At 72.0% G+C, this 115,343-nt stretch carries 100 protein-coding genes, 3 tRNA genes, 1 other RNA gene and 1 pseudogene (2 of these 105 running past the window's edge); 71 read left to right on the top strand and 34 right to left on the bottom strand.

The window, feature by feature from the left end; translation table 11 throughout:
- Together DEI99_RS11895 and DEI99_RS11890 are read right to left on the bottom strand one after the other, a co-directional pair.
- Nucleotides 1–661: the 5' portion of a YqaJ viral recombinase family protein gene (locus DEI99_RS11895; protein ID WP_111041070.1), read on the bottom strand. It extends 26 nt beyond the left edge of the window; the window shows 661 of its 687 coding nt (coding positions 1–661); its start codon is at nt 659–661; its stop codon lies off the left edge, out of view.
- 115 nt (nt 662–776) lie between these two features.
- On the bottom strand, nt 777–1,988 hold the full coding sequence (locus DEI99_RS11890) for an ROK family transcriptional regulator (RefSeq protein ID WP_181434366.1): 1,212 nt from the start codon (nt 1,986–1,988) through the stop codon (nt 777–779).
- A gap of 144 nt (nt 1,989–2,132) precedes the next feature.
- On the opposite strand from DEI99_RS11890, the gene DEI99_RS11885 reads away from it, so the two are divergent.
- From DEI99_RS11885 to DEI99_RS11860, 6 genes are all read left to right on the top strand, one after another.
- Nucleotides 2,133–2,879 (top strand): sugar phosphate isomerase/epimerase family protein, encoded by a 747-nt coding sequence (locus tag DEI99_RS11885; RefSeq protein WP_111041023.1) that lies wholly within the window; start codon nt 2,133–2,135, stop codon nt 2,877–2,879.
- Nucleotides 2,876–4,030, top strand: a complete 1,155-nt coding sequence (locus DEI99_RS11880; RefSeq protein WP_111041022.1) for a Gfo/Idh/MocA family protein — start codon at nt 2,876–2,878, stop codon at nt 4,028–4,030. The genes DEI99_RS11885 and DEI99_RS11880 overlap by 4 nt, the downstream gene beginning before the upstream one ends.
- A gap of 143 nt (nt 4,031–4,173) precedes the next feature.
- Nucleotides 4,174–5,472: an ABC transporter substrate-binding protein gene (locus DEI99_RS11875; protein ID WP_111041021.1), complete on the top strand. Its 1,299-nt coding sequence runs from the start codon at nt 4,174–4,176 to the stop codon at nt 5,470–5,472.
- Nucleotides 5,473–5,651: 179 nt separating this feature from the next.
- Entirely contained in the window at nt 5,652–6,647 is a 996-nt protein-coding gene (locus DEI99_RS11870; protein ID WP_111041020.1) for a carbohydrate ABC transporter permease, read from the top strand.
- A complete protein-coding gene (locus tag DEI99_RS11865; RefSeq protein ID WP_111041019.1) occupies nt 6,640–7,479 on the top strand; it encodes a carbohydrate ABC transporter permease in 840 nt (279 codons plus the stop codon). Before DEI99_RS11870 ends, DEI99_RS11865 begins: the two co-directional genes overlap by 8 nt.
- Nucleotides 7,480–7,586: 107 nt before the next feature.
- A complete protein-coding gene (locus DEI99_RS11860; protein ID WP_111041018.1) occupies nt 7,587–8,513 on the top strand; it encodes a TolB-like translocation protein in 927 nt (308 codons plus the stop codon).
- Between the two features lie 33 nt (nt 8,514–8,546).
- Here DEI99_RS11860 and DEI99_RS11855 read toward each other — a convergent pair whose 3' ends face one another.
- Together DEI99_RS11855 and DEI99_RS11850 are read right to left on the bottom strand one after the other, a co-directional pair.
- Nucleotides 8,547–9,224 (bottom strand): ABC transporter ATP-binding protein, encoded by a 678-nt coding sequence (locus DEI99_RS11855; protein ID WP_111041068.1) that lies wholly within the window; start codon nt 9,222–9,224, stop codon nt 8,547–8,549.
- A 146-nt stretch (nt 9,225–9,370) separates the two neighbouring features.
- Nucleotides 9,371–10,912 carry an ABC transporter permease gene (locus DEI99_RS11850; RefSeq protein WP_111041017.1) on the bottom strand — a complete coding sequence of 514 codons (1,542 nt, stop codon included), beginning with the start codon at nt 10,910–10,912 and terminating at the stop codon, nt 9,371–9,373.
- 160 nt (nt 10,913–11,072) lie between these two features.
- On the opposite strand from DEI99_RS11850, the gene DEI99_RS11845 reads away from it, so the two are divergent.
- Together DEI99_RS11845 and DEI99_RS11840 are read left to right on the top strand one after the other, a co-directional pair.
- Nucleotides 11,073–12,506 carry an oligosaccharide flippase family protein gene (locus tag DEI99_RS11845; protein ID WP_181434365.1) on the top strand — a complete coding sequence of 478 codons (1,434 nt, stop codon included), beginning with the start codon at nt 11,073–11,075 and terminating at the stop codon, nt 12,504–12,506.
- A gap of 62 nt (nt 12,507–12,568) precedes the next feature.
- Nucleotides 12,569–13,393 (top strand): glycosyltransferase family 2 protein, encoded by an 825-nt coding sequence (locus DEI99_RS11840; RefSeq protein ID WP_181434364.1) that lies wholly within the window; start codon nt 12,569–12,571, stop codon nt 13,391–13,393.
- A 34-nt stretch (nt 13,394–13,427) separates the two neighbouring features.
- On the opposite strand, the gene DEI99_RS11835 is transcribed toward DEI99_RS11840, so the two are convergent.
- From DEI99_RS11835 to DEI99_RS11825, 3 genes are read right to left on the bottom strand one after another with little or no spacing between them, the layout of a single operon-like run.
- The gene (locus DEI99_RS11835) at nt 13,428–14,129 is read right to left on the bottom strand and encodes a glycosyltransferase family 2 protein (protein WP_258369254.1); all 702 of its coding nucleotides are present in this window, start codon (nt 14,127–14,129) and stop codon (nt 13,428–13,430) included.
- Complete coding sequence (locus tag DEI99_RS11830) at nt 14,126–15,481, bottom strand: bifunctional PIG-L family deacetylase/class I SAM-dependent methyltransferase (protein ID WP_146247066.1); 1,356 nt, start codon at nt 15,479–15,481, stop codon at nt 14,126–14,128. Before DEI99_RS11830 ends, DEI99_RS11835 begins: the two co-directional genes overlap by 4 nt.
- Entirely contained in the window at nt 15,478–16,518 is a 1,041-nt protein-coding gene (locus tag DEI99_RS11825) for an acyl-CoA dehydrogenase family protein (RefSeq protein WP_111041014.1), read from the bottom strand. Before DEI99_RS11825 ends, DEI99_RS11830 begins: the two co-directional genes overlap by 4 nt.
- Before the next feature lie 96 nt (nt 16,519–16,614).
- Here DEI99_RS11825 and DEI99_RS11820 point away from each other — a divergent pair, with 96 nt between their 5' ends.
- The 6 genes from DEI99_RS11820 (at nt 16,615) to DEI99_RS11795 (ending at nt 22,868) form a co-directional block, all read left to right on the top strand.
- Nucleotides 16,615–18,048, top strand: coding sequence for an oligosaccharide flippase family protein (locus DEI99_RS11820; RefSeq protein WP_111041013.1), 1,434 nt, complete (start codon nt 16,615–16,617; stop codon nt 18,046–18,048).
- Nucleotides 18,049–18,117: 69 nt separating this feature from the next.
- Complete coding sequence (locus DEI99_RS11815) at nt 18,118–18,858, top strand: response regulator transcription factor (protein ID WP_111041012.1); 741 nt, start codon at nt 18,118–18,120, stop codon at nt 18,856–18,858.
- Nucleotides 18,855–20,339, top strand: coding sequence for a sensor histidine kinase (locus DEI99_RS11810; RefSeq protein ID WP_111041011.1), 1,485 nt, complete (start codon nt 18,855–18,857; stop codon nt 20,337–20,339). The genes DEI99_RS11815 and DEI99_RS11810 overlap by 4 nt, the downstream gene beginning before the upstream one ends.
- A gap of 373 nt (nt 20,340–20,712) precedes the next feature.
- Nucleotides 20,713–21,228: a 50S ribosomal protein L10 gene (rplJ, locus tag DEI99_RS11805; protein ID WP_070418388.1), complete on the top strand. Its 516-nt coding sequence runs from the start codon at nt 20,713–20,715 to the stop codon at nt 21,226–21,228.
- A 51-nt stretch (nt 21,229–21,279) separates the two neighbouring features.
- The gene (rplL, locus tag DEI99_RS11800; protein ID WP_071261227.1) at nt 21,280–21,663 is read left to right on the top strand and encodes a 50S ribosomal protein L7/L12; all 384 of its coding nucleotides are present in this window, start codon (nt 21,280–21,282) and stop codon (nt 21,661–21,663) included.
- A 287-nt stretch (nt 21,664–21,950) separates the two neighbouring features.
- A complete protein-coding gene (locus DEI99_RS11795) occupies nt 21,951–22,868 on the top strand; it encodes a type IV toxin-antitoxin system AbiEi family antitoxin domain-containing protein (protein WP_111041010.1) in 918 nt (305 codons plus the stop codon).
- Nucleotides 22,869–23,227: 359 nt separating this feature from the next.
- Here the strand turns inward: DEI99_RS11795 and DEI99_RS11790 are convergent, their stop codons facing one another.
- Nucleotides 23,228–24,652: an amino acid permease gene (locus tag DEI99_RS11790; protein ID WP_111041009.1), complete on the bottom strand. Its 1,425-nt coding sequence runs from the start codon at nt 24,650–24,652 to the stop codon at nt 23,228–23,230.
- Between the two features lie 109 nt (nt 24,653–24,761).
- Here DEI99_RS11790 and DEI99_RS11785 point away from each other — a divergent pair, with 109 nt between their 5' ends.
- The 5 genes from DEI99_RS11785 (at nt 24,762) to DEI99_RS11765 (ending at nt 31,333) form a co-directional block, all read left to right on the top strand.
- Entirely contained in the window at nt 24,762–26,651 is a 1,890-nt protein-coding gene (locus tag DEI99_RS11785; RefSeq protein WP_502867003.1) for an ABC transporter ATP-binding protein, read from the top strand.
- A gap of 93 nt (nt 26,652–26,744) precedes the next feature.
- Complete coding sequence (locus DEI99_RS11780; protein ID WP_071261236.1) at nt 26,745–28,109, top strand: cystathionine beta-synthase; 1,365 nt, start codon at nt 26,745–26,747, stop codon at nt 28,107–28,109.
- Nucleotides 28,110–28,191: 82 nt separating this feature from the next.
- Entirely contained in the window at nt 28,192–29,337 is a 1,146-nt protein-coding gene (locus DEI99_RS11775; RefSeq protein ID WP_111041007.1) for a cystathionine gamma-synthase, read from the top strand.
- 51 nt (nt 29,338–29,388) lie between these two features.
- Complete coding sequence (locus tag DEI99_RS11770) at nt 29,389–30,768, top strand: MFS transporter (RefSeq protein WP_111041006.1); 1,380 nt, start codon at nt 29,389–29,391, stop codon at nt 30,766–30,768.
- A 10-nt stretch (nt 30,769–30,778) separates the two neighbouring features.
- Nucleotides 30,779–31,333 carry a substrate-binding domain-containing protein gene (locus tag DEI99_RS11765; protein WP_146247064.1) on the top strand — a complete coding sequence of 185 codons (555 nt, stop codon included), beginning with the start codon at nt 30,779–30,781 and terminating at the stop codon, nt 31,331–31,333.
- 7 nt (nt 31,334–31,340) lie between these two features.
- Here DEI99_RS11765 and DEI99_RS11760 read toward each other — a convergent pair whose 3' ends face one another.
- Nucleotides 31,341–31,922 (bottom strand): TetR/AcrR family transcriptional regulator, encoded by a 582-nt coding sequence (locus DEI99_RS11760; RefSeq protein WP_111041004.1) that lies wholly within the window; start codon nt 31,920–31,922, stop codon nt 31,341–31,343.
- A gap of 212 nt (nt 31,923–32,134) precedes the next feature.
- Here DEI99_RS11760 and DEI99_RS11755 point away from each other — a divergent pair, with 212 nt between their 5' ends.
- Both DEI99_RS11755 and DEI99_RS11750 read left to right on the top strand, forming a co-directional pair.
- Complete coding sequence (locus tag DEI99_RS11755) at nt 32,135–33,388, top strand: multidrug effflux MFS transporter (RefSeq protein WP_181434363.1); 1,254 nt, start codon at nt 32,135–32,137, stop codon at nt 33,386–33,388.
- A 180-nt stretch (nt 33,389–33,568) separates the two neighbouring features.
- Nucleotides 33,569–35,800 carry a helicase HerA-like domain-containing protein gene (locus tag DEI99_RS11750; RefSeq protein ID WP_284180803.1) on the top strand — a complete coding sequence of 744 codons (2,232 nt, stop codon included), beginning with the start codon at nt 33,569–33,571 and terminating at the stop codon, nt 35,798–35,800.
- Nucleotides 35,801–35,890: 90 nt separating this feature from the next.
- Here DEI99_RS11750 and DEI99_RS11745 read toward each other — a convergent pair whose 3' ends face one another.
- On the bottom strand, nt 35,891–36,535 hold the full coding sequence (locus tag DEI99_RS11745) for a hypothetical protein (RefSeq protein WP_111040714.1): 645 nt from the start codon (nt 36,533–36,535) through the stop codon (nt 35,891–35,893).
- Nucleotides 36,536–36,860: 325 nt separating this feature from the next.
- A tRNA-Ser gene (locus DEI99_RS11740) sits at nt 36,861–36,948 on the bottom strand.
- A gap of 122 nt (nt 36,949–37,070) precedes the next feature.
- On the opposite strand from DEI99_RS11740, the gene pta reads away from it, so the two are divergent.
- Both pta and DEI99_RS11730 read left to right on the top strand, forming a co-directional pair.
- A complete protein-coding gene (pta, locus tag DEI99_RS11735; RefSeq protein ID WP_111040715.1) occupies nt 37,071–39,179 on the top strand; it encodes a phosphate acetyltransferase in 2,109 nt (702 codons plus the stop codon).
- Nucleotides 39,180–39,229: 50 nt separating this feature from the next.
- Nucleotides 39,230–40,426 (top strand): acetate/propionate family kinase, encoded by a 1,197-nt coding sequence (locus DEI99_RS11730; RefSeq protein ID WP_111040716.1) that lies wholly within the window; start codon nt 39,230–39,232, stop codon nt 40,424–40,426.
- Nucleotides 40,427–40,619: 193 nt separating this feature from the next.
- On the opposite strand, the gene DEI99_RS11725 is transcribed toward DEI99_RS11730, so the two are convergent.
- Nucleotides 40,620–41,294: an NAD(P)H-binding protein gene (locus DEI99_RS11725; RefSeq protein WP_111040717.1), complete on the bottom strand. Its 675-nt coding sequence runs from the start codon at nt 41,292–41,294 to the stop codon at nt 40,620–40,622.
- Nucleotides 41,295–41,331: 37 nt separating this feature from the next.
- Here DEI99_RS11725 and ffs point away from each other — a divergent pair.
- The 12 genes from ffs (at nt 41,332) to DEI99_RS11665 (ending at nt 55,757) form a co-directional block, all read left to right on the top strand.
- An RNA gene (gene ffs / locus DEI99_RS11720) (signal recognition particle sRNA small type) lies at nt 41,332–41,428 on the top strand.
- A gap of 207 nt (nt 41,429–41,635) precedes the next feature.
- Nucleotides 41,636–44,341, top strand: a complete 2,706-nt coding sequence (locus DEI99_RS11715) for a DNA polymerase III subunit gamma and tau (RefSeq protein WP_111040718.1) — start codon at nt 41,636–41,638, stop codon at nt 44,339–44,341.
- Nucleotides 44,341–44,940 (top strand): recombination mediator RecR, encoded by a 600-nt coding sequence (gene recR, locus DEI99_RS11710; protein ID WP_111040719.1) that lies wholly within the window; start codon nt 44,341–44,343, stop codon nt 44,938–44,940. The genes DEI99_RS11715 and recR overlap by 1 nt, the downstream gene beginning before the upstream one ends.
- Before the next feature lie 116 nt (nt 44,941–45,056).
- Nucleotides 45,057–46,322, top strand: coding sequence for an aspartate kinase (locus DEI99_RS11705; RefSeq protein WP_071261273.1), 1,266 nt, complete (start codon nt 45,057–45,059; stop codon nt 46,320–46,322).
- A gap of 43 nt (nt 46,323–46,365) precedes the next feature.
- Complete coding sequence (locus DEI99_RS11700; protein WP_111040720.1) at nt 46,366–47,418, top strand: aspartate-semialdehyde dehydrogenase; 1,053 nt, start codon at nt 46,366–46,368, stop codon at nt 47,416–47,418.
- Between the two features lie 426 nt (nt 47,419–47,844).
- Entirely contained in the window at nt 47,845–49,332 is a 1,488-nt protein-coding gene (locus tag DEI99_RS11695) for a malate:quinone oxidoreductase (protein WP_111040721.1), read from the top strand.
- Nucleotides 49,333–49,390: 58 nt separating this feature from the next.
- Nucleotides 49,391–50,497 (top strand): Rv2578c family radical SAM protein, encoded by a 1,107-nt coding sequence (locus DEI99_RS11690; protein WP_111040722.1) that lies wholly within the window; start codon nt 49,391–49,393, stop codon nt 50,495–50,497.
- Between the two features lie 116 nt (nt 50,498–50,613).
- Nucleotides 50,614–51,876, top strand: a complete 1,263-nt coding sequence (locus DEI99_RS11685; RefSeq protein WP_111040723.1) for a sensor histidine kinase — start codon at nt 50,614–50,616, stop codon at nt 51,874–51,876.
- Nucleotides 51,873–53,048: a hypothetical protein gene (locus tag DEI99_RS11680; protein WP_111040724.1), complete on the top strand. Its 1,176-nt coding sequence runs from the start codon at nt 51,873–51,875 to the stop codon at nt 53,046–53,048. Before DEI99_RS11685 ends, DEI99_RS11680 begins: the two co-directional genes overlap by 4 nt.
- Entirely contained in the window at nt 53,035–53,736 is a 702-nt protein-coding gene (locus DEI99_RS11675) for a response regulator transcription factor (RefSeq protein WP_071261287.1), read from the top strand. The genes DEI99_RS11680 and DEI99_RS11675 overlap by 14 nt, the downstream gene beginning before the upstream one ends.
- Nucleotides 53,736–54,362, top strand: coding sequence for a thymidine kinase (locus DEI99_RS11670; protein WP_111040725.1), 627 nt, complete (start codon nt 53,736–53,738; stop codon nt 54,360–54,362). Before DEI99_RS11675 ends, DEI99_RS11670 begins: the two co-directional genes overlap by 1 nt.
- 351 nt (nt 54,363–54,713) lie before the next feature.
- Nucleotides 54,714–55,757, top strand: coding sequence for an LLM class flavin-dependent oxidoreductase (locus DEI99_RS11665; protein ID WP_111040726.1), 1,044 nt, complete (start codon nt 54,714–54,716; stop codon nt 55,755–55,757).
- A gap of 131 nt (nt 55,758–55,888) precedes the next feature.
- Here the strand turns inward: DEI99_RS11665 and DEI99_RS11660 are convergent, their stop codons facing one another.
- From DEI99_RS11660 to DEI99_RS11640, 5 genes are all read right to left on the bottom strand, one after another.
- Entirely contained in the window at nt 55,889–56,506 is a 618-nt protein-coding gene (locus DEI99_RS11660; protein ID WP_111040727.1) for a response regulator transcription factor, read from the bottom strand.
- Nucleotides 56,503–57,528, bottom strand: coding sequence for a sensor histidine kinase (locus tag DEI99_RS11655; RefSeq protein ID WP_111040728.1), 1,026 nt, complete (start codon nt 57,526–57,528; stop codon nt 56,503–56,505). The genes DEI99_RS11660 and DEI99_RS11655 overlap by 4 nt, the downstream gene beginning before the upstream one ends.
- A gap of 142 nt (nt 57,529–57,670) precedes the next feature.
- A tRNA-Pro gene (locus DEI99_RS11650) sits at nt 57,671–57,744 on the bottom strand.
- A gap of 92 nt (nt 57,745–57,836) precedes the next feature.
- Complete coding sequence (locus tag DEI99_RS11645; protein WP_111040729.1) at nt 57,837–58,793, bottom strand: metallophosphoesterase; 957 nt, start codon at nt 58,791–58,793, stop codon at nt 57,837–57,839.
- Nucleotides 58,790–61,351 carry a transglycosylase domain-containing protein gene (locus DEI99_RS11640; protein ID WP_111040730.1) on the bottom strand — a complete coding sequence of 854 codons (2,562 nt, stop codon included), beginning with the start codon at nt 61,349–61,351 and terminating at the stop codon, nt 58,790–58,792. Before DEI99_RS11640 ends, DEI99_RS11645 begins: the two co-directional genes overlap by 4 nt.
- Nucleotides 61,352–61,401: 50 nt before the next feature.
- Here DEI99_RS11640 and sp36 point away from each other — a divergent pair, with 50 nt between their 5' ends.
- Together sp36 and DEI99_RS11630 are read left to right on the top strand one after the other, a co-directional pair.
- Nucleotides 61,402–61,560 carry a Sp36 family protein gene (sp36, locus tag DEI99_RS11635; RefSeq protein WP_139196058.1) on the top strand — a complete coding sequence of 53 codons (159 nt, stop codon included), beginning with the start codon at nt 61,402–61,404 and terminating at the stop codon, nt 61,558–61,560.
- Complete coding sequence (locus DEI99_RS11630; protein ID WP_111040731.1) at nt 61,557–62,018, top strand: RidA family protein; 462 nt, start codon at nt 61,557–61,559, stop codon at nt 62,016–62,018. The genes sp36 and DEI99_RS11630 overlap by 4 nt, the downstream gene beginning before the upstream one ends.
- 78 nt (nt 62,019–62,096) lie before the next feature.
- Here DEI99_RS11630 and acs read toward each other — a convergent pair whose 3' ends face one another.
- Nucleotides 62,097–64,049: an acetate--CoA ligase gene (acs, locus tag DEI99_RS11625; protein ID WP_111040732.1), complete on the bottom strand. Its 1,953-nt coding sequence runs from the start codon at nt 64,047–64,049 to the stop codon at nt 62,097–62,099.
- Between the two features lie 575 nt (nt 64,050–64,624).
- Here acs and DEI99_RS11620 point away from each other — a divergent pair.
- The 12 genes from DEI99_RS11620 to DEI99_RS11565 all read left to right on the top strand — a co-directional run bounded on the left by DEI99_RS11620 (nt 64,625) and on the right by DEI99_RS11565 (nt 74,906).
- Nucleotides 64,625–65,647 carry a TadA family conjugal transfer-associated ATPase gene (locus tag DEI99_RS11620; RefSeq protein WP_111040733.1) on the top strand — a complete coding sequence of 341 codons (1,023 nt, stop codon included), beginning with the start codon at nt 64,625–64,627 and terminating at the stop codon, nt 65,645–65,647.
- Nucleotides 65,644–66,477 carry a type II secretion system F family protein gene (locus DEI99_RS11615; RefSeq protein ID WP_111040734.1) on the top strand — a complete coding sequence of 278 codons (834 nt, stop codon included), beginning with the start codon at nt 65,644–65,646 and terminating at the stop codon, nt 66,475–66,477. The genes DEI99_RS11620 and DEI99_RS11615 overlap by 4 nt, the downstream gene beginning before the upstream one ends.
- A gap of 128 nt (nt 66,478–66,605) precedes the next feature.
- A complete protein-coding gene (locus tag DEI99_RS11610) occupies nt 66,606–66,803 on the top strand; it encodes a DUF4244 domain-containing protein (RefSeq protein ID WP_111040735.1) in 198 nt (65 codons plus the stop codon).
- The gene (locus DEI99_RS11605) at nt 66,787–67,119 is read left to right on the top strand and encodes a TadE/TadG family type IV pilus assembly protein (RefSeq protein WP_111040736.1); all 333 of its coding nucleotides are present in this window, start codon (nt 66,787–66,789) and stop codon (nt 67,117–67,119) included. Before DEI99_RS11610 ends, DEI99_RS11605 begins: the two co-directional genes overlap by 17 nt.
- Before the next feature lie 19 nt (nt 67,120–67,138).
- The gene (locus DEI99_RS11600; protein ID WP_111040737.1) at nt 67,139–67,579 is read left to right on the top strand and encodes a hypothetical protein; all 441 of its coding nucleotides are present in this window, start codon (nt 67,139–67,141) and stop codon (nt 67,577–67,579) included.
- Nucleotides 67,555–70,362: a type I DNA topoisomerase gene (gene topA, locus DEI99_RS11595; protein ID WP_111040738.1), complete on the top strand. Its 2,808-nt coding sequence runs from the start codon at nt 67,555–67,557 to the stop codon at nt 70,360–70,362. The genes DEI99_RS11600 and topA overlap by 25 nt, the downstream gene beginning before the upstream one ends.
- Nucleotides 70,359–70,994: a dTMP kinase gene (gene tmk / locus DEI99_RS11590; RefSeq protein ID WP_111040739.1), complete on the top strand. Its 636-nt coding sequence runs from the start codon at nt 70,359–70,361 to the stop codon at nt 70,992–70,994. The genes topA and tmk overlap by 4 nt, the downstream gene beginning before the upstream one ends.
- Nucleotides 70,995–71,019: 25 nt before the next feature.
- Complete coding sequence (locus DEI99_RS11585) at nt 71,020–72,162, top strand: DNA polymerase III subunit delta' (protein ID WP_111040740.1); 1,143 nt, start codon at nt 71,020–71,022, stop codon at nt 72,160–72,162.
- A gap of 203 nt (nt 72,163–72,365) precedes the next feature.
- A complete protein-coding gene (locus tag DEI99_RS11580) occupies nt 72,366–73,001 on the top strand; it encodes a TetR family transcriptional regulator (protein ID WP_111040741.1) in 636 nt (211 codons plus the stop codon).
- A gap of 44 nt (nt 73,002–73,045) precedes the next feature.
- Nucleotides 73,046–73,121, top strand: a tRNA-Thr gene (locus tag DEI99_RS11575).
- 160 nt (nt 73,122–73,281) lie between these two features.
- Nucleotides 73,282–74,127 carry an SGNH/GDSL hydrolase family protein gene (locus DEI99_RS11570; protein ID WP_111040742.1) on the top strand — a complete coding sequence of 282 codons (846 nt, stop codon included), beginning with the start codon at nt 73,282–73,284 and terminating at the stop codon, nt 74,125–74,127.
- Nucleotides 74,128–74,465: 338 nt separating this feature from the next.
- Complete coding sequence (locus tag DEI99_RS11565; protein ID WP_146247053.1) at nt 74,466–74,906, top strand: BLUF domain-containing protein; 441 nt, start codon at nt 74,466–74,468, stop codon at nt 74,904–74,906.
- Nucleotides 74,907–75,092: 186 nt separating this feature from the next.
- Here the strand turns inward: DEI99_RS11565 and DEI99_RS11560 are convergent, their stop codons facing one another.
- The gene (locus DEI99_RS11560) at nt 75,093–76,763 is read right to left on the bottom strand and encodes an HAD family acid phosphatase (protein WP_111040744.1); all 1,671 of its coding nucleotides are present in this window, start codon (nt 76,761–76,763) and stop codon (nt 75,093–75,095) included.
- Between the two features lie 155 nt (nt 76,764–76,918).
- Here DEI99_RS11560 and DEI99_RS11555 point away from each other — a divergent pair, with 155 nt between their 5' ends.
- The 4 genes from DEI99_RS11555 to DEI99_RS11540 all read left to right on the top strand — a co-directional run bounded on the left by DEI99_RS11555 (nt 76,919) and on the right by DEI99_RS11540 (nt 81,662).
- A complete protein-coding gene (locus DEI99_RS11555) occupies nt 76,919–77,914 on the top strand; it encodes a Gfo/Idh/MocA family protein (protein WP_111040745.1) in 996 nt (331 codons plus the stop codon).
- A gap of 72 nt (nt 77,915–77,986) precedes the next feature.
- Nucleotides 77,987–79,495, top strand: a complete 1,509-nt coding sequence (gene dacB, locus DEI99_RS11550) for a D-alanyl-D-alanine carboxypeptidase/D-alanyl-D-alanine endopeptidase (protein ID WP_111040746.1) — start codon at nt 77,987–77,989, stop codon at nt 79,493–79,495.
- A gap of 23 nt (nt 79,496–79,518) precedes the next feature.
- On the top strand, nt 79,519–80,139 hold the full coding sequence (locus tag DEI99_RS11545; RefSeq protein WP_111040747.1) for an isochorismatase family protein: 621 nt from the start codon (nt 79,519–79,521) through the stop codon (nt 80,137–80,139).
- Nucleotides 80,136–81,662 carry an NAD-dependent succinate-semialdehyde dehydrogenase gene (locus tag DEI99_RS11540; RefSeq protein WP_111040748.1) on the top strand — a complete coding sequence of 509 codons (1,527 nt, stop codon included), beginning with the start codon at nt 80,136–80,138 and terminating at the stop codon, nt 81,660–81,662. Before DEI99_RS11545 ends, DEI99_RS11540 begins: the two co-directional genes overlap by 4 nt.
- Nucleotides 81,663–81,743: 81 nt before the next feature.
- Here the strand turns inward: DEI99_RS11540 and DEI99_RS11535 are convergent, their stop codons facing one another.
- From DEI99_RS11535 to DEI99_RS11505, 7 genes and pseudogenes are all read right to left on the bottom strand, one after another.
- Nucleotides 81,744–83,588: an ABC transporter ATP-binding protein gene (locus DEI99_RS11535; RefSeq protein WP_111040749.1), complete on the bottom strand. Its 1,845-nt coding sequence runs from the start codon at nt 83,586–83,588 to the stop codon at nt 81,744–81,746.
- A 113-nt stretch (nt 83,589–83,701) separates the two neighbouring features.
- Entirely contained in the window at nt 83,702–85,072 is a 1,371-nt protein-coding gene (locus tag DEI99_RS11530) for an MFS transporter (RefSeq protein WP_111040750.1), read from the bottom strand.
- 183 nt (nt 85,073–85,255) lie between these two features.
- Nucleotides 85,256–85,879: pseudogene (ribA, locus tag DEI99_RS11525) on the bottom strand (GTP cyclohydrolase II); the annotation flags it as partial.
- Between the two features lie 29 nt (nt 85,880–85,908).
- Nucleotides 85,909–86,943: a bifunctional diaminohydroxyphosphoribosylaminopyrimidine deaminase/5-amino-6-(5-phosphoribosylamino)uracil reductase RibD gene (gene ribD, locus DEI99_RS11520; protein WP_258369212.1), complete on the bottom strand. Its 1,035-nt coding sequence runs from the start codon at nt 86,941–86,943 to the stop codon at nt 85,909–85,911.
- Between the two features lie 75 nt (nt 86,944–87,018).
- A complete protein-coding gene (locus DEI99_RS11515) occupies nt 87,019–87,576 on the bottom strand; it encodes a GNAT family N-acetyltransferase (protein ID WP_181434337.1) in 558 nt (185 codons plus the stop codon).
- A 2-nt stretch (nt 87,577–87,578) separates the two neighbouring features.
- Complete coding sequence (gene trpS, locus DEI99_RS11510) at nt 87,579–88,589, bottom strand: tryptophan--tRNA ligase (RefSeq protein ID WP_111040754.1); 1,011 nt, start codon at nt 88,587–88,589, stop codon at nt 87,579–87,581.
- 40 nt (nt 88,590–88,629) lie between these two features.
- Nucleotides 88,630–89,487 carry an exodeoxyribonuclease III gene (locus DEI99_RS11505; protein ID WP_111040755.1) on the bottom strand — a complete coding sequence of 286 codons (858 nt, stop codon included), beginning with the start codon at nt 89,485–89,487 and terminating at the stop codon, nt 88,630–88,632.
- A 52-nt stretch (nt 89,488–89,539) separates the two neighbouring features.
- Between DEI99_RS11505 and DEI99_RS11500 the strand changes: the two genes are divergently transcribed.
- Nucleotides 89,540–89,872, top strand: coding sequence for a hypothetical protein (locus DEI99_RS11500; protein WP_111040756.1), 333 nt, complete (start codon nt 89,540–89,542; stop codon nt 89,870–89,872).
- 92 nt (nt 89,873–89,964) lie between these two features.
- On the opposite strand, the gene DEI99_RS11495 is transcribed toward DEI99_RS11500, so the two are convergent.
- The gene (locus DEI99_RS11495) at nt 89,965–90,237 is read right to left on the bottom strand and encodes an HPr family phosphocarrier protein (protein ID WP_071261388.1); all 273 of its coding nucleotides are present in this window, start codon (nt 90,235–90,237) and stop codon (nt 89,965–89,967) included.
- A 77-nt stretch (nt 90,238–90,314) separates the two neighbouring features.
- Entirely contained in the window at nt 90,315–91,085 is a 771-nt protein-coding gene (locus tag DEI99_RS11490) for a DeoR/GlpR family DNA-binding transcription regulator (RefSeq protein WP_111040757.1), read from the bottom strand.
- A gap of 255 nt (nt 91,086–91,340) precedes the next feature.
- Here DEI99_RS11490 and ptsP point away from each other — a divergent pair, with 255 nt between their 5' ends.
- The 8 genes from ptsP to DEI99_RS11450 all read left to right on the top strand — a co-directional run bounded on the left by ptsP (nt 91,341) and on the right by DEI99_RS11450 (nt 99,510).
- Nucleotides 91,341–92,996 (top strand): phosphoenolpyruvate--protein phosphotransferase, encoded by a 1,656-nt coding sequence (gene ptsP, locus DEI99_RS11485; RefSeq protein WP_111040758.1) that lies wholly within the window; start codon nt 91,341–91,343, stop codon nt 92,994–92,996.
- Nucleotides 92,997–93,058: 62 nt separating this feature from the next.
- Nucleotides 93,059–94,615, top strand: a complete 1,557-nt coding sequence (locus DEI99_RS11480; protein ID WP_181434338.1) for a PTS mannitol transporter subunit IIBC — start codon at nt 93,059–93,061, stop codon at nt 94,613–94,615.
- 91 nt (nt 94,616–94,706) lie between these two features.
- Nucleotides 94,707–95,144, top strand: coding sequence for a PTS mannitol transporter subunit IIA (locus tag DEI99_RS11475; RefSeq protein WP_071261425.1), 438 nt, complete (start codon nt 94,707–94,709; stop codon nt 95,142–95,144).
- Nucleotides 95,141–96,298: a mannitol-1-phosphate 5-dehydrogenase gene (locus DEI99_RS11470; protein WP_111040760.1), complete on the top strand. Its 1,158-nt coding sequence runs from the start codon at nt 95,141–95,143 to the stop codon at nt 96,296–96,298. The genes DEI99_RS11475 and DEI99_RS11470 overlap by 4 nt, the downstream gene beginning before the upstream one ends.
- 148 nt (nt 96,299–96,446) lie before the next feature.
- On the top strand, nt 96,447–97,313 hold the full coding sequence (locus DEI99_RS11465; protein ID WP_111040761.1) for an alcohol dehydrogenase catalytic domain-containing protein: 867 nt from the start codon (nt 96,447–96,449) through the stop codon (nt 97,311–97,313).
- Between the two features lie 67 nt (nt 97,314–97,380).
- A complete protein-coding gene (locus DEI99_RS11460) occupies nt 97,381–98,130 on the top strand; it encodes a DUF805 domain-containing protein (protein WP_284180802.1) in 750 nt (249 codons plus the stop codon).
- 76 nt (nt 98,131–98,206) lie between these two features.
- Nucleotides 98,207–98,770 (top strand): DUF805 domain-containing protein, encoded by a 564-nt coding sequence (locus DEI99_RS11455; RefSeq protein WP_111040763.1) that lies wholly within the window; start codon nt 98,207–98,209, stop codon nt 98,768–98,770.
- Nucleotides 98,767–99,510 carry a DUF805 domain-containing protein gene (locus DEI99_RS11450; protein ID WP_111040764.1) on the top strand — a complete coding sequence of 248 codons (744 nt, stop codon included), beginning with the start codon at nt 98,767–98,769 and terminating at the stop codon, nt 99,508–99,510. Before DEI99_RS11455 ends, DEI99_RS11450 begins: the two co-directional genes overlap by 4 nt.
- 76 nt (nt 99,511–99,586) lie before the next feature.
- On the opposite strand, the gene DEI99_RS11445 is transcribed toward DEI99_RS11450, so the two are convergent.
- The 6 genes from DEI99_RS11445 to DEI99_RS11420 all read right to left on the bottom strand — a co-directional run bounded on the left by DEI99_RS11445 (nt 99,587) and on the right by DEI99_RS11420 (nt 105,122).
- Nucleotides 99,587–100,231, bottom strand: a complete 645-nt coding sequence (locus DEI99_RS11445) for a TNT domain-containing protein (RefSeq protein ID WP_111040765.1) — start codon at nt 100,229–100,231, stop codon at nt 99,587–99,589.
- Nucleotides 100,232–100,283: 52 nt separating this feature from the next.
- Nucleotides 100,284–101,054, bottom strand: coding sequence for a succinate dehydrogenase iron-sulfur subunit (locus tag DEI99_RS11440; protein WP_111040766.1), 771 nt, complete (start codon nt 101,052–101,054; stop codon nt 100,284–100,286).
- Nucleotide 101,055: 1 nt separating this feature from the next.
- Nucleotides 101,056–102,852, bottom strand: coding sequence for a succinate dehydrogenase flavoprotein subunit (gene sdhA / locus DEI99_RS11435; RefSeq protein WP_111040767.1), 1,797 nt, complete (start codon nt 102,850–102,852; stop codon nt 101,056–101,058).
- A 49-nt stretch (nt 102,853–102,901) separates the two neighbouring features.
- Entirely contained in the window at nt 102,902–103,348 is a 447-nt protein-coding gene (sdhD, locus tag DEI99_RS11430) for a succinate dehydrogenase, hydrophobic membrane anchor protein (protein WP_071261442.1), read from the bottom strand.
- A 10-nt stretch (nt 103,349–103,358) separates the two neighbouring features.
- Nucleotides 103,359–103,808 (bottom strand): succinate dehydrogenase, cytochrome b556 subunit, encoded by a 450-nt coding sequence (gene sdhC, locus DEI99_RS11425; RefSeq protein WP_111040768.1) that lies wholly within the window; start codon nt 103,806–103,808, stop codon nt 103,359–103,361.
- Nucleotides 103,809–103,886: 78 nt separating this feature from the next.
- The gene (locus DEI99_RS11420; RefSeq protein ID WP_258369209.1) at nt 103,887–105,122 is read right to left on the bottom strand and encodes a glycosyltransferase family 4 protein; all 1,236 of its coding nucleotides are present in this window, start codon (nt 105,120–105,122) and stop codon (nt 103,887–103,889) included.
- 155 nt (nt 105,123–105,277) lie between these two features.
- On the opposite strand from DEI99_RS11420, the gene DEI99_RS11415 reads away from it, so the two are divergent.
- From DEI99_RS11415 to DEI99_RS11375, 9 genes are all read left to right on the top strand, one after another.
- The gene (locus tag DEI99_RS11415) at nt 105,278–106,393 is read left to right on the top strand and encodes a mannose-1-phosphate guanylyltransferase (protein ID WP_071261452.1); all 1,116 of its coding nucleotides are present in this window, start codon (nt 105,278–105,280) and stop codon (nt 106,391–106,393) included.
- A 220-nt stretch (nt 106,394–106,613) separates the two neighbouring features.
- Complete coding sequence (locus DEI99_RS11410; protein WP_111040770.1) at nt 106,614–107,678, top strand: BMP family lipoprotein; 1,065 nt, start codon at nt 106,614–106,616, stop codon at nt 107,676–107,678.
- Between the two features lie 126 nt (nt 107,679–107,804).
- Nucleotides 107,805–109,325 carry an ABC transporter ATP-binding protein gene (locus DEI99_RS11405; protein ID WP_111040771.1) on the top strand — a complete coding sequence of 507 codons (1,521 nt, stop codon included), beginning with the start codon at nt 107,805–107,807 and terminating at the stop codon, nt 109,323–109,325.
- A gap of 49 nt (nt 109,326–109,374) precedes the next feature.
- Complete coding sequence (locus tag DEI99_RS11400; protein ID WP_502867002.1) at nt 109,375–110,712, top strand: ABC transporter permease; 1,338 nt, start codon at nt 109,375–109,377, stop codon at nt 110,710–110,712.
- Nucleotides 110,709–111,998, top strand: coding sequence for an ABC transporter permease (locus DEI99_RS11395; protein ID WP_111040772.1), 1,290 nt, complete (start codon nt 110,709–110,711; stop codon nt 111,996–111,998). The genes DEI99_RS11400 and DEI99_RS11395 overlap by 4 nt, the downstream gene beginning before the upstream one ends.
- A gap of 202 nt (nt 111,999–112,200) precedes the next feature.
- The gene (locus tag DEI99_RS11390) at nt 112,201–112,599 is read left to right on the top strand and encodes a cytidine deaminase (protein WP_111040798.1); all 399 of its coding nucleotides are present in this window, start codon (nt 112,201–112,203) and stop codon (nt 112,597–112,599) included.
- Nucleotide 112,600: 1 nt separating this feature from the next.
- Nucleotides 112,601–113,899: a thymidine phosphorylase gene (locus DEI99_RS11385; RefSeq protein WP_111040773.1), complete on the top strand. Its 1,299-nt coding sequence runs from the start codon at nt 112,601–112,603 to the stop codon at nt 113,897–113,899.
- Between the two features lie 57 nt (nt 113,900–113,956).
- Nucleotides 113,957–115,069 carry an adenosine deaminase gene (locus DEI99_RS11380; protein ID WP_111040774.1) on the top strand — a complete coding sequence of 371 codons (1,113 nt, stop codon included), beginning with the start codon at nt 113,957–113,959 and terminating at the stop codon, nt 115,067–115,069.
- A 4-nt stretch (nt 115,070–115,073) separates the two neighbouring features.
- A protein-coding gene (locus tag DEI99_RS11375; RefSeq protein WP_071261476.1) for a PTS sugar transporter subunit IIA crosses the window boundary here: on the top strand, nt 115,074–115,343 show its 5' portion. The gene runs 177 nt beyond the window's last position; 270 of the gene's 447 nt are visible here — the first part of the coding sequence; its start codon is at nt 115,074–115,076; the stop codon falls past the right edge of the window.

The raw sequence follows: 115,343 nt of genomic DNA, 5'->3' as shown, positions 1-115,343 counted from the left end.
CGAGCACGAGGTCGGCGAGCTGCACGAGCCCGCGGATCTGGTCGTCGTCACGGTCGACCCAGCGGCACTCCGGCTCGTCGGCGACGGGGACGAACCCGTCGTGCCGTTCCCACACGAACAGGGTGCGGTCGGCGCCGAGGACGTACTGCTGCCACCAGACCTGCCGCAGGTAGTGGCGGGGGATGCTCCGCCAGCCCTTGCCGGTCGTCTTGATCTCGGCGAGCACGACGCGCGAGGACCCGTCGACCCCGACGCCGTCGGGGGTGGCCAGGTGCGCGCGGTTCGTGGCGGCGTGGAACAGGTGTGCGGAGGGCTGGATGCCGTGGGTGGCGGCCACCCAGGCGGCGATGTGCGGCTCGCGGTCCTTGCCGTGTTCGGTGAACGCGTTCCCGGAGAACCGCGAACCGTAGCGCTTCTCGGTGACGACGGACTCGACCGCGTGGAGCGACGCGAGCCGTGCGACGTCGGTCGCCGTGATCCCCGCGGCACGCGCGCGCAACCAGGCGACACGGTCCGAGGAGTGCGCGACGATGCGGTCGGTGTGCCCGCGCAGGGCGGTGAACGCGTCGTGCCCCGGGACCGCGGTCGGCGCGGCGGAGACGGACTCCACCTCGAGCCCCGGGTCCAGGTCGCCCCACAGGGTGGGCTGCACGATCGTCACCACACGATTGTCCCCCCGTGCACCGACGTCACGAAACCGACGCACCGATCGGACGCGGCCCACCACACTGCCGTGCCGGACCACCGACGCCGGGGCGCTGCACCGGCCCCGTCCGTCAGGACACCAGCTGCCGGCCGTCGGCGACGGTCACCAGCGCGTCGACGCCCGTGGGGGAGAGCGCGTACCCGATGGCGAGGGCCGCCGCGCCCTGCAGTGCCGCGAGCGACCCGGAGCGGGACTGCGCGATCACCAGGTGCTCGGTGGCGAGCGGCATCGAGCGGGAGTACACGACCTCGCGGACGCCGGCGAGCAGGTGTTCGCCGGCCTGCGTGATCGATCCACCGAGGGCGATGACGGACGGGTTGATGAGCGAGACGCAGGTGGCGAGCACCTCGCCGATGTCCCGCCCGGCCTGCCGCACGGCCGCGATGGCGTCGAGGTCGCCCCGGTTCACCAGGTCGAGCACGTCTGCGCTCGAGTGCACGTCGTGGCCAGCGGCGCGCAGGCCCCGGGCGATCGCCGGCCCGGAGGCCACGGCCTCGAGGCACCCGGTGTTGCCGCAGCGGCAGGGGGCGTCGCCGGCGCGGGCGACGCGGACGTGTCCGATGTCCCCGGCGGTGCCCTGCGCGCCCCGTTGCAGCCGCCCCTCGGACACGATGCCGGACCCGATGCCGGTGGCGACCTTCACGAAGAGCAGGTGGTCGACGTCCGGCCAGCCGTGCTGCCGTTCGCCGAGCGCGGCGATGTTGACGTCGTTGTCGAGCAGGACGTGGGCAGCGATGTGCTGGCGCAGCCACGCGGGAACGTCGAAGCCGTCCCACCCGGGCATGATCGGCGGGTTCGCCGGGCGGCCGGTGGAGAACTCGACCGGGCCGGGCACGCCGATGCCGATGGCGACGACGTCGTGGCGGGAGTGGCCGACCTCGCCGAGCAGGTCGTCGATGGTGGACACGAGCCAGGTCAGCGTGGGGACGGGGCCGGCGGCGATGTCGATCCGCGCCTGGCGGCTGGCGAGCGGCGCACCGACCAGGTCGGTCACGGCGACGCGGCCGTGCGAGGCGCCGAGGTCGGCGGCGACGACGAGGCGGGCGCGCGGTCGCAGCGCCACCTGCGCCGGGGGACGGCCGCCCGTCGAGACCGCGGTGTCGACCGGGCCGACGAGTCCGACGTCGACGAGCGCGTCGAGGCGCACGCCGATGGTGGAGCGTGCGAGTCCCGTCAGGCTCGCGAGCTCGGCCCGGGTCCGCGGCACACCGTCGCGGAGGATCTGGAAGAGCTCGCTCGTCCCGACCGGAGGCGACGCTGCCGTCCGAGTCAGATCGACCATGGGCCGAGTGAAACACACATCGAACGGGCCACGCAACGAAGTGCGTCGAGATCGCGCGAACTTCTGCTTGACCGCCGACAGAAGCGGTCATAGTGTGACGCTCGGTCAGTGACGACCGCACCATCTCGACGAGGAGAACCCCTGGTGACCCAACCGCTCTCGGTCCAGCTCTACACCGTCCGCGATGCCCTCTCGGCCGATCGGCCCGGCACGCTCCGGCGACTCGCCGACATCGGCTTCACGGACGTCGAGGCCTTCGGGTTCGTCGACGACGCCGACGGACTGGCCGCGGCACTGCGCGACGCCGGGCTCACCGCCCCGAGCGGGCACGCACGGCTGCTGGACGCCGGTGAGCAGGACCTCGAGCGGATCTTCCACGCGAGCACCACGATCGGCCTCGGCACGCTCATCGACCCGCACATCGACGAGTCGCGCTGGACCACCCGCGAGGACGTCGAGGCGATCGCCCGCGAACTCAGCGCCCTCGCCCCGCGCGCCGCAGACCACGGCCTCGTGCTCGGCTACCACAACCACGCGTTCGAGTTCTCGAACCGCATCGACGGCGTGAGCGCCTACGAGGTCTTCGCCGACGCCCTGTCCGACGACGTCGTGCTCGAGCTCGACACCTACTGGGTGCAGGTCGGCGGGGACGACCCCGTCGCGATCATCGGCAAGTACGGCGACAAGGTGCAGTTCCTGCACGTCAAGGACGGCGACGGGTCGCACAACGACAAGCGACAGGTCGCGGTCGGCAACGGCATCATGCCGGTGCGCGAGATCGTCGCCGCGGCGCCCGACGCGCAGCACGTCGTCGAGCTCGACGACCACGACGGCGACGTCCTCCAGGCCGTGGCCGACTCGTACACGTTCCTCGAGGGGGTCCGCGCATGACCGACACCACCGCCGCCGGCACGCAGTCCGCGGCCGCCGAGACGACCCGCACCGGCCCGGTCGGCGTCGGCGTCATCGGCGCCGGGGTCATCTCCGACCAGTACCTCTCGAACCTCACGGTGTTCCCGGACGTCGCGGTCCGGTTCATCGCGGACATCGACCTGCCCCGTGCCGCCGCGCAGGCCGAGAAGTGGGGCGTCCCGGGATCGGGCACGGTCGAGGAGCTCCTGGCCGACGACGACGTCGAGATCGTCGTGAACCTGACGATCCCGGCAGCGCACGTCGAGGTCGCCCTGCAGGCCCTCGCCGCCGGCAAGCACGTCTGGGGCGAGAAGCCCTACGCCCTCGACCGCGAGAGCGCCGCCGCGCTCCGTGACGCCGCCCGAGCCGCCGGCCGGACCGTCAGCGTCGCCCCCGACACGTTCCTCGGCGCCGGTCTGCAGACGGCACTCCGCACCGTCCGCGAGGGCCGCATCGGCCGTCCGCTCAACGGTCTGACGCTGTTCCAGAGCCCCGGTCCGGAGTCGTGGCACCCGAGCCCCGAGTTCCTCTTCGCCCACGGCGCCGGTCCGCTGTTCGACATCGGCCCGTACTACATCACGACCCTCGTGCAGGCGTTCGGCCCGGTGCAGCGGGTCACCGCGACCGCGTCGAAGTCCCGAGCGACCCGCACGATCGGTTCCGGACCGAAGGCCGGCACGGAGTTCCCCGTCGAGGTCCCGACGAACCACTCGGCGCTCATCGAGTTCGAGGACGGCGGCAGCGCCCAGAGCGTCTTCTCGTTCGAGTCGGACCGCGGTCGCACCGGCTTCGTCGAGATCGCGGGGGAGACCGGCACCGTCGTCTTCCCCGACCCGAACGACTTCGACGGCGACACCGAGCTGTACGCACTCGGCGCCGAGGCGCCCGAGTCGATCCCCGCGGTCGGCTCGACGTACACGCGCGGCACCGGCGTGGTCGACCTGGCCCGCTCGCTCCGTGCCGGCGAGGAGAACCGGGTCCCCGGTGCCCTCGCCTTCCACGTCCTCGACGTGATGGTCTCCATCGCCGAGGCGGCAGAACGTGGTGAGGCGGTGCTCGTCGAGAGCACCGTCGCACCCTCCCCGACCCTCCCCGAGGGTTGGGACCCCGCAGCGTCGACCCTGGCCTGACCGCCGGTCCGGCAGGTGCCCGTCCGACGACGGGCGGGCACCGACGGGACGACCCGCACGCACCACCGCAGCACCCACAGCACCACCGACAGCACGACACCACCACCTCCTGCACCATCTCAACGACGAGAAAGTAGAGAGTCATGCGCACTGTCATCCGCGCACTGGCCATCACGGCGGCCGCCGCCCTCACGGTGACCGGCCTCACAGCCTGCTCCTCCGGGTCGTCCGGAGCCAGCGACCCCAAGACGCTGACCTACTGGGCGTCCAACCAGGGCACGTCGCTCCAGAACGACAAGGAGGTGCTCACCCCCGTCCTCGAGAAGTTCACCAAGGAGACCGGGATCAAGGTGAACCTGCAGGTCATCGGCTGGAACGACCTGCAGACCAAGATCCAGACCGCCGTGTCCTCGGGCCAGGGCCCGGACGTCGTCAACATCGGCAACACCTGGGCGACCTCGCTGCAGGCGACCGGCGCGTTCCAGGAGTTCGGCGACTCCGAGATGAAGGCCATCGGCGGGGCGGACAAGTTCGGCAAGGTCGCGCTCTCCACCGGCGGTGCGCCGGGCAAGACCGTCACGAGCGTCCCGCTCTACGGCCTCGCCTACGGCCTGTACTACAACAAGGCGATGTTCAAGGACGCCGGTCTCGAGGCCCCGACCACCTGGGAGGACCTGACCGCCGACGCCAAGAAGCTCACCACCGGCGGCAAGTACGGCTTCACCATCGCCGGTGGCTCGTACACCGAGAACGCGCACTTCGCGTTCATCACCTCGGCGCAGAACGGCGGCGAGTGGTTCGACAAGGACGGCAAGCCGACCTTCACCGACCAGGAGAACGTCGACGGCATCAAGCGCTACCTCGACCTGATGCAGACCGACAAGGCCGTCAACACGTCGAACGCGCAGTACGACAACGGCACCCAGGCCGTCTCGGACTTCGCCAACGGCAAGGCTGCGATGATGCTCACGCAGAACAACGCGAACGCCACGATCACCTCGCAGGGCATGGCGTCCGACGAGTTCGGCGTCGTGCCGTTCCCGACCACCGCCGACGGTCAGGACATCGCCTCGTTCCCGGCGGGCATCAACCTGTCGGTCTTCAAGAACACGAAGAACAAGGACGGCGCGCTGAAGTTCGTCGAGTACATGACGAGCGCCGACACGCAGGCCACGCTCGACAAGCCCTACTCGGCCCTGCCGGTGCTCGCCGCCGCAGCCGACTCGGTCACCGACGAGCAGACCAAGACGTTCCTCGACATCTACAACAACAAGGCCAAGCCGCTCCCGCTGGTGCCCGCCGAGGACCAGTTCGAGTCCACGGTCGGCAAGGCGATGAACGACATGTTCGCCAAGATCGCCACCGGCGGCACCGTCTCCGACAGCGAGATCAAGTCGGCGCTGCAGACGGCGCAGGACCAGGTCTCCCAGTCGATCGGCTGACCCGGTCAGGAGGCCCGGTGCGCGTCCGCAGGACCGCACCGGGCCTCCGCCCCCCACCTCCAGAGCCGACCACCAGTCGGCAGTGAGCCATCGGTCTCACGCATGCCGTGCCTCCCGTCCGCCCGTTCCCGGCCGGGGGTGCGAAGCACCCGGATCCCTCCTGCCGAAAGGCCCTGCCCATGTCCACGACGGTCCTGCCCGACTCCGAGCAGATCGACCTGACCCACACGAAGGCCCCGACGACGTCGGGCCGTCCGCCGGGTCGCAAGCGCTCGTTCCAGTGGCTGCCGTACGCGCTCGTCGCGCCGGCGATCCTGTTCGAGCTGCTCATCCACATCGTGCCGATGCTCACCGGCATCTGGATCTCGTTCATCCAGCTCACGAAGTACTTCATCGCGAACTGGGGTGCTGCCCCGTTCGCCGGGCTGCGCAACTACCAGCTCGTCGTCGACTTCGACCAGGCCGTCGGCAAGGGCGTACTGCACTCGTTCCTCATCACGTGCGCCTTCACCGTGCTCGTGGTCGGCCTGTCGTGGACGTTCGGGATGGCCGCCGCGGTCGCGCTGCAGAAGCCGTTCCGCGGCCGCGGGCTCTTCCGCACGTTGTTCCTCGTGCCGTACGCGCTGCCGATGTACGCCGGCATCATCACGTGGAAGTTCATGTTCCAGCGCGACTCCGGGGCGATCAACCACCTGCTGGTGGACCAGCTCGGGCTGTTCGGCGGCACCGGGCCGTTCTGGCTCATCGGCTCGAACGCGTTCGTGTCCGTCGTGGTCGTCGCCATCTGGAAGACCTGGCCGTTCGCCTTCCTCATGCTCATGGCCGGTCTGCAGTCCGTGCCGAACGACGTGTACGAGGCCGCGTCGGTCGACGGCGCGAAGCCGTTCCGCCAGTGGCGCTCGATCACGCTGCCGATGGTGCGCCCCGTCAACGTGACGCTCGTGCTCGTGATCTTCCTCTGGACGTTCAACGACTTCAACACCCCGTTCGTCCTGTTCGGCTCGACCGCGCAGCCCCCGGCCGCGGACCTGCTGAGCTTCCACATCTACAACGCGTCCTTCATCACCTGGAACTTCGGCTCCGGGGCCGCGATGAGCGTGTTGCTCCTGCTCTTCCTGCTCGTCGTCACCGGCATCTACCTCGCCGTGACCAACCGGAGGTCCGTCCGTGCGTGAGACAGTCGGCGCCAAGTCCTTCAAGATCGTGACCCTGGTCGTCCTGACCCTGTTCACGGTCGTGCCCCTCTACGTGATGATCACCACGGCCATCAAGCCGCTCGGTGACGTGCAGGACGACTTCACGTGGATCCCGACGAACATCACCATCCAGCCGTTCATCGACATGTGGACGACCGTGCCCCTGGCGAAGTACTTCGTGAACTCGCTCGTCGTCTGCACCGTCGCCACGGTGTTCTCGCTGATCATCGCGACGTTCGCGGCCTACGGCGTCTCGCGCTGGAACTTCAAGGGCAAGAGCACCTTCACCACCGCGGTGCTCTCCACCCAGATGTTCCCGGGTGTGCTGTTCCTGCTCCCGCTGTTCCTCATCTTCACGAACCTCGGGAACTCGCTCGGCATCCAGCTCGTCGGCAGCTGGACCGGCCTCATCATCACCTACCTGACCTTCACGCTGCCGTTCTCGATCTGGATGCTGGCGGGCTACTTCGAGACCATCCCGCGGGAGCTCGACGAGGCCGCGATGGTCGACGGCTCGGGGCCGATGGGAGCGCTGTTCCGGGTGATCCTGCCGTCGGCGCGACCGGGTCTCGTCGCGGTCGGCATCTACTCGTTCATGACGGCGTGGGGCGAGGTGCTGTTCGCCTCGGTGATGACGAACGGCGACGGGCAGACCCTGGCGGTCGGCCTGCAGCAGTACTCGACGCAGACGAACGTGTACTGGAACCAGATCATGGCGGCCTCGCTCGTCGTGTCGATCCCGGTGGTCATCGCGTTCCTCGTGGTGCAGCGCCAGTTCGTCGCCGGCCTGACCGCCGGTGCGGTGAAGTAGACCGGACCACCTGACGGGAGGCACGGTGCGGGTCGGACCCGCACCGCGCCTCCCGTCCGTCCGTGCGCCGGCGCGCACACGGCCCGCACCACGACAGGATGGGACCCATGAAGGAAGCGCGCGGACGGCAGCTGCTGCCGGGACAGACCAGCCGGGTGCACGTGTACGACCTCGAGAGCCGGACGAGCCGGCTCGTGTTCGAGTCGAGCACGCTGCTCGTCGAGGCACCGAGCGTGCTGCCGGACGGCAGGCTCCTGCTGAACGGCGGCGGTGACCTCTGGCTGCTCGAGCACGGCGGGACGGTCGTCGACGAGTCGGCACTGGTGCCCGTCCCGATGCCCGGTGTCCCGGAGATCAACAACGACCACGTGCTCGACCCCTCGGGCACCTCCGTCGTGGTGAGCGGTCGCGACGGCGACCTGTACCGGGTCCCGGTCCCGCTCGGAGGAGCCGCAGCGACGCTCACCGACGTCACCACCGCGCTGCCGGTCGTCCGGAAGTTCTACCTGCACGGCATCGCGCCGGACGGCGAGACCCTGGCGGCGATCGTCGGGGAGCACTCCGAGCAGGGCGTCTGGACCACCGACGTCGCACTCGTCGACCCCGCCACCGGGGACCCGACCTTCCTGACCCGCGACGAGCACCCGGACGACGGCGTCTCGTTCGCCGGCGACCTGCTCGTGTGGAACTCGGAGCGCTTCACCCCCGGCACGGCGCAGCTCGTCGCCCTGCGGCCGGGAGCGACCGACCCGGTGCGGATCACGAACGACGACCGGGTGAACTGGTTCCCGCACGTCTCGCCCGACGGCGCGCACCTGCTCTACCTGTCGTACGAGCCCGGCGTGCAGGGCCACCCCGCCGACCACCGTGTGGAGCTCCGGCTGCTGCCCGGCGTGCTCGTCCGCGGCGCCCGGATGGCGGTGCTGCCGGAGACCCTCGTGGTGCTCGACGGCGGGCAGGGCACGGTCAACGTCCCGCCGTGGTCGCCGGACTCGCGGTGGTTCGCGTACTGCGACTACCCGGTCGGCGGCTAGAGCGGGCCCGAGGGCCGGGCCCGCCCGCCGGCCCTACAGCTCGCGCACCTGACCCTGCTCGATGTACAGGCGACGCTCGGCCCGCTTCGCCACCCACGAGTCGTGCGTGACGATGACGACCGTCAGCCCGCGATCCGCCCACTGCTTCTCGATGAGGCCCATGATCTCGTCGCGGGTGCCCTCGTCGAGCGCACCGGTCGGCTCGTCCGCCAGCAGCACGCCGGGGTTCTTCACCAGGGCGCGGGCGATCGCGACGCGCTGCTGCTGCCCGCCGGAGAGCTCGGCCGGCAGGTGCTCCATCCGCTCGCCGAGCCCGACCTCGCGGAGCGCAGCCGTGGCCCGCTCGCGGATCTCCGGACGTGCTCGGTTCGCGAGCGACCCCGCGAACGCCGTCTCGACGTTCTCGAGCGCCGTCAGCGTCGGGATGAGGTTGAAGCTCTGGAAGACGAAGCCGATCTCCGTCGCCCGCAGGTCGGTCAGTGCACGGTCGCCGAGCTTCGCGACGTCGCGGTCGCCACCGAGGTGGATCGACCCGGCCGTCGGCCGGTCGAGCGCCCCGAGCATCTGCAGCAGCGTCGACTTGCCGCCGCCGGTCGGCCCCTGGACCGCCACGAGCTGTCCCTGCGGGATCGTCAGGTCCACGTTCGTCAGGGCGGTGACGGTGCGGTTCTTTTGCTGGTACGTCTTGCTGACGTTCGTCAGCCGGTACATCGGACCGGAGGCGCGGCTCGCCTCCGCCTGGCCGGGTGCGGCGTCGGTGCTGGTCACGGTCACTCCTCCTGGTCGCGTGCTCGGGGTCGGTGCGGTGCCGGCGTGCGGGCCGGCGGTCGGTGTCGTGCCGGTCGCGGGGCCGGGCATCAGGCCACGCTCCGCAGTGCCTCGGCCGGACGGAGCCTGCTCGCACGCCAGCCGCCGAGTGCGCCCGCGATGAGGCCACCGAGGATCGAGAGGCCGATCGCCAGCAGGACGACCTCGACGGTCACCGGGGCGTGCAGGACCACGTCGCTCGTCGACGCCGTGGCCGCGCCGCCGCCGAATCCGCCGGCCGGGGCGCCGCCCGTCGTGCCGCTGCCCGCGGCCGCGGTCGCCGCGCTTCCGGGCATGCCACCGCCACCGACGCCGCCGGCGCCGCCGCCACCGGTGGTGCTCGAGGCGCTCGCCGAGATGGTCGGGCTGACGACGTTCACCACGAGGATGCCGATCAGGCCGACCGCTGCACCGACGACACCGCCGATGAGGCCCTGCACGAGCGACTCCCCGGCGACCTGCCGGGTGATGCGGCCGTTCGACCAGCCGATGGCCTTGAGGGTGCCGAACTCGCGGGTGCGCCGGGTGACGCCGGAGATCGTGAAGAGGATCGCGAGGAGGAACGCCGCCGCCAGCACCACGATCGACAGCCACGTGCCGAGGTTCGCGACGAGGCTCGACGCGGTGCCCAGCGAACCGGAGACGCTCGACGCCAGGTCGGACTCGGTGGAGACCGTCGCCGTGGTGAGCTCCTGCTGCAGGGCGGTCTTGATCGCGTTGACGTCCGACGAGGACTCGGCGGACACGTAGATCGCGGTGACCTTGCCGTCGAGGTCCGCCAGTGCCTGCGCGGTGTCGAGGGGGACGTAGGTGTTCGAACCCGTGGTCGACGACGAGCCGGTCGACGTGACGATGCCGATGACCTCGAAGTCGGTGCCGCCGATGTCGACGGTGTCGCCGACCGCCTTCGACTCGCTCTTCGCGTAGGACGCGTCCAGCACGACGACGTCCTTCCCGGCGTCCGCCGCGGTGAAGGTCCGCCCCTTCGTGAGCTCGGTGCTGGTCAAGGGCCCGACGGCGTCGCCCGAGACCGGGATGCCGGTCACGGTGAACGAGTCGACGTCGAACGAGCCGCCGCCGAAGCCGCCGCCGCCACTCGGCGGGCCCTGCTGCGTGCTGCCGTCGCTGCTGCTGCTGCTGCTGCTGCTGTCGTCGGTGGACTGCTGCTGGACCTGCCCCGAGAAGGTGCTGTTCTCGAGGGTCAGCACACCCGTCGCGGCCTCGACGCCGTCGGTGCCCGTCACGGTCGTCAGGTTTGCGGCGCTGAGCGTGCTCGTGCCGCGTGCGACGGCCAGTCGTGACTGCGACAGCTCGGTGGAACCGCTGCTGTCGCCGTCGTCGCCGCTCCGGCTGCCGAAGTCGAAACCCGGTCGACCGGAGCCCGACGCGCTCGGGGTCGTCGTCTTCGTGACGGTGATGTCGGTGCCGACGCCGTACACGGACTGCAGCACGCTCGACTGCGCGGCCTGCACGCCGCCGGCGATCGAGGACACGACGACCACGAGGGCGATGGCCAACGCCATCCCGATCGCGACGATGACGGTCTGCTTCTTGCGGTTCGTGAGTTCGCGCCTGAGGTACGTCAGGAACATGGTTCTCCTCGGTGGTGGTCGGCTGCGGGTCACCGGCCGCACGACGTGCACGGGCGGGGCCGACGAGAGGGAACGTAGGGAGCGGCCCTGTGGCGATCGCTGCCGCTTCCGATGAACCAGCCAAGGAAGTCTCGCTCGCATGTGATATGCTGGATTCGTGGTGACGGTTCGGGGCGGGGCGATCAGCCTGGCGGGCACGGCCTTCCGTGCCTGCGTCCAGATCAGCGCGAACATCGTCACCGCTCGCATCCTCGGACCGGACGCCTACGGTGTGGCCGCCGTCGTGCTCGCGCTCGCCGTGCTCATCGAACTCGTCCGCACCAACGGCTTCGCCACGGTCGTCCTGCGCTCCGGTGACCTCGAGGGGCCGGTCCTCGTGGCGCTGCACCGGATGAGCGTCCGCCTCGGATGCGTCCTCGCCGCTGCCGTCGGGTGCACTGGCGGGGTGCTGCTCATCGCGGTCCCGCACGGGCCGTACGGACCGTTGCTCGTCGCGATCGCGATCGCGTTCCCCCTCGCCGGTCGCGTCGCCGTCCCGGTCGCGAGTCTGGTCCGCTGCCAGCAGGTGGGTCGAGTCGTCGCGGTCGAGTCCGTCGCGGTCGTGCTCGGCGCCGCCACCGCGGTCACGCTGGCCGCGGCCGGTGCCGGTCCCTTCGCGATGATCGCGCAGGTGGTCGTCCTGTGGGCTGCGACGGCGACCGGCATCGCCGCGCTGCGGGGGACGCCGACGGGTCGTGCTGCACCGTGGACCGCAGTCCGGTCGATGACCGGTGCCGCGCGCGACCTCTCCCTCGTCCAGGTCGTCTCGCTCGCTGCCCGGACCGGGGACCGCGTGCTCGTCGCCGCGGTGTTCTCACCCGCCGTCGCCGGGCTCTGGGTGCAGGCGATGCAGCTGATGACGCTGCCGCTCGACCAGATCGGTGCAGCGGTGCAGCGGGTGGCCGTGCCCGCGTTCACCGCCGCCGGCCCCGACGGTGTCCGCCGCCGCTACCGGCGGATCGTCCAGACGGTGACCCTCCTGGCCTGGCCGGTCCTCGCACTGCTCGGGGTGCTCGCCGGTCCGGTGGTCGACCTGCTGTTCGGAGCGGCGTGGGCCGGCTCCGCCGAGATCCTGCCCTTCCTCGCCGGAGCGGGCGGCGCACAGGCGCTCGGGTTCGCAGCGGTCTGGTACTTCGTCGCGAGTGGTCGGTCCGGACGCCAGGTCCGGTGGGCGTTCGTCTCCCAGCCGGTGCTCCTCGGCGCCCTCGTCGTCGCACTGCCCTGGGGCGTGCACGGCATGGCCACTGCCTACGCGGTGGTCTGCGCCGGCCTGGTGGTGCCGTCGTTCCTCGTCGCCACGCGCGGTTCGGGCATCCGACTCCGCGACCTGGGCTCCTCCGCTGTACCGGGAGCGCTCGCCGCCGCGGCAGCTGTACTGGTCGCCCTCGCCGTCCGGTCCGTCGCACCGCCCGGGGCGGTCGCCGCTGTGCTCCTGCCCGCGGGCACCGGGATGGTCGCGGCCGTCCTGGTGGCCGCGGTGTTCCCGGCTGTCCGTGCCGTCGCGACCGGTCTCCGACCCGGCGTCGTCACGGTCGAGGGCGGGACGGCTCCGTGACGGCCCTCGAGCCGGGCGCCCCGGACCGGACGGGCGCTCCCGATGCGCACGACCGGCCCAGCGTGGGCATCGTGGTCCCCGTCGGGCCAGGAGGGACGACGGAGCTCGCCGCGCAGCTCGACGCCCTCGTCCGGCAGACCTGGCGGGGGTCGGTCTCCGTGGTGCTGAGTTGCAACGGGGCGCCGGTCGCGGACGTCGAGGCGATCGTCGACGCCACCGCGTGGCCCTCGGGTTGGCGGACGGCGGTGGTCGACTCCTCCGCCGTCCGCGGTCCAGCCGCCGCGCGGAACGCAGGCTGGCGGTCCCTCGACACCGAGCTCGTGCTGTTCTGTGATGCGGACGACGTGGTGTCGGCCGCCTGGATCGAGGCGATGGTCGAGGGCCTCGCGATCGCCGGGGTGTGCACCGGACCCCTGCGGCACGACGGGCTCAACGAGCGTTGGATGTGGCGCACCGTGCAGCAGCCCTGGCCGATCGTGCGCTTCGGGCACCTCCCGCACACGACGTCTGCCAACCTGGGCATGCGGCGGAGCGTGCTCGAGCAGACGGGCGGCTTCGATCCGGCGTTCCTCGCAGCAGAGGACATCGACCTCGCTTGGCGCGCCACGTACCTCGGGTACCCGACGCACTTCCGACCGGACGCGGTCGTCCAGTACCGGCTCCGACGATCGGTCCGTGCGCTCTTCCGGAACCACCGGCATTACGCCCGGTGGGACCACCTCCTGGTGGAGAAGCACCGCTCGCACGGGGCGTCCTGGCAACGCGGCGCGGTGCTGCGACACGTGGTCGCGACCTGTTGGTCGGTCGTCTGCGCACCGTTCGGGCGCCGACGACTCCGGATCGCGGCAGTCCGGCTCGGCACGCTCGCCGGGTGGCTCGTCCGGTAGTCGGGTCCGTCGCCCACCCGGCCGGACGGCCCGGTCAGCTCGCGTCGCCGTACTGTTGCCGCAGGTGCTCCGCGTACCCGCCAGGGGTGCGACCGGCGAACCGGCCGCTCGTCACCACGGGCAGGTCGACGGTCGCGTCGACGCGGAAGCCGGTCGCGCGCGCCCGTTCGACGAGCCGGACGTCCTCGTGCTCGGGGACGGGGTCGAACCCGCCGAGCGCCAGGTAGGCCGCCGCGAGCACACCGAGGTTCGCACCGTGCACGTGTCCGAGCGCGGCTCCGGGTGGGTGCGCCCGGGTCCAGCGGGCGAGCACGACGGGATCGAGGTCGTCCGGGTCCGGGACGACGGCGCCGACCAGCACGTGCGCCCCGGAGCGCAGTGCGTCGGCCTGCTGCACGAGCCAGCCGGTCGGCACCCGGGAGTCGGCGTCGGTGTGCGCGAGCCACCGCTGGGCGGCGTCAGCGGGGTGGTCCCGGACGGCCTGCGCGGCGCCGAGCGCCCGCGCGCGGCCCACCCCGACGTGCGCGGTCGTGACGACGTCGACGGCGAAGCCGTCCACCACCGCGGCGGTGTCGTCGGTGCAGCCGTCGAGCACGACCGTGACGGAGACCTCGACGTCCGGCCGTTCGGCCGCGAGTCGGTCTCGAGCGGCGCCGAGCGCGGCGAGGCAGGCAGCGATCCGGTCCTGTTCGTCGTGCGCCGGGACGACGACGTCGATCCGTGCCGGCGTGGTCACCGGACCAGCCCTTCGTCCCGCGCGACGGACCGGACAGCGGGGCCGGGCAGCACGCTCAGCACGAAGTCCTCCTCGACGTGACGGACCAGTGCGGGGCGGGGCCACCGTTCGGCGAGGCGGGCGTCCACGGCGTCGCCGCTCGAGACCGCCTCGTCGTCCGGGTGGCGCCAGTGGCAGGCGACGAGGACCCCGTCGTCGTCCAGGGACGCGAGCACGCGGTCGATCGTCGCGTCGAGGTCCGAGGGCGACAGGTAGTAGCCGACCTCGGACATGACGACGAGGTCCCAGCGCCCCGACGGCCACTCGGCGGGCAGGGCCGCCTGGACGAACCGGGCGTCCGGTGCCCTGCGAGCCGCCTGCTCGAGGGGTGCGGCGGAGATGTCGGTCCCGAGCACGGCATCGGCACGTTCGGTCAGCGCCGCCGTCAGGACCCCGGTGGCGCATCCGATCTCGATCGCCGACCGGAACCGCGGTCGGGGGAGTGCGGCCAGTGTCACCGCGCGCTTCCGGCGTTCGTACCACGACCCGTCGAAGTCCCACCCCTCGGGCTTCCGTTCGTAGTGCGCGTCGAAGGACGCCTGTGATCGGGAGGGCACCGGCTCCGGCGCGAAGAACCACTCCGTCGTGCGCAGGTGGTGCTCGGCGTGGCGGTCGTCGACGATCGCCTCGTCCCCGGCGGCCAGCGACAGCGGGCTGACCTGGGAACGGTAGGTCGCGAGCGCGTTGCGCTTGCGCTCGAGCTGGTCCTCGGTGAGACGGAGTGTCCGGGCACGTGCCCACGGCGCCGCGGACGCGGTCGGGTCGTCCCAGTGCCAGGTCCAGATCGGGTAGGCGAGCAGGGACGTCCCCGGGGCGGCACGGGCTGCGTCCTCGGCGACCTCTCCGGCGATGCGGTGGTCGCGGTGCCCGTCGCCGCGCCAGGGCGCGACGAGCAGTGTCGACCCGGCCCCCAGGGCGAGGGCGCCGGCCACGGCGTCGACGACGCGGTCGCGGTGCTCACGGGTCGCGCCGTCGGGGATGCCGACCGACGTGACCGTGGCGTCCGGGTGCAGGAGACGAACGGCTGCGGCGAACTCGGCGTCGCGCACCGTGGCCAGGTCCGCGGCGGTGGTGGTGGGGGAGTCCGGGTGCGAGTGCTCTCCGCGGGTCAGGAGCAGCACGTGGACGGGCACGCCGTCGTCTGCTGCCCGGGCGATGAGACCGCCGGCGCCGAGGGTCTCGTCGTCGGGGTGCGGCGCCACGACGACGACGGAGCCGAAGCCGTCCAGTCCGACGGGGCCGGACGGCACGGTGCCGAGGAAGGCCGTCCACGCTGCCGGATCCGTCCCGGGCTCCCGGTGGTCGAAGCTCACCACGCGACACCGCCGCGCTCGACGACGATCCGGCCGATGCGCGCGAGGTCCCGGGCGCCGTGGTCCTGCAGGACGTACAGCTCGAGGTCGGCGACCCGTGCTGCCACCGACGCGTCCGCGGTCAGGGGAGCCGGACCGATGGTCGACACGACCCGCTCGCGCACGGCGTCGACCGCCCTGCGGACCCTCGAGCGGACGGACTGCGCGAGCAACGGCCAGTCCGGCACGGAACCCTCCGGTCCCGCCCTCGCGTCGTCGATCGTGCACGCCGCTTCCGCGAGCGCACTCTCGGCGTCGGCGAGGTCGAGCACGGTCGCGCCGAGCGCCGCCTGCAGCAGTTCGGACGCCGGACGCTCCTCGGCGAGTGCACGGAGCGTCCTGCCGAGGCCGACCGCGCCGCCCCACCAACAGGCGGCGACCCCGATCCCGCCCCACGCGAAGCCCGGCCGGGTCAGGTACCAGCCGGGGTCGCCGACGGGTTGCGCCCGGACGCCGTCGAAGTCGACCGGGCCGCTCGGGACGTCCGGCATCCCCCGCGCCACCCAGGCGTCGTCGTGCGCCACGACGCCGTCCTGCCGGAGGTCCACGGCGACGAGGCGTCGCTCGTCACCGGAGTGGGCGGTCACGAGGGCGTGGGAGAGCGTCGAGGCCAAGGAGCACCACGGCTTCGTGCCGTGCAGGAGCACGGTGCCGTCCTGCTGTTCGGTGGCCTCGAGACGGAGTCCGGGCGCCTCGGCCGCGAACACGCCCCACGTCGTCCCGGCCGGCGCGTCGACCCCCGCCTGCGCGAGGATGCCGAGCGCGTCGAGGTGCGGCTCGACGGTCCGTGCCAGGGCGACGTCCGCGGCCGCCACGGCCGCCAGGGTGCCGAAGAACCGACCGGCCGTCCCCGAGGCCAGCGGCGGGGTCGTGGACGCGACCGCCCGCGCGAACGCGAGCCGGTCCGCGTGGGTCTCGCTGAGCCTCCCGGCCGAGCGTTCCAGCGCCGGAGCGTCGACGTCCGTCGCGGACGGGGGCCAGGCGGCGGTGCGCAACATGGGGCCAACGCTACGGTGTCGCGACCAGGGACGCTCACGGCTGCCGACCGCCACGGTCTCGCCCTCATCGAAGACATGTGATATTTTCTATGCGTGATGTTCTTCCGCAGCGGGCTCCTGAGCCTCGGGGGGACGCTCATCCGGTCATCCGTGCAGATCCTGGCGAACGTCGTCGTCGCGCGGATCCTCGGCCCCGAGCACTACGGAGCGGCCGCCGTCGTGCTCGGCCTGTCGATCGTCCTCGAACTCGTGCGCAGCGGCGGTTTCGCAGCGGTGGTGCTGCGTTCCGGGGCGCAGCCCGAGGCGGTCCTCGTGGCGCTGCACCGCATGAGCGCGCTCCTCGGGCTCGTGCTCGGGGGCGCCGTCGCGACCGCCGGTGCACTCGCCGCGTGGCTCGTGCCCGACGCGCCGTACGGGGTCCTCCTGCTCGCGATCGCCGTGGCCTTCCCCGTGTCCGGGGCCGTCGCGGTCCCGATCGCCACGATGGCCCGACGCGCCGAGATGGGGCGGGTCGTCGCGGTCGAGTCGGCCGGTGCCGTGCTCGGCGCCTCGACGGCCGTCCTCCTGGCGCTCGCCGGAGTCGGGCCGATCGCGGTCATCGCGCAGGTCGTCGTCCTGTGGACCGTCGTCGGCACCGGGGTCGCTGTCCTCCGGCGCGCGCCTCGCGGCGAGGCGGCGCCGTGGCCGGTGGTCCGCGAGATGGTCGGCATCGCCCGTGACGTGTCGATCGTGCAGGTGGTCATGCTCGTCCTCCGGTCCGGCGACCGGGTCCTCGTCGCCGCGCTCTTCGGATCTGCCGCCTCCGGGGTGTACGTGCAGGCCGTGCAGCTCATGACGTTGCCGCTCGAACAGATCGGAGCGGCGGTGCAGCGTGTCGCGCTGCCCGCGCTCGCCGGAGCGGGCCCGACGCTCCTGACGGAACGGCTCCGGCAGTTCACGGCGGCGGTGACCCTGCTGGCCTGGCCGGTCCTCGCGCTGCTCGGCGTCCTGGCCGGTCCGGTCGTCGAGCTGCTCTTCGGGTCGGCGTGGTCGGGGTCGGCCGACCTCCTGCCGTTCCTCGTGGTCGGCGGCGCGGCGCGGGCGCTCGGCTGTGTGCCCGAGTGGTGGTTCGTCGCGAGCGGGCACGTCCGTCGCCAGATCTGGTGGGTCCTCGTCTCGCAGCCGCTCACCATCGTGGCGTTCGTCGCGGGGGCGCCCTGGGGTGTCCGCGGGATGGTCGTGGCGTACGCGGCCGCCTGTGTGGCGCTCGTGCTGCCGTCGTACGTCGTCGCCTTGCGGGGGACCGGTGTCCGGTTGCGCAACGTCCTCGGGGCGGCGTTGCCGGCAGCGACCGTCGCATCCGCCGCAGCGGTCGCGGCCTGCATCGTCCGTTCCACCCTGCCGGAAGGGCCCGTCCCCGCCGTGTTCGTCCCCGCGGCGTGCGGTGTGCTCGTCGCCGTGCTGACGACGGCGGCGTTCCCCGCCGCCCGTGCACCGGTCCGTGCGTGGATCGTCGCCCGCCGAGCGACCGGCGCGGGGCCGATCGCCTGATCGCAGACCCACAGCCCGGTGACGGCAGCTCCACAGAGCGCTCATAGGAACGTCTCGATACTCGAAGACGTGACCATCTCCCAGCCCACCGCAGCCCCGCGTCTCACCCGCGCCGACGGCACCCCGTTGCGCATCCTCGTCGTCGACGACGAGGCCAGCCTCACCGACCTGTTGTCCATGGCGCTCCGCTACGAGGGCTGGGACGTCAAGAGCGCGAACGGCGGGCAGGACGCCCTGGCGACCGCTCGGGAGTTCAAGCCCGACGCGATGGTGCTCGACGTGATGATGCCCGACCTCGACGGGCTGCAGGTGCTCAGCCGGTTGCGGCAGAACAACGACGACACCCCGGTGCTGTTCCTCACCGCGAAGGACTCCGTCGAGGACCGCGTCACCGGCCTCACCGCGGGTGGCGACGACTACGTCACGAAGCCGTTCTCCCTCGAGGAGGTCGTGGCGCGGCTGCGCGGCCTCATCCGTCGCTCGCAGATCTCGGTCTCCGAGGCCGGGGACTCCCGCATCGTGGTCGGTGACCTGGTGCTCGACGAGGAGTCGTACGAGGTGTCCCGTGCCGGCCGGCCGATCGAGCTGACCGCCACGGAGTTCGAGCTGCTCCGGTTCCTCATGCGGAACCCCCGACGCGTGCTGTCGAAGGCGCAGATCCTGGACCGCGTGTGGTCGTACGACTTCGGGGGCAAGTCCTCGGTCGTCGAGATCTACATCTCCTACCTGCGCAAGAAGATCGACGCCGGTGAGACCCCGATGATCCACACCGTGCGTGGCGTCGGGTACGTCATCAAGCCGACGTCGTGACCCTGCGGCGCCGGCTCGTCCTGAGCATCGTCGCCCTGGTCGTCGCGGTGAGCGCGGTCATCGGGGCGGCCAGCATCATCGCGCTGTCGTCCATCCAGACCCGTGCGATCGACGAGCAGATCACGGGTGCCACGAACCGCGCGCAGCGGTACCTGCAACAGAACCCGTCCGGACAGCCGGGCATCGACCTGTCGCGGCCGTCCGGGCAGGCGGTCGGCACGCTGACCGCCTACTTCGTCGACGGCCAGGTGGTCGTCGCGAACGTGCTCGACGACTACGGCCGGCCGAGCGCGATCACCCGGTCGAGCGCCGCGGCGCTCGGTACCGTCCGGGTCGGCGCGCCGCCGGCGACGGTCGACCTCGGCTCGACGCTCGGTGCCTACCGGATCGCCGCGGTGACGGTCGGGCCGGCCGTCCTCGTCGTCGGGTTGCCGATGGCGCCGGTCTCCGACAGCGTGTGGCAGCTGTTCTGGGTGGTGGTGGCGGTCGTCGCGGCCGCGTTGGTCGCGGGGTCGGTCGTCGCCGCGGTCGTCGTCCGCCGGTCGCTTCGCCCGCTCGAACGGGTCGCGGAGGCCGCCTCGACGGTCACCCGGCTGCCGCTCGACCGCAGCGACGCACTGGACGGCGTCCGTGTGCCCGACACCGACCCCCGCACCGAGGTGGGTCGCGTTGGCGCCGCGTTCAACCGGATGCTCGGGCACATCGGGAACGCCATGCAGGCCCGTGAACGCTCCGAGCAGAAGGTGCGGCAGTTCGTCGCGGACGCTTCGCACGAGCTCCGCACGCCGCTCGCCTCGGTGCGCGGGTACGCCGAGCTCACCCGGCGGATGGGCGGCGACCTGCCGCAGGACGTCGTCTACGCGATGGGGCGGATCGAGTCCGAGTCGATCCGGATGACCTCGATGGTCGAGGACCTGCTGCTGCTCGCCCGACTCGACGAGGGCCGCGAGATCCAGTTCGCCGAGGTCGACCTGACCGGGCTGGTGCTCGACGCCGTGAACGACGCGCACGCTGCGTCGCCCGACCACGTCATCGAGGTCGACGTGCCCCCGGAGCCGGTCTCGGTCGTCGGCGATGCCGCTCGGCTGCACCAGGTCATCGTGAACCTGGTGACGAACGCCAGGACCCACACCCCCGAGGGCACCCGCATCACGGTCGGCATCACACCGGGCGACGGCGGGGTCGACCTGACCGTGCGGGACACCGGGCAGGGGATCGACCCGGAGTTCCTGCCGAAGCTGTTCGAACGGTTCGCCCGCGCCGACAGCTCGCGATCGCGGTCCGTCGGCTCGACCGGCCTCGGGCTCGCCATCGTCGACGCGGTGGTGCAGGCCCACGGCGGCACCGTCGCGGTGACGAGCGAGCCGGGTGACACCGTCTTCACCGTGCACCTGCCGGTGGAGCAGGCGGCGACGCCGTCCCGGCCCGAGCAGACGGACGCCTGGGCGGAGACGCCCGCTGCTGCGGACGCGACCCGGTGACGGTCTGCTCCCACGCCGCCGGTCCCGGCGCGACGTGCCCGCCGTGTCGGTCGGGAGGCGCGGGGCGGGCCCGCACCGTCCTCCCTCGCAGGCTCGGTCGGCGTGCCCAGCGCAACGCTTCGCGTCGCCGCCCAGCTGGGCACGCCCGTCCGCCGTTTGGTCTCGCCCACCGCATCTGGTACTGTTCTTGAAGCCAAAGACCGCCGGATGTTGCTGCGCTTGCGCCGCAACCGAAGGTCCTCACTCGTTGAGGCATCCCGCGCAGGTGTTCCGAACCACTCCCACCATCTGGTGCGAGCAGCTCCGAGCCTCTGCGCCGGAGCTTTTTTCGTTCGTGGACCCGGGGCTGCCGGCAAGACCCCCAAGGAGAACCATGGCGAACAAGGAAGCTGCGGTCGCCGAGCTCACGGAGTCCTTCCGTAGCTCGAACGCCGTTCTGCTCACCGAGTACCGCGGTCTCACGGTCGCGCAGCTCAAGGAGCTCCGCAACTCGATCCGTGAGCACGCCACGTACGCCGTGGTGAAGAACACGCTGACCAAGATCGCGGCGAACAACGCCGGCATCTCGTCGTTCGACGACGAGCTCGCCGGTCCGTCCGCTCTCGCCTTCGTCCACGGTGACACCGTCGCCGTCGCGAAGTCGCTGCGTGCATTCGCCAAGGCGAACCCCGAGCTCGTGGTGAAGGGTGGTTACTTCGACGGTAACCCGCTCTCCGCGACCGAGGTGGACAAGCTCGCCGACCTCGAGTCCCGTGAAGTCCTGCTCGGCAAGCTCGCCGGCGCCTTCAAGGCCTCGCTGTTCGGTGCTGCGTACCTGTTCCAGGCCCCCCTCTCGCAGGCCGTCCGCACCGTGGACGCCCTCCGCGAGAAGCAGGAGTCCGCGGCCTGATCAGGCTCGCGTTCCACAACCACACGTTTTACTGAGTAGTAGGAGAAAATCATGGCGAAGCTTTCGCAGGACGAGCTCATCGAGGCCTTCAAGGAGCTCACGCTCATCGAGCTCTCGGACTTCGTGAAGAAGTTCGAAGAGGTCTTCGAGGTCACCGCGGCCGCCCCGGTCGCCGCTGCCGCCGCCCCCGGCGCTGCTGCCCCGGCCGAGGCCGTCGAGGAGAAGACCGAGTTCGACGTCATCCTCAAGTCCGCTGGTGACAAGAAGATCCAGGTCATCAAGGAGGTCCGTGGCCTGACGTCGCTCGGCCTCGGTGAGGCCAAGGCGCTCGTCGAGACCGCCGACGCCAAGATCCTCGAGGGTGTCAACAAGGAGACCGCCGACAAGGCCAAGGAGACGCTCGAGGGCGCCGGCGCCACGATCGAGCTCGCGTAGTCTCGACCGTTTCGGTCACGAAGGCCGCTGCCCCCTCGGGGGTGGCGGCCTTCGTCGTGTTCGGGGGGGGGGGAACTGTCTTCGAGGGTCTCCCTGCAGTGTTCCGCGAAAGCGACAGTCTGACGCCGACTGTTCGCGGCAGACTGTCGCGCTGGCGGCACGAACAGTGCACCGAGGCCGAGCAGTGTCGCGATGGCGGCACCATCGCGGCTTCCGGTCGAGCAGGAGTTCTCCACAGATCAGTGACCGGGCCCGCGCACCGCGGCACTCGGCGACAGGGTGCTGGCATGCATCCCGCCAACGCGATCGACCTCCTCCGCACGAACCCGCTCGACCGCGCTGCGGCACGCTTCCTGCAGCGACGGCAGCGCGCCGGCGAGCTGGTGCGGGTTCGACACGGTGTGTACGTCGAACGGTCCGCCTGGGACGTGCTCGACCGGCGGTCGCAGTACCTCGTCCGGATGCGCGCGGTCATCCCGTTGCTCCGGCCCGGTGCGGTCTTCGTGCTCGACTCCGCGGCTGCCGTCCACGGTTGTCCTCGCCTCGGGCCCTGGCCCGATCGGGTGCACGTGACCGTGCCGGGGCTCGACCACGACCTGCACCGGGTCGGGTTGACCGTCCACAGCGGCGGAGCCGTCCGTACGGATCGGTCCTTTCAAGGCGTGCGGGTCGCCGACCTCGCCCACACCGCGGTCGAGACGGCGCGGCGGGGTTCGCTCGCCGGCGCCGTGGTCGCGCTCGACCACGCGCTGCGGAGCGGCGTCGAGCCCCGGGTCCTCGAGGAGCTCGCAGCGGGCGTGGGACCCTGGGGATCGGTCCGGCTCGAGCAGGCCCTCGCGATCTGCGATGTCCGTCACGAGTCCGTGGGCGAGTCGTACCTCGCGGTCCGGGCGGCCGAGCTCGGGTGCCCGGACATGGAACCGCAGCACGAGTTCCGCTTCGCGGACGGCCGCGTGGCTCGCGTCGACTTCTGGCTGCCACGCGAGGGCATCGTCGTCGAGTTCGACGGGCGGCAGAAGTACGAGGACCCGGCGATGCTGCACGGGCGCACCCCGGAGGACACTGCCTGGGACGAGAAGCGCCGCGAGGACCGGGTTCGAGCCCGCCCCGAGGTGAACGGCTTCGTGCGGGTGTACTGGGAGCACGTGCAGCACCCGGAGCGGCTCCGAGCGCTGTTCCGCGAGCACGGAGTGCCCTGCCGGTGAGCCCGGGGCGGACGTGCTCGCCGAGTGGCTGTGCTGTGCTGCCAGGGCGACACGTCTCGCGGAAGGTGAGGCGGGCCTCCCGGCAGAGCGACAGAGCGGCGCGGAACGTTCGCGGAGAACTGTCGCTTTCGCGGGTCGGACCGACTGGACCGACCGGACCGACGCGGACCGACCGGACCGACGCGGACCGACGCGGACCGGCGCGGACCGACGCGGACCGGCGCGGACCGACGCGGATCGGGAAGCGACAGAGCGGCGCGGAACATTCGCGGAGAACTGTCGCTTTCGCGGAACAGAACGGGACGGGACGGGACGGGACCGGGCGAGCCGGAACGGGCCGCGTGCCCCCGCCTCGCGCGTCAGCGCAGGGTGCTGTGGCGGCGGCCGTAGGCCAGGTAGAGCGCGGCGCCGGCGAGCATCCAGATGCCGAAGGCGATCCACGTCGTGGCGCCGAGGAACACCGCGAGGAGGACGCAGCTGAGCGCGCCGAGGACCGGGACGACGGGGAAGAGCGGCACGCGGTACGAGCGCTCGAGGTCCGGCCGGGAACGTCGGAGCACGATCACCGAGACGTTCACGAGGGCGAAGGCGACGAGGGTCCCGATGCTCGTGGCGTCGGCGAGTTCGCCGAGGGGGACGAGCGCGGCGACCATCGTCACGGCGATGCCGATGATGAGCGTGTTGGCGATCGGGGTGCCGGTGCGCGGGGACACCCGGCCGAACACCTTCGGGACCAGGCCGTCGCGGGACATCGTCAGCAGGATGCGGGTCTGGCCGTACAGCACCGTCAGCACGACGCTCGCGATGGCGACGACGGCGCCGACGGAGAACACGAGCGCCACGAGCGGCTGGCCGGTGACGTCGACGACGATGCGGACGAGCGAGGCCTCGGACGACGAGAAGTCGGTCCACGAGCGGGCACCGATCGCGGCCACGGCGACCAGGATGTAGAGCGCCGTGATGAGGACGATCGAGCCGATGATGGCGCGGGGGAGGTCGCGGCGGGGGTTCTTCGCCTCTTCACCTGCGGTCGAGGCGGCGTCGAAGCCGATGTACGAGAAGAACAGGCGCGACGCGGCAGCCGTCACACCGGCGGCGCCCATCGGCGCGAGCGGCTCGAAGTTCCGGGCCTGGAACGCGGTGAACGCCACGACGACGAAGAACACGAGCAGGGCGATCTTCACGACGACCATGACCGTGTTCACCCAGGCGCTCTCGCGGGCGCCGGGGAGCAGCACCACGGTCGCCAGCAGCACCAGGACGGCCGCGGGCAGGTTGACGAGACCGCCCTCGCCCGGAGGTGCCGACAGCGCGGTGGGCAGGTGCGTGCCGAACACGCGGAGGGTCTCGTCGACGTACTCGCTCGCCCCGACGGCCACGGCCGCGACCGAGACGGCGTACTCGAGCACGAGGCACCAGCCGCAGACCCAGGCGATGCCCTCGCCCATGGTCGCGTAGGTGTACGAGTAGCTCGACCCCGAGGTCGGTACGGCACCGGCCATCTCGGCGTAGGAGAGCGCCGAGAGCAGCGCCGCGATGCCCGCGACCACGAACGAGATCCAGACCGCGGGGCCGGCGAGCGGCACGGCGGTGCCGAGCACCACGAGGATGCCGGTGCCGAGCGTCGCGCCGACGCTGATCATCGTGAGGTGCCACACCCCGAGGGACCGGCGCAGCGGGGTGCCGTCGACCCCCGCCGCGGCTTCGGCCCGGAGCTGCTCGATCGGCTTGCGGCGGGCGAGCTGCGCCCGCAGGGACGTGGGACGGGAGGGCGCGGACGACATGGGACCTCGGTGGTGCGGGGACGGGGACGGCACATGCTCGCACGCCCCCTGAGAGGGGTCAAATGCACCGGCGACACCGATGTCACGGGACGGGGATAGCGTTGGCCCCATGAGCATGGGCCACGGGATGCGCGGCGGCGGGGGCGGCGGACCGCGCGGCGGCGGCCGCATCTCGAGCGGCGACTTCCGCGCGCAGAAGGCCGCCAACGCCGAGGCGCCGAAGATCCCGCACCTGCTGCACCGCATCGCCGGGCTGTTCGTGCCGCACCGCCGGGCGATCGTCCTGACGGTCGTGCTCGTGCTCGTGGGGGCCGCGATCTCGGTCGTGCCGCCGCTGCTCACGCAGAAGGCCTTCGACGTCGGACTCTTCCCGCCGTCCGGCCGGCCGAACGTACCGGTGCTCGTCGAACTCGTCACCGCGATGGTCCTCCTGTGGATCGCGAGCGCCGGGGTGGGTGTGTGGCAGACCTACCTGACCGCGACGGTCGGCAACAAGGTGATGGGCTCGATGCGGATGCGTCTGTTCGGGCACCTGCAGCGCATGGAGCTCGCCTTCTTCACCCGCACGAAGACCGGTGTGATCCAGTCGCGGCTGCAGAACGACGTCGGCGGCGTGGCCAGCGTCCTCAACAACACGATCTCGTCGGTGCTCGGCAACACCGTCACCGTCATCGCCGCGCTCGTCGCCATGCTGCTGCTCAGCTGGCAGATGACGCTGGTGGCGGTGGTCCTGCTGCCGCTGCTCGTCATCGCCCAGCGCCGGGTCGGCCAGGTGCGGGCACGGATCGCCTCGGCGACGCAGGAGTCGCTGTCCGACATGACCGCAATCACGCAGGAGGCCCTCAGCGTCTCCGGCATCCTGCTCGCCAAGAGCTTCAACCAGCAGCGCAGCGAGACCAAGCGCTACGGCGATGAGAACCGCAACCAGATCAGCCTGCAGGTCCGGCAGCAGATGTCCGGCCAGTGGTTCTTCGCGATCGTGCAGATCTTCCTGTCGATCATCCCGGCGATCATCTACCTGGTCGCCGCGTGGCTGATCATCGGGGACGTCCCGATCACCGCCGGCACGATCGTCGCCTTCACGACCGTGCAGTCGCGGCTGCTGTTCCCGACCGTCGGTCTGCTCCGGGTCGTGCTCGACCTGCAGACCTCCGGTGCGTTGTTCGCCCGCATCTTCGAGTACTTCGACCTCGAGCCGGCGATCACCGACTCGCCGACGGCGAAGCCGATCGACCAGGCCGCCGTCGGGCACGTGGCCTTCGAGGACGTCACCTTCACCTACCCCGACGGCGAGGCCGACAAGCCGACCCTGCGCGGGGTGTCCTTCGCGCTCCGGCCCGGGCAGTTCGCTGCGTTCGTCGGACCCTCGGGGGCCGGCAAGACGACCGTGTCGTACCTGGTGCCCCGCCTGTACGAGGCGACGAGCGGTTCGGTCCGCTTCGCGGGGCAGGACGTCCGCGACCTCGAGCACGAGGACCTGATGCGCCACATCGGCATCGTCAGCCAGGAGACCTACCTGTTCCACGCGACGATCGCCGACAACCTGCGGTACGCGAAGCCGGACGCCACCGACGACGAGGTCGAACGGGCGGCACGAGCGGCGAACATCCACGAGACCATCGCCTCGTTCCCGGACGGGTACGACACGGTGGTGGGGGAGCGCGGGTACCGACTGTCGGGCGGCGAGAAGCAGCGGATCGCGATCGCGCGGGTGCTGTTGAAGGACCCGCCGGTGCTCGTGCTCGACGAGGCCACCAGTGCGCTCGACTCCATCTCGGAGCGGGTGGTGCAGACCGCGCTCGACACGGCGGCGGCAGGGCGCACGACGATCTCCATCGCCCACCGGTTGTCCACGGTGCGCGACGCCGACGTCATCTTCGTGCTCGACCACGGGCAGATCGTCGAGCAGGGGTCGCACGACGAACTCCTGGCACTCGACGGCACGTACGCCGAGCTGCACCGGCAGCAGAACGCCCCCGCCGAGTCCGTCGGCAGCTGATCGGGTCGCGTCGTCGGACCGGGGTCTGCGCCGCGATGTCCGCGCACGTCACGAGCCGACGGCGGGCGGTGTCCGCGACGTAGACTCGCGGGCGTGCGTTACGCGAACTCCGTCGTCGACCTCGTCGGCAACACCCCGCTCGTCAAGCTGAACCGCGTCACCGAGGGGGTGCGGGCGACCGTCCTGGTGAAGGTCGAGTACCTGAACCCCGGGGGGTCCTCGAAGGACCGCATCGCCACGCGGATCATCGACGCCGCCGAGGCCTCCGGCGACCTGCGGCCCGGCGGGACCATCGTCGAGCCGACGTCCGGCAACACCGGCGTCGGGCTCGCGCTCGTCGCGCAGCAGCGCGGGTACCGGTGCGTGTTCGTGCTGCCGGACAAGGTGGGCGAGGACAAGCGCAACGTGCTCACCGCCTACGGCGCCGAGATCGTCGTCACGCCGACCGCGGTCGCGCCGGAGCACCCCGAGTCCTACTACTCGGTGTCCGACCGGCTGGTGCAGGAGATCCCCGGCGCCTACAAGCCGAACCAGTACGCCAACCCGAACGGGCCGCGCAGCCACTACGAGACCACCGGCCCGGAGATCTGGCGCGACACCGAGGAGCAGCTCACCCACTTCGTGGCGGGCGTCGGCACCGGGGGGACCATCTCCGGCACCGGCAAGTACCTCAAGGAGGCCTCCGGTGGTCGCGTCCGCATCATCGGCGCCGACCCGGAGGGCTCCGTGTACTCCGGCGGCACCGGCCGCCCGTACCTGGTCGAGGGCGTCGGCGAGGACTTCTGGCCGGGCGCCTACGACCCGGACATCGCCGACGAGGTCATCGCCGTGTCCGACGCGGACGCGTTCGCGATGACCCGGCGCCTCGCCCGCGAAGAGGGCCTGCTCGTCGGCGGCTCGAGCGGCATGGCGGTCGTCGCCGCGCTCCGGGCGGCCCGCGACCTCACCGAGGACGACGTCGTCGTGGTGCTCCTGCCCGACGGCGGCCGCGGGTACCTCGGCAAGATCTTCAACGACCGCTGGATGCGCTCCTACGGCTTCGCCGAGACCGACGACGCCCGCACCGTCGGGTCGCTCATCGCCGGCAAGGACGGACGCCTGCCCGACCTCGTGCACGCCCACCCGGCCGACACCGTGCGCGACGTCGTCGACATCATGTCGAAGTACGGCGTCTCGCAGATGCCCGTGCTCACCGCCGAGCCGCCCGTCGTCATCGGCGAGGTCATCGGCGCCGTCGCCGAGAAGGACCTGCTCGAGCAGGTCTTCACCGGTGCCGCGGGGATGACCGACGCCCTGAGCGGGTTCGTCGGCGACCCGCTGCCGCTCATCGGCGTGGGGGAGTCCGTCTCCGCCGCACGCCGGGCGCTCGAGACGGTGGACGCGCTCCTCGTCGTCGAGGACGGCAAGCCCGTCACGGTGCTGACGCGACACGACCTGCTCACCTACCTGTCCGAGTAGACCCGGCGGCGTCCGCGACGCACCGCCCGTGACGGGCGCGACCCGCGCCTCCCGTCCGACCCGACCTGGAGAACGAACACCCATGACCGAGTTCAGCACCCGAGCCATCCACGCCGGCCAGGAGCCCGACGGCGCCACCGGCGCCGTGATCCCGCCCATCCACGTGACCTCGACGTACGTGCAGGACGGCATCGGCGGCATGCGGAACGGCTACGAGTACTCCCGTTCCGGCAACCCGACGCGCGACGGCCTGCAGGCCCTGCTCGCCGACCTCGACGGTGGCGTCGCCGCGTACTCGTTCTCCTCCGGCCTCGCCGCCGAGGACGCCCTGCTCCGTTCGGTCCTGTCGCCCGGTGCACGCGTGGTGATGGGCAACGACGTCTACGGCGGCACGCACCGCCTGGTCAACCGCCTGCACGTGCCGTGGGGCGTCGAACTCGTCGTCGTCGACATGAGCGAGCTCGACCAGGTGCGTGCGGCGCTGCAGGACGCGCCGGACGCGACCGTGCTCTGGGTCGAGACGCCGACGAACCCGCTCATGAAGATCGCCGACATCGCGGCCCTCGCCACCCTCGGGCACGAGGCCGGCGCGGTCGTCGTCGTGGACAACACCTTCGCGTCGCCGTACCTGCAGCAGCCGCTGTCGCTCGGCGCGGACGTCGTCGTGTACTCGGCGACGAAGTACCTCGGCGGCCACTCCGACGTCGTCGGCGGGGCCGTCGTGCTCGCCGATGAGGAGCTCGCGGCGAAGGTGCAGTTCCTGCAGTTCGGCGCCGGCGCGATCTCGTCGCCGTTCGACGCGTTCCTGACCACCCGCGGCATCAAGACGCTCGCCGTCCGGATGGAACGGCACTCCGCGAACGCGCAGGCCGTGGCCGAGGCGCTCGTGTCCGCGCCCGGTGTCGAGCGCGTCTACTACCCGGGCCTGTCCGACCACCCGGGGCACGACGTCGCCGCCCGGCAGATGCGCGGGTTCGGCGGCATGCTGTCCGTGGCGCTCTCCGGCGGGCCGGCCGCGGCGAAGCGGTTCGCGGAGTCGACCGAGCTGTTCGCGCTGGCCGAGTCGCTCGGCGGGGTCGAGTCGCTCATCGGGTACCCGAGCGAGATGACGCACGCGTCGGTGCGGGGCACCGAGCTCGCCGTGCCGGAGAACGTCGTGCGGCTGTCCGTCGGCATCGAGGACGCCGGCGACCTCATCGCGGACGTGCAGCAGGCGCTCGCGCGCTGACCGTCGCCGGTCCCGGCCGGCGGCGTCGCCGGGCACCCCTACGATGAAACCGTGAGCACCACGGCGACGAGGACGGGCCTGTTCAGCGGGGGACACGCCCTCGCGACGATCGGCATGGTCGCGATCGTCGGCGTCGCCGCCTTCCAGAACCTGGCGATGACGACGATCATGCCGGTGATCAGCCGCGACCTCGACGGCGAGGCGCTGTACGCGCTCGCGTTCGCCGCACCGCTGGCCGCCGGCGTGCCGGGCATGGTGCTGGCGGGGAACTGGGCGGACCGCGCGGGCGGACGCGTCGTCGCGTGGGTGTCGGCGCTGCTCTTCGCGGCCGGTACCGCGGTGGTGATGACCGCTCCGACGATGACGGTCTTCCTGGTCGGCCGGCTCGTCGAGGGCTTCGGCGCGGGCGCGATCGACGTCGTGCTCTACGTGCTCGTGGCCCGGATCTTCCCCGCCGAGCTGCACGGCCCGGTGTTCGCCGGGTTCGCCGCCGCCTGGGTGGTGCCGGCGCTCGTCGGACCGGCGCTGGCCGGCATCGTCACCGACGTGTGGGACTGGCACTGGGTGTTCGCCGGTGCGCTCGTGATCGCCGTCGCCGCCTTCACCCTGCTCGTGCCGACCCTCGGCCGCCTGCACCCGCCCGCCGAGGGCCTGCGACCGCCGTGGCAGCGGACCCGGATCGGGTGGTCGGTCGCCGCCGCGGTCGCGATCCTGCTGCTCAACGTCGCACCGGACCTGACCCCGTGGGGGATGGTCGCCGCCGTCGCGGTCGGCCTGGTCGGCACCTGGTTCGCACTCCGGCCGCTGCTGCCCACCGGCACCTTCCGCGCGGCGGCCGGGTTGCCGTCGGTCGTGCTGCTCCGCGGTCTCATGGCGGCGTCGTTCTTCGGCAGTGAGGCCTACGTGCCCTTCCTGCTGCAGGCGGAGCACGGGCTGCAGCCCTCCACCGCCGGGCTCGCGCTCACCGTCGCCGCGCTGAGCTGGGCGGGTGCGAGCTGGGCCCACGGGAAGGTCGGCGAGGAACGCCTGACCGCGCAGCGCACCTTCGGCGTCGGCCTCGCCCTGGTGCTCGTGAGCCTGCTGACGGCGTTCGCGGTCGCCGCCCTGCACCTGCCGTGGTGGGTGCTCGTGGCCGGCTGGTTCGTCGGCGGTGCCGGCATGGGGGCGATCTACCCGCGCACCTCGATGCTGACGCTGCGCTTCTCCGGCGAGGGCGACGACGGCTTCGCGAGCTCGGCGCTGACCATCGCCGACGCCTCGGGCAGCGTCATCGGCCTCGCCGCCACCGGCCTGCTGTTCACGGCGACGGGCGGCGCGCAGGGGACGGTCGCCTTCCCGCTCGTCTTCGGCGCCATGATCCTGTTCGCGGCGCTGGCGGTCGCGGCGGTCCGGCGACTCGGTCCCGTCCCGGCACCGCGGACGGGCGGGTAGCGTGGCCGGCATGCGCTCCGTCGTCGCCGTCGGCGCCCTGCTGACGGTCCTGGTGCTGGCCGGCTGCCAGGGCACGACCTCCGTCGCGCCCACGCCCGTGCAGAGCACGGACCTGACGAGCTCGGACGGCGGCTTCGACCAGCAGGCCGTCATCGGGGTCGTGGTCGTCCACGACGACGCCGCACTCGCCACCGAGCTGCGCACCGGCCTGCGCGACGCCGGCTTCCGCCCCGTCGTCCGGGTCGCACCGGCGTCCGGTGCCGCGGCCGCCCAGCGCTCGGCGGTCGCCGGACTCGTCCGGTCCGGCGCGAAGGCGCTGCTGGTCCGCGCCGCCGACGCCTCCGCGCTGACCGGTGTCGTCCGGACCGCGCACGACGCCGGGGTCGTGGTGGTGTCGCTCGGCGACCCGCTGCCCGCGACGGGCACCGGTGGTGACGGCGTCTCGGCCGACTACCGGGTGCCGGGCGGTGCGGACGACGCGGAGCTCGCAGCGGCGGCGGTGGACGTCGTCCGGTCCCTGCAGCGCGGCGAGAAGCCGTCGGTCGACGACGCCGGTACCGACTAGCGAGCGGTCAGTTCCACCAGGCCGGGAACGACAGCGTGATCGTCTCGACCAGCGCCTTGCGGGAGCGGCGGGGTCCGGCGAGCCAGGCCTCGATGGCGCCGACGAACCCCTGCGCCACGAAGCCGGCGGCGACGTCGTCGAGCAGCGGCGGGCGCGACGCCGGGTCGAGTTCCTGGATGTGCTGGACGCTCGACACGGTGAAGTGCTCGACGAGCAGGCGGTGCAGCGAGGCGTCGTTCGGGTCGGGCAACGCCTTGCAGTAGATGTCCCGGTGGGCCGTGACGTGCTCGACGACCGCGTTGATGCCGCGGCGGGTGATGGCGGCGAGCTCGGCGGCGTCCGCACCCCGGGCGGCAGCGGTGCGTCGGGCCGCGGCGTCGTCCTCGCGGATGCGGTCGAGTTCCGGCGTCAGGACGTCCGCGAGCAGCGAGCCGGGGGAGACGGCGTGCGAGTAGAACGTGGCGCGGTTGATGCCGGCGGCGCGGGTGACGTCCGCGACGGTGATCGTGGAGACCGGACGGTCGGTGGCGAGCCGGAGGATCGCCTCGCGCAGGGCAGCGGTCGTGTGCAGGATCCGAGCGTCCACCATGACACCCACCCCCTTCTGATGCTGAACGTGCCGGGAGTCCCCGAGCAGTCCGACGGTACCGCACGGTGCGCCCGGCGGGACCCCGGGACGACCGGCAACACGCGGCACCGCTTCGTGAGCGCTCTCGCGACCCGTAGGATGGTTCCGCGGACGAATCGATTCGATCGAGCCGCGATCACCCTCCCCGCCCCGAGGTCGAAGGACTGCTGCTCGTGACCGCGCCCGCCACCACCGGTTCGATCCGGGTCCTGCACCCCGGAGACTCGCTCTCCCGCGGGCAGCGACTCGTCTACGTCTTCGTCCTGGGCGCACTGACCGCGCTCGGGCCGTTCACCATCGACCTGTACCTGCCGGCGTTCCCGGCCCTCAAGGAGCAGTTCGGCGTCACCGACGGTGCCGTGCAGCTGACCCTGACGGCGACGACGCTCGGGTTCGCGGTCGGCCAGCTCCTCGTCGGACCCTGGAGCGACAAGGTCGGTCGCCGCCTGCCGCTCATCGTGGCGACGACGGTGCACATCGGCGCCTCGATCGGTGCCGCGACCGCGCCGGACATCGAGCTGCTCGCGGTCTTCCGCGTGCTGCAGGGCATGGGTGCCGCGGCCGGCGGTGTCGTCGCGATGGCGACCGTCCGCGACCTGTTCGGCGGCAAGCCGCTCGTCCGGATGCTGTCGCGCCTGGCGATGGTGAACGGCCTCGCCCCGATCCTCGCGCCGCTCATCGGCTCGCAGATGCTCCGGTTCACCAGCTGGCGCGGCATCTTCGTGTTCCTCGCCTGCTACGGCCTCGCCGTCGTCATCGCGTCGATCCTGCTCATCGTCGAGACCCTGCCGCCGGCCCGCCGTCACGAGGCCGGGCACTCGACCATCGGGCAGCGGTACAAGGCCCTGTTCTCGGACCGCATCTTCGTCGGCGTCGCGCTCATCGGCGCCATGGTCTTCAGTGGCCTGTTCTCGTACCTCAGCTCGTCGCCGTTCCTGTTCCAGGGCGTCTACGGACTCGATGCGCAGCAGTACGGCCTGCTGTTCGCCGTCAACTCGGTCGGTGTCGTGCTCGGCGTGCAGATCTCCGCGCGCCTGGCGCAGCGCGTCGGTCCGCAGTGGATCCTGGCGTGCTCGACGGCGACGCTGCTGCTCGCCTCGGTCGCGATCATCGTCCTCGACCAGCTCGGCGCCGGGCTCGTCGGCGTGCTCGTGCCGCTGTGGTTCTTCATCGCCGCCTGCGGTTTCTCGTTCCCGCTCGTGCAGGTCATCGGCCTCGCCGCCCACGGCAAGGAAGCCGGGACCGCCGCGTCGCTCCTCGGCGCGCTGAACTTCGGCGTCGCCGGGCTCATCTCGCCGGTCGTCGGCTGGCTCGGCATCACGACCGCGACGCCGATGGCGATGGTGATGGGCTCGACCGCGGCCATGGCGATCGTGGTGCTCTGGGTCGTCGTCCGACCGAAGACGGTGCCGGCGCTCACCCACTGACGAGCGGGCAGGCCGGCGCGGCGGGGCGGTCGACCTGACGGGGCGGTCTGCCTGACGCGCCGGTCGGCCTGACGACCCTGAACGACGAGACCGACGTCGCACGACGACGATCTCGTCGCACCGGATCGGGGTCGCGGCTGGACCGTACCGTGTCCGGAGTCGCGTCCATATGCTGGCGGCATGAGCGACGCGGTGGAGCAGGCACGGGCAGCGGCCGAGGCCGCCAGGCAGGCGGCGGACGAGGCACGTCGGCTCGCCGAACAGGCCGCCCAACGCGCCGAGGAGCTGGCCGCCGCGCTCGCCGCGCAGGCGTCGGCCACGGCGCAGCAGGGCATGGCGTCCGACGCGGAGCCCGCCGCCGCCTCGGACCCCACCGGCCAGGAGGCCCGTCTCGCCTCCGACGCGGAGCCCGCTGCCGCCGGCGCCCCTGTCCCCACCGGCCAGGAGGCCCGTCTCACCCCCGACGCGGAGCCCGCGTCCGCCGCGAGCCCGCCACCCGACAAGGCCCCGTCACCCGACAAGGCCCCGTCACCCGACGATGCCCCGGCGCCGGACGCCGCCCCAGCCGCGAGCCCGGCACCGGACGCCGCCCCGGCCGCGACCCTGCCACCGGAAGCCGCCCCGGCGGTGGCCGTGACCGCCCCGGAACCGGCGCCCGCCCCGCCGGCCGGCCCCGTGCCTCCCGGCCCGGCAGGAGCGGGCCCGCTGGGACCGGAGGCGGTCGCCGCGGTCCGCGCCGGGTACACCGTCGCGGGCAGCGCACTCGAACTCGGTGCCCTGGTGAACGGCGAGGCGGACCCCGACGTCCAGGTCCGCATCCCGCTCGGCATGCTGAACCGGCACGGCCTCGTCGCCGGGGCCACCGGCACCGGCAAGACCCGCACGTTGCAGCTGCTCGCCGAGCAGATCGCCGCGAACGGCGTGCCCGTGTTCGCCGCCGACGTCAAGGGCGACCTGTCCGGACTGGCGGCGGCGGGGGAGCCGAACGACAAGCTGCTCGCCCGGACCGCCGGCATCGGACAGCAGTGGTCCGGTGCGGCCAGCGCGACGGAGTTCTACTCGCTCGGCGGGCGGGGCACGGGCGTGCCGATCCGGGCCACCGTGTCCGGGTTCGGACCGCTGCTCATGGCGAAGGTGCTCCGACTGAACGACACGCAGGAGTCGTCGCTCGGACTGGTCTTCCACCACGCCGAGCAGGCCGGCCTGCCGTTGGTCGACCTGGCGGACCTGCGGAGCGTGCTGACGTTCCTGGTGAGCGACCAGGGCAAGGCAGAACTCGCCGAGCTCGGCGGGTTGTCGAAGCAGACCGCCGGCGTGATCCTGCGCGAACTCGTCACCTTCGCCGACAAGGGCGCCGACCGCTTCTTCGGTGCGCCCGAGATCGACACCCGGGAGTTCCTGCGCACCGCTCCCGACGGCCGCGGCATCATCAGCCTGCTCGAGGTGCCCGGCGTGCAGGACCAGCCCGAGGTCTTCTCGACGTTCCTGATGTGGCTGCTGGCCGACCTGTTCAACGAGCTGCCCGAGGTCGGCGACCAGGACAAGCCCGAGCTCGTGTTCTTCTTCGACGAGGCCCACCTGCTGTTCGATGGCGCCTCGCGCGACTTCACCGAGCAGATCGTTCGAACCGTGCGGCTCATCCGGTCGAAGGGCGTCGGGGTCGTCTTCGTGACGCAGACGCCGAAGGACGTGCCGAGCGACGTCCTCGCGCAGCTCGGGTCGCGGATCCAGCACCAGCTCCGCGCGCACACCCCGGACGACGCGAAGGCCCTGCGCGCGACGGTGTCCACCTACCCGTCGAGCGACTACGACCTGGGCGAGGTGCTCACCTCGCTCGCGACGGGCGAGGCGATCGTCACCGTGATGAACGAGCAGGGGGCGCCGACGCCGGTCGCGTGGACGCGCCTGCGCGCTCCGCAGGGATCGATGGACCCGCTGCCGGCGGCGGACCTGGAGGCCCGTGTCGCGTCGTCGCGGCTGCTCGCCACCTACGGCACCCCCGTCGACCCCGACTCCGCCCGCGAGGTCCTGGCACGCCGGATGGAGGCCGCGGCGGCCGAGGCCGCTGCGGCGGAGGCGGCGAAGGACGCCGCGGCCGCTGCAGCCGCAGCCGAGGAGGCCGCCGCACGCAGCGCCGCCACCGCCGCGAAGGAGGCCGCCGCGCAGGAGAAGCGGGAGGCGAAGGAGCGAGCCGCTGCCCAGCAGGAGTACGAGCGGGCCCAGCGCGAGTTCGAACGCGCCGAGCGCGCGGCTGCGTCACGGCGGTCGAGCCGGTCCGGGCGGAGCACACGCACGACGACGAGCCGGAAGGCCGACGACCCGCTGTCCGAGCTGCTCGGCTCGTCCCTCGGACGCACCATCGCGAAGGAGGTCGTGCAGGGGATCTTCTCGACCCTGCGCCGTCGCCGCTGAGCGCGGCCGGACCGGCGCGCCCGGGCCGGGATCAGGCGCCGGGCACGGGAGTCAGGCGCCGGTGCGAGGCGCCGGAGTCAGGCGCCGGGGTCAGGCACCGAGCAGCCCGTTCGTCTCGATGAAGAGCAGGGCGGCGACGACCACGGCCGCGAGTCCGCCGACGACGACGTGCGCCCCGCGCTGCTCGTACCAGGCACGGCTCGACGGGAAGCGCTTGGCGAACGCCCTGGCGGGGACGGGTCGGGGTTCGTCGAGGACCTGGACGCCGAGGGCGTCGACCACCTGCTCGAGGCCGCGGTCGCCCCACACGTCGGCGCGGATGCGGAACAGGTGCGTCCCCGACGCGTCGAACGCCACGAGTTCCCGGGTCGTCCGGTCGACGGAGGCGCCGAACGTCGTGGCGAGCACGAGGCTGTGCACGCGGTCGCGGGGGACCCGGCGGTGCGGGGTGACCACACCGCGGATCGTCAGCCCCTCGGGGTCGATGCCGATGTAGGCCGTGCTGAGCCGGACGAAGGCCACGGCGACGACCACGACGACCGCCAGGACGGCGGCGGCGGCCACGGTCCACCCGCGGAACGGGAACGAGACCCAGAGCAGGGCGACGGCAAGGGGGACGGCGGAGAAGACGATGCTCAGGGCGGTGGACCGGACGAGCGACCGGCGCGGGCGCAGGACCACGTCGTACACGTCGGCCCGCAGGCTCGGTGTCACGGGCACGGTCGTGTCCCCCATGCGCATCTCCTCGTCCCCTCGGGTGCGGCGGGCACGCCGACGAAGCCGCCCTCCGAGCGACGCCCCTGCCGCTCGGTGCACCGCGGTCGACTCGTCCCGGAGCCGTCCGCTCGGGTCAGCATAGGTGACCGAGGGTCGCCGGGGACAGCCCGTTCCACCCCTTCGATCCGTTTTCCGAGGAAGACTCCTCCGACAGGGCACAGCGTCGTCGGCCAGGTGGGGGACCAGTGCTGCCGGGCCGGACGACGAAGGGCCCGCGTCTCGTGACGCGGGCCCTTCGACCGTGCTTGCAGGCGTTCCAGCTCGCAGTCGTTCCTGCTTGCTCTGGCGGAGAATGGGGGATTCGAACCCCCGAGGGCTTGCACCCAACACGCTTTCCAAGCGTGCGCCATAGGCCACTAGGCGAATTCTCCTGGGCACCGTCTCGCGACGGCGACACCCAATGCTACAGGTTCTTCGAGGGTGCTCACGACCGCGTGTCGCGGGAGCGCTCCTCCCAGTCGTCGTGACGTGTCCGACGACTACCCTGAGGGACGTGTCGACCCGCATCTACATCACGTCAGCAGAAGGACACACGGGCAAGAGCACCGTCGCCCTCGGTGTCCTCGAGACCCTCGCGCGATCCGTCGGTCGGGTCGGTGTCTTCCGCCCCGTCGCCCGGTCGGTCGACGAGCCGGACTACGTGCTCGAACTGCTCCTGCAGCACACCGCGGTCGGGATCTCGTACGACGACGCGGTCGGCGTCACCTACGACGACGTGCACGCGGACCCCGAGGCGGCGCTCGGCACGATCGTCAGCCGCTTCGCGCAGGTCGAGCGGCAGTGCGACGCCGTCGTCGTCCTCGGGTCGGACTACACCGACGTCGGCAGTCCCACCGAGCTGTCGTTCAACGCGAAGGTCGCCGCGAACCTCGGCGCACCCGTCCTGCTCGTGCTCGGAGGCCGCGACGCCGCCGAGCGCGGCGCACGCACGCCGGAGGACATGGCGCAGGTCGCCGACGTCACCACGAGCGAGCTCCGCGCGGCGCACGCGCAGCTGCTCGGCGTCGTCGTCAACCGGGCCGACCCCGACGCCCTGCCCGCCGTCGTGGCGAGCGTCGAGCGTGCCGTGCACGACGACCACCCGGACGTCGTCGTGTGGGCGATCCCGGAGGACCGCGTGCTGGTCGCGCCGACCGTCCGCGCGCTGCTCGAGACGACCGGTGCGACCTTGGTCCGCGGCGACGAGGCACTGCTCGACCGCGAGGCCCTCGGCACCGTCGTCGCCGGCATGAGCATGGAGAACGTGCTGCCCCGCCTCATCGAGGGCGGCATCGTCGTGGTCCCCGGCGACCGCAGCGACGTACTCATCGCGACCCTGCTCGCGAACCAGTCCGAGACGTTCCCGAGCCTGGCCGGGGTCATCCTGAACGGCGGGTTCGAGATCGCGCCGCAGGTGTCCCGACTGCTCGAGGGGCTGTCGAGCTCGCTGCCGATCGCACAGAACGACCTCGGCACCTACGACACCGCCCTGCGCATCACGCAGACGCGCGGCCGCCTGGCGGCGGACTCGCCCCGCAAGGCCGACCTCGCGCTGGCGCTGTTCGAGCAGCACGTCGACGCCGAGGTGCTCCGCGACCGCCTGCAGCTCGCGCCGTCCGGCGTCGTCACCCCGCTCATGTTCGAGCACGGCCTGCTCGACCGGGCCCGCGGGTACGGCAAGCACATCGTCCTGCCGGAGGGCGAGGACGACCGGATCCTGCGCGCGGCGTCGACCCTGCTGCAGCGCCAGGTCTGCGAGCTGACGATCCTCGGCGAGCCCGCCGCGATCCGCACCCGGGCCACCGAGCTCGGCCTCGACCTCGAGGCCGCGCACCTGGTGTCCCCGTTCGACCCCGAGCTGCGGGAGCGCTTCGCCGAGGAGTACACCCGGCTCCGCGCCCACAAGGGGATGTCGATCGAGCTCGCCCGCGACACCGTGACCGACGTGTCGTACTTCGGCACGATGATGGTGCAGCTCGGCCTGGCCGACGGCATGGTCTCCGGCGCGAAGCACACCACCGCGCACACCATCCGCCCGTCGTTCGAGATCATCAAGACCCGCCCGGACACGTCGATCGTGTCGAGCGTCTTCCTCATGGCGCTCGCCGACCGGGTGCTCGTCTACGGCGACTGCGCCGTCATCCCCGACCCGACGAGCGAGCAGCTTGCCGACATCGCGATCTCGTCCGCCGAGACCGCGACCCAGTTCGGCATCGACCCCCGCGTGGCGATGCTCAGCTACTCGACGGGCGACAGCGGCTCCGGCGCCGACGTCGACAAGGTCCGTGCCGGCACCGCGTTCGTGCGGGAGCGCCGCCCCGACCTGCTCGTCGAGGGTCCGATCCAGTACGACGCCGCCGCCGACCCCACGGTCGCGTCGACGAAGATGCCGGACTCCCCGGTCGCGGGCCGGGCGACGGTCTTCGTCTTCCCCGACCTGAACACCGGCAACAACACCTACAAGGCCGTGCAGCGTTCGGCCGGCGCGGTCGCGATCGGCCCGGTCCTGCAGGGCCTGCGCAAGCCGATCAACGACCTGTCCCGCGGCGCGCTCGTCGGCGACATCGTGAACACCGTCGCGATCACCGCGATCCAGGCCGGCACCGCGACCGACGCGGCCTGACCCGCGCGACGCACGCCGTGCCTCCCGTCCGACAGAGAAAGTGACCCCCCGTGACCGCAGCCCTCGTCGTCAACTCCGGATCGAGCTCGTTCAAGTACCAGCTCATCGAGCTCGAGGGCGAGCGCACGCTCGCCTCCGGACTCGTCGAGCGCATCGGCGAGTCGTCCGGCGCCTGGAAGCACACCAACGCGCTGACGGGGGAGTCGTCGTCGAACGACTCGGCGTCCGTGCCCGACCACGCCGCCGGGTTCCAGGCGATGATCGACGCGTTCGGCACGGTCGGCCCGTCGTTCGACGAGCACCCGCCCGCCGTCGTCGGCCACCGGGTCGTGCACGGCGGCACCGACTTCGACCGCGCCACGGTCGTCACGGACGAGGTCGAGCAGCAGATCGAACAGCTGAGCAGCCTCGCGCCGCTGCACAACCCCGCGAACCTCGAGGGGATCCGGGCCGCGAAGCAGGTGTTCCCGGACGTCGCGCAGGTCGCCGTGTTCGACACCGCGTTCCACCAGACGATGCCTCCGGAGGCGTACACGTACGCGATCCCGGCGGACCTCGCCGCGAAGCACCGGGTGCGCCGCTACGGCATGCACGGCACGAGCCACAAGTACGTCTCCGAGCAGGCAGCCGTGTTCCTCGACCGCCCGCTGTCCGAGCTGAAGACCATCGTGCTGCACCTCGGCAACGGCGCGTCGGCAGCGGCGATCGACGGCGGGCGGTCGATCGAGACCTCGATGGGGCTCACCCCGCTCGAGGGGCTCGTCATGGGCACCCGCTCCGGCGACCTCGACCCCGCCGTGCTCATCCACCTGCACCGCGAGGCCGGGCTGTCCTTCGACGAGCTCGACACGATGCTCAACAAGGAGTCCGGCCTGCTCGGCCTGACCGGCAACGGCGACATGCGCGACGTGCAGGAGGCGGCGCTGAACGGTGACGAGGTCGCCGAGTCGGCGCTCGCCGTGTACCGGCACCGCATCCGCCGGTACGTGGGCGCCTACACGGCGCAGCTCGGCGGACTCGACGCGGTCGTCTTCACCGCGGGCGTCGGCGAGAACAACGCGCTGCTGCGCCGCCGCGTGCTCGCCGGACTCGAGCACCTGGGCATCGAGATCGACGACGACCGGAACGAGCTGCACTCACGGGAGGCCCGGGTCGTCTCCACGGACACCTCACGTGTCGCGGTGCTCGTCATCCCGACGAACGAGGAGCTCGAGATCGCCCGGCAGTCGGCTGCGGTCGCGCTCTGACACCGGCGCGGCCGCCCCGGCGGGCGCCGCTTCGCGGTGCCGCGCCGTGCCGTTGCTCCGCCGTGCCGTCGCTTCGCCGTGGCGTCGCTCGGCCGTGGCGTCGCTCGGCCGTGCGGGCGCTTCGCGCCCCGGTACGGTCGTCGCGCCCCGACTCAGCGGGGCGCGATGACCACAGCGGGGCGCGGCCGGAGGGTCAGCGCAGGGCGTCGAGTGCCGCGGGGATCGGGGTACTGCCGTTCGTGACCTCGAACTGCACGCCGACCGCGGTGTCGTCGAGCAGCGCGTGCAGCACGACGGTCGCGACGTCCGCCCGCGTGATCGACCCGCGAGGGACCGTTCGACCGACGTCCACGGTGCCCTGCGGCGGGGTGTCCACGAGTGCGCCCGGCCGGACGATCGTCCATCGCATGCTGCGCGCCCGCAGGTTCGCGTCCGCCTCGGCCTTGGCCCGCAGGTAGACCTGGAACACCGCGTCGTCGTCCTTCGCCGGCACGACCGCGAGCTCCGGGTCGTACGTGTCCGCCGCCATCGCCGACACCATGACGTACCGCTCGATGCCCATCCGCTCAGCGGCATCAGCGAGCAGGATCGCGGCGTCGCGGTCGACGGACAGCTTGCGCTCGGCGCCGCTGCCCGGGCCGGCACCGGCCGCGAACACCACGGCGTCGACACCGCGCAGCCGCAGCGCGAGCTCGTCGTCGCCGAGCTGCTCCAGGTCCGCCACGATCGCCCGGGCACCCTGCTGCTCGACGTCGGAGACGTGCGCGGGGTTCCGGACGATGGACAGGACGTCGTGGCCGGCGTCGGTGAGCTGGTGGGCGAGGAGCAGGGCGATCTGGCCGTGTCCTCCGGCGATGGCGATCTTCATGTGTCCGATCCTGCTCCTGCCATCCGGTAGACTGCTCTGCGGCTCCTCACGTGACGCCATCCAGGCCAACTCCCCCAGGGCGGAAACGCAGCAAGGGTAACCGGGCTCTGGCGGGTGCGTGAGGAGTCTTCTCGTTCCCGGGGGAGCAACCGGTGACCTGGGCTGCGCTCAACTCGTGCGGGGGTGCGTGAGGAGTCTTCGCGCCTCCGGCGGTAGGGGAGACCGGAGCCGCGCTCGTCTCGTGTGTGCGTCGGTGCGGAGTTTCCGCGTCGCCGGTCGGACTCGCGCTCGCGCCTGTGGACGGGCACGCGGGTGTCGGCCGTCCCGGCTACCCTTGCTGCGTGGTCACCGCCCTGTATCGCCGTTACCGGCCCGAGAACTTCGCCGAGCTCATCGGGCAGTCGCAGGTCACCGACCCGCTGCGCACCGCGCTCCGGACCAACCGTGTGAACCACGCCTACCTGTTCAGCGGCCCGCGCGGCTGCGGGAAGACGACCTCGGCCCGCATCCTGGCGCGCTGCCTGAACTGTGCCGAGGGTCCGACCGACACCCCCTGCGGTGTCTGCCCGAGCTGCGTCGAACTCGCCCGCGACGGCAGCGGCTCGCTCGACGTCATCGAGATCGACGCCGCCAGCCACAACGGTGTCGACGACGCCCGTGACCTCCGCGACCGCGCCGTCTTCGCGCCGGCACGTGACCGCTACAAGATCTTCATCCTCGACGAAGCGCACATGGTCACCCCGCAGGGGTTCAACGCGCTGCTCAAGCTGGTCGAGGAGCCGCCGGAGCACGTCAAGTTCATCTTCGCGACGACCGAGCCCGAGAAGGTCATCGGCACGATCCGGTCCCGCACACACCACTACCCGTTCCGGCTCGTGCCGCCCGCGGCGATGCTCGAGTACGTCGAGCAGCTCTGCACGCAGGAGTCGGTGGGCGTCGCCCCCGGCGTGCTGCCGCTCGTCGTCCGCGCCGGTGGCGGTTCGGTCCGCGACACCCTGTCCCTGCTCGACCAGCTGATGGCCGGCAGCGAGGACGGCGCGATCGCCTACGAGCGGGCCGTCGCGCTGCTCGGGTACACCGACGCGGCCCTGCTCGACGACGTCGTCGACGCGCTCGCCGTGGCCGACCCCGCTTCCGCCTTCGCCGCGATCGACCGCGTGGTGCAGACAGGGCAGGACCCCCGGCGCTTCGTCGAGGACCTGCTCGAGCGGCTGCGCGACCTCATCGTCGTCGCCGCGACGAACGAGAGCGCGGCGGCTGTGCTGCGCGGGGTCTCACCGGAAGAGCTCGACACCATGACCCGCCAGGCCGGCGTCTTCGGCGCGACGGGTCTGTCCCGCGGGGCGGACATCGCGAACCGGGCGCTCACCGAGATGACGGGTGCGACCTCGCCGCGCCTGCACCTCGAGCTCATGACGGCACGCATGCTCGTGCCCGAGGCCGACGACACCCAGCGCGGTGCGCTGGCCCGCGTGGAGCGGCTCGAACGACGGGTGGGGGTCGGCGACGCCGGTGGTCACCAGGCGACCTCGAGCGTCGCGGCGGCCCCCGTCGTCGCCCAGCCGGACGCACCGGCCGCGCCGCGACGCGAGCAGCCGGCCGCCGCGGCTCCTGCGCCGACGCGCACCGCTGCTCCTGCTGCTCCTGCTCCGACCGCTGCTCCGGCTGCTGCGTCCGGTGCTCCCGCCGCGCCGCAGGCCGACGCCGGCGCGGTCGCCCGGGACGCCGCCGCGTCGTGGGCCGCGGTCGCGCCGAGCACTCCCGAAGCACCCGCTGCGTCGGACGGCCCGTCGCAGTCCACCGGCGCGCGCACGGCGTCGATCCCGGCCCAGGCGCCGACCGAGGCACCAGCCGCGCAGACCGGGTCGACGTCAGCGACCCCCGCCAGCCCGGTCAGTCCCTCGTCGACCGGTCAGGGCACCACCATCGGCGACGAGCCGGCCGTCCGCCCCGTGGGTGCGGTCGGGTTCCAGCAGATGCGCGACGCGTGGCCGCAGATCGTCGAGCACGTCCAGCGTGCGAAGCGGTCGGCGTGGTCCGTCGTGGTGACGGCACAGGTCACCGCGCTGCGCGAGGACGTGCTCACCTTGACCTTCCCGAGCCAGCAGGACGTGGTCTCCTTCAAGGAGATGTCCGACCCGGAGGACAGCGTCAGCGAGCTCCTGCGGTCCGCGATCATGGACGTCATCGGGCTCCGCGTGAAGTTCGTCGCGCGTGGTCCGGGCGGTGCCGGGCAACCTCGTCAGCAGCAGCAGCAGCAGCAGTCGGCGCCGGCCCCCGCCCCGCAGACCACGCCGAGCACGCCGGCCCCTGCCCCGCAGACCACGCCGACACCCGCGGCGCCGCCGGCCGGGACATCCGCCGCGCCCCAGGCCACTGCACCCGCGGCTCCGGCTCCTGCTGCCGCTGCGCCCGCCGCTTCGTCCGCCCCGGGTCGGACGGCCCCGACGCCGGACCCGGAGGCTCCCGCACCCACTCCTGCGTCCGCGCCTGCATCTGCTCCTGCTCCCCAGCCATCAGGGGCACCGGTCACGGACTGGGCCGTCGCGACGATCCCGGCGGCCGACCCCACCGTCGACGCCGTGCCGGAGTCGGTCGAGCCGAGCTGGGCGGCACCCTTCGGAACCGTGCCCGCCTCGGCACCCGTCGCCCCGGCCGAGGTCGTCGAACCGCAGGGCCAGCCGACCGCCGCCGCCGCGCCGCAGCCCGGTGGCGGGCAGCCCACGGGCACCGCACCGGCGGCCGCACCCGGCGTCCCGGTCGACGACTACCCGCTCGACGACGAACCGTACGACGACGGTGCCCCCTTCCCGGACCCCGCCGCCGGCTCGTCCCCGCCCCCGCGGCAGGCGCCGGGTCGAGCCTCTCCGGCGCAGGCAGCCCCGGCGCAGGCAGCTCCGGCGCAGCCCGCCGCGGCAGCCACACCGCGGACCGCGCCGCCCGCGCGTCGCGCCCCGGTCGCCGGTCGCTACGGCGAGGCGGTCGTGCGTGAGATCCTCAACGCCCAGTTCATCGAGGAGACCGCTCTCCACCAGGACGGTGTCTGATGTACGACGGCATCGTCCAGGACCTCATCGACGAGTTCGGCCGCCTGCCCGGCATCGGTCCGAAGTCGGCGCAGCGCATCGCGTTCCACATCCTGCAGACCGAGTCCTTCGACCCGTCGCGGCTGTCCGAGCTGCTGGCGGACGTCAAGCAGCGGGTCCGCTTCTGCGAGATCTGCGGCAACGTCACCGAGAACGTGCAGTGCAGCATCTGCCGTGACCCCCGGCGCTCGCCCGCGGTGATCTGCGTGGTCGAGGAGGCCAAGGACGTCGCGGCGATCGAGCGCACCCGCGAGTTCCGCGGGCTGTACCACGTGCTCGGCGGCGCGATCAGTCCGATCGACGGCATCGGCCCCGACGACCTGCGCATCCAACAGCTCATGACGCGTCTCGCCGACGGTACCGTCGACGAGGTCATCATCGCCACCGACCCGAACCTCGAGGGCGAGGCGACGGCGACGTACCTCAGTCGCCTGCTCGTGCCGATGGGGATCCGGACGACACGTCTGGCCTCGGGGCTGCCCGTCGGCGGCGATCTGGAGTACGCCGACGAGGTCACGCTCGGCCGTGCGTTCGAGGGACGGCGCGTGGTCGGCGGCTGACCGCCGCGCAGGATCGTTGCGTCAGGGGCGTCCCGCACGCAACATCCCCGGATCACCCTCTAGCATTGGGACACCGCGAGACCTCGCGGTGTCGTCGTCCCCGGGAGTACCAGCCAGTGGCCTTGATCGTGCAGAAGTTCGGTGGATCCTCCGTCGCGGACGCCGAGAGCATCAAGCGCGTGGCGAAGCGGATCGTCGAGACGAAGAAGGCCGGCAACGACGTCGTCGTCGCGGTGTCCGCGATGGGCGACACCACGGACGAGCTCGTCGACCTGGCGCACTCGGTGACGCCGATCCCGGCCGGACGCGAGCTCGACATGCTGCTCACGGCGGGGGAGCGCATCTCGATGGCGCTGCTCGCGATGGCGATCAAGAGCCTCGGGGTCGAGGCGTCGTCGTACACCGGCAGCCAGGCCGGCATGCTCACCGACGCCCAGCACGGCAAGGCCCGCATCGTCGACGTCACCCCGAAGCGCGTGCGCGAGGCGCTCGACTCCGGCCACGTCGCGATCGTCGCCGGATTCCAGGGCTTCAACCGCACCACGGGCGAGATCACCACGCTCGGCCGCGGCGGGTCCGACACCACCGCCGTCGCCCTCGCTGCTGCGCTCGACGCCGACGTCTGCGAGATCTACACCGACGTCGACGGCATCTTCACCGCCGACCCCCGCGTCGTGCCGAAGGCCCGCAAGGTCGACCGCGTCACGAGCGAGGAGATGCTCGAGCTCGCCGCCTCCGGCGCGAAGGTCCTCTACATCCGCGCCGTCGAGTACGCCCGACGGCACGGCGTCACCCTGCACGTCCGGTCCTCGTTCAACAACAACGAGGGCACCATCGTCTACAACCCTGTCGAGGGGGAAACCGTGGAAGAACCGATCATCACCGGGATCGCCGGAGACCTCTCCGAGGGCAAGATCACCGTCGTCGGCGTGCCGGACCAGCCCGGCAAGGCCGCCGAGATCTTCACGAACGTCGCGCGCGCCGGGGCGAACATCGACATGATCGTCCAGAACGTGTCGGCCGCGTCGACCGGGCGGACGGACATCTCGTTCACCCTGCCGAAGGACCAGGGGCAGACCGTGCTCACGGCGCTCGAGGTCGCGAAGGCCGACATCGGCTACGAGAGCATCCAGTACGACGACCAGATCGGCAAGCTCGCCCTGGTCGGGGCCGGCATGCGGACGAACGCCGGCGTCTCGGCGCAGCTCTTCCGCGCCCTGCACGACGCCTCGATCAACATCGAGATGATCTCCACGTCGGAGATCCGCATCTCCGTCGTGACCCGCGCCGACACCCTGAACGAGGCGATGCGCGTCGTGCACAGCGCGTTCGGCCTGGACGCCGACGCCGAGGCCGTCGTCTACGCCGGCACCGGCCGCTGACGCCCACCGCACCGCAGAACTGCCGAACCACCAGGAGCACCGCATGAGCACCCTCACCGTCGCCGTCGTCGGCGCCACCGGCCAGGTCGGCGCCGTGATGCGCCGCCTGCTCGAGGAGCGCGCGTTCCCGGCCGACCGGGTCCGCTTCTTCGCGAGCGCCCGGTCCGCCGGCACGACGCTGCCGTTCCGCGGCGAGCAGATCGTCGTCGAGGACTCCGAGACTGCCGACCCCTCGGGCATCGACATCGCGCTGTTCTCCGCAGGGGCCACCGCCTCGCGTGCCCTCGCGCCGAGGTTCGCCGCCGCGGGAGCGCTCGTCGTCGACAACTCGAGCGCCTGGCGGATGGACCCCGAGGTCCCGCTCGTCGTGAGCGAGGTGAACCCGCACGCCATCGACCAGGCGCCGAAGGGCATCATCGCGAACCCGAACTGCACGACGATGGCGATCATGCCGGTGCTGAAGGTCCTCGACACCGAGGCTGGGCTCCGCCGACTCGTCGCCACGACCTACCAGGCCGTGTCCGGCTCCGGGCTCGCCGGCGTCGACGAACTGCTCGGCCAGGCGAAGGCCGCGCTCGAGCAGGACACCGCCGCGCTCACCCACGACGGTACGGCCGTGACGTTCCCGGAGCCGGTCAAGTACGTCCGCCCGATCGCCTTCGACGTCGTGCCGCTCGCCGGCAGCATCGTCGAGGACGGCCTCGGCGAGACCGACGAGGAGAAGAAGCTCCGCAACGAGAGCCGGAAGATCCTCGAGCTGCCGGACCTGCTCGTCGCGGGCACCTGCGTGCGCGTGCCGGTCTTCACCGGGCACTCCATCTCGGTGCACGCCGAGTTCGCGCAGCCCCTGTCGCCAGAGCGCGCGACCGAGATCCTGGCGAGCGCACCGGGCGTCGAGCTGTCGGACGTCCCGACCCCGCTGCAGGCGGCCGGCAAGGACCCCACGTTCGTCGGCCGCATCCGCACCGACCAGTCGGCGCCCGAGGGGCGGGGCCTCGTGCTCTTCGTGAGCAACGACAACCTGCGGAAGGGCGCAGCGCTCAACGCGGTGCAGATCGCCGAGACGATCGTCGCGCGTCGCTCGGTCGCCGCGTAGCAGCAGCCCGGCCTGGAGGCCCGTCCCGCGTCAGCGGGGCGGGCCTTCCGCCGCACGGGGGCCGGTCGGGGCTGGCGCCTCCGCGTGGCCCGTGCGCCGGCGCGGGCACAGGCGCGGCCGCATGGCGCGTCGCGCGCGCTCGCGGGAGTGGGTAAGCGCGCGGGTGCGGGTAAGCGCGAGGGCGAGGGCGAGGGCGAGGGCGAGCGAGAGCGCGAGGGCGAACGCGAACCCGAGTGCGAGGGCGAGGCGACCGTCCCTGCCCCCCCCCCGGCACCGGCAGTGGTCCTGGCGGCCCGGCGGCGGGTCACCGGTCCGCCGGACGCGCGCCGGGCCTCCCGAGCGCCCAGGGCGTCCCGGCGAGCCGAGCCGAGCTGATCGGCCTGTCGCGCTGATCGGCCTGTCGGCGCGCGCCGGTAGGATCGAGGCGTGGCAGTGAAGCAGGTGGACCCCATCGACGTCGTCCTCATCGGCGGAGGCATCATGAGCGCCACGCTCGGCGCGATCATCCACCGGCTCGAGCCGTCGTGGAAGATCCGGGTGTACGAGCGGCTCGGCAGCGTGGCGCAGGAGTCCTCGAACCCGTGGAACAACGCCGGGACCGGGCACTCCGCCCTGTGCGAGCTGAACTACACGCCCGAGCTGCCGGACGGTCGCGTCGACATCGCCAAGGCGGTCACGGTCAACGAGCAGTTCCAGGTCTCGCGGCAGTTCTGGGCGCACCTGGTCGAGACCGGCGCGCTGCCGAACCCCTCCGACTTCATCAACCCGACGCCGCACATCTCGTTCGTGTGGGGCGCCGACAACGTCGAGTACATGCGCAAGCGGTACGAGGCGATGCAGGGCCACCCGCTCTTCGCGGGGATCGAGTTCTCGGACGACCCGGCGCAGATCCGCAAGTGGGCGCCCGCGCTCATCCCCGGGCGCAAGAAGGACCAGCCGATCGCGGCGACCTACTCCGCCGCGGGGTCCGACGTCGACTTCGGCTCGCTGACCCGTCAGCTGTTCGACCAGCTCGAGGTCGACGGGGTCGAGTTCGAGCCGTCGCACCAGGTCACGAAGCTCTCCCGCTCGACGGTCAGCGAGGGCTGGGTCGTCGACGTCCGCAACGAGATCGGCCGATCGACCCAGCGCATCGCCGCCAAGTTCGTCTTCGTCGGCGCCGGGGGCGGTGCGCTGCACCTGCTGCAGAAGTCCGGCATCCCGGAGATCCGGGGCTACGGCGGGTTCCCGGTGTCCGGTGAGTTCCTGCGCACCGACGACCCCGAGGTCGTGCAGAAGCACGCGGCCAAGGTCTACGGCAAGGCCAGCGTCGGCGCACCGCCGATGTCCGTGCCGCACCTCGACACCCGCATCGTCGACGGCACGGCGTCGCTCATGTTCGGGCCGTACGCGGGCTTCAGCCCGAAGTTCCTCAAGCAGGGCTCGCTGCTCGACCTGGTCCGCTCGGTCCGTCCGCACAACCTGCGGCCGATGCTCAGCGTCGCGTTCTCGAACTTCGACCTGGTCCGGTACCTGATCGGGCAGCTGCTGGCGTCGCGGAAGACGAAGTTCGACGCCCTGCGCGACTTCATGCCGAGCGCCCAGCCGGAGAAATGGCACCGCATCACCGCCGGCCAGCGCGTCCAGGTGATCAAGCCGGACAAGGACAAGGGCGGCGTGCTGCAGTTCGGGACCGAGGTCATCACCTCGGCCGACGGCTCGATCGCCGGGCTGCTCGGGGCGTCACCCGGGGCATCGACGGCCGTGCCGATCATGCTCGGCCTACTGCGCCGGTGCTTCCCGGACCGCTGGGACGGCTGGCAGGACGACGTCCGCACGATGGTCCCCACCTACGGGCAGGACCTCGGCGACGATGCCGCCCTGGCGGACGCCACGCTCGAGCGCACGGCGAAGGTGCTCGGACTGCACCACTGACGGCCGCCACGTCCGGCCGCGGCTTGCGGGTCGTTCGAACATGTGTTCGAATGTCGGCATGCGGTGGAGTGGACAGGCGATCAACGCGTCACAGGACGACGCCCTCCCGGGCATGGAGTCGAACAGCGGGTTCGTCCGGAGCGTGACGACACCGGAGTTCGCCGGGGTCACGTTCCACGAGGTCCTGGCGAAGAGCGCGCTGAACCGGGTGCCGAGCGCCGACCGGTCGGGAACGTACGGGTGGACCATCAACCCGTACCGCGGGTGCAGCCACGCGTGCGTGTACTGCTTCGCCCGGCCGACGCACACGTACCTCGAGTTCGACGGGGGAGCGGACTTCGACCAGCAGATCGTCGTGAAGACGAACGTGGCCGACGTGCTGCACCGGGAGCTCACCAAGCCCACCTGGGACCGCCACCCGGTCGCCCTCGGCACGAACACCGACCCCTACCAGCGCGCGGAGGGCCGCTACCGCCTGATGCCCGGGGTGATCGAGGCGCTGGCGGCGTCGCGGACGCCGTTCAGCATCCTCACGAAGGGCACGTTGCTCCGCCGTGACCTGCCGCTCCTGGTCGAGGCGGCGAAGGTCGTGCCGGTCGACCTGGCGATGTCGATCGCGGTGTACGACGACGACCTGCAGCAGTCGGTCGAGTCCGGGACCCCGACGACCTCGGCGCGGCTCGCGACCGTGCGGGCCGTCCGCGACGCCGGGCTCGACTGCGCCGTCTTCCTCATGCCCGTGCTGCCGTACATCACGGACACGAGGGCGCACCTCGACGACGCGGTCGGCCGGGCCGCGGCCGCCGGGGCGACGAGCATCGCGTACTCGGCGCTGCACCTGCGCCCGGGCGTGAAGCCGTGGTGGTTCGAGTGGCTCGGCCGCGAGCGACCCGACCTGGTGCAGCGGTACCGGGCGATGTACCTCGAGAACACGTACGCGCCGAAGGACTACCGGCGGTGGCTGTCCGAGCGCATCCGTCCGATCCTCGCGGCGCACGGCGTCGGTCTCGGTCGGGTCGATCCGGCGACGGGGTCGATGGGGTTCTCGGATCCGCGGGAACTGCCGCAGGAGCAGTCGATCCCGACGGTGTCGCCCCTGAAGCGCGCGGATCCGGGCTTCGACCGCCGGCTTCTCCGGCCGGTGGCGGCGCAGACGCTGTTCTGATCGCACGTGTCCGCCTTCGGGGGACAGCAGGGACCCGCGAGGTGCCGGTATCATCGACCTGACCACCGGACCGATCCCGATTCGGGGTACACGGTCACCGTCCCGGTGGTTGGATCGTGGTCGGCGTTCCCGACGCCGCCCGGAAGGACTCCCTCGTGCTCGGCATCCCCACGCACCTCGCTCCGCGAGTGAACGCGTGGTCGACCGTGCGTGCGTTCCACGCGGCGGCGATCGGGTCGATCGTCGCCGCGGCGCTGGCGCTCGTGCTCTACCGGGTGGCCGAGCCGGACATCCGGATCGCGGGGGCGGTGCTCGCACTCGTCCCGATGCTCGGCATGGTCGCCGTGCACGTGCAGTTCGGCACGTGGCGGTCGGCGGTCGCCTTCCTGGCGATCGGCGGGGTGTGCGCCTGGTGGTTCGCGCTCGTCGTCTCGCGCGAGGTCCCGACCGGCTGGGTGACGTCCTACCTGCTGTCGCTCTCGGTGATCCCGCTCATCCTCGTCGGCGGGGCCGGAGCGGTCCCGGGCCGTGTCGCGCTGTGGTCGGTGGCGGGGTTCGTCGTCGGTCGTGCGGCCTCGGCGGTCGCGGTCCTGCAGACCGGCGGTCCCGCCCGCCCCCTCGTGCTGGCCTGGGTCACGGTGGTCTTCGTCGTCGCGCTCGTGCTCGTCACCAGCCGCTCGACCGGGCGGTCCGAACGGGTGCAGCCGGAACTCCTGCGCTCGGCGCGTGAGGAACACGTGTCTGCGTACCGCGCGGGGGTCGAGGCCGAGGCGTCCGCGATCCTGCACGACACCGTGCTGAACCACCTCGGCGCGATCGCCCTGGCCCCGGACGGCCCCATCGACCGCCAGCTCGCCGCGACGGTCGACGCCGACCTCGCCGTGCTCACCGGCAAGGAGTGGCTCGCGCCGCAGACCGGTCCGCGGCCGGGTGCCGCCTCGGACGCCTTCGAGCGGATGCTCGACGAGCACCGGGCGAGCGGCCTCGACGTGACCGTCTCCGGCGACCCGTCCGCGCTCGACGGGCTCGACGAGCGGGCCCTCACCGCCGTGGTCCGTGCCGTCGGCCAGTGCCTGGCGAACGTGCAGAAGCACGCCGGCACCGACGCCGCCGAGGTCAGCGTCTTCGACGACAGCGCTTCGTGCACGGTCATGGTCGTCGACGACGGCCGGGGCTTCGACGAGCAGGAGACCGGCACCGACCGGATGGGCCTGCGCGGCTCGGTGCGCGAACGCATCGGTCGCGTCGGCGGCGACGTCCAGGTGTGGTCGTCGCCCGGCTCGGGCACGAGCGTCATGATGTCCGTGCCCTACGCGCCCGCCACCGGCGCGATCGCGGTGCCGGTGTCCGGCGACGACGACTCCGGGCGGCGCGGGTGAGGCCCCTGGCCGGCGCCCGGCGGACGGCGCAGCAGTACGACCCGCTCGGCGCGATGGGGTCGCGGCCGCTGGCGATCGTCATCGGGGCCGCGAGCGTGCTCTGGGCGCTGCTCGTGTCGCTCTTCGACCGTGACGTCGTCGGCAGCCCGACCCTGAGTGCGCTCACCGTCATCCTGGTCGCGGCGTCCGCCGGTGTGGTGTTCGCGGCGTCGAGCCCGTTCCGGGCGCCGTTCCCGCGTTCGGCGTTCGTCGCGCACGTCGGCCTGCTCGCGGCCGCCTCGGTCGCGAGCGTCGCCGCGCAGTGGGGGCCGGACGAGAGCGCCCTGAACGACTTCATGTCCCTCATCACCGCGACCGGCATCGTCATGGTCGCGCCGTACCGCCCGTGGACCGACCTGACCGTCGGCGGGCTCGTGCTCGCCGCCGTGAACGCGGTCACCTGGGGCGCGGGGGCCGCGGTGTTCCCGAACCAGGTGCCCGTCGTGGTGGCGGGCTACCTGGCCGCGGCGCCGACGCTCGTGCTGACGGCGGCCGCCGCGGTGTTCGCGTGGACCTTCGCCGGCCTCGCCGAGCGGGTGCAGATCCGGGCCGGGTCGTACTCGGTGGAGCGCGCCGAGCGGGACGGCATCGCCGCGAGCGTGCAGCAGGACCGCTCGACGATCCTGGCGCGTGACGTCGCGCCGTTCTTCGCGGAGCTCCGGACGCGCGACACGATCACCGACACCGACCGCGCGCGGGCCCGCCGCATCGCGGACGGCATCCGCCGGTCGATGGTGGCGGACGCCGACCGCACCTGGTTCGAGCACGCCGTCCGCACCGACGGCGGCGAGTCCCCGACGGTCGACGACCCGGACGGGCTGATCGCCCGCCTCGACGCCGACCAGCGCTCCGTCGTCCGGACCTTCGTCCGCGCCGCACTGCAGGCGAGGACCGTCGACCCGGCGGGGTTCCACGCGACCGTCCGCCGGGCGGACGAGGCGACCGGAGCCACGGCGGACGCCTCGGGCGACCGGGCCGTCCTCACGCTCGACCTCGCGGTGGACGACTCCGACGTCGGCATCCACCGCACCTTCGACCCCTACCTCGCCGTCCTCCGCGTGACGTTCCCCGACCTCGACGTCGCGGTCCGCCCCTCCGCCCTCGCACTAAGGTTCTCCTATGACCAGCACTGACCCGAACCGGCTCTCGGAAGGTCTGCCGTCCCTGCCGAACCCGGGAGCACGACGCGTGCGGTTGGCCATCCTCGACGACCACGAGGTGCTGCTCGACAGCCTGTCCAGCTGGATCGCGGTGAACGCGTTCGACTTCGACCTGGCCCTGACCGCGCACACCTGGCTCGAGATGGTCCACAGCGACAGCTTCCCGACCGACCTGGTGTTCCTCGACTTCCAGCTGAAGGAGCCGGTCTCGATCGAGGCCCGCGTCCGCACCTGCCGCGCCGCCGGTGCGAAGGTGATCGTGCTCTCGAGCGTCGACAGCCGCGAGTCCCGCGACCGCGCCCTCGCCGCCGGCGCTGCGGCGTTCCTGTCGAAGTCCCTGCCGATGCGCGAGGTCATGGACGTCGCCCGCGAGATCATGGGCGTCGCGCGCGAGACCCCGCAGCCGCGCGAGTGGCGTCCGCTGCCGACAGGCGCGCAGGCGCACCAGCGTCCGAAGCTCAGCGCCGGCGAGGAAGAAGCGCTGCGCCTGTACGTCTCCGGACACTCCACGAACGAGGTCGCCGCGCAGATGAACGTGCAGTACGAGACCGCGAAGACCTACCTGCGCCGCGTGCGCGAGAAGTACAGCAAGGTCGGCCGTCCCGCGTCGAAGAAGTCGGACCTCATCCGTCGCGCCGCCGAGGACGGGTTCCTCGCGTAGTGGCGAAGCTCTACTTCCGCTACGGCGCGATGAACAGCGGCAAGAGCACGGGGCTCCTGCAGGCCGCATACAACTACGAGGAGCGCGGGCACCGGGTGCTCCTGGCGAAGCCCGCCGTCGACACGAAGGGCGACCGTGAGATCGTCTCGCGCCTCGGCGTGACCCGTACCGTTGACCTCGTGTTCGCCCCCGACGCCGACGTGCGCGACGCGGTGACGTCGGCCGGTGCCACCGACCCCGGGTCCGACCGGCTCGACGGCATGGTCCGGCCGGTCAGCTGCGTGCTCGTCGACGAAGCGCAGTTCCTCACCCCGCGCCAGGTCGACGACCTGCTCCGGATCGCCGTCCTCGACGAGGTCCCGGTCATCACCTACGGCATCCGCACCGACTTCCGCACCGAGGCCTTCCCCGGCAGCGCCCGCCTGCTCGAGGTCGCGCACTCCCTCGAGGAGCTCAAGACCATCTGCCGCTGCGGCCGCAAGGCGGTCTTCAACGCGCGGACCGTCGACGGCCGTTTCGTCTTCGACGGCTCGCAGGTCGCGATCGACGGCGTCGACGTCGCCTACGAGTCGCTCTGCGCCAACTGCTACCTGACGGAGTCCGGCGGTCGCCTCGACGGCAACTGACCGCTCGGCTCGGCCGGGCACGACACCCCGCTCGGGTCCGCCGAGCGGTCACGTTCCGTCATCGGTGCGCCCGTCGGGCCACCGGACGTGACCGGTCCGCGAGGTGCGCACGGCACGTCGTGACCGGTGCGCGCCCGCGACGTGACCGGACGGCGGCCGGGAGGCGCGGCACGGCCCCGCCCCGTGCCTCCCGGCCGCCGCGACGCCGTTCCAGGGCGCGCCACCTACCTGCGCCGAATGGTCGCGAACCGTCGCCCCGCGGTCGCCGGGCGACGCCCGGCGAGCGGGCGAGCGCACGTCGTGACCGGTCTCCGGGGGAATGTGCGGCGGCCCCCGCGGGTTGGTGCCCACATGACCGACGACACCCTGCACCTGTCCGTCCTCGACCTCGCCACCCGTGAGTACGGCCAGTCCAACACCGAGGCCCTGCAGGGCTCGATCGACATGGCGGTGCACGCGGAGAAGCTCGGGTACGAGCGCTTCTGGGTCGCCGAGCACCACGGCATGCCCGGCATCACCTCGTCGGCTCCCGCCGTGCTGCTCAGCGCCGTCGGGGCAGCCACCTCGACCATCCGCATCGGCTCCGGCGGCGTCATGCTGCCGAACCACGCGCCGCTCGTCGTCGCCGAGCAGTTCGGGACGCTCCGCGCGCTCTACGGCGACCGGGTCGACCTCGGCCTCGGGCGGGCGCCCGGTACCGACGGAGCGACGGCGATGGCGCTCCGCCGCACGGACCGTCTGGACGTCGACGACTTCCCGGAGCGGCTCGCCGACCTCATCGGGTTCTTCACCGGGATGGACGAGGGCAACCCGCTCGCGGGCATCCGCGCCGTGCCGGGCTACGGCGACGTGCCGGAGTTCTGGCTGCTCGGGTCCTCCGGCTACAGCGCCCAGGTGGCGGGGGCGCTCGGCGTCTCGTTCGCCTTCGCGCACCACTTCGCCTCGGACAACACCGAGGCGGCGCTCGCCCTGTACCGCGACTCGTTCCGGCCGTCGCGCTTCCGGCAGACGCCGAACGCGCTGATCGGCGTGCAGGTCGTCACCGACGAGGACCCCGCCGTCGTGGACGAGCAGAGCGCTCCCGGCATGATCTCCTTCATCCGGATGCGCTCCGGCCGGAAGCCCGAGCCGGTGTCGATGGACGAGGCCCGTGCCTACGAGTTCACCGACCTCGAGCGTCGGTTCATCGCCGCCCGCACCGAGCGGCAGGCCTACGGCACCGCCGACCAGGTGGCGTCGAAGATCAACGCCCTGGTGGCGTCCACCGGGGCGGACGGCGTGATCGTGGCGCCGGGTGCCGCCCAGGCCCGGTACCGCCACCAGGCGCTCGACGTCGTGGCGCGCCTGCACGGCGAGGGGCGCCTCGTTCCCGCTGGCGCGGCGGCGGCGGTCTAGTCCGCAGGGTCCCGCGCACGCGGTCTCGTCCACGCGGTCTCGTCCACGCGGTCTCGTTAACTTCGTGAGCAGGAATGGTCGGGTCGACGACGCGCACTCGACCACTGCTGCTCACGGAGTGCGGCGGTGCCTCAGGTGAGCAGGCCGAGGCGGGTCGCGGCGGCCACGGCGGCGACCCGCGAACCGACGTCGAGCTTCCGGAACACGTTGTAGACGTGCCGCTTGACCGTGCCGATCGCGAGCTGCAGGTCGGCGGCGATCTCGGCGTTCGTGCGTGCGGCCGCGACGAGGCGGAGCACCTCGAGCTCGCGGTCGCTCAGCGGTGCGCCCGCACGGGCCTCGGTGACCAGGTCGACCGGGAACGTCACCGGCGCAGCGTCGGCGTGCGCAGCCCGGGCGATGCGGTCGACGAGCTCGCGGCTCGGGGTGTCCTTCGTGACGAAGTCGACCGCGCCGGCGTCGAGGAGCGTCCGCCGGAGCACGGCGTCCCGGTGCATGGTGAGCACGACGACGTGGATGTCCGGGCGGGTGCGGCGCAGGGTCGCGATCGTCGTCCGCGCCGGGGGACCGTCGAGCTCGACGTCGAGCAGCAGCACGTCGATCGCCGCGGCCTCGGGGGCGTCGAGGACATCGGCGGGACGTTCACCGTGCGACACGACGCGGATGCTCGGGACGGCGCCGAGGATGGTCGCGAGGCCCTCGCGGAAGAGCCGGTGGTCGTCGACGATCGCGACGTGGGTGATGGTCACAGGGTCCCCCTCGGGATGGTCAGCAGGACGGTCGTCCCCGCGCCCGGAGCGCTGACGACGTCGAGGCTCGCCCCGATGACGGCGGCACGCTCCCGCATCGTCTGCTGGCCGAGCCGGCCGTCGGCGTGGTCCTCCGGTGCGAACCCGGGGCCGTCGTCGGACACCGTCAACACCAGGGCCCGCGCGCCCCAGGCGAAGTCCACCGTCGCGGTGGAGCCGGGGGCGTGCTTCGCACGGTTCGTGAGCGCCTCGAGCAGGATCGTCAGGGCTTCCTCGGCCTGCCAGACCGGCAGCCGTGCCGGGGTGCCGGTCGAGTGCACCGTCAGTCGTTCGTCGTCGCGGAACAGGTCCTTCGCGTGCCGGGCCAGCGCGTCGTCGAGCAGCGCGTCACCGACCCGGGCGTGCAGGCTCACGGCGAGGTCCTGCACGTCGCCGAGCGCCGACCGGAGCAGACGGCTCGCGGCGTCGAGCTGCTCCGCGCGCTCCGCCGCCGGGGGATCGGTGAGCAGGACGAGGTCGAGCCGTTGCAGCCCGGCGAGGATCCCGTGCGCCACGCGGTCGTGCAGGTCGCGGGCGATCTGCGTCCGCGAGTCGAGGTGCGCGGTCGTGACGCGCTGGCGCAGTGCCTCGGTGTAGGCGACGGCCCCGGCCGGGAACCGGCTCCAGATGCCCGCGTGCAGGGCGCGGGTGGCCCGGATGACCTCGGCGGTGGTGACGGCGCCGACCTCGTCGACGAAGACCGGCACGTACGCGTCGAAGAGCATCTCGGCGGCGAGCATCGCGCCGGCCGGGTGCTGGGCGTGCTCGGCGTGCAGGGCACCCGTCGCCAGGTGCTCCGGGTCGAGGTAGGCGTTGCTCACGACGCTGCCGTCCGTGCCGGCGGCGTAGCGCGCGTGGGCGTCCGCGATCATCGACGTGATGTTCGCGGTCAGGCTCTCGGCCAGTGCGGGGTCCTCGGCAAACTCGGGGAACTGCGCGCCGATCTCGGCGAGGACGTGGGCGAGGGAGCGGTCGTTCGGCATGTCGATCGTGAGCGTAGCCGGAGCCGCGGCTGTCGACGGACGGGAACCGACCGGGTGGGTCGTCGGACACACGGCTGCGGGGAAAGCAGAAGGCCCCGGTTCCGGAGAACCAGGGCCTTCTTCGTACTGTCTCAACACAGTGTCGGGGTGACAGGATTTGAACCTGCGACCTCCTCGTCCCGAACGAGGCGCGCTACCAAGCTGCGCCACACCCCGCGGTGTGATCACTCCGTACCGGAGCAACCCCAGAAGTCTACCCGACGATCGGGTGTGCTCACGACCATGCGCTGCACGCCGGGCGCGTCGGCTCAGACGGTGCGTGCGGTGAGCGTGACCACGACCGCCTCGGGACGGCAGGCGAAGCGGACTGGCGCGTAGATCGACGTGCCGATCCCCGCCGAGACCTCGAGCCACGACCAGTGGTTCCGGTGCTCCCACTTGTGCAGGCCGCTGGCGAAGCGTCGGGGCAGGTCGGAGTTCGTGACGAGTGCGCCGACGCCCGGTACCGCCACCTGGCCGCCGTGGGTGTGCCCGGCGAAGACGACGTCGGCACCCTGGGTGACGAAGGCGTCGAGCACCCGACGATACGGCGCGTGGGTGATGCCGAGGGCGACGGCGGCAGGACCGTCCTCGTCCTCCGACCAGGGGACGTCGCTCCGCATCTCGTCGACGTTCGTCGGGAGCAGGTCGAGGCGGTCCCAGTCGCGGTGCGCGTCCGAGGTGCCGAACAGCTCGAACCGCGATCCGCGGAGCTCGATCGCGTGCGCGTGGTCGTTCACGTCGAGCCAGCCGAGCGACTCGAAGAACGCGGTCTGCCGGTCGACGTCGAGGCCGACGGGCTCTGCAGCGTGGCCCATCCGGCTCGGACCGGAGAAGTACCGGAGCGGGTTGCGGGGGGAGGGGGCGTAGAAGTCGTTCGACCCGTACGCGAACGCCCCGGGGACGCCCCGGAAGGGCTCGAGGGCGTACTCGACGGCGGCGTTCGCGGTCGGGTGGCCGAGGTTGTCGCCGGTGTTCACGATGAAGTCGGGCTCGACGAGGCTGAGGTCGCGGAGCCACTGCTGCTTGTCGGCCTGCCACGGCGCCATGTGGATGTCGGACAGGTGCAGGACCGTGACGTCACGCGAGCCCTCGGGGAGCACCGGGACGGTCTCCCAGCGCAGCCCGAAACGTCGCCGCTCGACGAGGGACCCCCACGCCGCCGAGGCGGCGCCGGCGGCCGCACCGGCTGCGAGGACCCCGAGCGCGGTGCGACCGCGGGTCACTTGCAGCGCTCCGGTGCCTTGCCGTTCTTGTCGCCGAACAGCTGGATCGTTACGGTGGAGTCCTTGGCTGCGGCGGCGTCGGCAGCGGGGTCGACGGCGGCGACCCGGCAGGTCTTCTTGCCCCCGCCCTTCGCGTACTCGTCGGAGACGGCCACGTTCGCGAACCCGGCCTCGCCCAGCCTCGATCGTGCGCCGTCGAGCGACGTACCGGCGACGTCGGGGACGTTCGCCTGGCTGCCGTCGGACGTGTAGACGGTGACGGTCGAGTCGCTCGACAGGAGCGCGCCGGAGGCGGGGGAGGTGGACTCCACCGAGCCGGGCTGGCCGGTGCCGGGACGCTGGCCGCCGTCGACGTAGCGGAAGCCCGCACCCGCGATGAGCGAGCGTGCCTCGTCGGCGCTCTTGCCGGCGACGTTCGGCACCGGGCTGCTGTTGCCCCGGATCGCACCCTGGCCCGGGTCGGTGAACCCACCGGCCGGGTAGAGCGCGTTGATCGGGGTCATCGCCTGCTTCCAGACATCTGCTCGGACACCGGCATAGGTGCCGTTGACGCCGTTGCTGAAGTGGCGGAGGTTGTTCTTGCCACCGTCCGTGTTGCCCTGCCAGTAGGCGGTCGCCACGCGGGAGCTCGCACCGACGAGCCAGATCTGGTCGGCCTCGTCGGTGGTGCCCGTCTTGGCGAACATCTGGGTGCCGTCTGCGGTCTGTGCACCGACGGCGGTACCGCTCCGGATCGTGCCCTTCATCGCGTAGATCGCGGCCTGGGCGAACGCCGGGTCGACGGCCTGCTGGCAGTCCTTCGCCTGTCCACCGAGCTGCTTGCCGGACGGCGAGGTGATCTGGTCGATGGCGATCGGCTTGCAGTAGATCCCGTTGTTCGCGACCGCGGCGTAGGCAGCGGCCATCGTCATCGGCGCGATCTCGTTCGTACCGAGGATGGCGGACGGGTTCATGTACTGCAGTTCGCCGCCGTCGGCGCGGTGGACGCCGAGCGACTGCGCGATGTCGCGGATGTCCTGCAGGTCCAACTTCTGTGCCATCGACGCGAACGCGCCGTTGATCGAGTTCGCCGTCGCTCCGAGCACGCTCCAGTTGTGGCCCTCACCCGGTGCGTCGTTCGTCACCGGGTACGGCGTGTTGACCGTCTGCCCGCCGATCGTCCACGGCGAGACGGTGCGCTCCGCGCCGCTCACGGTCTCGTTGAGCCCGTGGCCGCTCTTCACCCAGTCGAGCAGCGTGAACAGCTTGTAGGTCGAGCCGGTCTGGAAGCCCTTCGAGCTGCCGTACTTCTCGTCGACGCTGTAGTTCAGCGAGGTGGACGTCGCCGCGGACTTCAGCGACTCGTCGAAGTCCTTGTTCTGCGCCATCGTGATGATGCGACCCGACCCGGCCTCGATCGAGTTGAGCGTCGCGCCGAGCGCGAAGTTCGTCTCGGCCTTGTTGTCGTACGTGTTGAGCAGCTGCTTCTGCTGCGCGTTGAGGTCGAGGTTCAGCGTCGTCTGGATCTTGTAGCCGCCGTTTCGCCAGGCCTTGTCGCGGGCCTTCTGCGACGAGCCGAGCTGCGACATCTCGAGCACGACCTTCTTGGCGTAGTCGCAGAAGAACTGCGACCCGTCACCGACGGATGCCCGGCAGCCCTGCGACGGCTGCGTCAGGTGCACGTAGTCGGCGGGCTTCGCGAGCCGTGCCTTGCGGTACTCGTCCTCGGTGAGGTTCTTCTGCGCGTACATCGACCGCAGGATGACGTTGCGGCGGGCGACGTTCGCGTCGTACTTCTTCGGGGTCGACAGGTTGCGGGCCTCGGGGTACTGCACGATCGCGATGAGCGAGGCAGCCTCGGCCGGGGTCAGGTCCGTGGCGCTCTTGTTGTAGTAGTGCTGCGCCGCGGCCTGCACGCCGTAGGTCTGGTCGCCGAAGTACGCGATGTTCAGGTAGGCGGTGAGGATCTCCTTCTTGGAGTACTTCTTCGCCAGGCCGATCGCGAGCTTCATCTCCTCGAGCTTGCGGGGGATGGTCTGCTCGACGGCCTCCTTGTAGGCCTTCTCCTGCTCATCCTTGGTGGGGAGCTCGAGGGCCTGCTGCATCTTGATGTTGCGGACGAGCTGCATCGTCAGCGTCGAGCCACCGCCCGAGTCGCCGAGCCCACCGGCGATGCTGCCGACGCCAGCACGGACGAGCGAGGTCATGTCGACGCCGCCGTGGTCGTAGAAGCGCTTGTCCTCGCCGTCGATCGCCGCGTTCTTGAGCTGCTCGCTGATCTGGTCGAACTTCAGCTCTTCGCGGTTCTGGTCGTACAGGGTCGCGAAGTGCACGGACTTGCCGCCCTGGTAGGCGTACAGCTCGTTGCGCTGCGGCAGGTCACCGATCTCGATGTACTCCGGCAGCGACTCGAACACGCCGATCGTCGACGTCGTCGTGACGCCGGCGACCGCGATGGCCGGGGTGACGCCGATCGTGACGAGCAGGCCGGCGAGGGCACTGAACCCGACGAAACCGATGAAGGCGCCGACTGCTGAGACGGGCTTGGTCCGCGAGGCAGACGTCTTCTGGGCAGACATAGGATGCAGCCTAAACGACACCCACGACTGAAAGGCTGGCAAGGAACCGCATGACTCGCTGGGAGTACTTCACCACGCCCCTGATGATCCACACCACCACCGCGATCCTCAACAACTACGGGGACGAGGGCTGGGAGCTGGTCCAGGTCGTCACCGGGCCCGAAGGCGGTCTCGTCGCCTACCTGAAGCGCCCGAAGGCCGACGCGTGAGCGTGGCCGACCGGCTGGCCGAGCTCGGGCTGACGCTCCCGCCGGTCGCCGCCCCCGTCGCGGCCTACGTGCCCGCGGTCGTCACGGGTCGGTACGTCTACACGGCCGGCCAGCTGCCGTTCGTCGACGGTGCGCTGCCCGTGACCGGCAAGGTCGGCGCGGACGTCGACGCCGAGACCGCCACCGCGCAGGCCCGCGTGGCCGCACTCAACGCGCTGGCCGCCGTCGAGTCGGTCGCCGGTTCGCTCGACCGGGTGGCGCGGGTCGTGAAGGTGACGGTGTTCGTCGCCTCGGAGTCGTCCTTCACGGGTCAGCCCGGGGTCGCGAACGGTGCCTCCACCTTGGTCGGCGAGGTCTTCGGCGACGCCGGCGTCCACGCGCGCAGCGCGGTGGGTGTCGCCGTCCTGCCGCTGGACGCGCCGGTCGAGGTCGAGCTGGTCGTGGAGCTGACCGCCTGACGGACCGTCTGCGACGCAACTCACGCGAGCCGTGCCTCCAGTCCGAGCGGACGGGAGGCGCGGCTCGCGTCGTTCCTGCTACATGAGTTCCGCGATGGTCGCCATGATCGTCGGGTCGGCGAGCGTGGTCGTGTCGCCGATGCGGCGGCCCTCGGCCGCGTCGCGGAGCAGACGCCGCATGATCTTGCCGGAGCGCGTCTTCGGCAGCTCGGGCACGATGACCACCTGTCGGGGCTTCGCGATCGCGCCGATGCGCTTGCCCACCCAGTTGCGGAGCTCGGTCGCGGCGGACTCGCGGTCGACGTCGGCGGCGGCCTCGGCGGTCAGGATGACGTACGCGACGACCGCCTGCCCGGTGGTCTCGTCCGCGGCGCCGACGACCGCGGCCTCGGCCACGCCCTCGTGCCCGACCAGCGCCGACTCGATCTCGGCCGTCGACAGGCGGTGCCCGGAGACGTTCATGACGTCGTCGACGCGGCCCTGGATCCAGATGTCGCCCTGGCCGTCGAGCCGCGCGCCGTCGCCGGCGAAGTAGCGGCCGGGGAACCGCGACCAATACGTCTCGACGAACCGGTCCGGGTTGCCCCAGATGCCGCGGGCCATCGAGGGCCACGGCTCGGTGATCGTGAGGTAGCCGCTCTCACCGGGGTCGGCCCGGTTCCCGTCGTCGTCGACGATCTCGGCGACGATGCCGGGCAGCGGCGTCTGCGCGGCGCCGGGCTTGAGCTTCGTGACGCCGGGCAGGGCGGAGATCATGATCGCGCCGGTCTCGGTCTGCCACCACGTGTCGACGATCGGCGTGCGGTCGTGGCCGATGACCTGCCGGTACCACTGCCAGGCCTCGGGGTTGATCGGCTCCCCGACGCTGCCGAGCAGGCGCAGGGTCTCGAGGCTGCGGGCCTCGGGGATCTCGCGACCGGCCTTCATCGCCGCACGGACAGCGGTCGGCGCGGTGTACAGGACGGTCACGCCGTACGAGTCGACGAGGTCCCACCAGCGGCCGGGCTTCGGCTCGTCGGGCGTGCCCTCGTAGAGCACCTGGGTCACGCCGTTCGCCAGCGGCCCGTAGACGACGTACGAGTGCCCGGTGATCCAGCCGATGTCGGCCGTGCACCAGTAGACGTCCTTCTCGGGGTGCATGTCGAACACGTTCTTGTGCGTGTAGGCGGCCTGCGTCAGGTACCCGCCGGAGGTGTGCACGATGCCCTTCGGCTTCCCCGTCGTGCCCGAGGTGTACAGGATGAAGAGCGGGGTCTCGGCGGGGAAGGCTTCGGGCGTGTGTTCCGGGGCGGCCTTCGCGACCTCGTCGTGCCACCACAGGTCGCGGTCGTTCCAGGCGATCTCGTTGCCGCCGCGCTTGACGACCAGGACGTGCTCGACGCTGTCGGTGCCGTCGCCCTCGAGTGCCTCGTCGACGGCGGGCTTGAGCGCGGACACCGCGCCGCGGCGCCAGCCGCCGTCCGCCGTGACCACGAGCTTCGCGCCGGCGTCCTCGATGCGGGCGCGCAGGCTCTCCGCGCTGAAGCCGCCGAACACGACGGAGTGCACGGCGCCGATGCGGGCGACGGCGAGCATCGTGACGACCGCCTCGGGGATGAGCGGCAGGTACACGACCACCCGGTCGCCCCGGCCCACGCCGAGGTCGGTGAGCATGTTCGCGGCGCGCTGCACCTCGGCGGTCAGCTCGGCGTAGGTGATCCGGCGCGTGTCGCCCGGCGCGCCCTCGAAGTGGATCGCGACCCGGTCGCCGTTGCCCGCGCGCACGTGCCGGTCGAGGCAGTTCTCGGCGACGTTGAGCGTGCCGTCGGCGAACCACTTCGCGAACGGGGCGCCGGACCAGTCGAGGGTCTGCGTGAACGGGGTCCGCCAATCGAGGAGCGTGCGCGACTGCTCCGCCCAGAACGCCTCGCGGTCGGCGGCGGCGGCCTCGTGCAGGTCCGCGCGCGCCACCGCGTCGGCGACGAACTCGGGCGGCGGCGGGAAGGTCGCGCCGTCGTCCTCGCGGTGGTCGGTCTGGGTCGGAGTGGACATCGATGTCCTTTCGCGTCGTTGCGTCCTCAGGGTGCGGAACGGATGCTACCCCTCGGCCGGACCGGGGCGCGGCGCTGTCGCCCCGCGTGGCGGCGCGCCCGGACGGCGGGTCGGGGGTGCCGCTGCGGAGGGTTCGTGGGGTACAGTAGATCCCGCTGGACTCGTTTCCGGCGGCACCGAATCGGATTCCCCCCAACCCTCCGGTGTCCAGGCGGCACCTGTTCCCCCCAACCGGTGCCGCCTCTTCTTTTGCCTGGCGTCCGACCCCTCGTGCGCCGTCTGATCAGACTGTCGAGTGACCCTCGGATCCGCATGGGCGCGCGGGTCGGTGAACAGAACGGTCCACGGGTTCGGTTGTTGCGACAGTCGATGACATTGCGGTTGTCATGCGAACGCGGGCTCCACGCCACGGAGGTTCCGGGGCGATCGGTGACCTCGCAGGCCGCAACGCCGAACGGGGTACGGGATTCCGTTCCGGGGGACAAAACGTCCTGTTGCTCGGGCGCTGTCGCGTCGTCCACAGGAAGGGCTCCGATGGACACGGAGACCGCACGCGGATTCGTACGGTCGGCGGCATGCCCCGCCGCTGCGCCACGTCCGCTCCGACCCCGTCCTCCGTCGTGCCGTTCCTGCCGGGCAGCTCGCCACCGTCACGACGACGAACGGACGCGGTCGTCGAGTTCGAGGAACTCGCCGACCTCGTCTCCGATGCGGCCGTCACCGACGTGCTGGTGCTCGGCGGCGTCGGCACGTGGGTCGACCGGGGCGGTGGCCTGCTGGCGGTGCCGCCCGTGCTGCCGGAAGCACGGACCCGCGAGCTCGCCACCCGCCTGGTCGCACTCGGCGGGCGGCACGTCGACGAGACGACCCCGTGCGCGGACGTCCGGCACGGCGACGGCGTGCGGGTGCACGTCGTCCTGGCGCCCGTGTCGGTGCGCGGGACCGCACTCTCCATCCGCCTGCCCCACCCCGAGCCGCCCACCCTCGACGCCCTGGAACGCAGCGGCACCTTCGAGCACGTGCCCCGGGCCAGCGTCGACCGGGCGGTCGCGGCGCGCCGCAACGTGCTCGTCACCGGCGCGACCGGCAGCGGCAAGACCACCCTGCTCGCGGCGATGCTCGGCGCTGTCCCGACCGACGAACGGATCGTCACCGTCGAGGACGTCGCCGAACTCCGCATCGCCCACCCGCACGTCGTCGCGCTCGAGGCCCGGCAGGCGAACGCCGAGGGCGCCGGAGCGCTCGGGCTCGACCGCCTGGTGCGCGAGGCCCTGCGGATGCGGCCGGACCGCCTCGTCGTGGGGGAGTGCCGCGGCGCCGAGGTCCGGGAGCTCCTGGCCGCGCTGAACACCGGTCACGACGGCGGCGCCGGCACCGTGCACGCCAACGGGCTCGACGACGTCGCCGCACGCCTCGAGGCGCTCGGCGCGCTCGCCGGCCTGGGCGTCGAGGCGCTCGCCCGACAGGCGGTCAGCGCCGTCGACCTCGTCCTGCACGTCGAACGCCGTGCCGGCGGTCGACGGCTCGCCGGTGTCGGGGTCCTGCAGGTGGGCCCGGACGGGAGGCTCGTGGTGCGCCCCACGGACCCGACCGGGTGAGCGGACGGCCGGCACCCGACCCCGCGCGCACCGCCGCCGTGCTCGACCGGGTCGCGACGCTGGTGGCCGCCGGTGTCCCGCAGCCGCGGGCGTGGGAACTGGTCGGGGGTCTGCCGGACCCCGGCACCCCTGCCGCCCGCGACGTCCTCGTCGTGCTCCGGGTCGCCGAGCGCACCGGCGCCCCGGTCGCCCCGACCCTCCGCCGCCTGGCCGGGGCACTCCGACGGGCGGCCGCGTCCGACCGGGCGGTCCGCGTCGCGCTCGCCGGGCCGCGGACGAGCGCCCGCGTGGTCCTGGCGCTGCCGCTCCTCGGCCTCGCACTCGGAGCCGCCTGGGGCGCCGGTGCGGTGCAGGTGCTCGTGGGCTCGCCGGCGGGCTGGGCCTGCACGGCGCTCGCCGTCGTGCTCGTGCTCGTCGGACGGGCCTGGACCGCACGGCTCGTGCGGGCGGCGACGCCGGACGGTCGCGTGCCCGGCACCCTGCTCGACGCCTGGGCGGTCGCCGTCTCCGGCGGCGGCTCCTGGACCACGGCGGGTACAGTCGTGACGGCCGCCACCGCCGACACGCCCCCGCCGGCAGCAGAGGCGGTGCGACTACGCGAGGTCCTCGACCTGGCGCAGCGCGCCGGGGTGCCCGCGGGCACGCTCCTGGCGCGGGCCGCCGAGGACGTCCGTGACGAGGCGGCCGCGGCGGGCCTCGTCCGGGCGGAACAGCTCGCGGTCCGTCTCGTGCTGCCGCTGGGCGTCTGCGTGCTGCCCGCGTTCGTCCTGGTCGGCGTCGTGCCGGTCGTGGTCGGTGTCCTCTCCTCCACCGTCACCGGCATCCGGTGACCTCTCCACAGATGTCCGGTGCCCACCACGACGGACCGCCGTGCTCGGCGACGCTGGTCGCACACGACAGTGACGCTGGTCGCACACGACAGTGACGCTGGTCGCACTTGACAGAGAGGAACGAACCCATGAGCATTCCCACCCCACCGCGCCGTCGGACCCGACTCGCCCCGCGCCTGCGCGACGAGCAGGGGTCGGCGACCGCGGAGTACGCCGTCGTCATCCTGGCCGCCGTCGCGTTCGCCGGCGTGCTCGTCGCCGTCATGCGCTCGGGCGAGGTCCAGACCCTCCTGACCGACCTCGTCCGCGGTGCCCTCGCACCGTGAGCGCGGGGCGGTCACCGTCGAGTTCGCGGTCGCCCTGCCCGCGGTGGCGCTCGTGCTCACGGCGCTCGTCGCAGCCGTGCTCGTCGTCGACGGCAGGGGCCGGCTCGAACTGGCGGCCGCCACGGCCGTCCGGGCGCTCGGCCGGGGCGACGAGACCGCGGCACGGGCAGCGTTCGACCGCATCGCTCCCGGCGCGTCGATCCGGGTCTCCCGCCCCGACGGCCTGGTGTGCGTCGACACCGAGCGGACCGGCACCGGGCCGTTCGCAGCGGTCGCCGTGCACGCGGCGACGTGCACGGTCGACGGGGGCCGGTGAGGCGGGCTCGGCGACCGTCGTGCTGGCCGTCGTGCTGGCGCTCGGCGTGTCGGTCGCCTCGGCGGCGCTCGCCGCGGCCGGGCTGCGTGGCCAGGTCGTCCACGCCCAGGGGGTCGCCGACGCCGCTGCCACCTCGGCCGCCGCCGCGGCCGTCGGACTCGTGCCCGGCGCGCCGTGCGCCGTCGCGGCCCGGGTCACCGCGGCGGTCGACTCCGTCCTCACCGGCTGCGAGACCCGTTCCGCGACCGTCCGGGTCCGCGTCCTCGTGGGGTCCGGACCGTTCGCCGTCGACGCGGACGCGGTCGCCGGTCCGGCGGACGAGCAGCCCGGACACTGTGTGTATGGTGTGCCTGTCGGCCACCGGTCACCGATGTCCCGGGCGACCCGGACACGATCGTGGCCGGGGCCGACCAGCACCATCGATCAAGGAGACACGTGCCAGGCACGAAGAAGCTCGTGATCGTCGAGAGCCCCGCGAAGGCGAAGACGATCGCGCAATACCTCGGTGACGGATACGACGTCCAGGCCTCGGTCGGACACATCCGTGACCTCGTCGAGCCGAAGAACCTGCCGGCCGAGCTGAAGAAGGGCTCCCTCGGCAAGTTCTCGGTGGACGTCGACAACGGCTTCGAGCCGTACTACGTCGTGTCCGACGCCAAGAAGAAGACCGTCTCCGAACTCAAGCGTGCCCTGAAGGACGCCGACGAGCTCTACCTCGCAACAGATGAAGACCGCGAGGGCGAAGCCATCGCGTGGCACCTGCTCCAGGTCCTCAAGCCGAAGGTCCCCGTCAAGCGGATGGTCTTCCACGAGATCACGAAGGAGGCGATCCAGCGCGCGCAGGAGGCCACCCGTGAGCTCGACACCGCCCTCGTCGACGCCCAGGAGACCCGCCGCATCCTCGACCGCCTGTACGGCTACGAGGTCTCGCCGGTCCTGTGGCGCAAGGTCGGCCCCGGCCTGTCCGCCGGTCGCGTCCAGTCCGCGGCCACCCGACTCGTCGTCGACCGCGAGCGCGAGCGCCTGGCGTTCGTCTCCGCGAACTACTGGGACCTGTCCGCCCGCTTCGAGCGGACCGGCGAGTCCGCGTTCTCCGCACGCCTCGCCCGGATCCAGGGGACCCGCGTCGCCTCCGGCCGCGACTTCGACGACCGCGGCACGCTGAGCGGTGACGTCGTCCGGCTCGACCAGGCCGCCGCCGCTTCGCTGACCACCGTGCTCGAGCGCGCCGGTGACGCCACCGTGCGCAGCGTCGAGTCGAAGCCGTACACCCGTCGCCCCGCGGCGCCGTTCACCACGTCGACGCTGCAGCAGGAGGCCGCGCGCAAGCTCCGCCTGTCGCCGCGGCAGACCGCCCGTGCCGCGCAGACGCTGTACGAGAACGGGTACATCACCTACATCCGTACCGACTCGGTCTCGCTCTCCCAGCAGGCGATCAACGCTGCCCGCAAGCAGGCCGCCGACCTGTACGGCTCGGCGACCGTCCCGGACAAGCCGCGGCTGTACGCCAGCAAGAGCAAGAACGCGCAGGAAGCCCACGAGGCGATCCGCCCCGCCGGCGACTCCTTCCGCACGCCGCAGCAGCTCGAGGGCACGCTGACGGGTGTCGAGTGGCGGCTCTACGACCTCATCTGGAAGCGCACGATCGCGTCGCAGATGGCGGACGCCAAGGGCTCGACGGCGTCGATCGTCCTCGGCATCGCGTCGGGGGAGTCGGTCGAGGGCCTCGCGGTCACCGCGGACGGCACCGACGCCGAGTTCACCGCGTCCGGCACGGTCATCACCTTCCGCGGCTTCCTCAGCGCGTACGAGGAAGGCCGCGACGAGGACCGCCACGAGTCCTCCGACCGCGCCGGGCAGGACGTCGCCCTGCCGGACGTCAAGCAGGGCGAGCACCTCGAGGTCCACGACGTCGAGGCGAAGGGGCACGACACGACGCCGCCGCCGCGCTTCACCGAGGCGAGCCTGATCAAGACGCTCGAAGAGCTCGGGATCGGGCGTCCGTCGACCTACCCGACGATCAGCCCGACGATCATCGACCGCGGGTACGTCTCCCTGCGCGGGACCCAGCTCGTGCCGAACTGGATCGCGTTCAGCGTGGTGCGCCTGCTCGAGGAGTACTTCGGCGAACTCGTCGAGTACGACTTCACCGCCGAGATGGAAGAGGACCTCGACCGGATCGCCCGCGGCGACGCCGACCGGGTCGACTGGCTCAAGGGCTTCTACTTCGGCGGCGGTGCCGAGGACCAGCGCGGGCTCCGCACGGTCATCGACAACCTCGGCGAGATCGACGCGCGCGAGATCAACTCCGTCGAGCTCGCACCGGGGCTGACCCTGCGCATCGGCCGCTACGGGCCCTACATCGAGGTCCCGAGCGACGACCCGGAGAAGCCGCGCCGCGTCAACGTCCCCGAGGACCTGGCCCCCGACGAGCTGACCGCCGAGAAGGCGAAAGAACTCGTCGACGCCCCGGTCCTCGGCGACCGCGTCGTCGGGATCAACCCGGAGACCGGGAAAGAGGTGCTGGCGAAGGACGGCCGCTTCGGCCCCTACGTCACCGAGCGCACGCCGGAGCCGGAGCCCACCGCGGACCCGGCCACCGGCGAGATCGTCGAGTCCACCCCGGCCGCCGAGGCGGTGCCCGAGAACACCGCTGGCGACGGCACGGCCGCCGCGAAGAAGGCACCGGCCAAGAAGGCGCCCGCGAAGAAGACGACGAAGAAGCCCGCCGCCCCGAAGGAGCGCACGGCCTCGCTGTTCAAGTCGATGGACCCGCAGACCGTCGACCTCGAGACCGCGCTGAAGCTCCTCGACCTGCCGCGCGTCGTCGGGCAGGACCCGGAGTCCGGCAACGACATCACGGCGCAGAACGGGCGCTACGGCCCCTACCTGAAGAAGGGGACCGACACCCGCACGCTGCCGGGCGAGGACGCGATCTTCGACATCGACCTGCCCGGGGCGCTCGAGCTCTTCGCGCAGCCGAAGTACGGCGGCAACCGCACCGCGAGCGCCGCGCTCAAGGAGTTCGACGCCGACCCCGTGTCGGGCAAGCCGATCAAGATGAAGGACGGTCGCTTCGGCCCCTACGTCACGGACGGCGAGACGAACGCGACGATACCGCGCGGCGAGGACGTCGAGGCGGTCGACCACGCCCGCGCGGTGCAGCTCATCGCCGACAAGCGCGCCAAGGGACCGGTCAAGAAGAAGACGCCGGCCAAGCGGGCTCCGGCCAAGAAGAAGTGACCGGTCGCTTCATCACGCTCGAGGGCGGCGACGGCGCGGGCAAGACGACCCAGGCCGAGATGCTCACGGCCTGGCTCGGCGAGCACGGCCGCACCGTGGTGCGGACCCGCGAGCCCGGCGGGACCGCCCTCGGCGAGCGGATCCGCGAGATCGTGCTGCACGAACGCGGCCACGTCTCGCCCCGCGCCGAGGCCTTGCTCTACGCGGCCGACCGCGCGCACCACGTGCAGACCGTCGTCCGTCCGGCCATGGCCCGCGACGAGGTCGTGCTGCAGGACCGCTACACGGACTCGTCCGTGGCCTACCAGGGCGTCGCGCGCGGCCTCGGAGCGGAGCGCATCCGCTCGGTGTCCGACTGGGCGTCCGAGGGCCTGCGCCCCGACCTGACGGTGCTGCTCGACCTCGACGTCACCGTCGGCCGGGCACGGGTGGCCGCGGCCCGCGGGGACACCTTCGATCGGCTCGAGTCCGAGGCCGAGGCGTTCCACGAGACCGTGCGCCGGGCGTTCCTCGACATGGCCGAGGTCGAGCCGGACCGCTTCCTGGTCGTCGACGCCGCGGCACCCGCCGACCACGTGCAGGACGTCATCCGTGCGGCCGTGGCGCCGCTCGTCGGCATCGACGGCGCATGACGGTGGTCGCTGACAGGATGGTGTCGTGAGCGTCTGGGACGGCCTGACCGGCCAGGAAGAAGCGGTCGCGTCGCTCCGCAACGCGGCCGAGTCGACCGACGGCACCGGCGGCATGACCCACTCGTGGCTCATCACGGGTCCGCCCGGGTCCGGCCGCTCGAACGTCGCGACCGCCTTCGCGGCGGCGCTGGTCGGCAACGGCCCCGACGACGACCACACGTTGCGGCAGATCGTCGCGAAGACCCACCCCGACGTCTCGGTGCTCACCACCCAGCGCGTCATCATCACCATCGACGAGATCCGGCAGCTCGTCACCTCGTCGCACTACTCGCCCTCGGTCGGGCGGTACCGCGTCGTCATCGTCGAGGACGCCGACCGCATGACCGAGCGCACCTCGAACCTGCTGCTCAAGGCGCTCGAGGAGCCCCCGGAGCGCACCGTGTGGATCCTCTGCGCCCCGAGCGAGGCCGACCTGCTGCCGACGATCCGGTCGCGTGTGCGCTCGGTGCGGCTCCGGGTGCCCGGCATCGAGTCAGTGGCGGACCTGCTCGTCGCCCGCACCGGTGTCGACCGCGTGCTCGCGATGGACGCCGCGCGCCAGGCGCAGAGCCACATCGGCATGGCGCAGCGCCTCGCCACGAGTCCGGACGCCCGCGACCGTCGTCGCCGGACGCTCACGACGGTGCTCGGGGTCCGCAGCGTCGGGGACGCCGTGATGGCGGCGGCCGACCTGCTCGCCGTCGCGGACGAGGACGCCAAGGCCATCACGGAACAGCGGGACGCCGAGGAACGCGACGCCGCGCTCCGCTCCCTCGGGGTCGAACCCGGCGGAACCGTCCCGCCGGCGTTGCGCTCGCAGCTGCGCGCGCTGGAAGAGGACCAGAAGCGCCGCGCCACCAGGAGCCTGCGCGACGGGCTCGACCGCATCCTGGTCGACGTGTCGTCGCTCTACCGCGACCTGCTGCTGCTCGGGCTCGGCGCACCGGCGGAACCCGTGAACCTGGCGATGCGCGAGCAGCTCGACCAGGCCCTGCAGACCGTCTCGCTGGCGGCGGCGCTCGAGGTGCTCGACGCGATCGCCCTCGCCCGGCAGCGGATCGCGGCGAACGTGGCGGCGCTGCTGGCGCTCGAGGCGCTGCTCGTCACCATCGTCCGCGCGTCGCGCTGACCGACTGGGCCGGAGCCGGGGGCACGCCGGCGGGGCCGAACGCGGCCACCCGCCGGATCGCACCGCACGGTGCGTGGTGCTACCCACCGGACCGCACGATGCGCGGCGACACCCGCCGGACCGCGCGGTGCGTGGCGGACGCCGGACGGGCCTCCCGGCCGACCCGACGGTGACCGGCGAGCACCGCATGCGACAATTCCGGCATGCCCGATGCCGAACCCGGCCTGCGCGAGCGCAAGCGCCGCGCCACCCGCCGTGCGATCCAGCAGGCCGCGCTCCGCATCGCGCTCGAGGACGGGCTCGGCGCCGTCACCGTAGAGGGGATCTCGCGGCGTGCGGACGTGTCCTCGCGGACGTTCTTCAACTACTTCCCGAGCAAGGAGCAGGCGATCCTCGGCGACGACCCGCGGCTGCCGGATGACGAGTCGCTGCGGACGTTCGTCGACGGCGGACCGGTCGGCGACGTGCTGGCCGACCTCGGGGCGCTGCTCGTGCACTCGGCACGCGAGCTCGTCGAGGAGCGGGGGCTCGTCGCCGAGCGGCAGCAGGTGCTGCGGGCCAACCCCGAGCTGTTCAGCCGACGCATGGAGTCGATGCGCGAGTTCCAGGGAGCGATCCAGGCCGCGGTCGTGCGACGGTTGGAACGCGACGACCCGGGGTTCGCCGCCGACGCGGACGCGTTGCGGCGGCGGGCCGGCCTGGTGTCGTCCGTCGCGCTGGCCGCGCTGCGGCACGCGTGGTGGGAGTGGTCGGCTTCCGAGACGGGCACGGACCTCGTCGACGAGCTGCAGCGCTCGTTCGCGGAGCTCGGCGTGCTCGTTTCGCGTTCGCTCGTCTGAGCCTGTATAGTCATTGACCGTGCCGCTCCGGAGACGGAGCGTCCGCCGCCTTAGCTCAGTCGGTAGAGCGATTCACTCGTAATGAATAGGTCGTCGGTTCGATTCCGACAGGCGGCTCCACCACGAAGGGCCCCGATCAGCGTCCAGCCGCAGATCAGGGCCCTTCGGTGTTCCCGGTCGAGCGTCTCCTGCCCGACACGTGCCGCCCCTCGTTCGGGGGTCCGAGCAACCGTCACGTCTTCGGTAGGGTCGGACGGTCGTCCAACGGAAAGAGCTCCACGTGCAGTACTCCCGCTTCGTCTCCCTCGTCGCTGCATCGGCAGCAGTCGCCCTCGGAGGGGCACTGATCGCGACGGCCCCGCAGTCTGCCGAAGCCGCGGGAGCGCCGACCGCCACGGTGACGGCGACACCCGCAGCCGCGACGGCTGCGGGGGCGCCGGTGCCCGCTGCGCCGACCGCGCCCGCCGCCTCCGCGACGACAGCGCCGGCTGCGCCGACCGGCGGCACCCCGACCGGCGCCGCGCCGCGCACGGTGCCCACCGCGACAGCGATCCCGACTCCGACGCCTGCCCCCGGTCCGATCACCGTGACCGTCGCCGGCGACTCGCTCACGCAGATGAAGGACTCGTGGGCGCTGCAGCTGCGCGACCCCGCCATCAGCATGACCGGCGGTGTGACGATCGGCGGCGGTACCACCACCGCGATCCTCAAGGCGGCGGCGCCGCGGGATGCCGACGTGCTGGTCGTGATGGCCGGGACGAACGACCTGCGCTACACCTACACGAGCAAGCAGATCCAGTCGCGCATCGTGCAGATCGTCCAGAAGGTCGGCGCGCGGCACGTCGTCATCGCCGCGATCGCTCCGTCGAACATCACGAAGTACGGCAAGAAGAAGCAGTTGAACCGGCGTGCCTCGGGCGCGGTGCTGAACCGTGACCTGCAGGGACTGGCAGCGGACCACGGGTGGTTGTTCGCCGACCCGTGGGCCTCGGTCCGCCGTCTGGACGGCGGCTGGAACCAGAGCAAGACGCTCGACGGTGTGCACCCGACCGTCGCGGTCTCGAAGCGCGCCGCGCAGCGGATGCAGGCGGCCATCCACATCGCCGCGAACGGCGCGTCGTCGTAGTCCGACGGGCGACCCCAATCCGCGACGGGCAGTGCTCCGAATCAGTCCGGTCGTTCTGACCCGTTACGGGTGTGCCCGCGTCGTCGACCCGAACGTCAGCGCGGGCACACTGCGACCGCTCCGACCAATCCGGACCACCCCGGTCTCCGAACACCTGGTGTAACGGGATCAGGGAAGGCCCCGTCCGGACCCGTTCGGGTCGGGTCCGGGCGGGTCGCCCGCCGGGCCAGGCGGACCGATCCGGATCGATGCGTCGCCGGTCCCCGTTCTGGGGCTGACCCGGAGTGCGCGGTGCGCGGCAGCATGGTGCTCCGAGGCTCGCAGCACTGGAGGTCGTCTTGCTTCTGTCACTGGTCTACATGAGCGCCGCGGCCGAGCCGTTCGAGCAGCCGCAGCTCGAGGCGCTCCTCGAGCACGCCCGCACGCGGAACGCCGCCGCCGGGCTGTCCGGCATGCTCGTGTTCAAGGACGGGCGGTTCATGCAGCTGGTCGAGGGACCGGAAGCCGCCGTGCTCGAGACCTACCAGCGCATCATCGACGACCCCCGCCACACCGACGTCGGTCTGCTCGTCGAGGAGCGCATCCACACGCCCCGGTTCGGCGAGTGGACGATGGCGTTCCACCGCGACGGCGACGGGGACCTGCCGGACGGGTTCGACGCGTTCCTGGCCGAGGGGGACCGGAGCGGGGACACGAGTCGATCGCGCGAGCTGCTCCGGTGGTTCCGCACGCACCCGCTGGCCGCGCCGGACGCCGCCAAGGGCAAGCACCGCCGCTGACGGCAGCGGCGCCGACACCGGCAGCGGCACCGGCACCGGCAGCGCCATCGGCACCGGCAGCGCCATCGGCACCGGCACCGGCACCGGCACCGGCAGCGCCATCGGCACCGGCACCGGCACTGGCACTGGCACGGGCAGCGCCATCGGCACCGGCACTGGCGCCGGCGCCGAGAGCGACGCCGGCCGTCAGGGCAGGTAGTACGTCGGGTTGGGCAGCTTCACGGTGCGGTCCGCCGAGCCGCCGAGCAGGTCGCTGTACTGGTCGCCGAGGTTCGCGACGACGTCGTAGCCGCCGCCCGACCGTGACTCGATGTGCGCACGGGTCTGCGACTTGTACTCGACGGTGGTGCACTTCGCCGCCGCGCAGGTGACGTACGACGGCTGCTGCGAGGCACCGACGCCGGTCCACTTCGTGTAGTACGTCTGCGTGCCGTGCTGCGTCGCCGAGAACTGCGGGTAGCCGACGCGGTGCAGGTTCTCGATCGTGGCGGCCTGCTGGTCGTCGTTCCGGCCGGTCAGCCCGATGACGGTGCAGCCGGAGCGCTCCGCGACCGACACGAGCGAGGTCATCGACGGGGTCGCCGGGAAGCGTTCGTCCTGCACCCACTCGTCCTGGCGGGCGGGGTCGAAGACGAAGTGCATGTCCGCGACCTCCATGTCGTAGGTCCAGAGGGTGGTGTCGTCGGCGTCGAGGACGATCGCCGGGTTGCGGTGGAGCCCGCGGCCGACGGCGCACTGCGCTGCGATGACGGGCGCCTGCCTGCGCACGATCGCGCGCAGTTCGCGGATGTAGGGCGAGTCGCTGCGGTCGGCGACGCCGGTGCCGGGGTCGCCGTAGTAGGTCGCGATGGTCTTCTTGACGACGTCGATGTTCGGGATGCCCTCGCCGCCCTGGGTCGCTCCGGAGGACCCGTCGGCTGCCGTGGTGAAGTGCGTGCGCGGGGACAGGCGCGGCTCGGAGACACCGGGCAGGTCGGCGGAGGGCAGGGAGTAGGTCGGGTTCGGCAGCTTCAGGGAACGGTCGGCGTACCCGCCCTGCAGGTCGCTCCACTGGTCGCCGATGTTCAGGGCGATGTCGTACCCGAGGTCCTGCTCGATGTGCTTGCGGGTCAGCGCCTTGTACTCGACGGTGGTGCACTTCGCCGTGGCGCACGTGACGTACGACGGCTGCTGGGACGCGCCGACGCCGGTCCACTTGGTGAAGAAGCGGTCCTGCGTGAACGCGGTGTACCCGACCTTCGTCAGGTTCTGGACGGTCGCGGCCTTCTGGTCGTCGTTCCGTCCGGTGAGTCCGAACACCGTGAACCCGAGTGCCTGCGCGCGGTTCACGAACCCGACCATCGACGGGACGGCCGGGAAGCGTTCGTCCTGCACCCACTCGTCCTGCCGGGCGGGGTCGAAGACGAAGTGCATGTCCGCGACCTCCATGTCGTAGGTCCAGAGCGTGGTGTCGTCCGCGTCGAGCACGATCGCCGGCTTCTCGCCGCGCCGGACGGCGGCGTCGTGGATGCGTCGCAGCTGGGCGCTCTGCCGGGCGACGATCGAGCGCACCTCTCGGACGTAGGGGGAGTCGTCGCGGTCGGCGAGACCGGTGCCGGGGTCGCCGTAGTACGTCGCGATGGTCTTCTTGACGACGTCGATGTTCGGGATGCCCTCGCCGCCCTGGGTCGCGCCGGAGGACCCGTCGGCCGCCATCGTGAAGTGCGTCCGCGGGGTCAGCCGGGCATCGGCGGCCTGGCCGGGCGGGCGGCCGTGCGACCCCCACCCGTGGGCGTCGGCCGGGGCGGCACCGAACAGCGTGGCGGTGAGGGCGATCGCGGCGCCGGTGGCGACGGCGGAGAGGACGGATCGGCGCATCGGCGACCTGCAGACCTTCGACTCGGGGGAGACGGCCCCCGTCCGGGGGTCGAGCAGAACGGTAGTGCTCCCCGGACCCGTCGTCCAGACCGTCTGCCCGGATCGGACACCCGGTCCGTCCGGCTCCGCCCCGGGCACCCTGGTAGACAGAGTGCATGACGGTTCGCTGGGGAGTCATCGGTACGGGCGGCATCGCACGGTCCTTCGTGGGCGACTGCGTCGCCGCGGGGGTCGAGTTCGTCGCGGTCGGCAGCAGGACACAGCAGGCGGCCGACGCCTTCGCTGCCGAGTTCGGGATCCCACGCGCGCACGGTTCCTACGCGGACCTCGTCGGCGACGACGCCGTCGACGCCGTGTACGTCGCGACGCCGCACGCGCGGCACGCCGAGGACGCCCTGCTCGCGATCGCGGCCGGCAAGCACGTCCTGGTGGAGAAGGCCTTCACGATCACCGCGGCCGAGGCACGAGCGGTGGTCGACGCCGCCCGCACCGCCGGGGTCGCGGTGACGGAGGCGATGTGGACCCGGTTCCTGCCGCAGGCGGCGATGATCCGGCAGGCCCTCGCCGAGGGGCGCATCGGCCGGCCGGTGCTCGTCGAGGCGACGCACCACCAGGCGCTCCCCACCGACCCCGGTCACCGGCTGCGGGACCCGGCGCTCGGCGGTGGTGCCCTGCTCGACCTCGGGATCTACCCGGTCTCGTTCGCGGTCGACGTGCTCGGGGTCCCGACGGCCGTCGCCGCGGCCGGCACGCTGAGCGACCAGGGCGTCGACACGCAGATGGGCCTGGTGCTCACCCACGAGGGCGGCGCGCAGTCGATGCTGCACTTCGGCATGGACCTGCGGAGCCCGAACACCGCGTCGGTGATCGGCGAGTCCGGGCGCATCGACATCGACGCGACCTGGTACACCCCGACGACGTGGCGGATCCGCGACGCCGACGGCGAGGTGGTCGAGGAGTTCGACGGACGCGAGGAGCTCACCGGCTACGCGCACGAGGCGCGTGCCTTCGAGGCGATGGTCACCTCGGGCGTCCACGACGGCGGCCCGATGGACCCCGACGAGACCGTCGCGATCATGGCCCTCATGGACGAGGCGCGCCGCCAGGTGGGCGTCCGCTACGCGGCCGACGGCCCACCCGACGCCGCGTGAGCCGGCTCACCCCGCACACGGATCGGGCGCTCGGCCTGGAGGCTCCTGCCGCACTTCCGTAGGATCGTCGCGATGTCCGAGCCGCAGCCCACCCCGTCGTCCGTCCCGGAGCGCCTCCGCGCCGCCGTCGCGAGGGCGCGTGCCTCCGCGGCCAGGCGACCGGTCCCGTGGATCGCCTGTGGGCTCGCCGCCGTGCTGGTGGTCGGCTCCGGCGGGGCCGTCGCGGTCGCCTCCGCGATGACCCAGCCGGCCCGGACGACCGCCGGGCCCGCCCCGACGTCGAGCCCGTCGTCCGCCCCGAGCCGGACCGCGACCACGCGGCCGCCGGGGACGCCGAGCCCGACCGCGACACCGACCGCCCGTGCCGTCCCGGACAGTCCCGCGACCCCGGCCCCGCTGCGCACCTGCTCGATCGCCACGGCGGCGTCGGCACCCGGGCTCGGCGACTTCGAGGGCTACGTCATGGACGCGAAGACCGGCGAGGTCCTGTTCTCGAAGCACGGCGAGCGACCGGCGCAGACCGGCAGCGTCATGAAGACCCTCACCAGCGCGACGGCCCTGGCCGTGCTCGGGGGCGACCACCGCATCCCCACCACCGTGACCCGCGAGTCGGCGGGCACGATCGCCCTCGTCGGACACGGCGACGCAACGCTGTCCGCGGGGGCCGGCACCGTCTACCCGGGCGCACCGACGCTCGCACAGCTCGCCCAGCAGGTCAAGGCGAAGGTCGGCTCCACCCCGGTGACCACGATCGTGACCGACGACTCGTACTGGAGCGACGCGGACGCCTGGGACCCGACCTGGCCGGTGTCCGAGCGCACCATCGGCTACCAGCCGGAGGTCACGGCGCTCATGGTCGACGGCGACCGCGCGAACCCCGCAGCGGCGACGTCGCCCCGTTCCGAGGACCCGGTCGGCCGAGCCGGAGCCGCCTTCCGCACCGCGCTCGCGAACGCCGGGGTCGCGGGGGCGGCATCGGCGCAGATCGTCAAGCGGGCGACCACGAGCTCGGACACCATCGCGTCGGTGTCGTCGCAGCCGGTGTCCACGCTCATCGGGCAGATGATCCCGAACTCCGACAACACCCTGGCCGAGATGCTCGCGCGGGTGTCGTCGAAGGAGTCCGGCGCGAACGGGTCGGCGGCCTCGCTCACCGGCGTCTACCAGTCGGCGCTCCGCTCGTACGGCGTCGACCCGGCCGGCATCGTCATCAAGGACGGCTCGGGCGAGAGCGCCGCGAACGCGGTGTCGCCGGAGTTCGTCGCCCACCTCATGGTCCAGGTCGCCGCGGGCGCGAAGGGCCTCGGCACGCTCGCGAACACGCTGCCGGTCGCCGGGGTGTCGGGAACCCTCGCCAGCCGGTTCACCGGGGCGAACGCCGTGGCGCGCGGCAAGGTGCACGCGAAGACCGGGTGGATCGACAGCGCCAACACGCTCGGTGGGTACATCGACGCGGCGGACGGGTCCCGGCTCACCTTCGCCTTCTACGCCATCGGATCGTCGCGCGCCGCCGCGTTGCCGGCGCTCGACGCGGTCACCGCGGCCACCTACTCGTGCGGGAGCAAGCTCACCGCGTCGTAGGGCACCGGGTGTTGGATGGGTCCATGGCAAGAGCACTCCTCGTCGTCGACGTCCAGAACGACTTCACCGAGGGGGGAGCCCTCGCGGTGAGCGGGGGAGCGGCACTCGCGAAGCGCATCTCCGCGTTCCTCGGCCGGCACGCCGACGAGTACGACCTCATCGTCGGCTCGCGCGACTGGCACCACGGTGACGACGACAACGGCGGGCACTTCGCCGGACCGTCCGGACCCGACTTCGTGCACACGTGGCCGGTGCACTGCGTCGCCGACACCGCCGGTGCGGCGTACCACCCTGACCTCGACACCACGACGATCGACATCGACGTCTTCAAGGGCCAGGGCAAGCCGGACTACTCGGCGTTCCAGGCGCACACCGCCGACGGCGTCGCCCTGCCCGACCTGCTGCGCGAGCACCGCGTGCGCTCGATCGACATCGTCGGCCTGACCACCGACCACTGCGTGCGGGCATCGGCGCTCGACGCCCGAGCGGCCGACATGGACGTCGCCGTCTACGACGACCTCGTCGCGGGGGTGGATGCCGACCGCAGCACCCGCGCGCTCGAGGAGATCCGCGTTGCGGGCGGCCACGTCGACCGCAGCGACATGGACGAAGGCCTCGCCAACCCCGGAGGAGCACAACTGTGACGAGCACCACCAGCACCAGCACCAGCACCAGCACCACCGACAGCACCACCACCGTCGCGGACGAGCACGTCGCCGTCCAGGGCGTCCCGACCGGCCTGTTCATCGGCGGCACCTGGCGTGCCGCGTCCGGCGGCGGGACCTTCGCCGTGCGCGACCCCTCCACCGGCGCGGTCCTCGCCGAGGTCGCCGACGCGACCCCCGAGGACGGCATCGCCGCACTCGACGCGGCGGTCGCCGCGCAGGACGCCTGGGCGTCGACGGCGCCGCGCGAGCGCTCGGACATCATGCGGCGGGCGTTCGACCTGGTCCGCGAGCACGAGGACGACCTCGCCGCCCTCATGAGCCTCGAGATGGGCAAGCCCCTCGCCGAGTCCCGCGGCGAGGTGACCTACGGCGGCGAGTTCCTCCGCTGGTTCTCCGAGGAAGCCGTCCGCATCGGCGGCGACTACCGCACGAACCCCGAGGGCACCGGCCGCGGCATCGTGCTGAAGCGACCCGTCGGTCCCGTCTACGCCATCACCCCGTGGAACTTCCCGCTCGCCATGGCGACCCGCAAGATCGGGCCCGCCCTGGCCGCCGGGTGCACCGTCGTCGTGAAGCCGGCGGACCTCACCCCGCTGACCACGCTGTTCCTCGTCGAGCTCTTCCGCCGGGCCGGTCTGCCGGACGGCGTGCTCAACGTCGTCCCGGCCAGCGACGCCAAGGGCCTGTCCGAGCCGATCATCGCGGACCGCCGCCTCCGGAAGCTCACCTTCACCGGCTCGACGCCGGTCGGCTCGGCCCTGCTCAAGCAGGCCGCGGACAACGTCCTCAAGACGAGCATGGAGCTCGGCGGCAACGCCCCGCTCATCGTGTTCGACGACGCGGACCTCGACGCCGCCGTGGACGCCGCGATGCTCGCGAAGTTCCGCAACGTCGGCGAGGCCTGCACGGCGGCGAACCGCTTCTTCGTGCAGGAGGGGATCGCCGACGCGTTCGTGGCCGCCCTGACCGAGAAGGTGCGCGCGCTGCGCATCGGGCGCGGCACCGAGGACGGCACGACGATGGGCCCGCTCATCGACGACCGCGCCGTCGACAAGACCGCCGGACTCGTCGACGACGCGGTCGCGCGCGGCGCGGAGCTCGTCGTCGGTGGGAACCGCGTCGACCGTCCGGGCACGTTCTACGAGCCCACGGTGCTCGACCAGGTCCGGCCGGGATCGGACATCCTCACCACGGAGATCTTCGGACCGGTGGTCTCGATCACGCGCTTCGCGACCGAGGACGAGGGCATCCGCCTGGCCAACGACACGGAGTTCGGGCTCGTCGCCTACGCCTTCACCGCGGACCTGCGCCGGGGGCAGCGCCTGGCCGAGCGACTCGAGACGGGCATGATCGGCCTGAACACCGGTGTCGTCTCGAACGCCGCGTTCCCGTTCGGCGGGGTGAAGTCCTCCGGGCTCGGGCGCGAGGGTTCGCACGAGGGCATCGAGGAGTACCTCGAGTCCGTGTACGTGCTGACGCCCGACCCGTTCGCCGCCTAGCGCGCAGCGACACCGCGACGACCAGGAGCCGGCACCCGGCCCGCACGCTCCGAGCGGCGGGTCGGGTGCCGGTTCAGTCCGTCACACCAGGAGCTGGTGCTTCGCCAGGTCGCGGTACAGCGGCGTCGACTCGACGAGCTCGGAGTGCGTGCCCGAGCCGACGACCCGGCCGTGCTCGAGCACGACGATGACGTCCGAGTCGACGACGGTCGACAGGCGGTGGGCGATCACGAGGAGTGTGCGGTCCTCGGCCACGGCGTCGATCGCGAGCCGCATCTTCTGCTCGTTCACGCCGTCGAGCGACGACGTCGACTCGTCGAGCAGCAGGATCGGGGGAGCGGCGAGCAGTGCACGGGCGATCGCGAGCCGCTGGCGCTCGCCACCGGAGAGCATCACGCCGTCCTCGCCCACCTGGGCGTCGAGGCCGGCGGGGTCTCGGTGCAGGACCTCGCCGAGGTTGACGGCCTCGAGCACGCGGACGCAGTCGGCCTCGGAGGCCTTCGGCGACCCGAGGAGCAGGTTGGCGCGCAGGGTGCCGGCGAGCACCGGGGCGTCCTGCTCGACGTAACCGATCTGGGCGCGGAGCTCGTCGCGGTCCATGCCGCGGACGTCGATGCCGCCGAGGCGGATGACCCCCTCGGTTGGGTCGTAGAAGCGCTCGATGAGCGACAGGGTCGTCGACTTGCCCGCGCCGGACGGGCCCACGAGCGCGACCCGTGATCCGCGCGGCACGCGGAAGGAGACGTCGTGCAGCACCACGTCGTCGGCCGGGCGCTCGACGGCGGGGCGCTCCGGGCCTCCTGTCCGGTCCTCGCCGGCCGCGCCGTCCGGTCCGGACGCGTCGGCCGCGGCTGCGTAGCGGAAGGTGACGTGCTCGAAGGTGATCGCGTCGTCGGTGGCGACGGCGGGTGCCGGCCGGACGGCGGCGTCGCCGTCGGACTCGTTCGGCAGCGCCAGGATCTCCTCGATCCGGCCGAGCGCACCGAGCGCCTGCGCGACGGCGACGACGGCGCCCATCGCCTGGCCGAGGGGCATGATCATCATGAACAGCAGCAGGATGAACGTGATGAGGGTGGCGATCGTGATGGTGCCGGCCGCGACCTGCGCGCCGCCGACGCCGAGGACGACGATGAACGCGACCTGCATGACGATGCTCGCGACGGGGACGACCAGGGCCGACATCTTCGCGATCGCGAGGCCGCGGACGTAGGCCTCGGTCGCGTGGCCGTCGACCTCGCTGACCTCGCGCTCGGTGGCACCGGCGGCGCGGATCGTGCGCACCGCGCCGATGCCGCGCTCGACGGCGGCGGTGAGGTCGCCGACCTTCTCCTGCGCGCGGCGCGAGGCGACGCGGATGCGCCGGCTGAGGCCGCCGACGACGACGATCGCGACGATGACGATGACGATCACGATGACGAGCAGGAGCGGGTCGATGATCGCCATCGCGATGATCGCGCCGATGAAGGTGAGTGCGCCGCCGATGGACTCGATGAGGCCCTGGGTCAGCACCGCGCGGAGCAGGGTGGTGTCGCTGCCGACGCGTGAGACGAGGTCACCGGTGCGGCGGGTGTCGAACTCCGAGATCGGCAGGTTGAGGATCCGGCCGATGAGCTTGCGACGGGTGGAGAGCACGACGCCCTCGCCGGCGCGCTGCAGCAGGAAGTGCTGCACGCCGTTGAGCAGCCCGGACACGATGACGAGCCCGATGAGCAGCCAGACGAGCGTGCTGAGCGTGTTGCCCTGCTGCACGGCGGTCACGACCTGGTTGACCAGGAGCGGCTGCGCGAGCGACGCTCCGGCGCCGAGCACGCTCAGCACGATGATGACCACCATCGCCGGCTTGTTCTCGAACAGGTAGGACAAGAGTCGGCCGAAGGTGGCTCGCGGGCCGTCCTTCGGCTTCGGACGGGCGAAGGGGAAGCTCATCGTGTCCTGGTTCCTGCCGTGCTGCTGGTGATCTGGGCGTCACCGTACCGTGACGCACCCACATCCTCTCACCCGGCGCCGACGCCGCCCCTCCGCCCTGCCCGCCTCGCCCCTCAGGCGTCGAGGTCGGTGCTCTTGGTCTCGCGGACGAACAGCAGCGCGACGAGGGTCACGACGGCCGCGAGGGTCAGGTAGAGCCCGACCAGGAAGATGTTGCCGTCCGGCCGCCACAGCGCCAGCGCGATGGTCGGCGCGAGCGAGGCCCCGAGGATCGACGCGACGTTGTACGCGATCGCCGACCCGGTGTAGCGGACGTTCGTCGGGAAGAGCTCCGGCAGCAGGGCGCCCATCGGTCCGAACGTCAGCCCCATGAGCGACAGCCCGACGACCAGGAACGTCACCACCGTGATCGGACCGGTGGACGCGGCGAACCAGAGCTGGAACGTCAGGCCGAACAGGGCGATGCCGACGGTCGTGGGGATGAGCGTGCGGCGTCGGCCGAACCGGTCGGCGAGCCAGCCGGCCACCGGGGTGAAGACGCCGAAGAACACGACGCCGATCATGAGCAGGGTCAGGAACTCCCCACGGGAGTAGCCGAGTCCGACCTTCGGCACGAGCGGGCTGTTCTCGGTGCCGGTGGTGCCGTACTGCAGCGTGAAGGTCGTCAGGAAGTAGAAGAGCACGTACGTCGCGACCATGCCGAAGGTGCCGACGATGACGGCCTTCCACGAGGTGCGGAACACCCGGCCGAGCGGGACCTTCGCCACCGTGCCGGACTCCTGGACGCCGCGGAAGGCGGGGGACTCGACGAGCCGGAACCGCACGTACAGGCCGATGACGACCATCACCGCGGAGAGCAGGAACGGGATGCGCCAGCCCCACGCCTGGAAGTCGGCGTTCGGGGTGCCGTCGGCAGCGGCGGGCATCGCGGCGTTGATGGCGATGAACAGGCCGTTGGCGAGCAGGAACCCGATCGGGGCCCCGAGCTGCGGCATCGAGCCGAAGACGCCGCGCCGGCCCTCTGGAGCGTTCTCGGTCGCGAGCAGCGCGGCTCCGGACCACTCGCCGCCGAGGCCGACGCCCTGGGCGAAGCGCATCACGCCGAGCAGGGCGGGGGCCCAGACACCGATCGTGTCGAACGTCGGCAGGCAGCCGATGAGGAACGTCGCGGTGCCCATCACGAGCAGGGAGGCGACGAGGGTGGTCTTGCGGCCGATCCGGTCGCCGAAGTGGCCGAACAGGACCGAGCCGACCGGCCGTGCGAAGAACGCGAGCGCGAAGGTGACGAAGGACGACAGCTGCGACGCCGTCGGGTCCTCGTTCGGGAAGAACAGGGTCGGGAAGACGAGGACCGCGGCGGTCGCGTAGACGTAGAAGTCGTAGAACTCGATGGTGGTGCCGACGAGGCTGGCGACGACGACGCGGGAGCGCGGGTTGCCCGCGGGCTTCGAGGGGGCGGTGGAGGGTGCCGGTGCGGCGGACATGGGGTGAGGGGACTCCGAAGGTGACGCTCACGGGGAGCGCGGCGGTGCCCCGGACGGCGGACGCCGACCGGCTCGCGCGGGGTGGCGCGGACACCGGTCGGGTGCGTTCGGGGAGGGGGGACCGCTCGTGACGGAGGCGTCGATCATACGACAGACGTCGGCAACCTGCGAATCAGCCCGGAGTCAGCTGGCGGCACCCGCTTCGAGGTGGGCGGGCAGCTGGTGGCCCATCCGGTCGCGCTTGGTGTCGAGGTACCCGGCGTTCTGCGCCGAGATCCCCACCACGAGCGGGACGAGCGACTCGACGGTCACGCCGTGCTCCTCGAGCTGGCGGCGCTTCTCGGGGTTGTTCGACAGGAGCCGGACGCTCGTGATGCCGAGGTCGGCGAGGATGCCGGCGGCGCCGCCGTAGTCGCGGGAGTCGGCGGGCAGGCCGAGCGCGAGGTTGGCGTCGAGGGTGTCGAGGCCGTCCTCTTGCAGGCGGTACGCCTTGAGCTTGTTGACGAGCCCGATGCCGCGGCCCTCGTGACCGCGCAGGTACACGACGACCCCGCCCTCGGCGGCGATCGTGTCGAGCGCGGCGTCGAGCTGCGGCCCGCACTCGCACTTGAGCGACCCGAACGCCTCGCCGGTCAGGCACTCGGAGTGCACGCGGACCAGGGCGCCGTCGGCGGGTGCGCTGCCGTCGGGGGCCCTGCCGATGACGGCGACGTGCTCGGCACCGGTGACGAGGTCCCGGTAGGCGCGCATCTCGAAGGTGCCGTGGGTGGTCGGCACGTTCGTCGCGACCTCGAACTGGACCGGGCTCCCGGGGGTGGGGGAGGTGAGTGCGTCGGTCATGTGGTGCTCCGGTCGTTCGTGGGCCCGTCGTGCCCGGGTGCAGCGTGGTGCGGTCGGGCTCGGACCAGCAGATCGGGGCCCAGGCTGGTGGTCGATAGTACGTCCAACCGTCGACGGTCCGGCATGCTTCCCACCCCGAGGTCGTCGAGTGCCGTGCGCGGGCCGCCGAGCAGCACGGGGGCCAGGTAGACCAGGTACTCGTCGACGAGGCCCGCGGCGACGAGCGCCGACGCCACGGTCGGTCCGCCCTCGACGAAGACCGAGTGCACGCCGTGCCCGCGCAGGGCACGGAGCGCGGTGGCGAGGTCGTGGCCGGGCAGGGTCACCAGGCCGCGCGGGTGCCGGCGGACGGCGGCGTCGTCCGGCACCGGCCGGTCGCCGAGCACGACGGCGAGCGGTTGGTCGGCGAGCAGTTCGCCGGCGTCGCCGCGTGCGGTCAGGCTCGGGTCGTCGGCGAGCACCGTGCCCGTGCCGACCAGGATCGCGTCGTGCGCCGCCCGCTGCTCGTGGACGTGCTGCCGTGCGGCGGCGCCGGTGATCCAGCGGCTCGTGCCGTCGGACGCGGCGGCCCGGCCGTCGAGGCTCGACGCCCACTTGACCGTCACCCAGGGGCGGTCGAGCCGGACGGAGGTGAGCCAGCGTTCCAGGAACGCCTCGGCCTCGTCGGCCAGGACGCCGGAGACGACGTCGACACCGCCTGCTCGCAGCCGGTCGGCGCCGCCGTGCGCCTGGTCGCCCGGGTCGTCGACGGCGTACACGACCCGGCCGATGCCGGCGTCGAGCAGCGCCACCGCGCATGGGCCGGTGCGGCCGACGTGGTTGCAGGGCTCGAGGGTGACGACGGCGGTCGCGCCACGGAGCAGTGCCGGGTCGACCTTCGCCATGGCGTCGACCTCGGCGTGCGGGGTGCCGGCGCCCTTGTGCCAGCCCTCGGCGAGGACCTGGCCGTCGGGGGCGAGGATCACCGCGCCGACGCGGGCGTGGTCGCCGACGGCCGGCCCGAGGGCGGCGAGTTCGAGCCCGCGGCGCATCGCGCGGACCTCGTCGGGGCGTACCGAGTCGTTCACGCGCCGAGCCTACCGGCGACCGGTCGGTGACGTGTCACCTCAGGCGGTCGTCGGCCACGCCTGGGCCGACGCGGCGGTGCCGTCGGCGCGACGCAGGCCCGTCCAGGCGGGTGTCGGCCCGCCGTCGCGACCGGGCACGCGGGCGTCGCCGGTGCCCGTGTACGAGAAGCCCGCGCGGCGCGCGACCGACGCCGACGCGGTGTTGCCCGCGTAGCACTCCCAGTAGACGTCGTGGGCGCCACGGTCGAAGGCCCAGCCGACGACGAGTTCGACCGCGTGGTGCATGAGCCCGGCGCCCCGGGCGGACGGCGCGAGCCAGAAGCCGAGGTCGCGGCCGGCGGTGCGGTACGAGATGATCCCGTCGAGCCAGGTCGACCCCGGGCGGCGGATCGCCCAGGTGTACTCGCGGTCCGACGCCCACCCCGGGCCGACGAGCGCGTCGACGAAGGTGCGGGCGTCCTGGTCGCGGTACGGCGTCGGGATCGTCGTCCACCGGACGACGTCCGGGTCCTGGCACGCCGCGGTGATCGCCGCCGTGTCCGCGCGGGTCGGGACGTCGAGCCGGACCCGCGCGGACTCGAGCGTGACGGGCTGCACGGTCAGCCGCGGGTGCGGGGGACGAACCCGATGCGGTCGTACACCCGTGCCAGGGTCTCCTGCGCGATGGCCTCGGCGCGGTCGGCGCCGACGGCGAGCAGCCGGTCGAGCTCTGCCGGGTCGTCGAGCAGCTCGAGGGTGCGGGCACGGACCGGCTCGAGCTCGGCCACGACGGCGTCGGCGACCTCGCCCTTCAGGTCACCGTAGCCCTTGCCGGCGAACGACGCCTCGAGCGAGGCGATCGAGGACCCCGTGAACGCCGACAGGATCGACAGCAGGTTCGTGATCCCCGGCTTCGCCTGACGGTCGGCCCGGATCTCGCGCTCGGTGTCGGTCACCGCGGAGCGGATCTTCTTCGCGGTGCGCTTCGGGTCGTCGAGCAGCCGGATGAGACCGTTGTCCGACGCCGCGGACTTGCTCATCTTGCTCGTCGGGTCCTGCAGGTCGTAGATCCGCGCGGTCTCGGTGAGGATCCGGGCCTCGGGCACCACGAACGTGTCGCCGAACCGCGAGTTGAAGCGCCCGGCGAGGTCGCGCGTGAGCTCGACGTGCTGCCGCTGGTCGTCGCCGACCGGCACGACCTTCGTGTCGTACAGCAGGATGTCGGCGGCCATCAGGATCGGGTAGGTGAAGAGCCCGACCGAGGCGGCCTCGGCGCCCTGCCGCGCGGACTTGTCCTTGAACTGGGTCATCCGGCTCGCCTCGCCGAAGCCGGTCAGGGTGTTGAGCACCCAGGCGAGTTCGGCGTGCGCGGGCACGTGCGACTGCACGAACAGGGTCGCCTTCGTCGGGTCGATGCCCGAGGCGATGTACTGCGCGGCCGTCGCACGGGTGTTCGCCCGGAGCTCCGCCGGGTCCTGCGGGGAGGTGATGGCGTGCATGTCGACGACGCAGTAGATGGCGTCGTGGTCGTCGAGCAGCGTCCGCCACTGCATGAGCGCCCCGACGTAGTTGCCGAGGTGCAGCGAGCCGGCGGACGGCTGGATGCCGGAGAAGATGCGGGTGGTGGTCATGGTGGTGGTCCTGTGCGTGAGGTGGAGCGAGGAGCGGGGGTCAGAGTTCGTAGTCGACGACCACGGGGGCGTGGTCGGACCATCGCTGGTCGTACGCCGCAGCGCGGTCGACCGTGTACTCCGTCACCTTCGCGGCGAGGTCGGGCGTGGCCACCTGGTAGTCGATGCGCCAGCCGGTGTCGTTGTCGAAGGCCTGGCCGCGCCAGGACCACCACGTGTACGGCCCGTCGACGTCGCCGGCCTGGGCGCGGCCGACGTCGACCCACCCGAGACCGGGGCCGGTGGAACCGTCGGCCCCCTCGACCTCGGCGCCCTGCTCGCCGAAGAAGCGCGAGAAGTACGCACGCTCACGGGGCAGGAAGCCCGCGCGCTTGACGTTGCCCTTCCAGTTCTTGATGTCCCGCTGGTCGTGCCCGACGTTCAGGTCGCCGACGACGACGGCGAGCGGGTTGTGCTCGCGGAGCGCGGGGAGGCGCTCCGTCATCGCGTCGAGGAACTTCCACTTCTCGTCCTGCTTGGGGGTGTCGGCCTCGCCGGAGTGCACGTACGTCGACACGACGGTCACCGTGGTGCCGCCGATCTCGTAGTCGGCCTCGAGCCAGCGGCCCGCCGAGTCGAAGTCGTCCGGGCCGAGCGCGACGCGGTGCACGTGCGCACGCTCGTGACCGGCACCGTGCCGCGAGGCGATCGCCACCCCGGCACGGCCCTTCGCGGTCGCGGGGTCGTGCACGATGTCCCACTCGTCGCCGAGCAGCGCGGCGAGGTCGTCGCTCGAGGCGCGGACCTCTTGCAAGGCCAGCACGTCGACGTCACGTGTCGCGAGCCAGTCGCCCATGCCCTTGCGGAAGGCGGCGCGGACGCCGTTCACGTTGACGGATGCGAGGCGCAGGCGGGTCATGCACAACACCCTATCGGCGGCTGCGGACACCCCTCGGTCGTACGATCGGACCGTGACCGTCGTGATGACCGTCGGTGAGCTGCTCGCCGCGTTCCGACCCGTGGCCGAGCAGATGCTCCGTCCGGACGAGTTCCGCTCCGCCCGCTTCTGGGTGGGTCCGTACGGGGACTGGGAGCTCGACCAGGAGCAGGACGACGTCGTCGACGGCTCGATGTGCGTCGTCTGGACGATCATGGGCGAGACCCAGGGGGCGAGGGGCCTCGTCGAGGACGTCGACGACCTGCCCGGACTCCTCCACGACCTCGCCGACGACCTGCAGGACTTCATCGCCGAGAGCTCGTTCGCCTGGGGCGAGCTGCGCGCGATCCCGTCCCTGGGGCAGTAGGAGCGACCAGGAGACGGACGGGAGGCCCGTGGCTGCGCAGCCACGGGCCTCCCGTCCGTCAGGTGGTCGCGTCCGGGACGCGACCTGTGCGGTCAGGCCGCGTCGTGGTCCGTCCCGAGGAACTCGACCAGGCTGTCCGCCGTCGTCTCGGCGTCGTCGCCGGTCACCGTGAGGGTGACCTCGTCGCCGTGCTCGATGCCGAGCCCGAGCAGGGCGAGGATGCTGCCGGCGTTGCCGGACTTGTCGCCCTTGGCGATCGTGACCTGGTGGCCCGACGCCGTCACGGTCTGGACGAAGAGGGAGGCGGGTCGGGCGTGCAGGCCGGACGCGCTGGCGACGGTGACGGTGCGGGTGGCTTCGGACATCGATGTACTCCTGTCGACGGGTGGAGCGCTCATGCTAGCGAGCGCGGGGTGGACGGTTCCGGGACGTGCCCGGCGGGTCAGTCGCGGCCGGGCCAGAAGACCTCGGTGCCGGCGGCCTCGACCTCGCGGACCAGGTCGGCGTTGACCGCGGGGTCCGTGATGATCGTGTCGATCGCGGCGAGCGGGGCGACGCGACCGAACTCCTCGCGGCCGAACTTCGTGTGGTCGGCGAGCAGGATGCTCCGTCGAGCGGACTTGATCATCGCGGACTTCACGGCGGCCTCGGCCATGTTGTGCGTCGTCAGGCCGCGCTCCGGCGTGATGCCGTTGATGCTGACGAAGGCCACGTCGACGCTCACCATGCCGATGAGCTGGTGCGTCCACGTGCCGACGCCGGCGAGCGAGTCGCTGCGGATGTTGCCGCCGAGCAGGTGCAGGTCGATGCCGGGGCGGCCGGCGACCGCCATCGCGACGGGCAGCGAGTGCGTCACGACCGTCAGCCCGCGGTCGGTGGGGAGCATCTCCGCGAGGCAGATGGTCGAGGTGCCGGCGTCGATCATGACCGAGCCGTTCTCCGGCAGCTCCTCGAGCGCGGCCTCGGCGATGACCATCTTCTCGGCCTGGTTGATGCCGCCGCGGTCGCCGACGCCCGGGTGCAGGGTGATCCGCTCGACCGGGATGGCGCCGCCGTGCGCGCGCCGCACCAGGCCGCGCCGCTCGAGCGAGGTGAGGTCGCGGCGGATCGTCTCGGGGGTGACCTCGAGGGACTCGGCGAGGTCCTTCACGTCGACCCGGCCGTGCGTGCGCGCCTGCTCGACGATGCGCTGGTGGCGCTCTGGTGCGTACATCGGGCCTCGTCGTCTCCGGGTCGGAACAGAACGGACATGTCCGGGCACATCCCTGCCGGACTCGGCGCGGAGCGCGTGGCCGGCAGACGCAAACGGGCATCTGTTTCTGCATTTTTATCCCCGGATGTGTTTGTTTGTCAACGCGGATCGGGGTAGGGTGCTCCACGAGCCGCACGGGCGTGGTCCGCCTGCCGTGCCGCTGTGCACCGAACGAACCACCCCACCGCAAGCGCGCGTGAGATGAAGGAGTCTCGAATGTCCGAACTGCTCGGCACCGGCGTCGGCCGTGGCGTCGCCCACGGCCCCGTGCTCCGCATGGCGGACCCCCTCGGCGAACCGTCGAAGGACGCGCTGACCGGTCCGGCGGACGACGCGAAGCAGGCCGTGCACGACGCACTGGCCGCCGTGGCCGAGGACCTCAACAAGCGCGGACAGCTCGCCGGCGGCGACGCCCAGGCCGTGCTCGAGGCGCAGGCGCTCATGGCGCAGGACCCGACCCTGCTCGACGACGTGCACACCCGCATCGACGGCGGCACGAACGCCGAGCGCGCCGTGTACGAGGCGTTTGCGCAGTTCCGCGACCTGCTCGTCGGCATGGGCGGCTACATGGGGGAGCGCGCCGCCGACCTCGACGACGTCGCGCAGCGCATCATCGCCAAGCTCCGCGGCGTGCACGCGCCGGGCGTCCCCGAATCGGACACCCCCTTCGTGCTCGTGGCCCGTGACCTCGCCCCGGCGGACACGGCCCTGCTCGACCTCGACAAGGTGCTCGCGCTCGTCACCCGTGACGGCGGCCCGACCTCGCACACGGCGATCCTCGCCCGCGCCAAGGGCATCACGGCCATCGTCGGTGTGACCGGTGCCGACGACCTGTCCGACGGCACCGTCGTCGTCGTGGACGCCGCAGCCGGCACCGTCGTGACCGACCCCTCGGCCGACCTCGTCGCCGACGTCGAGCAGCGCATCGCCGACCGCCTCGCCGCGGCCGCGGCACCGCTCACCGCCGGTGCCCTCGCCGACGGCCACGTCGTCCCGCTGCTCGCGAACCTCGGCAGCCCCGCCGACGCCGCGGGCGCCGTTGCTCTCGGTGCGGAGGGCGTGGGGCTCTTCCGCACCGAGTTCCTCTTCCTCGACTCGCCGAAGGCGCCCACCGTCGAGGAGCAGAAGGAGTCGTACAAGCAGCTCCTCGCCGCGTTCCCCGGCAAGAAGGTCGTCGTCCGGGCGCTCGACGCCGGCGCCGACAAGCCGCTGCCCTTCCTCACCGACAAGGACGAGGAGAACCCGGCGCTCGGTCGTCGCGGCCTCCGCGCCCTGCGGAACCACCCCGAGGTGCTGCGCGACCAGCTCACCGCCCTCGCGCAGGCCGACGCCGAGACCGAGGCCGACCTCTGGGTGATGGCGCCGATGGTCGCCGACGCCGAGGAGACCGAGTACTTCGTCGACCTCGCCCGCGAACTCGGCATCCGCACCGCCGGTGTGATGGCCGAGGTCCCCTCGCTCGCGCTGATGGCCGACCAGGTGTTCCAGAGCGCCGACTTCGTGTCGATCGGCACGAACGACCTGACCCAGTACACGATGGCCGCCGACCGCATGCTCGGCACCGTCGCGTCCTACCAGGACCCGTGGCACCCCGCCGTCCTGCGCCTCGTCGCGCAGCTCGGCGCCGCCGGGGCCACCGCGGGCAAGGCCGTCGGGATCTGCGGCGAGGCCGCGGCCGACCCGCTGCTCGCCGTGGTGCTCGTCGGCCTCGGTGCCACCACCCTCTCCATGACCCCCGCGGCCCTGGCCGACGTGCGCGCCGAACTCGGCTCCCACACGCTCGAACAGGCCCGCGAGATGGCGACGGCAGCACTCGCCGCGAGCACGGCGGCGGCCGCGAAGTCCGCCGCGGCCGCGGCGCACGCCGCCTGAGCCGCCCCAGCACCACCCCACCTCCCACTGCAGCAGCACCACCACACAGAAAGTCACCGCACATGACAACGTCGTCCGTTGCAGCGCCCGACGCCCCCGCGAAGTCGCGGGGCGGCGCACGCGTCGCCGTTCAGAAGTTCGGCACGTTCCTCTCCGGCATGGTCATGCCCAACATCGCGATCTTCATCGCGTGGGGCATCATCACCGCCTTCTTCATCGAGACCGGATGGACGCCGGTCGGCATCCTCGGCGGGTTCGGTGAGACCGGCGGCGTCGCGAACCCCGGACTCGTCGGCCCGATCCTGACCTACCTGATCCCGCTCGCGATCGCGATCCAGGGTGGTCGGATGGTCTACGACACCCGCGGTGCGGTCGTCGGGTCGATCATGACCATGGGCGTGATCGTCGGTGCGTCCGGCACCACCATGATCCTCGGTGCGATGATCTGCGGCCCGCTCGGTGCCTACCTCATCAAGCAGGTCGACAAGATCTGGGACGGCAAGATCAAGCCCGGCTTCGAGATGCTCGTCAACAACTACGCCGCCGGCATCCTCGGCTTCGCGTTGGCGATGGCCGGGTTCTTCTGGCTCGCGCCGCTGTTCAAGCTCATCGCCGAGGGCCTCGGCGCCGCGGTCGACTTCCTCGTCCAGCACTCGCTCCTGCCGCTCGCCAGCGTCATCATCGAGCCGGCCAAGGTCTTCTTCCTCAACAACGCCATCAACCACGGCGTGCTCGACCAGCTCGGCGCGGCGCAGGTCGCGGAGTCCGGCAAGTCGATCCTGTTCCTGCTCGAGGCGAACCCCGGCCCCGGGCTCGGCCTGCTGCTCGCGTTCACCTTCTTCGGTGTCGGCATCGCCCGCTCGACCGCGCCCGGCGCGATCATCATCCAGTTCTTCGGTGGCATCCACGAGATCTACTTCCCGTACGTGCTGCAGAAGCCGGTCCTGTTCCTCGCCGTCATCCTCGGCGGTGCGACGGGTGTGGCCACGAACGTCGCCTTCAACTCGGGTCTCGTCGCTCCGGCGTCGCCCGGTTCGATCTTCGCGGTGCTCGGTGCCACGGAGCGCAACAGCTTCGTCGGGGTGATCCTGTCGGTGATCCTGTCGGCCGCGGTGTCCTTCGCTGTGTCGTCGTTCTTCCTCCTCGCCACCCGCAAGCGCGACCGCGCGGCCGGCAACGACGGTGACATGAGCGCCGCGATGGCGAAGCTCCAGGCGAACAAGGGCCGTGACGTCAACGCCGCCACCGCCGGCCTGCTCGGCAACAACTCGCCGGCCAACGAGGAAGAGGCCGAGGCCAGCCTCGGTGGCGTCGGCTCGGCGACCACCACGGCGACCCGCGTGCAGAACCTCGTGTTCGCCTGCGACGCCGGCATGGGCTCGAGCGCCATGGGCGCCAGCGTCCTGCGCAACAAGATCAAGAAGGCGGGCATCGAAGGGGTCACGGTCTCCAACAAGGCGATCGCGAACCTGTCCGGTGACGAGGACCTGATCATCACGCAGGAGGAGCTGACCGAGCGCGCCAAGCAGAAGAACCCGAACGCACAGCACGTGTCGGTCGGCAACTTCATGAACGCGCCGCAGTACGACCAGGTCGTCGAGCAGCTCAAGAACCAGTAACGCCACCACCAGTAACGAAGTGCAGTATCGGAGGGGACGGGGGCGACCCCGTCCCCTCCACCACGTCGTCGAACACCAAGGAGAACCACCGATGCCCGTCCTGCAGGAGAGCCAGATCCGGATCCACACCGAGGACACCGCGCCGACCAAGTCGGAGGCGATGAAGGAGGCGGCCGAGATCCTCGAGGCCGCGGGCGCGGTGACCGCTGACTACTACCCCGCCATGCTCGAGCGCGAGAAGAGCGTGTCCACCTACATGGGCAACTTCCTCGCGATCCCGCACGGCACGAACGACGCGAAGGACGCCATCAAGTCGTCGGCGCTGTCGTTCATCCGCTACGCCACCCCGATCGACTGGGACGGCAACCCCGTGCGCTTCGTCGTCGGCATCGCCGGCGTGAACAACGAGCACCTCGACATCCTGTCGAAGATCGCGATCGTGTTCTCGGACGAGGACGAGGTCCAGAAGCTCACCGAGGCCGGCGACACCGCCGCGATCCTGTCGATCCTCGGCGAGGTCAACGAGTGAGCACCGGGACCGCCGTCCACTTCGGCGCGGGCAACATCGGCCGTGGCTTCGTCGGCCTGCTCCTGCACGAGGCCGGCTACGAGGTCGTCTTCGCCGACGTCGCCGCGCCGCTCATCGACGCCCTCGCCGCCGCCGACTCGTACACCGTGCACGAGGTGGGCGCCGGGGCGCAGGACCACGAGGTCACGGACTTCCGCGCGCTGAACAGCGCGCAGGACGAGGACGGCGTGGTCGCCGAGATCGCGGCCGCCCAGGTCGTGACCTGCGCGGTCGGTCCGAACGTCCTGAAGTTCATCGCGCCGGTCATCGCCCGAGCGCTCGTCGCCCGCGACGCCGACGCGACCCCGATCGCCGTCATGGCGTGCGAGAACGCGCTGAACGCGACCGACCGCCTGCGCGAGTCCATCGTCGCCGCCCTGCCCGAGGACGGCCGCGACGCGGCGCTCGCCAAGGCCGTCTTCGCGAACACCGCCGTCGACCGGATCGTCCCCGCGCAGCCCGAGGGCGCCGGACTCGACGTCACCGTCGAGACCTACCACGAGTGGGCGATCGACCGCACGCCGTTCGGCGGCAACGAGCCGGAGATCCCCGGCGCCCACTACGTCGACGGCCTCGACGCCTCGATCGAGCGGAAGCTCTTCACCGTGAACACCGGGCACGCCACCGTCGCGTACCACGGGTTCGTCGCCGGGGCGGACAAGATCTCCGACGCGATCGCGATCCCGGCCGTGCGCTCCGCGCTCGAGGCCGTGCTCGCCGAGACGAGCGACCTGCTCGTCCGTCGTCACGAGCTCGACCCCGAGGTGCACCGCGCGTACGTCGAGGCGATCATCGCCCGGTTCGAGAACGTGCACCTGCCCGACACCGTCACGCGGGTCGGTCGCCAGCCGCTGCGCAAGCTGTCCCGCGACGAGCGCTTCGTCTCGCCGGCCGCTGCCCTCGCCGAGGACGGCACCGAGCCGACGGCGCTGCTCGATGCGATGGGCGCCGCGCTCCGCTTCGACGTGCCGGACGACGAGCAGAGCGTCGAGCTGCGGGCCCTGCTCGCGTCGGACGCGTCCGACGCGGCGGTCGTGACGCAGGTCACCGGACTCGACGAGCAGCACCCGCTGCATGCCGCGTTCGCCGAGCGGGTCCGTTCCGCGCGCGCCTGACGTCCGCACGTCGCCGACCGGGAGGCCCGTCACCAGCTGGTGACGGGCCTCCCGTCGTCGGTGGGCTCGCGTCGAGAGCCACGCCCTGCGGCGCCGCCGGAGGTGCAGCCGTCGTCGTCCACCGGCGTCCGCGAGTAGCGTCCGGCGCATGACGAAGCACTGGGTGGCCCCACGGTTCGGCGGCAGCGAGGTCCTGGAGTTCGTGGAGACCGACGTCCCCGCTCCCGGCCGTGGCGAGGTCACGATCACCGTCCGCGCGGCGGGCATGAACCCCGCGGACATGAAGCACACGCGGCAGGGTGACCCGGACGACCTGCCGGTCCCCGTCGGGTACGAGGTCGCCGGCGTCATCGATGCGCTCGGCCCGGACACGACGATCGCGTCCGGCGGGGGAGCGGTCGGCGACGAGGTCCTGGCGTTCCGGGTGAACGGCGGGTGGTCCGAGCGGATCACCGTGCCGGCTGCCGACGTGTTCGCCAAGCCGGCGACGCTCGGGTTCGCCGAGGCGGCGAACCTGCTGCTGGCGGCGACCACCGCCGCCGACATGATCCGGGTCAGCCGAGCGTCCGGCGGCGACACGGTCCTCGTGCACGGAGCCGCCGGGGCGGTCGGGGTCAGCCTGCTGCAGCAGCTCCGGCTGCTCGGCGCACGGGTCATCGGGACGGCGTCGGAGCGCAACGCCGACACCGTCGCGGACTTCGGCGGCGAGTGGATCGCCTACGGCGACGGGCTCGAGCACCGGGTGCGGGCGCTGGCGGGCGACGGCGACGGCGACCGGATCGACGTGGCGCTCGACTGCGTCGGAACGGACGAGGCCGGGTTCCCCGCCGTCGGGGGAGCGCAGGCCGCCAGCAAGGCGTTCCGCGACTCGGTGCGGCAGCGGCTGATCGACCTCGCCGGCGCGGGTGACCTCGTCGTGCCGGTCGCCCGGACCTTCCCGCTCGCCGAGGCACGTGCAGCCGCCGAGCTGCTCGAGTCCGGGCACCCGGGCGGCAAGCTCGCACTGCTGCCGTGACCGCGACGAGCGGGCCGGCGGGATGCCAGACTCTCAGGGACAGCACTCCGCCGGAAGGAACGAACCAGTGAGCGACCAGTACCCGCCCCGCGACCCGTACGGCCAGCAGCCGAACAACCACGACGCGTCCGGCCCGCAGGACCCGTACGGGCAGCAGCCGCAGCACGGCCAGCAGGACCCGTACGGCCAGCCGAACCCCTACGGCCAGCAGAACCCCTCCGGCCAGCAGCCGCAGCACGGTCAGCAGAGCCCGTACGGCCAGCAGAACACGTACGGTCAGCAGAACCCGTACGGTCAGCAGAATCCGTACGGGCAGCAGAACCCGTACGGGCAGCAGGGGCAGTACGGGCAGCCGTCCTCGCCGAACCCGTACGCGCAGCAGCCGGGCACGTCGGGGGAGCCGCCCCTGTGGGCGCCCTGGTACAACGCGCCCTTCGTGCAGGGCTTCACGCGCTTCTGGAAGAAGTACGTGCGGTTCGACGGCCGTGCGAGCCAGAGCGAGTACTGGTACTGGGTGCTCTGGTTCGCCATCGGGTCGGTGGCGCTCGGGATCGTCGGTGGGATCATCGACATCGTGCTGCCCGGCGACGCCGACGTGTCGAACCTGTTCGGACGGCTGTGGGGCCTGGCCTGCGCGCTCGGCTACGTCGCCCTGACCGTGCGTCGCCTGCACGACGTCAACCTGAGCGGGCTGTTCGCCCTGTTCTTCATCGTCCCGCCGATCGGCATCCTGTTCTCGCTCGTCATCGGTTGCCTCGGCACGAACCCGCAGGGGCAGCGCTTCGACCGCCCGACCGTGGCGGGGTACGGCAGCTAGGAGCTTCCGGCGCGGGTCCCGTCGGGTTCTGGTTGACTCCGAAGTGAGCATCGACCAACAACCCGAGGGGGACCGCGTGAGCGACCAGTACCAACCGCAGCACCACGGCGACGGCCAGCCGAACGCGCAGTTCGGCGGCACACAGCAGTACGGCCAGCCGCCGGCCACCGGTGCGCACGGCGAACCGCCCCTGTGGGCGCCGTGGTACGGCATCTCGTTCCCGAAGGCGTTCGCGCGCTTCTTCAAGAAGTACGCGATCTTCAGCGGGCGGGCCAGCCGCAGCGAGTACTGGTGGTGGTACCTCTGGGCCGCCATCATCGGCTTCGTGCTGTCGATCGTCACGGGCATCCTCATCGGCGCCACCGGCACCACGACGACCACGTCGACGCCGGGCTACACCGGTTTCTCCACGATGAGCACGAACCCCGTCGTCGGCGTGCCGTTCTGGATCGTCGGGCTCGTCCTGCTCATCCCCACGCTGGCCCTCATCGTCCGTCGCCTGCACGACGGCGGCTTCAGCGGCCTGTTCGCGCTGCTGCTGCTCGTCCCCTTCCTCGGCCCGCTCGCGGTCTTCGTGATGATGTTCCTGCCGTCGAACCCCGAGGGTGCGCGCTTCGACCGGCCCACGGGCAGCAAGTGAGCAACGACGGCACACCCGGCTGGGACCAGCCGCACGACGGCGGTCAGCCGGGCCACGGGGGTCAGCCGGGCCACGGGCAGCAGCCTGGGTACGGGCAGCAGCCTGGGTACGGACAGCAGCCTGGGTACGGGCAGCAGCCTGGGTACGGGCAGCAGCCTGGGTACGGGCAGCAGCCCGGGTACGGGCAGCAACCGGGCTACGGCCAGCAGCCGTTCCCGCAGTACTCCCAGCAGCCGCCGTTCCCGCAGTACTCCCAGCAGGCGATCCCGATGGGGCCGGACGGCACCCCGCCGCTCTGGGCCCCCTGGTACGGCATCGGGTTCCTCGACGCGTTCACGCGCTTCTTCAAGAAGTACGCGCGCTTCGACGGGCGCGCCAGCCGGAGCGAGTTCTGGTACTGGATCCTCGCCAACGCCATCGTCACCTCGGTGCTCTTCGGCGGCTTCTACGTGGCGTTGTTCGCCACGATCGCGTCGCACACCGCCTTCGACGCGTACGGCCAGCCGGTCGGCTCCACGGCCCCCGACCCGTGGGTCTTCCTGCTGCTCGCGCTCTACGTCGTCTGGGTGCTCGTCACCCTCGTGCCGAGCATCGCCATCGGTTGGCGGCGGGTGCACGACGCGGCCCTGGCCGGCCCGTTCTGGCTCATCGCGATGTTCAGCGGCGTCGCCGCCATCGTGTTCGGGGTCCTCGAGCCGAGTCCGGCCGGCGCGCAGTACGACCGGCCCGACCAGGGGTAGCCCGGCACGGAACGAACCGGCCCGCACCACGTCGTGGTGCGGGCCGGTTCGTCGTGGTCCGGAGCGGGTCCGGTGTTCAGACCACCCGGAGCCGCGAGACGGCACCGTCGACGACGAGGTCGCGCACCGTCACCGACGGGTCCGCGATCTGGAACCGCATGGCGCCACCGGGCTGGTCGAACCAGGGCTGCACGAAGCGCACGTTCACCAGGAACGGGCGCTCGACGAGGTACCGGTGGGTCTCCGGGTCGGCGACGACGTGCAGCGGCAGCGACCGGCTCGGCAGCGGGGTGTCGAGCGGGTGCAGCAGGTAGCCGTCGGGGCCGCCGATGCGGTCGACCGGCACCCCGGCCGGGATCTGGATCGTCAGTCCGGCGTCGCCCGCCTGGGCGACCTGCTGCGCGAGCTGCGGGTAGGTCGTCGCGGCACGGTCGCGGAGTCCGTCGAGCTCGTACCGCGGGATGTCCCGCGGCGCGGGGAACGGACGGTTGAGGAACCGGCGGAGCATCTCCACCGCGTCCTGCTCACCGCGCGTCAGCGCTAGTCGGCGCGCCGTGCCGTAGTCGACGACCTCGAGGGCGAACTCGTCGGGCTGCACACCGGGGACGATGCGGAGCGCCCCCTCGACCGGCGGCTCGTGCAGGGTCTCGCCGGGCAGCTGCACGTACCGGGTCGTGTACCCGAGTCGGTCGAGGATGGGGCGGGTGTCCGCGAAGGTCATGGACCGGAGCCTATCGGTGGGGTGTCGGGCGAGCCTTGGACGACGCCGAGCGTCAGGCCTTCCCGCGCATGAGCGCCTGCTTGACCTCGGAGATCGCCTTCGTGACCTGGATGCCACGGGGGCAGGCGTCCGTGCAGTTGAAGGTGGTGCGGCAGCGCCACACGCCTTCCTTGTCGTTGAGGATGTCGAGTCGCACGTCGGCGGCGTCGTCGCGCGAGTCGAAGATGAAGCGGTGCGCGTTCACGATCGCGGCCGGACCGAAGTACTGCCCGTCGGTCCAGAACACCGGGCAGGACGACGTGCACGCCGCGCAGAGGATGCACTTCGTGGTGTCGTCGAAACGGGCACGGTCGGCGACGGACTGCACGCGCTCCTTGCCCGGGGTGGGCGGCGTCGAGGCCTGCAGGAACGGCTGGACCTCGCGGTAGGACTTGAAGAAGGGCTCCATGTCGACGACGAGGTCCTTCTCGAGCGGCAGGCCCTTGATGGCCTCGACGTAGATCGGCTTCGAGACGTCGAGGTCCTTGATGAGGGTCTTGCAGGCCAGGCGGTTGCGGCCGTTGATGCGCATCGCGTCGGAGCCGCACACGCCGTGCGCGCAGGACCGGCGGAAGGTGAGCGACCCGTCCTGCTCCCACTTGATCTTGTGCAGCGCGTCGAGGATGCGGTCGGTCGGCAGCATCATGACGTCGAAGTCCTGCCAGCGCGGCTCGTCGTCGACGTCCGGGTCGAACCGTCGCACGATGAGCGTGACGGAGAAGGATCCCGGGGGCGCGTCGATCGCGTCGGTGCGGGGTGCGTCGGAGACCAGGGTGTCGGTCATCTCAGTACTTCCTCTCCATCGGCTGGTACCGCGTCATGACGACGGGCTTCCAGTCGAGCGTGATGTGGTCGTCGGCGAGGGACGAGTGCGGGTCACCCGTCAGGTACGCCATCGTGTGCTGCATGTAGTTCTCGTCGTCGCGCTTCGGGTAGTCGTCGCGCATGTGCCCGCCGCGGCTCTCCTTGCGGTTGCGCGCCGAGTAGACGACGACCTCGGCCAGGTCGAGCAGGAAGCCGAGCTCGACGGCCTCGAGCAGGTCGGTGTTGAACCGCTTGCCCTTGTCCTGCACGCTCACCTGCGTGAAGCGGTTGCGGAGCGTGTGGATGGTCTCGGTGACGCGTGCCAGGGACTCGTCGGTGCGGAACACCTGCGCGTTCTTGTCCATCTCCTCCTGCAGCTCCTTGCGGAGTGCCGAGACGCGCTCGGTGCCGGTCGAGGCGCGGAGCTGCTCGAGCATCGCGCGGACACCGGCGGCCGGGTCCTCGGGCAGGGGGAGGAACTCGGCGGTCTTGACCCACTCGGCGGCGTTGTTGCCGGAGCGCTTGCCGAAGACGTTGATGTCGAGCAGGGAGTTCGTGCCGAGACGGTTCGAGCCGTGCACCGACACGCAGGCGCACTCGCCGGCGGCGTACAGCCCGGGGACGACCGTCGTGTTGTCGTACAGGACCTGGGCGTCGGTGTTCGTCGGGATGCCGCCCATCGCGTAGTGCGCGGTGGGCATGACCGGCACCGGCTCGACGACGGGGTCGACACCGAGGTAGGTGCGGGCGAACTCGGTGATGTCCGGCAGCTTCGTCTCGAGGACCTCGGCACCGAGGTGCGTGCAGTCGAGCAGGACGTAGTCCTTGTTCGGTCCGGCCCCGCGGCCCTCGGCGACTTCCTGCACCATGCAGCGGGCGACGATGTCGCGTGGGGCGAGGTCCTTGATGGTCGGGGCGTAGCGCTCCATGAAGCGCTCGCCCGAGGCGTTCCGGAGGATCGCGCCCTCGCCGCGGGCGCCCTCGGTGAGCAGGATGCCGAGGCCCGCCAGGCCGGTCGGGTGGAACTGGAAGAACTCCATGTCCTCGAGCGGCAGGCCCGTGCGCCAGACGATCCCGACGCCGTCGCCCGTGAGCGTGTGCGCGTTCGAGGTCGTCTTGTACATCTTGCCGAAGCCGCCGGTGGCGAAGATCATCGCCTTGGCGTGGAAGACGTGCAGCTCACCGGTCGCGAGCTCGAACGCGACGACGCCCGCCGGCTGCTTGCGGGTGACGCCGTCGTCGCCCACGACGTCGACCATGATGAGGTCGAGTGCGTAGAACTCGTTGTAGAACTCGACACCGAGCTTCACGCAGTTCTGGAACAGCGTCTGCAGGATCATGTGGCCCGTGCGGTCGGCGGCGTAGCAGGCGCGGCGCACCGGCGACTTGCCGTGGTCGCGCGTGTGCCCGCCGAACCGACGCTGGTCGATCTTGCCCTCGGGCGTGCGGTTGAACGGCAGGCCCATGTTCTCGAGGTCGATGACGGCGTCGATCGCCTCCTTCGCGAGGATCTCGGCGGCGTCCTGGTCGACCAGGTAGTCGCCGCCCTTGATCGTGTCGAAGGTGTGCCACTCCCACGAGTCCTCTTCGACGTTCGCCAGGGCGGCGGCCATCCCGCCCTGCGCCGCACCGGTGTGCGACCGGGTCGGGTACAGCTTCGAGATGACGGCCGTCTTCGCCTTCGGGCCGGCCTCGATCGCGGCACGCATGCCCGCGCCTCCTGCGCCGATGATGACGATGTCGAACTGGTGGTGGTGGACGGTGGTCTCGGTGGTCACAGGGGTCTTTCCGTAGACGGTGGGAAGGCGGGCGGCAGCGGCGGTGGGGCTACTGCGCCGGGCAGAAGGACGGCAGGTCGGCGGCGGCGGCGCCCGCGGGGCACGGGTCGAACGTCCAGCACACGAGCAGGCCGAGGACGATGAGCGCGACGCACGCGACGAGGACGGCTCCGAGGAGCGTCCTGCGCACGCCGGGCTTCGCCACGTAGTCGTTGATGATCGTCCGCATGCCGTTCGAGCCGTGGATGAGCGCGAGGACCAGCATGAGCGAGTCCCAGACCTTCCAGAACGGGTCGGCCCACTTGCCGGCGACGAAGGCGAAGTCGATCTGCTTGACGCCCTCGCCCGCCACCATGTTCACGAAGAGGTGGCCGAAGATCAGCACGACGAGCAGCACGCCCGAGGCGCGCATGTAGATCCAGCCCCACTTCTCCCAGTTGGTGGTGCGGCGGGCGGCGGCGGCCGAGCGCGGGGGCTCGATGGTCTGCGTGGTCATCTCAGTGCCCCTAGTTGAAGTCGGCGACGAGGTTCATGAGCTGGCGGGGCAGGAAGCCCGCGATCGTGATCGCCCAGAGGACGAGGACGATCCAGAACATGGCCCGCTGGTACTTCGGTCCCTTGGACCAGAAGTCGACGAGGATGATCCGCAGTCCGTTGTAGGCGTGGAACACGATCGCCATCACCAGGGCGGTCTCGCCGAGGTTCATGATCGGGGTCTTGTACGTGCCGATGACGGCGTTGTAGGCCTCTGGTGACAAGCGCACCAGCGCGGTGTCGAGGATGTGCACCAGCAGGAAGAAGTAGATCGCGACGCCGGTGATCCGGTGCAGGACCCAGGACCACATGCCCGTCGATCCGCGGTACAGCGTGCCCTCGGGTTTCCGAGAGGCGCGTGGCGCCTCGATCGTGACCTCGGGCACGGCGGTCGCCGTACCGCCGCCGGTTGGCTCAGCCATGAGCTCGTCCTTCCGTAGGACGGGCTCGCCCGATCGGCGAGCCCTTGCCGTTCGTGTTCGTGTGGAACACGCCCCATCCTATGCTCGGGCACCGACCTTCTCGTCCCGACCGGCTCGGAGGCCCCGTCCGACGGGCGGCGCGCCGATGGTGCGGGCGGTGTCGTGGTGGGCCAGGAGCTGGTCGCCGACGGCCTCCCAGGTCGTCCCCTCGACCCGCAGGCGGCCGGCCGATCCCATCCGTTCCGCGAGTGCGCGGTCGTGGTGGAGCCGCAGGACGGCCTGGCGCAGCGCCTGCGGGGCGTCCGGGTCGAAGAGCTCGCCGTCGAGCCCCGGCGCCACCAGGTCGATCGGTCCACCCGACGCGGGGGCGACCACGGGCAGCCCCGAGGCGTGCGCTTCCTGGAGGGTCTGGCCGAAGGTCTCCGCCGGCCCGGTGTGCACGAAGACGTCGAGCGCCGCGTAGGCGTCGGCCAGGGCGTCGCCGCGCAGGGGGCCGGTGAAGGTCACGTCGAGGTGCCGGAGCCGTCGCTCGAGGAACGTGCGGGACGGCCCGCCGCCGGCGACGACGACGCGGATCCCCGGGACGCCCCCGAGCTCGGCGAGCCGCTCGACCTCCTTCTCCGGGGCGAGTCGTCCGACGTAGCCGACGATCGTCTCGCCGGCCGGGGCGAGTCGGCGGCGGAGCGCCCGCACGTGCCCGGACGCCCGACGCGCGGGGTGGAACAGCTCGGTGTCGACTCCGCGACCCCAGCGGGCGACGCGGGGCACGCCGTCCTCGGCGAGCATCGCGGCCGTCGCGCTCGACGGGGCGAGCGTCAGCGACGCCCCGGCGTGGATGCGTCCGAGGATCCTGCGCACCAACGGGACGGTCGCGGTCAGGCCGTTGCGGCGGGCGAACCCGGCCACGTCGGTCTGGAAGACGGCGACGGAGGGGATGCCGAGCCTCCCGGCCGCCGTGATGGCGCGCCCACCCAACAGGAACGGACTCGCGGCGTGCAGGACGTCGGCGCCGGAGGCGGCGAGGATCGTGTCGAGGACGGGGTGGGGGAGCGCGACCGGGAACTGCCGGTAGGCGACGGCGGGGATCCGGTGCACGTCGAAGGAGCGGTAGCGCTCGACAGCACTGCGGGACCGGAACTGTGCGAGTCCCGGGGTGTCCGGTGCGATCACGACCGCGCGGTGACCGCGGCGTTCCAGGTGGTCGAGGACCGCCAGGACGCTGGTGGTCACGCCGTTGAGGGTGGGCAGGAAGCTCTCGGTCACGACGGCCACGGTCCGGGGGGACGTGTCGCGCTCCACGCTGCGTGCGCTCATGGTGCTGCCCATGCTCCGCGGGCGACGTGTCGGCGCGGGGCCGGGCACGTGAACGCGTGCCGCGCGCCGGGTGAACACGACGTGCCCCGGGTGGCACTCGGCGGACGTCCGGACCGCTCCCAGCATCGCCGTCCTCCGAGCGGTACGGTGAGCACGTGCCTGACGCTCTCGACGACTTCTACGCGATCATCCCCGCAGGGGGCATCGGGTCGCGCCTGTGGCCGCTGTCCCGTGCCGACGCACCCAAGTTCCTGCACGACCTGACCGGCTCCGGCACCTCGCTGCTCCGGCAGACCTGGGACCGGCTCGCACCGCTCGCCGGCGACCAGCGGATCATGGTCGTCACCGGCCGCGCGCACCGCGTCGCCGTCGAGTCGCAGCTCCCCGGCGTCGAGGACCACAACGTCGTGCTCGAGAGCGAGCCGAAGGACTCCACGGCGGCCATCGGCCTCGCCGCGGCGATCCTGGTCCGCCGCGAGCCGGACGTCGTCATCGGCTCCTTCGCCGCCGACCACGTCATCGGCGACGCCCGCGGCTTCCGCCGGTCCGTGCGCGAGGCCGTCGCGGCCGCACGCGCCGGCTACGTCACGACGATCGGCATCACGCCGACCGAGCCCGCCATCGGCTTCGGGTACATCCACGCGCACGGCGACACCCTCGGCATCGAGGGCGCCCCCACCGCGCACGCCGTGCGGTCGTTCGTCGAGAAGCCCGACCTGGACACCGCCCGCTCGTACGTCGAGCAGGGCACGTACCTCTGGAACGCGGGCATGTTCATCGCCCGCGCCGACGTCCTGCTCGCCGAGATCGGCCGGACGAAGCCGAAGCTGCTCGCCGGGATCGAGGAGCTCGCCGCCGCGTGGGACACCTCGGCCCGCGGAGCCGTCGTCGACGCCGTCTGGCCCGCACTCGAGAAGATCGCCATCGACTACACCGTCGCCGAGCCCGCCGCCGCGGCCGGGCGCATGGCCGTCATCCCCGGCGACTTCGACTGGGACGACGTCGGGGACTTCGCCTCGCTCGCGAAGCTGCAGTCCGGCGGCCGGGCGAACAACCTCGCCGTCCTCGGCGACGGCGCCCGCATCCTCGCCGACTCGTCGAGCGGCATCGTGGTGGCGCACAGCCAGCGGCTCATCTCGCTCATCGGCGTCGAGGACATCGTCGTCGTCGACACCCCGGACGCGCTCCTCGTCACGACGAGCGCGAACGCGCAGCGGGTCAAGGGTGTGGTGGACGCACTGAAGATCAGCGGCCGCGGCGACGTGCTGTAGCGCTCCACCGACAACGTCCGATCGGATCCGCCAGATCGCCCCCGAAGTGGGGGTGCGGGCGTGACTCCAGGTTACGGCCGCGTTTCCGGGCGGTCGCGATCCCGTAACCGATCCACCGAGGCCTCTCCGGGCGTCCTGTACCGCCCGGCCGGTCGTGTACTGTCGCCACGATCGCCCGGAACGCACGTGGTCCGGGCACGCCCCCCGGAGGAACCCACCCGTGACATCTCGTACCCGTCAGGTCCTGCTGAGCTCCCTCGCGCTCGCGGGCACCGTCGCCGTCCTCACCGGCTGTGCAGCGGCCCCGTCCGACGACGCGTCGGCGAAGAAGACCGACTTCCGTCCCTGCATGGTCTCCGACGCCGGCGGCTTCGACGACAAGTCCTTCAACCAGCTCGGCTTCGAGGGCATGGTCGACGCCGCGGACGACCTCGGCGCCTCGTACAAGAAGGCCGAGTCCAAGGACGCCACCGTCTACGACTCGAACATCGAGCAGCTCGTCAGCCAGAACTGCAACCTCATCGTGACGGTCGGCTTCAACCTCGCCGACGCCACGAAGAAGCAGGCCGCGGCGAACCCCGACACCGACTTCGCGATCATCGACGACAACTCGATCGACGCGGACAACGTCAAGCCGATCACGTTCGACACCTCGCAGGCGGCGTTCCTCGCCGGCTACGCGGCGGCGTCCTACTCGAAGACCGGCGTCGTCGGCACCTTCGGCGGCATGCAGATCCCGACCGTCACGATCTTCATGGACGGCTTCGCGGACGGCGTCGAGTACTACAACGAGCAGAAGGACAAGGACGTCAAGGTCGTCGGCTGGAACGTCGACACCGGCAAGGGCTCCTTCACCGGAGGCTTCGAGGCCGGCACGCAGGCCAAGTCGGTCGCGCAGACGCTCCTCGACCAGGACGCCGACGTGATCCTGCCGGTCGGCGGTCCGATCTACCAGTCGGCCGCCGAGGCCATCAAGGACGCCGACAACGGCTCCGTCCTCATCGGCGCGGACAGCGACCTCTACGAGGCCGACCCCCGCTACAAGGACATCGCCTTCACCTCGATCGAGAAGGGCATGCGCCCCGCCACGAAGGACGTCGTCGAGCAGGCGGCCGCCGGCAAGTTCTCGAACGAGCCGTACGTCGGCACGCTGAAGAACGAGGGCGTCGGCATCGCGCCGTTCCACGACTACGAGTCGAAGGTCGACAGCGGCCTGCAGGACGAGCTCGACACGATCAAGTCGGGCATCATCGACGGCTCGATCACGGTCAAGACCCAGTCCTGACCCGACGGACGCGGGCGGGGGGATCCTCCCTCGCCCGCGTTCTCGTGCGCCCGCTCGGCGCACGCAGGACCGTGCACCCGGATCGTGCGCCCGCGCGGCGCACCGAGACAGAAATAGACTCCCGACATGAAGCTCGAACTCCGCGGCATCACCAAGCGGTTCGGCGCCCTGGTCGCCAACGACCACATCTCGCTCACCGTCGAGCCGGGTGAGGTCCACTGCCTGCTGGGTGAGAACGGCGCCGGCAAGTCCACCCTGATGAACGTCCTGTACGGCCTGTACGAGGCCGACGAGGGCGAGATCCTGCTCGACGACGTCGCGCAGGACTTCGACGGTCCCGGTGACGCCATGCGCGCCGGCATCGGCATGGTGCACCAGCACTTCATGCTCGTGCCCGTGTTCACGGTCGCCGAGAACGTCATGCTCGGGCAGGAGCAGACCACCTTCGGCGGTCGGCTCGACCTGGCCGGCGCCCGCCGGCGCGTGCAGGAGATCTCCGACCGCTTCGGGTTCGACGTCGACCCCGACGCGAAGGTCGAGGACCTGCCGGTCGGCGTGCAGCAGCGCGTCGAGATCATCAAGGCGCTGTCCCGCGACGCCTCCGTGCTGGTGTTCGACGAGCCGACGGCCGTCCTCACGCCCCAGGAGACCGACGAGCTGATGGGCATCATGCGGCAGCTGCGCGAGGCGGGCACCGCGATCGTCTTCATCACGCACAAGCTGCGCGAGGTGCGCGAGGTCGCCGACCGCATCACCGTCATCCGGCTCGGCAAGGTGGTCGGCGAGGCCTCGCCGACCGCGACGAACAACGAGCTCGCGGCGCTCATGGTCGGCCGCGCGGTCTCGCTCGTCGTCGACAAGGAACCCGCCACCGGCGGCGAGGACGCCCTCGTGGTGCAGGACCTCACCGTCACCGACCCGTCCGGGATCGTGCTCGTCGACGACGTCTCGTTCACGGTGCGCCGCGGCGAGGTCCTGGCCATCGCCGGCGTGCAGGGCAACGGGCAGACCGAGCTCACCGAGGCGATCATCGGCCTCGAGCCGGTGCACGCCGGACGCATCACGCTCGACGGCAAGGAGCTCACCGGCCGCACCGTCAAGCAGGTGCTCGACGCCGGCGTCGGCTTCGTGCCGGAGGACCGCAAGGAGGACGGGCTGGTCGGCGAGTTCACCATCGCCGAGAACCTCATGCTCGACCGGGCGGACCACGCCGAGTTCGTCCGCGCCGGCACCATCCGGGCAGCCGAGCGCGACGCGTTCGCCGACGAGAAGATCGCCGAGTTCGACATCCGCACGCCGGGCCGCACCACCGCGGCCGGTCGGCTGTCCGGCGGCAACCAGCAGAAGATCGTCCTCGCCCGCGAGCTGAGCCGCGAGCTCCGGCTGTTCGTCGCCGCGCAGCCCACCCGCGGCATCGACGTCGGCTCGATCGAGTTCGTGCACAAGCGCATCGTCGCCACCCGCGACACCGGCGTGCCCGTCATCGTCGTCTCGACCGAGCTCGACGAGGTCGTGGCACTCGCGGACCGCATCGCGGTCATGTACCGCGGCGGCATCGTCGGCATCGTGCCGGCGGACACCCCCCGAGACGTCCTCGGCCTCATGATGGCCGGCGAACTCCCAGAAGGAACGGAGCAGGTCGCATGATGGCCGGCGAACTCCGCAGCATCCCCACGACAGGAACGGAGCCGGCCGCGTGACCACCCCCACGCCCGACGGCACGCAGCAGCCACCCACCGACGACCGCCTGCAGGAGGTCGAGTCCACCCCGCACCTCATGACGGACTCGGCCGAGGACACCGAGCGCCGGAACGGCGCCCCCGGCACCGACCGCTGGCACGCCGCCCTGCAGAGCATCCTCAACGGCTCCGTGCTCGTCACGGTCCTCGCCGTCGTGCTCGCGCTCGTCGCGTGCGGCATCCTCATCGCACTCACCGACGAGAACGTCCGCGCCACGGCCGGGTACTTCTTCGCCCGACCGACGGACATGCTCCAGGCGGTCGGCACCGCGGTCGGCGGCGCGTACGCGTCGCTGTTCCAGGGGTCCGTCGTCAACTTCGGTGCGACGTCGTTCCAGCAGGCCATCGCCCCGCTCACCCGGTCGGTCGACTACGCGGTGCCGCTCGTCGCCGCCGGGCTCGGGATCGCGCTGTCGTTCCGCGCCGGCCTGTTCAACATCGGCGGCCAGGGCCAGATCCTGATGGGCGCCGCTGCCGCCGGCTGGGTCGGGTTCTCGTTCGACCTGCCCGCCGCGGTCCACATCCCGCTCACCATCATCGCCGGCATCGTCGGCGGCGCGGTCTGGGGTGGCATCGTCGGTGTGCTCAAGGCACGCACGGGCGCGAACGAGGTGGTCGTCACGATCATGCTCAACTACGTCGCGCTCTACCTGGTGAGCTACCTGCTGCGCACGCCCGGCCTGCTGCAGGCCCCGGGGAGCGCCAACCCGATCTCGCCGGCCACGAAGGACAGCGCCCTGCTGCCCGCCTTGTTCGGCCCGCGCTACGGCGTCGACCTCGGCTTCGTGGTGGCGATCCTGGCGGTCGTCGTCGTGTGGTGGCTCGTCAACAAGTCGTCGCTCGGCTTCCGGTTCCGCACCATCGGCGAGAACCCCCGTGCCGCGCGCGTCGCCGGCATGAGCGTGCCGAGCCTGACCATCTGGGTCCTCGTCATCTCCGGTGCCCTCGTCGGCATCGCGGGGGCGTACCAGGTGCAGGGCGCCGTCACCACCGGCTTCACGTCGGGCATCGACGCCGGCATCGGCTTCGACGCGATCACGGTCGCGCTGCTCGGCCGCTCGAAGCCGTGGGGTGTGTTCTGGGCCGCGATCCTGTTCGGCATCCTGAAGAACGGCGGCTACGCCATGCAGGCCGCCAACGGCATCCCGATCGACATCGTGGGCGTCATCCAGGCCCTCATCGTCCTGTTCATCGCGGCGCCGCCGCTCGTCCGCGCGATCTTCCGGATCCCGCAGCCTGGTGCCCGCAAGCGCACGAGGACCAGCAAGAACAGCAAGAAGGCGGTCGCCGCGTGAGCACCCTCAGCCCCACCGCGACCCCCGCGTCGCCGCTGTCCGACCGCCCGGTCGAGACCACCCGCAGCTGGAAGACCCCGATCGGGTACGGCGTGTTCACGCTGCTCGCCGTCGTGTTCTTCGGGCTGCTGCACCGTCCCGGCACGACGACCTTCCGGCTCGCGAACGCCGGCGACTTCTTCGCCCTGCCGAACGTGCCGCTGCCCGCGGTCGCCACCGGGGTCGTCGTCATCGTCCTGCTGGCGATCGCCACCGTCTACGCCGTCGTCGAGGTCCGCGCGTACCGGCACGTCCCGCTCTGGGTCACGTCGGTCTTCGCGATCGTCTTCGTCGTCGGGTTCCTGACGTGGGCGGCGGCCGGAGCCACGATCCCGCTGCCCGGCCTGCTCGTCGGTGCACTCGGCCTGAGCGTCCCGCTCGTGTTCGGTGCCCTCGGCGGTGTCATCTCCGAGCGCGTCGGCGTCGTGAACATCGCGATCGAGGGCCAGTTCCTCGCCGGTGCGTTCACGTCGGCACTCATCGCCTCGCTGACCGGTTCCGCCTGGGTCGGCCTCGTCGGTGCGCTCGTCGCCGGCGTCCTGGTGTCGTTCATCCTCGCCGCGTTCAGCATCAAGTACCTCGTCGACCAGGTCATCGTCGGTGTCGTCATCAACGCGTTCATCTCCGGCCTGACCGGCTTCCTGTACTCGCAGGTGCTCTCGCCGAACGAGGAGACCCTCAACGTCGGCGTCCGGTTCCCGCGGTTCGAGATCCCGGTCCTGCACCAGATCCCGGTCATCGGTCCGGTGCTCTTCGAGCAGACCGTGGTCGTCTACCTGGCCTACGTCGCCGTCGCAGCGGTCACCTTCGCGCTGTTCAAGACGCGCTGGGGCCTGCGCCTCCGCGCGGTGGGCGAGCACCCGCAGGCCGCCGACACGGTGGGCATCAACGTGACGAGCACCCGGTTCTGGAACGTCTCGCTCGCCGGCGCGATCGCGGGCCTCGGCGGTGCGTACTTCACCCTCGACGCGGTCGGACCGTTCACGAAGGACATGACGGCCGGCGCCGGCTACATCGCCCTGGCGGCCGTGATCTTCGGCCGGTGGGACCCGATCAAGGCGACGCTCGCGGCGCTGCTGTTCGGCTTCGCGTCGAACCTGCAGAACACCCTCGGTGCCATCGACTCGCCCGTCCCGAGCGAGTTCCTGCTCATGCTGCCCTACGTCGTCACGATCTTCGCGGTGGCCGGCCTGGTCGGTCAGTCCCGTGGTCCGGCGGCGTCCGGCAAGCCCTACACCAAGAGCTGACGGCCAGGAGGCACGGCACATGACCGACACGCACGCTGCGGACGAGAACGGGGTCGCGTCCACCGACGCGACCGCCTGGACGGACCCGGCCACGGCCCTGGGCGCGACCAGCGGCCGGGCCGCCGCCGACGGGGCGGACGCCGCCCCGGGCCTCCCGACCGCCGACGGGGCGGACGCCGCCCCGGGCCTCCCGACCGACGACGTGGACTGGGGCGCCCTGCGGGACGCCGCCACGGCCGCGATGCGGCGCGCCTACGCGCCGTACTCGTCGTTCCCGGTGGGTGCCGCGGCGCTCACCGACGACGGCCGGATCGTCTCCGGGTGCAACATCGAGAACGCGAGCTACGGGGTGACGCTCTGCGCGGAGTGCTCGCTCGTGTCGCAGCTGCACATGACCGGCGGCGGCAAGCTCGTAGCGTTCACGTGCGTCGACGGCGACGGGGCGACCCTGATGCCGTGCGGCCGCTGCCGGCAGTTGCTGTTCGAGCACTCGACCGAGGGGATGCTCCTCGAGACGGTCTCCGGCATCCGCACCATCGACGAGGTCCTGCCCGACGCGTTCGGGCCGCGCACCCTCGCCACCTACCAGCAGGAGCACTGACATGGCCGTCGAGCCGTTCGACACCGTCGACCTCATCCGCACGAAGCGCTCCGGTGGCGCCCTGGGCACCGCCGAGGTGGACTGGCTCGTCGACGCGTACACCCGCGGCTACGTCGAGGACCCGCAGATGGCCGCGATGGCGATGGCGATCTTCCTGAACGGGATGGAGCGTCGGGAGATCAAGGACCTCACGCTCGCGATGATCGCGTCGGGGGAGCGGATGTCCTTCGGCTCGCTCGGCAAGACGACGGTCGACAAGCACTCCACGGGCGGCGTCGGCGACAAGATCACCCTGCCGCTCGCGCCCCTCGTGGCGTCGTTCGGGGTCGCGGTGCCGCAGCTGTCCGGCCGTGGGCTCGGGCACACCGGCGGGACGCTCGACAAGCTCGAGTCGATCCCCGGGTGGCAGGCGTCGATCTCGAACGACCGCATGCTGCAGGTGCTGCAGGACGTCGGCGCGGTCATCTGCGCCGCCGGTACCGGCCTGGCGCCCGCCGACAAGAAGCTCTACGCGCTCCGCGACACCACCGGCACGGTCGAGTGCATCCCGCTCATCGCGTCGAGCATCATGTCGAAGAAGATCGCCGAGGGCACCGGTGCGCTCGTGCTCGACGTGAAGTTCGGGTCGGGGGCGTTCATGCCCTCGTACGACGCTTCGCGTGAGCTCGCGCAGACCATGGTCGACCTCGGGAACGACGCAGGCGTGAAGACCTCGGCGCTGCTGACGGACATGGAGGTCCCGCTCGGGCTGACGATCGGGAACGCGCTCGAGGTGCGGGAGTCGGTGGAGGTCCTCGCAGGCGGAGGCCCGGCCGACGTCGTGGAGCTCACCGTGGCACTGGCGACCGAGATGCTCACGCTGGCCGGGCTGCCGGACGCCGACCCGGCGGCCGCACTGGCCGACGGTCGCGCGATGGACACCTGGCGCCGCATGATCGAGGCGCAGGGCGGCGACGCGTCGGCGCCGCTGCCGGTCGCACGCGAGCAGCACGTCGTCACCTCGCCGTCGTCCGGGGTGCTCGCGTCGCAGCAGGCACTGCCGTTCGGGATCGCAGCCTGGCGCCTCGGTGCCGGCCGCGCCCGCGCGCAGGACCCGGTGCAGGCCGGCGCCGGCATCGAGCTGCACGTCAAGCCGGGCGACACCGTGACCGAGGGCCAGCCGCTCTGGACGCTGCACACCGACGAGCCAGCCCGGTTCGACCGGGCGCTCGAGTCGCTCGAGGGCGCGTGGTCGATCGGCTCGTCCGACGTCGCCGTGGCGGCCCGCGGGCCGATCGTGCGGGAGCGGATCGCGGGCTGACCGTCCGTCGTGCACAGGTGCCTGCGCGGGGTCGGTGACCACCGGTAGCCTGGGCGCATGAGCGCCGACGCCACGACCTACCGCCTGCCCGACGCCGGGGCGGTCATCAACGACCTGCCGAAGGTCTCGCTGCACGACCACCTCGACGGCGGCCTGCGACCGGCGACCATCGTCGAGCTGGCCGGTGCCGCGGGCGTGACGCTGCCGACCACCGACCCGGCCGAGCTCGGGCAGTGGTTCGCGGACCAGTCGAACTCCGGCTCGCTCGTCGAGTACCTGAAGACCTTCGACGTCACCACCTCGGTCATGCAGACGGCGCCGCAGCTGCACCGCGTCGCGAAGGAGTTCGTCGAGGACCTCGTCGCCGACGGCGTCGTCTACGGCGAGGTCCGGTGGGCGCCCGAGCAGCACCTGCAGGGCGGCCTGGCCCTCGACGAGACGGTCGAGGCGGTCCAGGCCGGCATCGAGGAAGCGGTCGACGCCGCCGGTGGGCGCATCCGCGTCGGCCAGCTCGTCACCGCGATGCGCCACGCCGACCGGGCGCTCGAGATCGCCGAGCTCGCCCTGCGCCACCGCGACCACGGGGTCGTCGGCTTCGACATCGCCGGCGCCGAGGCCGGGTTCCCCGCCTCGAACCACCGCGCCGCCTTCGACCACCTGGCCTCCGAGCTCTTCCCCGTCACCGTGCACGCGGGCGAGGCCGACGGGCTCGCGTCGATCCGCTCCGCGCTCGTCGACGGCCGCGCGCTGCGCCTCGGGCACGGTGTCCGCATCTTCGAGGACGTCACCCTGTCCGACGCGGGCGACGGCTCGACGCTGGCCTCGCTGGGCGAGGTCGCCTCGTGGGTCCGCGACCGCGAGATCCCGCTCGAGGTCTCGCCGTCCTCCAACCTGCAGACCGGGGCGATCGCCGCGTGGGGCGACGACCTCGCCGACCACCCCTTCGACGTGCTGTACCAGCTCGGCTTCCGGGTCACGGTGAACACCGACAACCGCCTGATGAGCGGGACGTCGCTGTCGAAGGAACTCGCGCTGCTCGCCGGCACGTTCGGCTACGACCTCGACGACCTGGCGGCGTTCCAGATCAACGCCGCGCTGGGCTCGTTCCTGCCCCTCGAGGACCGCGAGGACATCATCGCCACCATCACGGCCGGGTACTCGGAGGCGTAGTCGGATGGGACTGCCACCGCTGCCGGACGCCGCCGTCGTGCTCGGTGCGACCGCGCCCACCTGGCGGGACGCGCTCCGTCTCGCCGGTGGGGCGCTCGTCGCGACGGGGACGACGACCGACGACTACACCGACGCCATGATCGGCATGGTCGAGGAGCACGGTCCGTACATCGTGATCTCCCCGGGGCTCGCGTTCGCCCACGCCCGGCCGGGTGGCGCCGTGGTGCGGGACGGACTCGCGGTCGTGACGCTCGCGACGCCGGTGGCCTTCGGC

Source organism: Curtobacterium sp. MCLR17_036 (assembly GCF_003234445.2).
GTDB lineage: Bacteria > Actinomycetota > Actinomycetes > Actinomycetales > Microbacteriaceae > Curtobacterium.
The sequence above is the reverse complement of the archived record's forward strand: the minus strand, read 5'-3'. Positions and strand labels throughout refer to the sequence as shown.

Coding starts and splice junctions, on each gene's coding strand:
- DEI99_RS11890 (WP_181434366.1), bottom strand. CDS start 1,988: ATGGTCGATCTGACTCGGACGGCAGCGTCGCCTCCGGTCGGGACGAGC.
- DEI99_RS11880 (WP_111041022.1), top strand. CDS start 2,876: ATGACCGACACCACCGCCGCCGGCACGCAGTCCGCGGCCGCCGAGACG.
- DEI99_RS11875 (WP_111041021.1), top strand. CDS start 4,174: ATGCGCACTGTCATCCGCGCACTGGCCATCACGGCGGCCGCCGCCCTC.
- DEI99_RS11870 (WP_111041020.1), top strand. CDS start 5,652: ATGTCCACGACGGTCCTGCCCGACTCCGAGCAGATCGACCTGACCCAC.
- DEI99_RS11860 (WP_111041018.1), top strand. CDS start 7,587: ATGAAGGAAGCGCGCGGACGGCAGCTGCTGCCGGGACAGACCAGCCGG.
- DEI99_RS11855 (WP_111041068.1), bottom strand. CDS start 9,224: ATGTACCGGCTGACGAACGTCAGCAAGACGTACCAGCAAAAGAACCGC.
- DEI99_RS11850 (WP_111041017.1), bottom strand. CDS start 10,912: ATGTTCCTGACGTACCTCAGGCGCGAACTCACGAACCGCAAGAAGCAG.
- DEI99_RS11825 (WP_111041014.1), bottom strand. CDS start 16,518: ATGTTGCGCACCGCCGCCTGGCCCCCGTCCGCGACGGACGTCGACGCT.
- DEI99_RS11820 (WP_111041013.1), top strand. CDS start 16,615: ATGTTCTTCCGCAGCGGGCTCCTGAGCCTCGGGGGGACGCTCATCCGG.
- rplJ (WP_070418388.1), top strand. CDS start 20,713: ATGGCGAACAAGGAAGCTGCGGTCGCCGAGCTCACGGAGTCCTTCCGT.
- rplL (WP_071261227.1), top strand. CDS start 21,280: ATGGCGAAGCTTTCGCAGGACGAGCTCATCGAGGCCTTCAAGGAGCTC.
- DEI99_RS11795 (WP_111041010.1), top strand. CDS start 21,951: ATGCATCCCGCCAACGCGATCGACCTCCTCCGCACGAACCCGCTCGAC.
- DEI99_RS11790 (WP_111041009.1), bottom strand. CDS start 24,652: ATGTCGTCCGCGCCCTCCCGTCCCACGTCCCTGCGGGCGCAGCTCGCC.
- DEI99_RS11785 (WP_502867003.1), top strand. CDS start 24,762: ATGAGCATGGGCCACGGGATGCGCGGCGGCGGGGGCGGCGGACCGCGC.
- DEI99_RS11775 (WP_111041007.1), top strand. CDS start 28,192: ATGACCGAGTTCAGCACCCGAGCCATCCACGCCGGCCAGGAGCCCGAC.
- DEI99_RS11765 (WP_146247064.1), top strand. CDS start 30,779: ATGCGCTCCGTCGTCGCCGTCGGCGCCCTGCTGACGGTCCTGGTGCTG.
- DEI99_RS11760 (WP_111041004.1), bottom strand. CDS start 31,922: ATGGTGGACGCTCGGATCCTGCACACGACCGCTGCCCTGCGCGAGGCG.
- DEI99_RS11750 (WP_284180803.1), top strand. CDS start 33,569: ATGAGCGACGCGGTGGAGCAGGCACGGGCAGCGGCCGAGGCCGCCAGG.
- DEI99_RS11745 (WP_111040714.1), bottom strand. CDS start 36,535: ATGGGGGACACGACCGTGCCCGTGACACCGAGCCTGCGGGCCGACGTG.
- DEI99_RS11725 (WP_111040717.1), bottom strand. CDS start 41,294: ATGAAGATCGCCATCGCCGGAGGACACGGCCAGATCGCCCTGCTCCTC.
- recR (WP_111040719.1), top strand. CDS start 44,341: ATGTACGACGGCATCGTCCAGGACCTCATCGACGAGTTCGGCCGCCTG.
- DEI99_RS11700 (WP_111040720.1), top strand. CDS start 46,366: ATGAGCACCCTCACCGTCGCCGTCGTCGGCGCCACCGGCCAGGTCGGC.
- DEI99_RS11690 (WP_111040722.1), top strand. CDS start 49,391: ATGCGGTGGAGTGGACAGGCGATCAACGCGTCACAGGACGACGCCCTC.
- DEI99_RS11675 (WP_071261287.1), top strand. CDS start 53,035: ATGACCAGCACTGACCCGAACCGGCTCTCGGAAGGTCTGCCGTCCCTG.
- DEI99_RS11665 (WP_111040726.1), top strand. CDS start 54,714: ATGACCGACGACACCCTGCACCTGTCCGTCCTCGACCTCGCCACCCGT.
- DEI99_RS11655 (WP_111040728.1), bottom strand. CDS start 57,528: ATGCCGAACGACCGCTCCCTCGCCCACGTCCTCGCCGAGATCGGCGCG.
- DEI99_RS11640 (WP_111040730.1), bottom strand. CDS start 61,351: ATGTCTGCCCAGAAGACGTCTGCCTCGCGGACCAAGCCCGTCTCAGCA.
- sp36 (WP_139196058.1), top strand. CDS start 61,402: ATGACTCGCTGGGAGTACTTCACCACGCCCCTGATGATCCACACCACC.
- acs (WP_111040732.1), bottom strand. CDS start 64,049: ATGTCCACTCCGACCCAGACCGACCACCGCGAGGACGACGGCGCGACC.
- DEI99_RS11620 (WP_111040733.1), top strand. CDS start 64,625: ATGCCCCGCCGCTGCGCCACGTCCGCTCCGACCCCGTCCTCCGTCGTG.
- DEI99_RS11610 (WP_111040735.1), top strand. CDS start 66,606: ATGAGCATTCCCACCCCACCGCGCCGTCGGACCCGACTCGCCCCGCGC.
- DEI99_RS11580 (WP_111040741.1), top strand. CDS start 72,366: ATGCCCGATGCCGAACCCGGCCTGCGCGAGCGCAAGCGCCGCGCCACC.
- DEI99_RS11560 (WP_111040744.1), bottom strand. CDS start 76,763: ATGCGCCGATCCGTCCTCTCCGCCGTCGCCACCGGCGCCGCGATCGCC.
- DEI99_RS11555 (WP_111040745.1), top strand. CDS start 76,919: ATGACGGTTCGCTGGGGAGTCATCGGTACGGGCGGCATCGCACGGTCC.
- dacB (WP_111040746.1), top strand. CDS start 77,987: ATGTCCGAGCCGCAGCCCACCCCGTCGTCCGTCCCGGAGCGCCTCCGC.
- DEI99_RS11545 (WP_111040747.1), top strand. CDS start 79,519: ATGGCAAGAGCACTCCTCGTCGTCGACGTCCAGAACGACTTCACCGAG.
- DEI99_RS11535 (WP_111040749.1), bottom strand. CDS start 83,588: ATGAGCTTCCCCTTCGCCCGTCCGAAGCCGAAGGACGGCCCGCGAGCC.
- DEI99_RS11530 (WP_111040750.1), bottom strand. CDS start 85,072: ATGTCCGCCGCACCGGCACCCTCCACCGCCCCCTCGAAGCCCGCGGGC.
- ribD (WP_258369212.1), bottom strand. CDS start 86,943: ATGCGCCGCGGGCTCGAACTCGCCGCCCTCGGGCCGGCCGTCGGCGAC.
- trpS (WP_111040754.1), bottom strand. CDS start 88,589: ATGACCACCACCCGCATCTTCTCCGGCATCCAGCCGTCCGCCGGCTCG.
- DEI99_RS11505 (WP_111040755.1), bottom strand. CDS start 89,487: ATGACCCGCCTGCGCCTCGCATCCGTCAACGTGAACGGCGTCCGCGCC.
- DEI99_RS11495 (WP_071261388.1), bottom strand. CDS start 90,237: ATGTCCGAAGCCACCCGCACCGTCACCGTCGCCAGCGCGTCCGGCCTG.
- DEI99_RS11490 (WP_111040757.1), bottom strand. CDS start 91,085: ATGTACGCACCAGAGCGCCACCAGCGCATCGTCGAGCAGGCGCGCACG.
- ptsP (WP_111040758.1), top strand. CDS start 91,341: ATGTCCGAACTGCTCGGCACCGGCGTCGGCCGTGGCGTCGCCCACGGC.
- DEI99_RS11480 (WP_181434338.1), top strand. CDS start 93,059: ATGACAACGTCGTCCGTTGCAGCGCCCGACGCCCCCGCGAAGTCGCGG.
- DEI99_RS11475 (WP_071261425.1), top strand. CDS start 94,707: ATGCCCGTCCTGCAGGAGAGCCAGATCCGGATCCACACCGAGGACACC.
- DEI99_RS11465 (WP_111040761.1), top strand. CDS start 96,447: ATGACGAAGCACTGGGTGGCCCCACGGTTCGGCGGCAGCGAGGTCCTG.
- DEI99_RS11445 (WP_111040765.1), bottom strand. CDS start 100,231: ATGACCTTCGCGGACACCCGCCCCATCCTCGACCGACTCGGGTACACG.
- DEI99_RS11440 (WP_111040766.1), bottom strand. CDS start 101,054: ATGACCGACACCCTGGTCTCCGACGCACCCCGCACCGACGCGATCGAC.
- sdhD (WP_071261442.1), bottom strand. CDS start 103,348: ATGACCACGCAGACCATCGAGCCCCCGCGCTCGGCCGCCGCCGCCCGC.
- sdhC (WP_111040768.1), bottom strand. CDS start 103,808: ATGGCTGAGCCAACCGGCGGCGGTACGGCGACCGCCGTGCCCGAGGTC.
- DEI99_RS11420 (WP_258369209.1), bottom strand. CDS start 105,122: ATGAGCGCACGCAGCGTGGAGCGCGACACGTCCCCCCGGACCGTGGCC.
- DEI99_RS11405 (WP_111040771.1), top strand. CDS start 107,805: ATGAAGCTCGAACTCCGCGGCATCACCAAGCGGTTCGGCGCCCTGGTC.
- DEI99_RS11385 (WP_111040773.1), top strand. CDS start 112,601: ATGGCCGTCGAGCCGTTCGACACCGTCGACCTCATCCGCACGAAGCGC.
- DEI99_RS11380 (WP_111040774.1), top strand. CDS start 113,957: ATGAGCGCCGACGCCACGACCTACCGCCTGCCCGACGCCGGGGCGGTC.